97 protein-coding genes, 1 pseudogene and 1 riboswitch (1 of these 99 only partly in view) are annotated in these 104,786 nt (G+C 50.1%); of the genes and pseudogenes, 14 read left to right on the forward strand and 84 right to left on the reverse strand.

Going from position 1 to position 104,786, the window contains the following annotated elements; genetic code table 11:
- The 13 genes from EYB31_RS25110 to EYB31_RS25170 form a co-directional block, all read right to left on the reverse strand.
- Positions 1-564, reverse strand: partial view of a sulfatase-like hydrolase/transferase gene (locus EYB31_RS25110; protein WP_165452607.1) — the beginning only. 978 nt of this gene lie to the left of the window's left edge; only the first 564 of its 1,542 coding nucleotides appear in the window; its start codon is at positions 562-564; the stop codon falls past the left edge of the window.
- Positions 565-597: 33 nt separating this feature from the next.
- Positions 598-2,736, reverse strand: a complete 2,139-nt coding sequence (locus EYB31_RS25115; RefSeq protein WP_131016180.1) for an ADP-ribosylglycohydrolase family protein — start codon at positions 2,734-2,736, stop codon at positions 598-600.
- Positions 2,737-2,773: 37 nt separating this feature from the next.
- Positions 2,774-3,172, reverse strand: coding sequence for a D-ribose pyranase (gene rbsD / locus EYB31_RS25120; RefSeq protein ID WP_131016181.1), 399 nt, complete (start codon positions 3,170-3,172; stop codon positions 2,774-2,776).
- Between the two features lie 47 nt (positions 3,173-3,219).
- Positions 3,220-4,089 (reverse strand): carbohydrate ABC transporter permease, encoded by an 870-nt coding sequence (locus EYB31_RS25125; RefSeq protein WP_131016182.1) that lies wholly within the window; start codon positions 4,087-4,089, stop codon positions 3,220-3,222.
- A 1-nt stretch (position 4,090) separates the two neighbouring features.
- The gene (locus EYB31_RS25130; protein WP_240762830.1) at positions 4,091-5,053 is read right to left on the reverse strand and encodes an ABC transporter permease; all 963 of its coding nucleotides are present in this window, start codon (positions 5,051-5,053) and stop codon (positions 4,091-4,093) included.
- Positions 5,054-5,188: 135 nt separating this feature from the next.
- Positions 5,189-6,760, reverse strand: a complete 1,572-nt coding sequence (locus EYB31_RS25135; RefSeq protein WP_131016183.1) for a type 2 periplasmic-binding domain-containing protein — start codon at positions 6,758-6,760, stop codon at positions 5,189-5,191.
- A gap of 135 nt (positions 6,761-6,895) precedes the next feature.
- On the reverse strand, positions 6,896-8,704 hold the full coding sequence (locus tag EYB31_RS25140) for a sensor histidine kinase (protein ID WP_131016184.1): 1,809 nt from the start codon (positions 8,702-8,704) through the stop codon (positions 6,896-6,898).
- On the reverse strand, positions 8,701-9,711 hold the full coding sequence (locus EYB31_RS25145; RefSeq protein WP_131016185.1) for a response regulator transcription factor: 1,011 nt from the start codon (positions 9,709-9,711) through the stop codon (positions 8,701-8,703). The genes EYB31_RS25140 and EYB31_RS25145 overlap by 4 nt, the downstream gene beginning before the upstream one ends.
- A 222-nt stretch (positions 9,712-9,933) precedes the next feature.
- On the reverse strand, positions 9,934-11,415 hold the full coding sequence (locus tag EYB31_RS25150) for a sulfatase (protein WP_131016186.1): 1,482 nt from the start codon (positions 11,413-11,415) through the stop codon (positions 9,934-9,936).
- Positions 11,416-11,732: 317 nt separating this feature from the next.
- Positions 11,733-12,062, reverse strand: a complete 330-nt coding sequence (locus tag EYB31_RS25155) for a DHCW motif cupin fold protein (protein WP_131016187.1) — start codon at positions 12,060-12,062, stop codon at positions 11,733-11,735.
- Between the two features lie 109 nt (positions 12,063-12,171).
- The gene (locus EYB31_RS25160; RefSeq protein WP_240762832.1) at positions 12,172-12,885 is read right to left on the reverse strand and encodes a class I SAM-dependent methyltransferase; all 714 of its coding nucleotides are present in this window, start codon (positions 12,883-12,885) and stop codon (positions 12,172-12,174) included.
- An 11-nt stretch (positions 12,886-12,896) separates the two neighbouring features.
- A complete protein-coding gene (locus EYB31_RS25165) occupies positions 12,897-13,400 on the reverse strand; it encodes a GNAT family N-acetyltransferase (protein ID WP_131016189.1) in 504 nt (167 codons plus the stop codon).
- Positions 13,401-13,453: 53 nt separating this feature from the next.
- Positions 13,454-13,535: riboswitch (ZMP/ZTP riboswitch) on the reverse strand.
- A gap of 57 nt (positions 13,536-13,592) precedes the next feature.
- Positions 13,593-15,002 (reverse strand): DHA2 family efflux MFS transporter permease subunit, encoded by a 1,410-nt coding sequence (locus EYB31_RS25170; RefSeq protein WP_131016277.1) that lies wholly within the window; start codon positions 15,000-15,002, stop codon positions 13,593-13,595.
- Positions 15,003-15,194: 192 nt separating this feature from the next.
- On the opposite strand from EYB31_RS25170, the gene EYB31_RS25175 reads away from it, so the two are divergent.
- The 3 genes from EYB31_RS25175 (at position 15,195) to EYB31_RS25185 (ending at position 17,785) form a co-directional block, all read left to right on the forward strand.
- Positions 15,195-15,851, forward strand: coding sequence for a TetR/AcrR family transcriptional regulator (locus tag EYB31_RS25175; protein WP_165452608.1), 657 nt, complete (start codon positions 15,195-15,197; stop codon positions 15,849-15,851).
- Between the two features lie 180 nt (positions 15,852-16,031).
- Positions 16,032-16,601, forward strand: coding sequence for a helix-turn-helix domain-containing protein (locus EYB31_RS25180; RefSeq protein ID WP_240762833.1), 570 nt, complete (start codon positions 16,032-16,034; stop codon positions 16,599-16,601).
- A gap of 128 nt (positions 16,602-16,729) precedes the next feature.
- Positions 16,730-17,785 carry a hypothetical protein gene (locus tag EYB31_RS25185; RefSeq protein ID WP_131016191.1) on the forward strand — a complete coding sequence of 352 codons (1,056 nt, stop codon included), beginning with the start codon at positions 16,730-16,732 and terminating at the stop codon, positions 17,783-17,785.
- 26 nt (positions 17,786-17,811) lie between these two features.
- On the opposite strand, the gene EYB31_RS25190 is transcribed toward EYB31_RS25185, so the two are convergent.
- The 4 genes from EYB31_RS25190 to EYB31_RS25205 all read right to left on the reverse strand — a co-directional run bounded on the left by EYB31_RS25190 (position 17,812) and on the right by EYB31_RS25205 (position 19,348).
- Positions 17,812-18,264, reverse strand: a complete 453-nt coding sequence (locus EYB31_RS25190; RefSeq protein ID WP_131016192.1) for a hypothetical protein — start codon at positions 18,262-18,264, stop codon at positions 17,812-17,814.
- Between the two features lie 44 nt (positions 18,265-18,308).
- Positions 18,309-18,758, reverse strand: coding sequence for an Hsp20/alpha crystallin family protein (locus tag EYB31_RS25195; RefSeq protein ID WP_131016193.1), 450 nt, complete (start codon positions 18,756-18,758; stop codon positions 18,309-18,311).
- Positions 18,759-18,778: 20 nt separating this feature from the next.
- Positions 18,779-19,021: a spore germination protein gene (locus EYB31_RS25200; protein ID WP_131016194.1), complete on the reverse strand. Its 243-nt coding sequence runs from the start codon at positions 19,019-19,021 to the stop codon at positions 18,779-18,781.
- 75 nt (positions 19,022-19,096) lie between these two features.
- Positions 19,097-19,348: a spore germination protein gene (locus EYB31_RS25205; RefSeq protein WP_131016195.1), complete on the reverse strand. Its 252-nt coding sequence runs from the start codon at positions 19,346-19,348 to the stop codon at positions 19,097-19,099.
- Positions 19,349-19,494: 146 nt separating this feature from the next.
- Between EYB31_RS25205 and EYB31_RS25210 the strand changes: the two genes are divergently transcribed.
- Genes EYB31_RS25210 through EYB31_RS25220 form a run of 3 tightly spaced genes read left to right on the forward strand, consistent with a single transcriptional unit; the run spans position 19,495 to position 22,998 of the window.
- Positions 19,495-20,820: a spore germination protein gene (locus tag EYB31_RS25210; protein WP_131016196.1), complete on the forward strand. Its 1,326-nt coding sequence runs from the start codon at positions 19,495-19,497 to the stop codon at positions 20,818-20,820.
- Positions 20,813-21,892, forward strand: coding sequence for a GerAB/ArcD/ProY family transporter (locus tag EYB31_RS25215; RefSeq protein ID WP_131016197.1), 1,080 nt, complete (start codon positions 20,813-20,815; stop codon positions 21,890-21,892). Before EYB31_RS25210 ends, EYB31_RS25215 begins: the two co-directional genes overlap by 8 nt.
- Positions 21,893-21,930: 38 nt before the next feature.
- Positions 21,931-22,998 (forward strand): Ger(x)C family spore germination protein, encoded by a 1,068-nt coding sequence (locus tag EYB31_RS25220; RefSeq protein WP_240762836.1) that lies wholly within the window; start codon positions 21,931-21,933, stop codon positions 22,996-22,998.
- Positions 22,999-23,049: 51 nt separating this feature from the next.
- Here the strand turns inward: EYB31_RS25220 and EYB31_RS25225 are convergent, their stop codons facing one another.
- Complete coding sequence (locus tag EYB31_RS25225) at positions 23,050-24,531, reverse strand: MDR family MFS transporter (RefSeq protein WP_240762838.1); 1,482 nt, start codon at positions 24,529-24,531, stop codon at positions 23,050-23,052.
- A 216-nt stretch (positions 24,532-24,747) separates the two neighbouring features.
- Here EYB31_RS25225 and EYB31_RS25230 point away from each other — a divergent pair, with 216 nt between their 5' ends.
- Positions 24,748-25,233, forward strand: a complete 486-nt coding sequence (locus EYB31_RS25230; protein ID WP_131016199.1) for a C40 family peptidase — start codon at positions 24,748-24,750, stop codon at positions 25,231-25,233.
- Positions 25,234-25,461: 228 nt separating this feature from the next.
- Here the strand turns inward: EYB31_RS25230 and ku are convergent, their stop codons facing one another.
- The 9 genes from ku to EYB31_RS25275 all read right to left on the reverse strand — a co-directional run bounded on the left by ku (position 25,462) and on the right by EYB31_RS25275 (position 37,403).
- Positions 25,462-26,301: a non-homologous end joining protein Ku gene (gene ku, locus EYB31_RS25235; protein WP_165452609.1), complete on the reverse strand. Its 840-nt coding sequence runs from the start codon at positions 26,299-26,301 to the stop codon at positions 25,462-25,464.
- A gap of 95 nt (positions 26,302-26,396) precedes the next feature.
- Positions 26,397-27,944 carry an NAD(P)H-hydrate dehydratase gene (locus EYB31_RS25240; protein ID WP_131016201.1) on the reverse strand — a complete coding sequence of 516 codons (1,548 nt, stop codon included), beginning with the start codon at positions 27,942-27,944 and terminating at the stop codon, positions 26,397-26,399.
- Positions 27,945-28,183: 239 nt separating this feature from the next.
- Positions 28,184-29,977, reverse strand: coding sequence for an AAA family ATPase (locus EYB31_RS25245; RefSeq protein ID WP_131016202.1), 1,794 nt, complete (start codon positions 29,975-29,977; stop codon positions 28,184-28,186).
- A gap of 177 nt (positions 29,978-30,154) precedes the next feature.
- Entirely contained in the window at positions 30,155-30,880 is a 726-nt protein-coding gene (locus EYB31_RS25250; RefSeq protein ID WP_206105500.1) for a lipase family protein, read from the reverse strand.
- A 182-nt stretch (positions 30,881-31,062) separates the two neighbouring features.
- Positions 31,063-31,749 (reverse strand): response regulator transcription factor, encoded by a 687-nt coding sequence (locus tag EYB31_RS25255; protein WP_131016204.1) that lies wholly within the window; start codon positions 31,747-31,749, stop codon positions 31,063-31,065.
- On the reverse strand, positions 31,746-32,861 hold the full coding sequence (locus tag EYB31_RS25260; protein ID WP_131016205.1) for a sensor histidine kinase: 1,116 nt from the start codon (positions 32,859-32,861) through the stop codon (positions 31,746-31,748). The genes EYB31_RS25255 and EYB31_RS25260 overlap by 4 nt, the downstream gene beginning before the upstream one ends.
- Positions 32,862-33,104: 243 nt before the next feature.
- A complete protein-coding gene (locus EYB31_RS25265; protein WP_131016206.1) occupies positions 33,105-33,710 on the reverse strand; it encodes a sterol desaturase family protein in 606 nt (201 codons plus the stop codon).
- Between the two features lie 188 nt (positions 33,711-33,898).
- Positions 33,899-34,618 (reverse strand): YebC/PmpR family DNA-binding transcriptional regulator, encoded by a 720-nt coding sequence (locus EYB31_RS25270; RefSeq protein WP_131016207.1) that lies wholly within the window; start codon positions 34,616-34,618, stop codon positions 33,899-33,901.
- Positions 34,619-34,763: 145 nt separating this feature from the next.
- A complete protein-coding gene (locus EYB31_RS25275; protein WP_165452610.1) occupies positions 34,764-37,403 on the reverse strand; it encodes a septation ring formation regulator EzrA in 2,640 nt (879 codons plus the stop codon).
- A gap of 391 nt (positions 37,404-37,794) precedes the next feature.
- Between EYB31_RS25275 and EYB31_RS25280 the strand changes: the two genes are divergently transcribed.
- Positions 37,795-38,553 (forward strand): DeoR/GlpR family DNA-binding transcription regulator, encoded by a 759-nt coding sequence (locus EYB31_RS25280; protein WP_131016209.1) that lies wholly within the window; start codon positions 37,795-37,797, stop codon positions 38,551-38,553.
- A 198-nt stretch (positions 38,554-38,751) separates the two neighbouring features.
- On the opposite strand, the gene EYB31_RS25285 is transcribed toward EYB31_RS25280, so the two are convergent.
- The 14 genes from EYB31_RS25285 to EYB31_RS25350 form a co-directional block, all read right to left on the reverse strand.
- Complete coding sequence (locus EYB31_RS25285; RefSeq protein WP_131016210.1) at positions 38,752-39,459, reverse strand: glycerophosphodiester phosphodiesterase; 708 nt, start codon at positions 39,457-39,459, stop codon at positions 38,752-38,754.
- Complete coding sequence (locus EYB31_RS25290; RefSeq protein WP_131016211.1) at positions 39,449-40,285, reverse strand: Cof-type HAD-IIB family hydrolase; 837 nt, start codon at positions 40,283-40,285, stop codon at positions 39,449-39,451. Before EYB31_RS25290 ends, EYB31_RS25285 begins: the two co-directional genes overlap by 11 nt.
- Positions 40,286-40,330: 45 nt before the next feature.
- Positions 40,331-41,281: a class II fructose-bisphosphatase gene (gene glpX / locus EYB31_RS25295; protein WP_131016212.1), complete on the reverse strand. Its 951-nt coding sequence runs from the start codon at positions 41,279-41,281 to the stop codon at positions 40,331-40,333.
- A gap of 15 nt (positions 41,282-41,296) precedes the next feature.
- Positions 41,297-41,785 (reverse strand): ribose 5-phosphate isomerase B, encoded by a 489-nt coding sequence (rpiB, locus tag EYB31_RS25300; protein ID WP_131016213.1) that lies wholly within the window; start codon positions 41,783-41,785, stop codon positions 41,297-41,299.
- An 18-nt stretch (positions 41,786-41,803) separates the two neighbouring features.
- The gene (locus EYB31_RS25305; RefSeq protein ID WP_131016214.1) at positions 41,804-42,883 is read right to left on the reverse strand and encodes an MDR/zinc-dependent alcohol dehydrogenase-like family protein; all 1,080 of its coding nucleotides are present in this window, start codon (positions 42,881-42,883) and stop codon (positions 41,804-41,806) included.
- A 230-nt stretch (positions 42,884-43,113) separates the two neighbouring features.
- The gene (dhaL, locus tag EYB31_RS25310; protein WP_131016215.1) at positions 43,114-43,752 is read right to left on the reverse strand and encodes a dihydroxyacetone kinase subunit DhaL; all 639 of its coding nucleotides are present in this window, start codon (positions 43,750-43,752) and stop codon (positions 43,114-43,116) included.
- Positions 43,753-43,785: 33 nt separating this feature from the next.
- Positions 43,786-44,787 carry a dihydroxyacetone kinase subunit DhaK gene (locus tag EYB31_RS25315; protein WP_131016216.1) on the reverse strand — a complete coding sequence of 334 codons (1,002 nt, stop codon included), beginning with the start codon at positions 44,785-44,787 and terminating at the stop codon, positions 43,786-43,788.
- A gap of 267 nt (positions 44,788-45,054) precedes the next feature.
- Positions 45,055-45,507, reverse strand: a complete 453-nt coding sequence (locus EYB31_RS25320; RefSeq protein WP_131016217.1) for a GNAT family N-acetyltransferase — start codon at positions 45,505-45,507, stop codon at positions 45,055-45,057.
- A gap of 37 nt (positions 45,508-45,544) precedes the next feature.
- Positions 45,545-46,300, reverse strand: coding sequence for a DUF429 domain-containing protein (locus EYB31_RS25325; RefSeq protein WP_165452611.1), 756 nt, complete (start codon positions 46,298-46,300; stop codon positions 45,545-45,547).
- A gap of 26 nt (positions 46,301-46,326) precedes the next feature.
- Positions 46,327-46,929 (reverse strand): histidine phosphatase family protein, encoded by a 603-nt coding sequence (locus tag EYB31_RS25330; protein WP_131016219.1) that lies wholly within the window; start codon positions 46,927-46,929, stop codon positions 46,327-46,329.
- An 82-nt stretch (positions 46,930-47,011) separates the two neighbouring features.
- Positions 47,012-48,157: a Ger(x)C family spore germination protein gene (locus EYB31_RS25335; RefSeq protein ID WP_131016220.1), complete on the reverse strand. Its 1,146-nt coding sequence runs from the start codon at positions 48,155-48,157 to the stop codon at positions 47,012-47,014.
- Between the two features lie 17 nt (positions 48,158-48,174).
- Positions 48,175-49,617, reverse strand: a complete 1,443-nt coding sequence (locus tag EYB31_RS25340) for a spore germination protein (RefSeq protein WP_131016221.1) — start codon at positions 49,615-49,617, stop codon at positions 48,175-48,177.
- Complete coding sequence (locus EYB31_RS25345) at positions 49,607-50,698, reverse strand: GerAB/ArcD/ProY family transporter (RefSeq protein ID WP_131016222.1); 1,092 nt, start codon at positions 50,696-50,698, stop codon at positions 49,607-49,609. Before EYB31_RS25345 ends, EYB31_RS25340 begins: the two co-directional genes overlap by 11 nt.
- Before the next feature lie 98 nt (positions 50,699-50,796).
- On the reverse strand, positions 50,797-51,570 hold the full coding sequence (locus EYB31_RS25350) for a helix-turn-helix domain-containing protein (RefSeq protein WP_131016223.1): 774 nt from the start codon (positions 51,568-51,570) through the stop codon (positions 50,797-50,799).
- A 121-nt stretch (positions 51,571-51,691) separates the two neighbouring features.
- On the opposite strand from EYB31_RS25350, the gene EYB31_RS25355 reads away from it, so the two are divergent.
- Positions 51,692-52,519, forward strand: a complete 828-nt coding sequence (locus EYB31_RS25355) for a phytanoyl-CoA dioxygenase family protein (protein WP_240762840.1) — start codon at positions 51,692-51,694, stop codon at positions 52,517-52,519.
- Positions 52,520-52,594: 75 nt separating this feature from the next.
- Here EYB31_RS25355 and EYB31_RS25360 read toward each other — a convergent pair whose 3' ends face one another.
- The 16 genes from EYB31_RS25360 to EYB31_RS25435 all read right to left on the reverse strand — a co-directional run bounded on the left by EYB31_RS25360 (position 52,595) and on the right by EYB31_RS25435 (position 71,045).
- Positions 52,595-53,668, reverse strand: a complete 1,074-nt coding sequence (locus EYB31_RS25360) for an alcohol dehydrogenase catalytic domain-containing protein (RefSeq protein WP_131016224.1) — start codon at positions 53,666-53,668, stop codon at positions 52,595-52,597.
- A gap of 25 nt (positions 53,669-53,693) precedes the next feature.
- Entirely contained in the window at positions 53,694-54,893 is a 1,200-nt protein-coding gene (locus EYB31_RS25365) for a carbohydrate kinase family protein (protein ID WP_131016225.1), read from the reverse strand.
- An 83-nt stretch (positions 54,894-54,976) separates the two neighbouring features.
- Positions 54,977-55,753 carry an SDR family NAD(P)-dependent oxidoreductase gene (locus EYB31_RS25370; RefSeq protein ID WP_131016226.1) on the reverse strand — a complete coding sequence of 259 codons (777 nt, stop codon included), beginning with the start codon at positions 55,751-55,753 and terminating at the stop codon, positions 54,977-54,979.
- A gap of 76 nt (positions 55,754-55,829) precedes the next feature.
- Positions 55,830-56,975 carry a Gfo/Idh/MocA family protein gene (locus EYB31_RS25375; RefSeq protein ID WP_131016227.1) on the reverse strand — a complete coding sequence of 382 codons (1,146 nt, stop codon included), beginning with the start codon at positions 56,973-56,975 and terminating at the stop codon, positions 55,830-55,832.
- 7 nt (positions 56,976-56,982) lie between these two features.
- On the reverse strand, positions 56,983-57,825 hold the full coding sequence (locus EYB31_RS25380) for a class I fructose-bisphosphate aldolase (RefSeq protein WP_131016228.1): 843 nt from the start codon (positions 57,823-57,825) through the stop codon (positions 56,983-56,985).
- 26 nt (positions 57,826-57,851) lie between these two features.
- Positions 57,852-59,459, reverse strand: a complete 1,608-nt coding sequence (locus EYB31_RS25385; protein WP_131016229.1) for a response regulator transcription factor — start codon at positions 59,457-59,459, stop codon at positions 57,852-57,854.
- 15 nt (positions 59,460-59,474) lie between these two features.
- Positions 59,475-61,184 carry a sensor histidine kinase gene (locus EYB31_RS25390; protein WP_131016230.1) on the reverse strand — a complete coding sequence of 570 codons (1,710 nt, stop codon included), beginning with the start codon at positions 61,182-61,184 and terminating at the stop codon, positions 59,475-59,477.
- A gap of 83 nt (positions 61,185-61,267) precedes the next feature.
- The gene (locus EYB31_RS25395; RefSeq protein WP_165452612.1) at positions 61,268-62,635 is read right to left on the reverse strand and encodes an ABC transporter substrate-binding protein; all 1,368 of its coding nucleotides are present in this window, start codon (positions 62,633-62,635) and stop codon (positions 61,268-61,270) included.
- A 181-nt stretch (positions 62,636-62,816) separates the two neighbouring features.
- Positions 62,817-63,626: a histidinol-phosphatase gene (locus EYB31_RS25400; protein WP_131016232.1), complete on the reverse strand. Its 810-nt coding sequence runs from the start codon at positions 63,624-63,626 to the stop codon at positions 62,817-62,819.
- A gap of 59 nt (positions 63,627-63,685) precedes the next feature.
- Positions 63,686-64,474, reverse strand: a complete 789-nt coding sequence (locus EYB31_RS25405; RefSeq protein ID WP_131016281.1) for a carbohydrate ABC transporter permease — start codon at positions 64,472-64,474, stop codon at positions 63,686-63,688.
- Between the two features lie 57 nt (positions 64,475-64,531).
- Positions 64,532-65,431, reverse strand: coding sequence for a carbohydrate ABC transporter permease (locus EYB31_RS25410; RefSeq protein WP_131016233.1), 900 nt, complete (start codon positions 65,429-65,431; stop codon positions 64,532-64,534).
- An 11-nt stretch (positions 65,432-65,442) separates the two neighbouring features.
- Positions 65,443-65,955 (reverse strand): MDR/zinc-dependent alcohol dehydrogenase-like family protein, encoded by a 513-nt coding sequence (locus tag EYB31_RS25415; protein ID WP_131016234.1) that lies wholly within the window; start codon positions 65,953-65,955, stop codon positions 65,443-65,445.
- A gap of 624 nt (positions 65,956-66,579) precedes the next feature.
- Complete coding sequence (locus EYB31_RS25420; RefSeq protein WP_131016235.1) at positions 66,580-68,016, reverse strand: sulfatase family protein; 1,437 nt, start codon at positions 68,014-68,016, stop codon at positions 66,580-66,582.
- Positions 68,017-68,043: 27 nt separating this feature from the next.
- Positions 68,044-68,913, reverse strand: a complete 870-nt coding sequence (locus EYB31_RS25425) for a carbohydrate ABC transporter permease (RefSeq protein WP_131016236.1) — start codon at positions 68,911-68,913, stop codon at positions 68,044-68,046.
- 1 nt (position 68,914) lies between these two features.
- The gene (locus EYB31_RS25430) at positions 68,915-69,904 is read right to left on the reverse strand and encodes an ABC transporter permease (RefSeq protein ID WP_131016237.1); all 990 of its coding nucleotides are present in this window, start codon (positions 69,902-69,904) and stop codon (positions 68,915-68,917) included.
- Between the two features lie 163 nt (positions 69,905-70,067).
- Positions 70,068-71,045 (reverse strand): oxidoreductase, encoded by a 978-nt coding sequence (locus EYB31_RS25435; protein WP_131016238.1) that lies wholly within the window; start codon positions 71,043-71,045, stop codon positions 70,068-70,070.
- A 168-nt stretch (positions 71,046-71,213) separates the two neighbouring features.
- Here EYB31_RS25435 and EYB31_RS40980 point away from each other — a divergent pair.
- Positions 71,214-71,276: pseudogene (locus EYB31_RS40980) on the forward strand (AsnC family transcriptional regulator); the annotation flags it as partial.
- 15 nt (positions 71,277-71,291) lie between these two features.
- Here the strand turns inward: EYB31_RS40980 and EYB31_RS25445 are convergent.
- From EYB31_RS25445 to EYB31_RS25505, 13 genes are all read right to left on the reverse strand, one after another.
- Positions 71,292-72,017, reverse strand: coding sequence for a sulfatase-like hydrolase/transferase (locus tag EYB31_RS25445; RefSeq protein WP_240762842.1), 726 nt, complete (start codon positions 72,015-72,017; stop codon positions 71,292-71,294).
- A 104-nt stretch (positions 72,018-72,121) separates the two neighbouring features.
- Complete coding sequence (locus EYB31_RS25450) at positions 72,122-73,672, reverse strand: sulfatase family protein (protein WP_131016282.1); 1,551 nt, start codon at positions 73,670-73,672, stop codon at positions 72,122-72,124.
- Positions 73,673-73,829: 157 nt separating this feature from the next.
- Positions 73,830-75,356: an extracellular solute-binding protein gene (locus tag EYB31_RS25455; protein ID WP_131016240.1), complete on the reverse strand. Its 1,527-nt coding sequence runs from the start codon at positions 75,354-75,356 to the stop codon at positions 73,830-73,832.
- A 91-nt stretch (positions 75,357-75,447) separates the two neighbouring features.
- Positions 75,448-77,250, reverse strand: a complete 1,803-nt coding sequence (locus EYB31_RS25460; protein ID WP_131016241.1) for a cache domain-containing sensor histidine kinase — start codon at positions 77,248-77,250, stop codon at positions 75,448-75,450.
- Positions 77,247-78,263 carry a response regulator gene (locus EYB31_RS25465; RefSeq protein ID WP_131016242.1) on the reverse strand — a complete coding sequence of 339 codons (1,017 nt, stop codon included), beginning with the start codon at positions 78,261-78,263 and terminating at the stop codon, positions 77,247-77,249. Before EYB31_RS25465 ends, EYB31_RS25460 begins: the two co-directional genes overlap by 4 nt.
- A gap of 156 nt (positions 78,264-78,419) precedes the next feature.
- Positions 78,420-79,748: a sulfatase family protein gene (locus EYB31_RS25470; protein ID WP_131016243.1), complete on the reverse strand. Its 1,329-nt coding sequence runs from the start codon at positions 79,746-79,748 to the stop codon at positions 78,420-78,422.
- Between the two features lie 104 nt (positions 79,749-79,852).
- Positions 79,853-80,212 carry a hypothetical protein gene (locus EYB31_RS25475; RefSeq protein WP_131016244.1) on the reverse strand — a complete coding sequence of 120 codons (360 nt, stop codon included), beginning with the start codon at positions 80,210-80,212 and terminating at the stop codon, positions 79,853-79,855.
- A gap of 12 nt (positions 80,213-80,224) precedes the next feature.
- Positions 80,225-81,142, reverse strand: a complete 918-nt coding sequence (locus tag EYB31_RS25480; RefSeq protein WP_131016245.1) for a DUF6772 family protein — start codon at positions 81,140-81,142, stop codon at positions 80,225-80,227.
- 139 nt (positions 81,143-81,281) lie between these two features.
- A complete protein-coding gene (locus EYB31_RS25485; protein WP_131016246.1) occupies positions 81,282-83,552 on the reverse strand; it encodes an FAD-dependent oxidoreductase in 2,271 nt (756 codons plus the stop codon).
- 106 nt (positions 83,553-83,658) lie between these two features.
- Positions 83,659-85,641 (reverse strand): alpha-amylase family protein, encoded by a 1,983-nt coding sequence (locus EYB31_RS25490; protein ID WP_131016247.1) that lies wholly within the window; start codon positions 85,639-85,641, stop codon positions 83,659-83,661.
- 23 nt (positions 85,642-85,664) lie between these two features.
- On the reverse strand, positions 85,665-87,188 hold the full coding sequence (locus EYB31_RS25495) for an extracellular solute-binding protein (RefSeq protein ID WP_240762844.1): 1,524 nt from the start codon (positions 87,186-87,188) through the stop codon (positions 85,665-85,667).
- Positions 87,189-87,248: 60 nt separating this feature from the next.
- Positions 87,249-88,130, reverse strand: coding sequence for a carbohydrate ABC transporter permease (locus EYB31_RS25500; protein WP_131016248.1), 882 nt, complete (start codon positions 88,128-88,130; stop codon positions 87,249-87,251).
- Entirely contained in the window at positions 88,124-88,984 is an 861-nt protein-coding gene (locus EYB31_RS25505) for an ABC transporter permease (protein WP_131016284.1), read from the reverse strand. The genes EYB31_RS25500 and EYB31_RS25505 overlap by 7 nt, the downstream gene beginning before the upstream one ends.
- 310 nt (positions 88,985-89,294) lie before the next feature.
- On the opposite strand from EYB31_RS25505, the gene EYB31_RS25510 reads away from it, so the two are divergent.
- Positions 89,295-91,082, forward strand: coding sequence for a sensor histidine kinase (locus EYB31_RS25510; protein ID WP_131016249.1), 1,788 nt, complete (start codon positions 89,295-89,297; stop codon positions 91,080-91,082).
- Positions 91,083-91,096: 14 nt separating this feature from the next.
- Positions 91,097-92,731, forward strand: a complete 1,635-nt coding sequence (locus tag EYB31_RS25515; RefSeq protein WP_165452613.1) for a response regulator transcription factor — start codon at positions 91,097-91,099, stop codon at positions 92,729-92,731.
- Between the two features lie 42 nt (positions 92,732-92,773).
- Here the strand turns inward: EYB31_RS25515 and EYB31_RS25520 are convergent, their stop codons facing one another.
- Positions 92,774-93,787, reverse strand: a complete 1,014-nt coding sequence (locus tag EYB31_RS25520) for a zinc-binding alcohol dehydrogenase family protein (RefSeq protein WP_131016251.1) — start codon at positions 93,785-93,787, stop codon at positions 92,774-92,776.
- Between the two features lie 138 nt (positions 93,788-93,925).
- Between EYB31_RS25520 and EYB31_RS25525 the strand changes: the two genes are divergently transcribed.
- A complete protein-coding gene (locus EYB31_RS25525) occupies positions 93,926-94,816 on the forward strand; it encodes an AraC family transcriptional regulator (RefSeq protein ID WP_240762846.1) in 891 nt (296 codons plus the stop codon).
- Between the two features lie 70 nt (positions 94,817-94,886).
- On the opposite strand, the gene EYB31_RS25530 is transcribed toward EYB31_RS25525, so the two are convergent.
- The 6 genes from EYB31_RS25530 to EYB31_RS25555 all read right to left on the reverse strand — a co-directional run bounded on the left by EYB31_RS25530 (position 94,887) and on the right by EYB31_RS25555 (position 99,592).
- Entirely contained in the window at positions 94,887-95,807 is a 921-nt protein-coding gene (locus tag EYB31_RS25530; protein ID WP_131016252.1) for an NAD(P)/FAD-dependent oxidoreductase, read from the reverse strand.
- Between the two features lie 41 nt (positions 95,808-95,848).
- A complete protein-coding gene (locus EYB31_RS25535) occupies positions 95,849-96,736 on the reverse strand; it encodes a class I SAM-dependent methyltransferase (protein WP_131016253.1) in 888 nt (295 codons plus the stop codon).
- Between the two features lie 167 nt (positions 96,737-96,903).
- The gene (locus EYB31_RS25540; protein WP_131016254.1) at positions 96,904-97,305 is read right to left on the reverse strand and encodes an Rrf2 family transcriptional regulator; all 402 of its coding nucleotides are present in this window, start codon (positions 97,303-97,305) and stop codon (positions 96,904-96,906) included.
- 332 nt (positions 97,306-97,637) lie between these two features.
- A complete protein-coding gene (locus EYB31_RS25545) occupies positions 97,638-98,432 on the reverse strand; it encodes a CBS domain-containing protein (RefSeq protein ID WP_131016255.1) in 795 nt (264 codons plus the stop codon).
- Complete coding sequence (locus tag EYB31_RS25550; RefSeq protein WP_240762848.1) at positions 98,429-98,770, reverse strand: hypothetical protein; 342 nt, start codon at positions 98,768-98,770, stop codon at positions 98,429-98,431. The genes EYB31_RS25545 and EYB31_RS25550 overlap by 4 nt, the downstream gene beginning before the upstream one ends.
- Before the next feature lie 27 nt (positions 98,771-98,797).
- Positions 98,798-99,592, reverse strand: a complete 795-nt coding sequence (locus EYB31_RS25555; RefSeq protein WP_131016257.1) for an EAL domain-containing protein — start codon at positions 99,590-99,592, stop codon at positions 98,798-98,800.
- Between the two features lie 344 nt (positions 99,593-99,936).
- Between EYB31_RS25555 and EYB31_RS25560 the strand changes: the two genes are divergently transcribed.
- Positions 99,937-100,311: a cupin domain-containing protein gene (locus EYB31_RS25560; protein ID WP_131016258.1), complete on the forward strand. Its 375-nt coding sequence runs from the start codon at positions 99,937-99,939 to the stop codon at positions 100,309-100,311.
- Between the two features lie 98 nt (positions 100,312-100,409).
- Here EYB31_RS25560 and EYB31_RS25565 read toward each other — a convergent pair whose 3' ends face one another.
- From EYB31_RS25565 to EYB31_RS25595, 7 genes are all read right to left on the reverse strand, one after another.
- Positions 100,410-100,949 (reverse strand): DL-endopeptidase inhibitor IseA family protein, encoded by a 540-nt coding sequence (locus EYB31_RS25565; RefSeq protein ID WP_131016259.1) that lies wholly within the window; start codon positions 100,947-100,949, stop codon positions 100,410-100,412.
- 150 nt (positions 100,950-101,099) lie between these two features.
- Positions 101,100-102,017, reverse strand: a complete 918-nt coding sequence (locus EYB31_RS25570; protein WP_131016260.1) for an SRPBCC family protein — start codon at positions 102,015-102,017, stop codon at positions 101,100-101,102.
- A gap of 586 nt (positions 102,018-102,603) precedes the next feature.
- Entirely contained in the window at positions 102,604-102,822 is a 219-nt protein-coding gene (locus tag EYB31_RS25575) for a hypothetical protein (RefSeq protein WP_131016261.1), read from the reverse strand.
- Positions 102,823-102,955: 133 nt separating this feature from the next.
- The gene (locus EYB31_RS25580; RefSeq protein WP_240762850.1) at positions 102,956-103,300 is read right to left on the reverse strand and encodes a DUF3024 domain-containing protein; all 345 of its coding nucleotides are present in this window, start codon (positions 103,298-103,300) and stop codon (positions 102,956-102,958) included.
- Positions 103,301-103,536: 236 nt separating this feature from the next.
- Complete coding sequence (locus EYB31_RS25585; RefSeq protein WP_131016262.1) at positions 103,537-103,917, reverse strand: retropepsin-like aspartic protease; 381 nt, start codon at positions 103,915-103,917, stop codon at positions 103,537-103,539.
- Positions 103,918-104,160 carry a hypothetical protein gene (locus EYB31_RS25590; RefSeq protein ID WP_131016263.1) on the reverse strand — a complete coding sequence of 81 codons (243 nt, stop codon included), beginning with the start codon at positions 104,158-104,160 and terminating at the stop codon, positions 103,918-103,920.
- Between the two features lie 245 nt (positions 104,161-104,405).
- Positions 104,406-104,786 (reverse strand): transposase (locus tag EYB31_RS25595; protein ID WP_170318268.1); only part of this gene is annotated, 381 nt, incomplete at its 5' end.

The raw sequence follows: 104,786 nt of genomic DNA on the forward strand, positions 1-104,786 counted from the left end.
CTTGAGGTAATCAATCGCCCAGTCGGTCACGACGCGGTCGTGATCGTAAAAACCGAGATCTTTGTTATATCCGGTATCGCCGTCGGTCACCACATCTTCGCGAATCCCGGCATTGACGATGTGCATCCGTTTATCGACCCGCACATGACCTTCCAACCGCGAATACAGCGGTGTTGTACGAGGGTACGGTTGAAACGCCGCACGTTTTTTTATAATTTTATATTCGCTAAAACCGCCATCCTGATAATCGCCGCAGAAGTCCATCTTTCCGAACATAGCCGACGGGATGCCTGACTGGTCCAGCTTGCGCGACCAAGTCATCTCCTCGCGGTCGAGCGGACAGCCGAGAAACCAGCTGTCGATTTGATGCGGGTATTTGCCGGTGATGAAGCTCATTCGGCTGGGCGTACATACGGGACAATTACTGTAAGCGTTGCTGAAAAAAGTGCCGTCTGCAGCCAATTGGTCGAGGTTCGGCGTCTGGATATAGGGATGTCCGCGATATCCGGTAATAAGGGGATGATGCTGATCGCTGCAGATCACGACAATATTGGGTTTGCTCATCGTTGACTCCTCCTTCTGGCACATCTGTTGAATTTATAGACCAGCCACCGTAAAACCCCGGTAGTGTGTATGGCTTCCTTCCGCATTCGAGAAACCGATCATGCCGGTCAAATAAGGGTTTTCGTTATCGGTATAATCGATCAGCGACGTGCCGTTGACAACCACCTGAAACCGGCTCCCTTCCGCTTTCACCGAAATGACCTCCGGTTGGTCCAGCCGCCAAGTATAAGCGGTTTCACTTAACTTCCGGTAGCCGTTGTCGTTTTTATAAAGCGCCAGCTTGCCACCCGGAGCAAACCCGACGGCATACGAGCGAATGCCGCCTTGCACCCGGAAGTTGATCCGGTGATGTTCGCCCAGCTTAGGGACCACCGCCGCTTCGAATTCATAATCCGCCCAATCCAAGGCGCCGGTATAACTTTCCGCCGGTTCTCCGGAGTAGCTGCCGCTAAGCTCCCCGTCCTCCAGCGTCCAGATGCCGCGCAAATAAGTAAGCTGGCTTACTTCGATATGCAGCCCGTTCCATTTTTCAAGACGTTCCTTGGCGAAATCGACGGTATAATTTGGCTTGCCGCCAAATGCCACATCGTCAACATAACAAAGCAGGCTTGGCCCCTTCGGTCCCTTGCCGTCCATGGGAACCAGCTCAATACCGGCATGCTCCAGACAGCTGCCGTTTAAATGCGGAATTTGATATTGAAGCTGCGTCCACTCCCCGGCGGTCAACTGCACGTCAGCTCCATAATGGAAGCTGCCGTTATTGCCGTCTTTGACGTAGAGGCGCGCTTTGACGCGTTGACCTGCCAGCCCCGGGAGCAGCACCTTCGCTTCCATCGTTTGTCCGGGATACAAAATCGGCGAGAAGCTGGGATCGTAACGGCTGTCGTTAAAATCATCCGGACGGTAATACGTTTGATGGTACACGCGGTATGCGCAGCCTCCCTGCACGTTGCTGAAATGTACCTTCAGCGATCTGCTGCCGGAAGCCGCATGCTGATCCGAATTTTCGAGCCAAGCCGAAACCGGCAGCGTGTCATTGTGTTCCAGCCGGAAAGCGTGTGTCGAACCGGGATATTCAAAATGAAAGTTCGTCCGTGTATCCGCGAAAATGCCCGCCCAGCGTTCCGGAACTTGTTCGCCCGCCAGCTTGTAGCCAAGTCTGGCGATATACGTCGCACCCCATGGAATATCCATAATATTCAGAGAGCCGATCACGCTGGAGCAGCAAAGGAAATCGTTGATTGGTTTGCGCCACTTGTCGTCGATCGCTTCAATTCCGCCACGCACGCCCATAATCGTCGCAACGTTCGCTACGTTGCAATCGGTATCCCATCCGCACATATTGCATATATTGATTGTTTTGGAAAAATCGCCTTCGCCGTACAGCAAGGACAAAATCATGACCGCCGAATTCGGTATGATATGGCAATGTCCCGGATATTTATCGTAGCCGTAATTCGCTTTGACATAATGGAAAGCATCCCGCCAGTTATGCGGGTTGGCTTTATAGAAATCGATCACCGCACGTGTGACCGACGTATACTCGCAATCGGCAGGTATGACGGCCAGCCCGCTTTCGATAATCCGCTCGATATCCTGCTCGACAAAAGCTTCGGCAATACATGCAGCGATAAACATCCCGCCGTATTTGCCGTTGCCGTCATGCGAGACGGAAGCGATTTTTTCGGCAAAATGGGCCGCTAATTCCGGATTGCCCGGCGCAATAAGCCCCCACACGTCAATGAAAATTTGACCGCCGATTTGCTCGGCGACAGCAATGCCGTTTTGTTCGATAGAGCCGGAACGCGGCGCCATGATGCCATTTTTCAAATTGAGATATGCCGTATGTTCGGTCGATTTGCCGTAGCCGCCCCACCAGTAAAACCCGTGGCCGTCCGGAGCGTAGTTCAGCCAGGTCAGCCCCATCTGTTCCGCCGTAATGCCCGTACCGCATACGTAGTCTTCCAGCGCGCGCAAGAAAAAGATCGGTCCGTTTGTATCGTCGTCTGCGGCAAAATTTTTGAAATCGTGAAGATAGTCGGTGATTTCGCCAAACGTGCGTTCAATCCGCTCATAAGTCCAGTTCTCAATGTTGCCGCCGTGACGGACTCCGATCACCTTAGCTAACCAACCTGCGTATACTTTCTCCACATAATCATGCTGTATGGTCATACATATTACCACCTTATCTTTGTGTTAAATTTGAGTTTCAAAAAGTAACTCCCGATTGCAAAATCACATTGGCATAAGGAGTGCATTCCCCGGTGCGGATGACCGCAACCGCATATTCGGCTATCCGCGTTTTGAACGTTTCATGCGGCAGATGGCCGATTTGGACTCCCTGCAGCAGCTCCGTTAATTGCCCATACACCGGGCTTCCGCCCGAAACCAGCTCGCTGGCAACCCATGCCTTCTCGACATGAAGCTCGGACAATACGGCTTGCAGCGTTTCGATAAAACCGGGAACACCTGCGGTTAAGGCGATGTCGATTTTAGGCACATGGGACGGCACCGGCAGTCCGCAATCTCCGATCGCGATCATATCAAGATGCCCCATCTTGGCGATAACATAAGAAATTTCCGAGTTCAGCAGCGCTGTTTTTTTCATCCGTATCCCCTTCCTTATGGAATGCAGCAGACTTGATTAGGAATTGATTATCCCTTCACCGAGCCCATCAGCATGCCTTTGTTAAAATATTTTTGCAAAAAAGGATACACGACGAGGAGCGGCAGCGCCGTCAGCACGATAGCCGCCATTTTGACAGCCGGGCTGTATTGGAATTCGGTCGTCATATTTTCCAGACTGTTGTTGGCTTCGTTCATCATTTGACGCAAAAACACCTGCAGCGGCCACTTTGTCGCATCGTTCAAATACATCACGGCGTTAAAATAGGAGTTCCAGTTTTGCACCGCGTAAAATAACGTAAACGTCGCAATCGCCGGCAGCGAAAGCGGCAGGATGATTTGCCAGAACAACCTCAGTTCGCCGCAGCCGTCGATACGCGACGATTCCTCCAATTCAACGGGAATGTTCTGAAAAAAACTGCGCAGCACGATCAAATGAAACGGCGCGATCGCTCCGGTCAGAAACAGCGCCCAAAAGCTGTTAATGAGATGCATGCTTTTCACGACCAAATACGTCGGAATAATCCCTCCGCTGAACAGCATCGTAAACAGCACCATAAAACTGAGCACTCTTCTTCCGTTCAGCCAGGTTTTGGATAAACCGTACGCCATCAGCGAAGTCAGCACCATGTTGACGAACGTTCCAAGCACTGTGATATACACCGCATTGCCGAATGAAGTGACGAATTGGTCGCTATTCATCAAATAGCCATAGGCATTGATCGTCCAGTGATGAGGGATTAGGAAAAATCCGCGTGTCAGTATCTCCTCCCTTGGCGCAAACGAAGTCATCACCACATATAAAAAGGGAAACACCACAATGATCAAGCTGAGCAGCAGCACGCCGTTTGTCACAATCTGGAACAGCGGATCTCTGCCACGTGCATCGTAGGACTTCATCTCAATACACCCCCTCTTGGCCAAACGCTTTGGCCAGACGGTTAGCCGCCACAATCAGAATTAACCCGATGACCGATTTGAAAATGCCTACCGTTGTCGCATAGCTGAAATTTCCCTGCAGCACCCCATTGCGGTAAACATACGTATCAAACACGTCGGCGACATTCATATTAACCGGATTTTGCAGCAGCAAAATATGTTCGAAGCCCAGCTCCATCACCTGGCCAAGCCGCAATATAAACAAAATAATGATCGTTGATTTTAACGCCGGCAGCGTAATATGCCATACCTGGGACCAACGGTTCGCTCCGTCCACAACAGCCGCTTCATATAATGTAGGGTCGACGGCGGCTAGAGCCGCGAGGAAAATAATCGCATTCCAACCCGTTTCTTTCCAAATATTTTGACCCACATAGAGGAAACGGAAGTAATCCGGGCTTGTCATCAGCTCGATCCGCTCATACCCCATGCTGTCCAGCAGGTTGTTGATGCCGCCGTCCTGCGTAGCGAACAATACGACCGTAATGCTGACAACGATCACCCATGAAAGAAAATGAGGCATATAAATGATCGTCTGCACCGTTTTGCGGAACCAGGCCTTATGAACTTCATTCAGCAGTACCGCAAATACAATCGGAGCCGGAAAAAACAAAAACAGATTCAACGCGCTGAGGATCAGCGTATTTTGCAGCAGCATCCAGAAATCCGGATCGGTAAACAAGCGCTGAAAATGCTCCGTCCCGACCCAAGCGCTTCCCATAAATCCTTCAAACGGATCGTATTCCTGAAAAGCAATAATCAGCCCGCCCATAGGAATATATTTAAAAATGATAAAAAATAGAAGACCCGGCAAAATCATCAGATACATCGGAATGCCGCGTTTCCACGTCGATTGTCTTTTCCATTGATTGGCACCCGGAAGAGATGATGGCATGGATGCCGTTTCCTGAATGTCTCTTCTCATAGCTTCCTCCTGGGGGTCGGTACAATACGGGCAGCGCCCCGTTTTGTTCGTATTTGTATGGAGAGGCCCTTACGCAAGGGCCTCAACGCTTACCTGTTCATTTCCGGGAAGAGCTCGGCCTCCCCTGTTCCGCCGTTACTTCTGCGTTTGTTGATACGCCTCGTTGTACTCTTGGGTAATTTTATCGCCGCCGTCTTTTTTCCATTGCTCGACGGCTTGATCGAGCGAATCGACCGGCTGCTCGCCCATAATGACTTTGATTAAAGCGGTCATAAATTTCTGATCGATGGTCGTACCGTTTTTCGTATCGGTTGGCGATTCGAGTCCTGCCGCCACATTGGTCCATTTAAACGGCTCGCTGTTTTTGAACCATTTGTTCACATTATCAACCATCGTTTTATCGTCCCACAGCCGAATTTGCGTGTTCAGATCAAACCGGCGCAAGTACCATGCGGAGATGAGGATCGGGCGGTCTTTATCGAAAGCGTCGAGTTTCGTATATTTATCGCCTTCTTTTTTATAATGGACCCCTTCGATTCCGTTTTTGGTTAAGGTGTTGCCTTCATCGGACACCAGATAATCAAACAGCTTCATCAAGCGGTCTTGTTTCTTGGCATCGATTTTGGCATTGATGACGATCCTTTGCGTAATCGCATTGGTCGCCGTTCCTTGCAAGCCGGTCGGCCCCTTAGGCGGCAGCAGCTGTACCGTTTCCCCTTTGGGATCGATTTTTTTCAAATTCGGCTCAATCGTTTGATAAAATACGTTAGGCACGACATCGTCGATGCCGACTTTGCCCGCTTCATATTTGTCCTGAGGATCCTTCACCTTGTTAATGGCAAAATCTTTGTCGAGCACACCTTCCGCATAAGCTTTAGCCATAAAAGCGGCAAAATCTTTTAATTCTTTATTTTGCGAGTGCCAGCTGATCACTTTCCCGTCCTTCAAACCCCACGTATTTACCAGTCCGTAAGCGGCCTTGATTTGGTCGATATGTTTGAAATCGGTTTTATTGGCCAGAAGCGAAGCGGAGAAGCCGTACGTATCGTTTTTGCCGTTGCCGTCCGGATCTTGCTTGGCAAACGCTTTCGTGACATTGTAAAAATCGTCGAGCGTCTGCGGCATCTGCAGCCCCAGCTTATCAAGCCAGTCCTTGCGGATACCAAACGAGGTTTGCGTTTCGATCTGGTAGTAAGGAAAGCTGTAATATTTTCCTTTCGGGCTCATGAATTGCAGCTGCTCTTCACCGCCAAGCTGCTTGGCGAGATTCGGGTATTTGGCCAGCAGTGGCTTGATATCAAGGAAGATGCCCTTGTCCCGCCACTTCAGAAAATCGTCCTTCATAAGCAGGAAGGAATCCGGAAATTCGCCCGAAGCCGCCATGACGTTTAATTTTTCTTTATAATTATCCTGCGAAATCCATTGGAACTTCAGATCGATATTAAATTTCTTGTTGAGATAATCGATCATCGGATTATTGGCCGGCCATCCGCCGCCTTCATAGCTGATCGCCATAATGTTCAGCTCGAGCTTATCCTTCAGTTCGTCCTGTGCGCTTGAGGCGCTGGGCGCGCCCGTCTTGTCCGGCGCGGAGGCCGGGGCGGGATTATTGTCCTTGCCTGTGGCGGCGGGTTTTCCGCTCGAACATCCTGCAGCCATACTTGCGGCCAGAAGGCCGACAATTGAAATAGACAGCCATTTTTTCACTAACGATTCCCCCTTTAGTCTTCTTGCTTATGCTTCATGTCTTTATTATAGGGCGAACAAAAGCGATTTTCCTTGCCTGAAATTACAATTGTTAAACCGATTTTACGAAAAATGTCGAGTGCGAAGAGTCCGATTTTACGTTATCAAAGGCGTAAGCAGCGGCATCCGCAGCGAAACGACGGTGCCTCTTCCGGCAAATGAATGAATCCGAACCCCATATCCCGGTCCATATTTTAAAACAAGTCTAGTATGCACGTTAGTAATCCCCAGCGATTCACCGTCTTCGATCCCGGGTACATCGTGAGTGGAGATGATTCTGATCCTCTCTTCGATTTCGTGAAGTTTCTCTTCTTCGATCCCGGGTCCGTTATCGGCGATTTCGATGACCAGATCGTTTTTTTCGTCGTAAGCGCTGACGATGATCACCCCTTTGCCTTCCAGCGGTTCAATCGCATATTTGACGGCATTTTCCAGAATCGGCTGTAAAATTAACTTAACGACAGGACAAGCGTGAAATTTCTCGTTAACGTACAGATGGCTTTGAAAATCGCTTGGAAAGCGGACATGGATAATTTCCAAATATTTTTGCAGATGGATGATTTCCTCACGCAGCGTCGTCTCCATACCGCTGAAGCGCGCCGTGTATCTGTACACATCGGCCAAGTTTCCGGCCATCTTTTCGATCATCGGCATCTCTTCCAGATAAGCCATACTTTGAATGATTCCCAGCGAATTATAGAGCAGATGCGGGTTGATTTGATTTTGCAGCGCTTTGATCAGCGCTTCTTTCTGCGCCAGCTGGGACTGAACTTCTCTCATTTGCAGCGTCGTATTCGTTTGAAACAGCTCCTCCAGCCGGGTGACCATGATGTTAAAGCTGTGGTTCAGCTGCTGGAACTCGTCAAGCCCGGGAACGGAAACCGACCGTACGCTTAAATTGCCCCCAGCCACCTGACGCATCAAATTTTTCAAAATAAGAATCGGATGAACAAATTTCGCCGATAAAAACGGCACCATAAGCGCGATAAAAATGGCGATCAGCCCAAGGATAATCAGCATGGAATCGGTCGCTGAAGTGAGTTCCCCGGCCATCTCGTCAAAGGGGACCATCGAGACGATTTTCCAATGCGTGCTCTCCGAAGTGACGGCAGCAACCAAATAATCGGCGCCTTGAAACGGCTGGATTGTCGCTTCCTGATCTTTTGGCAGCTTCAAATCTTTTAAGCCGGTTTGCGAAATCGGCAGGCCGTTCCATTCGTGATTTGCGTGAAATACGATCGTGTCGTTGTCGGAAAGAATAAAAAAATCGCCGCTTTGTCCCAGCTTGGAACGCATAAACGCCTGATAAATCTCAGTCAGCGAAATGTCGATGACCAGATTGCCTACAAGTTCCAGCGACTCTACCCCAAAAATAGGCAGCACGATCGACAAGACGCCCTCCCCCATACTTCCCGGATAATCCGCGATATGTGTGGGAATAATGTAACGTTTCTGCTGCAGCGGCATCCTGTTCCACGATTCCGACGCATAGTTGTTGACGCCAACAAACGATTCCCTGATGGAAACCACGTTATGCGTACGGGAAACGAGAAACATATTTTGGATTTCCGGAAAATTAAGCGCCACATACCTTCGCAGCTCTCTTTCCACATCGTCGATATTTTCGCTGGTGTAATTTTGATCGGTCAACCAGTTCTGAATCGTGTTGCTTTCAATCAACGTGCTGGACGAGCGCTGAAATTGCTTAAAATAATAGTCCAAGAAGTAGTTCAAGCGATTGGTGGCTTCATAGGAGATGTTAAAAAAATCTTTTTTTACGGCTTGGCTGTAATAATAATGCGAGCTGAGCGCCAATAAGAGCACGGAGGCGATACTGAGACTCAAGAAGGCGAGAACCATTTTGGCGCGAATCGACAGCTTGTGAAAGGTGCGCATCGACTTCATATGCCGCGCCTCTTTCTGAATTCCAACGGCGTCGTCCCGACAAGTTGTTTAAATACACGGTTGAAATAAGGCAGCGAAGTGAATCCGACTTGATCGGCCACCTCGTAAATTTTGACTTCAGGCGCAAGCAGTAATTCTTTCGCTTTCTCAATGCGCAGCTGATTGACATAGTTCAAATACGTCAGACCCGTCGATTTCTTAAACAACGAGCTGAAATGCGATACGCTTAAATGCGCCATCTCCGCCGCTTCGGGAAGCGAATAATTGTGCGTGTAATGCTTGTCGATATGGTCCCTGACCCGCCGAATCGCCAATTTGACGTTCTGATTGCCGTATTGCGGGACCATATCCATCCATCTGTCAATCAGCTGATGAAAATGGTGGCGGATGGCCTCTTCCCCTTCTGCCGCTAACGGCATCCCGCCAAACTGCGGATCGATTCCCCGCAAAAATTCATTCAAACGGCTGGAGAGCGAGCTGAGCAAATTTGTTCTTATGCCCGGCGGCGTTTTCAAGGCAAACGTATCGTTGACCAGCGAATCGATTTGCTCCAGCAGCTCCGCTTGGGACAAATCCGGTAGCGCGTCGGCAAACTGCTGAATGCGGCCGATGGTGTCGCGTGTATCCGTCATGCCGGCCAAGCGGCGGGCGGATCGTCTCAGCGATTCGTGCAATTCGTCAACATTAAGCGGTTTTAACAAATATTCAAAAATGCCGAAACGCATGGCTTGCTTGGCATACTGGAAATTATCGTATCCGCTGACTATGATCGTGGACATCGGAAGCTCGTGCTCGTATATTTGCTCAGCTAACCACAGCCCGTTTTGACGGGGCATCATAATATCGGTAATCAGAATCGCCGGCCAATGCTCCTGAATAAAATTCCATGCCTCTTCGCCGTTGCCAACCTCTCCAACGACATGAAACTCGGGGCTGAGCTTCTCCACCATTTCCCCGATTGCGCTGCGAATCCACAGCTCATCTTCCGCTATCAATACTTGAAACATACCTAAGCGCCTCGCTTCCGTGTGCTGATCCTCTAAGAAAATCGTAATGGATTGGCGAAAGACTTGCAATGTCAATCATAAGAAAAACTTCTATCGAGGCCTTTTAAAGGCGGGCAACACCGGTTAATATCGACTTTTTCTTGCGATATCGTTAAAAAAATCGTCCAGCGAGCTTGCGCTGAACGATTCGGGAATAAAACGGCGTTATAGACGGTCTGTTAATTACTTGAGCCCCACTCTTTCATATTGCTCGGACGGGGCATCGCTCTCGCGCATCAGCCGTAACATCTGTTCGGTCATATACGCTTCGATACGTTCGTCTTGGATCGGCTGCTGCTGGTCCGGATCCTGCAACGTATCAAACAACAGCGTACCGAACTTGTGCAGCTCGTTGTGCGGATTGGCTCCGATTTTCATCGTTTGCAGCTCCTTGGTAAAGCTGAACGGCTGCGCCAAAGATAGATCTTTGAGCTCATTCACGCTGAACAAGCACCGCATATGCGAAGGCATCAGCGTATAATTGTAAATCGGACCGTTCTGCGCCGAGACCGGCGCTTTCATGTACACATAACGGCCGTCCGTACAGTTAATATGCCCGCCATGAATGCCAAATAAAGCTGCCTGCCGCACCGGCTGGTCTGCAGCGATCGTCTCTTTTAACGGCTTGCCTTGCATGTCTTCGGGAATGTTCACTTGAAAGAAATCAAGCAAAGTCGGCGCCATGTCGATCATCTGCACAAGGCTGCTGCGCCGTTCGCCGGTTTTGCCGCACCGCGGATCCCATATAAAAAGCGGCGGCCGGGCGATTTCGTTGTAGAACGGCTGGATGTTTTTCGCCCACCAGTCATGTTCGCCCAGCAAAAACCCGTGGTCGGAATTCACGATCAGCAGCGTATCCTTCCACATGTCAAGCTCATCCATCAGATCCAGCACTTTGCCTAAATAATGATCGCACATGCTGACCAACGCCGCATACTCGTACCGGCAGTGCTCCACTTGTTCCGGTGTTTCCTCGATACGCCGGTACGGAGGCCAGTCGAAGTGTTTGCCTTCGTAAGCATGCGGGTAAAGATCCCGGAATGACTGATGCGCAAAAAACGGTTCATGCGGATCAAATGTTTCCAGCTGCAAAAACCAATTATCGTCGCTGCCGTTCTGACGGATAAAGTCCATCCCTTTTTCAAATACCTGGGCCTGAGGAAAGTCAGCAAGCTCCTTTACGTATTTGCGGTTGATCCAATCTTGAATGACCATTCTTCCCGCGCTGTGACCACCTAGCCCCGTTGTATGCCCGCCCATATAGTCGGGTGTTTCCGGATCTTTAATCTCCCCTTTCCAAGGGTCGCCTTCTTGTCCGCGAATAAATTCGTATGTACTGTAACGGTTGTGATAGGTCGCTCCGCCGTCTTCCCAATAATGCTGATGGTCGGTCACCAAGTGGGTGTACACGCCGTTTTGCTTTAAAATTTCCGGCATGGAATCGTCAAACGGCTCCAACGGCCCCCAACTGCGGTGCAAAAAGTTGTACCTGCCCGTTTGCAATTCTCTTCTGGCCGGCATACAAGGCATGCTGCCGACAAAACAGGTGTCGAAAACAACGCTTTTTTCCGCAAGACGCTGAAAATTAGGCGCCTTAATCCATCCCCCATAAGGAGGAAGCATATGGCGGTTCAAGGAATCAAACATAATCATAATAGCTTTCATGTAATATGACGCAGGGACTTGCCCGCCCAGGGTATTGGAATGCGTTTTCAACCGGTGAAAAAGATGACGGCTTCGCACTCCGCGCTGCCCTGCGCCCCTCCTTTCCGCAGCTTACTGCGTATGATTGTTTTTTTGGATGTGCTTTCATTTTGCCGCAAAAGCGACTTAGTAGAAGATTATAATCCTTTCTTTTTCCTTTGACTAGACCCTACCTGAGGCAAGGAAAATTCAATCTGCATACATATTTATCAATTTATTGAAATAATAGAAAAAGCCGCGGGGTGCGCGGCTTGCAAAACTTCACGTTCATACGTGTCCTAATCCACAATAAACAATTTAGCGCCCGTCACCGTCGAAGAACGATGAGGTTCCGCCTGATCGGCTACGTGGTAGCTCATCCCGGGCTTCAGCATAAACGTGCGGCCGTCGCTCAACTCCGTCAACAGCTCGCCTGCGAGCACCAAAAGCACATGACCTTTGCTGCACCAATGGTCCGCCAAATACCCGGGCGTATATTCAACCATGCGGACACGCACATTGCCTGCTTGCAGCGTTCTCCAATAGGCGGTTCCCGTCTCCCCTTGATGTTCGGTTGGTTCAACCGTGCTCCAATCCATCGTGCCAAACGGCACATTCATGATGTTCATTTCCGTTTCCTCCCCGTTGTGCTCCATTTTGTCCAATCTTATGCTTGGCTCCTGCTCTTTAAATATTAATGGCATTAATCAAATGGCGCAAGCCTGTACAATCAACAGATCAGCATGTAATCCGCTGGGCTACGAAAGTGATGCAGTTGCTTTTTAATAATACAGGTTTCCCTTGTCTCTCGATATGAAACGTAAGCGGCTGCACCTTTCTGGGCCGGATGCTCCAATCCGCAAAAACGTTTGATAAAAGCATTTCGGCTTCATCCAGCGTTAATATCAGCTCAATCTGCGGTGCCAGCTCTTCGCCGCTATCGAGATCAATTTCTTGAATATCGGTATTCATAACGATGCAGTTGATTCCTCCGGGCTTGGTCCCTTGATGCATTTTATCAAGCACCTGCTTTAATTTTGGCATCGATTCAAGGTGCTCCAAAGCTGATACAGCAACAATAAAATCATATTTCCCTTCCGTTATCACATAATCGCCAATATCCGACGGATAGGTATTGATGCAGCCGGCAACTCCAAATTGCTCGCTGTAGCTTCTCAATTTATTCAGCGCCGATTCCAAAACATCGACACAATCGACAGTTACGTCCTGATCGCGTAATTTTTGTGCGATTGGAATGCTATTTCGGCCAACACCGCAGCCAAGATCCAGTACATACAGCGGCCGAACCGGATCCAAACAGGATAGTTCATCCATGACGGTTTTCACCGGTTTGTGCAGCCATGAGCCGGTCTCAAACAGTCCGTGCCGCTCATAGCAGGCTTCATGATAAGCTTTTTCTTCACTTCGGATCTTGGCAATTCTTTCGTCCACGCGCTTATCCCTCACTTCATTATTTCTCGTTCGTACAAATTCGCGCTCCATCCACGGCCGTTAAACCGTCCCCGATAAATCATGCCTAAGCTTATGTAATAGGCGTTTAACTCCGGATTGTCCGCCATGCAATCCAATCGGATCCAATGCTTGCCTTGTTTTCGAATATAATCTTCCGCCCAGACCAGCATCTTCTTGCCCAGCCCTTGTCCTTTAGTTTCTCTTGAAACGGCAAGCCGGTGGATGTATCCGGCATCCTGATGAAATTGTTCACCCCATATTTCTTCGTATTGCCATTGGATTGAAAAACAGCCTGCGAGCCTGTCCCCTGCATGTGCCACAAATACATCTTGCTCACTCACAAATTGCTCGATATACGTTAAAGTAAATGCCTCCTCTTTCCACTGCCTGATTCCTTTCGACAGACGAATCCATCGGGCGGCCTCGATGTACAGCTGCTGAAGATCTTCCAAATCTTCACGTGTTGCCCTTCTAATCGCCAGTTGATCGCTCATTTGTCATCATCCCCCTTGGAAAATAAAAAAAGTATTTGATCGTAGTTGACCAAATACTTTGCCCAGGCGAACGGCTCTTATGCTATATGCGCTCCCCCGCAGTAATCTGCGTTTTCGCCAGTCGCGCATACCTTGATGTATTGCCTAATTATAACTCAAGCCGCGATCAAGTCAATCCTGTTCCCTCCAAAATTAATGCATGGACCGGGCCGCTTCGGCTCCTTTGGCCACCTTGACGCGCCGGATGAAAAGCGCAATCGCAAAGCCAATTACCGCAACCAGCATCGCAAATACAAAGGCATTTTGCGATCCGTTCGAAAAGGCGATTGCAGCCTCGTGAGGATTGGTCGGCGCCGCGGAACGGCTCATATAAGAGTCCACCCCTTTGGACAAAACACTGACAGACACTGCGGTGCCAATCGCTCCGGCAATTTGCTGCAATGTATTCATAATCGCGGTGCCATCCGGATACAGCTGTTTGGGCAGCTGATTCAGTCCATTTGTTTGCGACGGCATCATAACAAAAGAAATGCCCAGCATCAGACAGCAGTGCAATACGATGATGAGTCCGACCGAAGACGCTACCGTAACGCCGGAGAAAAACCATAATACAACCGCAATAAGCGCCAACCCTGGAATAACCAGCCATCTTGGACCGAATTTATCAAACAACACACCTACAATCGGCGATAAAATCCCGTTCAGCACACCGCCCGGCAGCAGCACAAGACCGGCAGTCATGGCGGACATGGCCATGGCATTTTGCAGGAATAACGGCAGTACCAGCATGGACGAAAGGATAACCATAAAACAAAGAAATACCATGACGAGTCCCACCGTAAACATCGGATATTGAAATACCCGCAGGTTCAGCATCGGCTGTTTCATCACGTTTTGCCGCAGGCAAAATAAAACAAGCGAGACGGCGCCTACTGCGATCGAAACGATGACCAGCATACTGGACCAGCCTCCGCTTTCGCCCGCATGGCTGAAGCCAAACACAATTCCGCCAAACCCGGCTGTGGAAAGCGCGATCGACAACAGATCGATGCCGGGTTTCGTAATGGCGCTGACATTTTGCATATATCGGATGCCGCAAAACAAAGAGAGGATTAGAAGCGGCAGCGAAAACCAGAAAATATAGTGCCATGACAGGAATTCAATCATCAATCCGGCCAGCATCGGACCCGCCGCAGGGGCAAACATAATCACGAGGCCAACGATCCCCATCGCCGCGCCGCGCTTATGAGGCGGAAAAATGATCAAGATGGTATTAAACATCAGCGGCAGCAGCAGTCCGGTACCGATAGCTTGCAGCACACGCGAAACCATCAGCAGTTCAAAGCTGAACGACAAAGCGCCAAGCAATGTGCCGGCAATTGCAAAAGCTAATGCGCTTATAAACAGCTGCCGTGTGGTAAACCACTGCAAGAGCAGCCCCGATACGGGCACCAGGATGCCAAGTGTCAGCAAATAACCTGTGGTTAGCCATTGGGCGGTTGCCGCGCTTAATTCAAATGTCTTCATGAGATCGCTTAAGGCGATATTTAACGCCGTTTCACTAAATAAACCTATAAATCCGGCGGTACACAGAGCAACCATAATCGGCAAAACACGGAATACCGGCGTTTCTGGTACAATAGGCGTTGATGCATGCGAGTCCAAGTTTCATTCCCCCAAGTAAGATAAGATGGTCTTGCATTAATTCTACACTTGTTTAATAATTAATTCAACAGTTGTAGAATATATAAATATGGACGGTTGATGAATAACACCTGGAAAGGATCGATTGTCATGGAAGATCATAAACGGCGTCCGGGCCGGCCGATGAAACAGGAGGCTTTTGGCAAAGAGTTTTTGCTCGCCAACGCACTGAACGAATTTGCCAGGAACGGTTACGATGGCACCAGTCTGCGGACGATCGCCCATCTGTCCGACGTGGATGTTTCGCTGATTACACATCATTTCGGCTCCAAGCTGGATTTGTGGAAAGCGGTGGTTGACGATTTGGCCGGCAAGATTATGAGCCGTTCGCCTTTCATCGACTATAAACGGCCGGCAACACGTCAGGAGTTAGAAGCTTTTGCCCGTTATGTTGTTGACGATTTTGTCGATTTCAACATGTCCATGCCTTATCACGGCATGTTCATCAGCAATGAATCGATGTTTGCCAATGAGCGGTCGGCCTACTTGATGGAGAAACTAGTAACTCCTTCCTGCAAGTTGTTTCTCCCTTTTATCGAAGACTGCATCCGCGAAGGGCTGGTTCAGCAGCAAGAACCCGTGATCTTCTTTTTGCTGCTGATCAATTCGGTTTCCTTGTTTGCCGCGGCTCCTCATCATGCCGGAGAGTTGTTGGAACGTGTAAAACCGGTGGATACGCTAGTATCGGAATTAAAGCGAAGTGTGCTGGCGGTTTTTTTCAAAATAACGGAACCCGCGCAAAAGTAGCCCGGCAGCAATTCTCGTTATCCTTCTGCCGCGACACCCGCTTTGAAACGGACGGAGCATACGTTAGGAGATGCATTCAAATTAGTTGAACAAGCAGCCTCAGATCTCTGCATTTTTCGTTGCATTATTCAATTAGGTTGAAGTATATTAACCTTATCTTATTGTATAAGGGGAATATCCATGATGGAATTAGGCCGGAGAATACGGTTGATCCGCAATGAGCAGAAACGGACACAAGATGAAATCGCGATTGCCTGCGGTTTTACGAAAAGCCTGCTTTCCAAAATCGAAAGCGGCAAAACGATGCCCGCCGTCGCAACGCTGATGAAAATCGCCAATGCGTTGGGTGTCAAAGTGGCCGATCTGCTCGAAGCGGATTCCAATAACAGCACGATACTGATTAAGGCGGACCAATACAAGGATGTCAGCAAGTGGATTAAAACAAACAAGGGCTACTCCTTTTTTGCGTTTGCTTCCGAACGGAGAGACAAGATCATGCAGCCGTATATGTTTACCGCGGAGAAAGGCGAAGTGAAGAAACGGCAATTCTCCCATGCGGGCGAGGAATTTATTTATGTGATATCCGGCAAAATGAAATACAAGGTCGGAGGAACGGAATACGAACTATCGCCCGGAGACGGCGTCTATTTCAATTCCTTGGAGGAGCATTCCGTCACCCCGATCACCAATCAAGTAAAATACATAGCTATTTTTACCGAAAATCAGAACAACTCGGATGCACAACAATAACACACCTTAAAGTGCACTTTAGGGCAAATATATTTGCGTCGCTTAATATACATTTATTTACAGCGGAGCTATAATGGATAGACGTATCGATTGGGCGTATAAATGATATATCGGGGAGGCTGGGACACGTGAAGGTTAAAGACGCGCGAGAAGCCGCGAAGATGTGGGTCATGGAACACGCAAGTCACAAGGAAGGGTTTAAAGGGGCCTATTTCAGCGGATCATCAGTCCATATGCCGGAAGATGCGGAGCTACCGGCAGCTTCGGACATCGACGTGATGGTCATCACTTCCGAAACGGAGCCTCCGCTTAAACTGGGGAAATTTACATACCAGGGAGTGCTGCTTGAAATTACGTTTCTATCATGGAGCCAATTTGCGAACGCAGAGGATATTTTATCATCTTATCATCTGGCGGGAAGTTTCCGTACGGATACGGTGATCGCCGATCCGACCGGGCGTCTGCGCCAGTTGCAGCGGCAGATTTCCCCGCGTTTTGCCGATCGTTATTGGGTGCGCCGCCGCTGCGCCGATGCCATGCACAAGATCCAACGTGGTCTGCAATCCCTAGATGCTTCCGCTCCGCTATCCGATCAAGTGTTGTCTTGGTTGTTTCCCACCGGAATCACTACCCATGTAGTGCTGGCGGCTGCGCTTCGCAATCCGACGATTCGCCTGCGGTATTTGGCTGCCCGCGAAGTTCTGAACGATTACAGTTATGACGCTTTTTACGAGGAGCTGTTGGAGCTGCTTGGCTGCAAGCGCTTAACACCGCAGCGTCTGGAACAACATCTTGCCGCTCTCGACGCGACTTTTGACGCCGCAGCCGCTGTGTCGGCAACACCTTTTTTATTCAGCAGCGATATTACACAAGCGGCTAAGCCGATAGCTATCGACGGCAGCCGCGAGCTCATTGAAAACGGCAACCATTTTGAAGCCGTTTTCTGGATCGTTGCGACCTATGCGCGGTGCCATAAAATATTGGTAGCCGATGAACCGTCGCTGCACGAGCGGCATAAACCTGCTTTCGAAGCGGTTCTGGCCGATCTCGGCATAATATCTTCGCTTGACTTCCGCCGCCGTGCCGATGAAGTTTTGGCTTTCCTTCCCAAGCTGGAGTCGATGGCAGAGACCTTAATGAAAGCAAATCCCGATATTACAGATGTGACAGATAAACGAATATAACAGCGCAATGACCGGAGCAATAACTTTTAGCCTCTGTTGCTCCTGGCCCGCATGGATACTTTCGGTGACGGAGCGGCGTTTCCTCCGCCCTGAGCCGCCGGGTCAAAACCCGGCGGTTCGCTATCGGCGCTGCCGGATGCCGGATGCTGCCGGCGCGGTTCCGGAGCGGCAGAATACGTAGTGCCGATGTTCAGCCTGCCATTTAATTCCTTAATGCCGAGCTGCCCGAAGTTGTTGTTCAGATCGACCTGCTCGACGACCAGATGTTCGACGTTTAACGTCTCAATCCAAATCGTAGGCTGAGCTTCTTTTTCCTCCAGTTTTTTCTGCAGCGCGGCAACCCGCTGCTCCATCATAAGCAGCCGGCTGGCATCGGCGGGAACAGCGTTGGTTTCGCTCTGAGGCTTGTCCGAATGGGGCCGTACCGAGGTGCCGCTTCGCTCAGAGATCACAGGATGCTTCAGAAGAACTTGTATCATCGCTCTCAGGTTCATCGAACTCCCCACATTCCGCAATCATGTAATTATTCAATGACAATCCACTCATCCAACCGCTGCATCCGCTCATACCGAATCATCAGCAATCCCAAATCCATTCGCGCCCGGACACGGGACTGATCTCCAAGCTGCGGCAGCGCAATGGTCCGCTCGAACGGCCCGTAGAACCGTTCCGTATGCAGCGGTGTCACATTGTCCAGCGGAATCTTGACGATGCCGCGGACCGTCAGGCTGCCGCCGGCAAGCGTGAGTTCGACATCCTGCCTGCGCATGCCGGGAAGCTCGATAAGTACCCATATTTCTATGCCACGTTCGAAAATATCCGCCAGGGGATAAAGCTTATCCGATTTTTTTCGGGAATCTAAGGCATCCGGACCGGATGCCTCTTCCCCATTGCCGAATATGTCCTTCCAGAAATCTCCGCTGTCGAACTTATGCGCCAAATCCATCCACTGTTTCAGCTTATCCGTATCCATAAACCGAGCCTGCCTTCTTTTTAAAAAGTATTGATGAAAGGCGCAGACGGGTTGGCGGTTTGTCCCTGATCGCTGATATCAGGATCGACCATACCGTTTAACATCAAAGCCGAAGCCGGAGAAAAATCGCCTACGGCAGCATTGCCGCCGACAAATTTGGTATTGGCCGTATGGCTGTTCTGTATGTTGGTTCCAAACCCGATGTTGGCATTTCTAGTAAGCCCGTTTGTTTTAACATTAAATACATTAATAATATATGGCATTAAATATCCTCCTTCTGATCCGGATTACTCGCAACTTCCGTATGTGCTATTGTCCGTCATGCAGGTGCAGAAGCGTTATTTGTCGGATGGAGGGGACAACTCTCCTTGATCGTTAACATCGGGATCGATATAGGTGTTCTTCATCTGAGCGGTAGCTCCCGCCCTGTCGCCGAAGGATGCATTGGTCCCCGTTGACTTGGAATTCACCCGATGGCTATGATGCAGCGTTTCACCGATGCTGAAGGCGCCATTATTCGAAATACTGTTGATTTTGATATAAAAAATGTTGATGACCGGCTGCGTCAATGTAAGCCGCTCCTTCCGCATCTTATTTTTAATAAGATATGCGGCAGAGGCGCCAAATTTGCCCACTCCCCGGAAAAATGCAAGAAATCTTATATTGACGTTGATTGAATATAAGCAAACCGGAAGGAAATAATGGTATCTAACTGTCAGGTGGAGGGATGCCCGTTATGAAATTGTCAGAGCAGCTACAGCAGCTTTTCCGGAATGATGCCGATTTCATCATCCAGCCAACATGGCTTGCAGGTATTCCGATCCAACTTGCAGGTTATAAATCGCTTATCGATATTCCGCAAACGCTTATGCTGCTGCATTCGCAAGCGGGAAAAATCTCTCTTTCCAATGAGATGTTTCCTTCGTTATTAAACGGTCTCGGATATCAGCTGACCGGGTGCGACGAAGCGGTTACGGAATTGCTGAAAGGGCGTTTGATCGTCATCTATGAACCTGCGGGCATCATCGTAAGCGCCATTCCGGTCAGTAAAACGTTAACCCGGGCCATCGAAGCGCCGACCACGGAAAATGTGCTGCGCGGCTCAATCAGCGCTTTTCAAGAGGATATCGATAAAAACATCGGGATGCTGCGGCGTCATGTTTTTTCAGAGCAGCTTCAAGTGAAATCGTATTCGATCGGGAAAAGCCAGCCGAATCGTCTGGAAGTTGTCTACCTCGAGAACCGCATCAACTCTAATTTGTTAAATAAGATTGTGCAGCGAATCGAAACCCAACTGGATATGGATATCCAAAACTTACAGCAGTTGGATAAGATGTTAGGTTTTTCGAAATGGACCTTGGTCACCAAGCTGAACACAACCGAGCTGCCGCAATATGCCGCCAGTGCGCTGCAAAACGGCAAAGCCGTGCTCTTGTTTGAACGTTTTCCATTTGGCATCATCCTGCCAAGCCTGTTGTGGGATATGTTCTCTGCTCATGACGACTTGAATTTCCCATACATTTATATGGTGCTGACGCGTTTCCTGCGGATTATTGGCGCTTTGGTGACGATCATGTTTCCAGGACTTTATGTCGCGCTTGTTTCCGTGAACCCGGATGTGCTGCGCATCGAGTTGGCTTTGTCCATCGCCCGCAGCCGCATTGATGTCCCCTACCCTGCTTTTGTAGAAACGCTGCTGCTCCTGCTGGTGCTTGAACTGACCTTGGAAGCCAGTTTAAGATTGCCCAAGAGCATCGGCCCGACCATCACGATGGTCGGCGGCATTATATTGGGACAAGCTGTCGTGGCCGCCAAACTGGTCAGCAATTTGCTGATTATTATTTTAGCGGGAACAACGATCGCCACCTCGACGGTGGTCGGATTCCAAAATTCGCTGGTGCTTCGTTTATTTAAATATTTGATTTTAATGTTATCCGCCATTTACGGCGTACTTGGGCTTGCCTCCGGAATTGTCGTTATGGTTGCCTATATGGCAAGCGTCACCAGCTTCGGAGTCCCCTATTTGTATATGACAAAAGCAAAGGACAAGCCTAATGGATAAAAGCACGCAAGTCGCTGTAATGTATATCGTTACGCATATGGGGCTTATTTTTTTTCTGTACCCCACCGATATTATAGCCAGTTTCGACCACGGACATTGGCTGGCTATTCTCGTCGGATACCTGCTGCATGTCCTGGTAATCTGGATGTATATGAAAGGAATTCACAGCTTCGACCAATTGAATATTGTTGAAATTTGTAAACGAAGCGGCAATATATTGGCCGTACTCCTTCTTGTACCTGCTACTTTGTATCTGCTGGCCGTCGTCATTATCACAGTCAGAGCGTATTCCGAAATCGTCACCATCATATTTTTGGCAAATACACCCTTGTGGGCGATTATGGTTCTGCTTCTGGCGATTTCGGCTTACATCGCCATGCTCGGTCCGGAAACGATGTTCCGGTCCGGTGTCCTGTTATGCGCCTTGTTAGTTGTTCCGATCGTATTTGTGATCTGTTCATCGTTTCAAAACACCGATGTTCGTTATTTGCTGCCGCTCTGGGATCGCTATATCGCGTCTTTTTCATTTTTGCGTCACCGGTCGTATTACCAAAGCTTGTTTGCTTTTGCCAGCGGGTTTCTGTTTTTGGGATTTACTCCGGGAATCTTAACGTACCGGCCGAAAACGATTCTCCTGTCGAGTTTTATTCTGCTTCCTTTGTTTTTAATGTCTGTCTACATCCCGATTTTTACATTTGGACAATCTACCGCTGAGCGTTTCCAGTTTCCGTTCATTATGGCCATCGATACGATTGAGATGAACTGGCTGATGTTTGACCGTATTACGATGTTTTTTCTGCTCAGCTTGATCATTTTTATTATGCTGCTTATCGCTCTTACGTTATGGCAAATCGTTTGTGTCATTCAAACAAGCGTTTACAAGATCAAAACCGTTTGGGCGGTACCCTTGCTGTCGGTCATTGTATACGTCATATGTTTGCAAATTCCCGATTGGAGTACGGTTGAACGTTTTTTGTGGTGGAATACGATTTTACGGCTTTATGTGCTCACAGTGATCCCAATCGGCATTTTATGGCTTGGGACACGACACAAAAAGCAGCTTTCCCGCTAACTGCCAAGAGAGGAACAACAGACCCTATGCGAAAGCCGATGATTTTCGTTTTGAAGCTGCTGTTATTTATTGCGGGCCTATTGGTATTGGGCGGATGCTGGGACAATAAAGACATCAATCACCGTTCCCTGCCGATCATTATGGGGGTGTCCATGCAAGATGACAAGTTCACCGTTTACCTGGACATTCCGCAGGTCACCCAGTCGGGGCAAACCATCGACATTGTCTCCTATACGGGAGCAACACTAAATGAAATTGTCGATAAGATCAGTATGAATATGGAAAGCGAAGTCGATCTGCTGCATCTGAAGGTGATTGTCGTGGACAAGGCTTATGCGGAGCATGGGCTTAAAGACAGCATATCCAGCTTCATGCGCTCCAGGGAAATTTCGGCCAAAACGATCGTTGTCATTTGCGATGAGGACTTGGGCTACTTTTTCAAACGGCTGAATGTATTATCCAACAGGGAGCATACATTTCTATATGATTTTTTTCGTAAAAATGCCGGTTGGAATCCGCAAATCGCCGATACCCGCACTTGGCAAATTTTCCGCAGCATCGATTCATATACCCGTGACGTGGCCCTGCCGATCGTCAAGTCCGGGAAAACAACCGCTATTGAAAGCATGGGTTCAGCCATTGTCAAAAACGGTAAAATGGTTGGCCGGCTGAGCCCGGAGGAAACGCTGATCTTTAATGCCTTCAACGGGGCAAGCAGTCAAGGAAAAATCGAAGTCATGGACCATGCTACTGTCAAAATTGTCGACAACACACTGTCCCATCAAACTTCGTTTGCGAATGGAAAAGCTTCCTTGACAAGTACGATTAACCTGAAAGTTACGATATTGGATACGAAAGGAGTCGTATCCACCGACTTGATAGGACAAGAGTTGGAAGAGCTGTTGACCACCCGGTGCAATAACATGATTAAACGGCTGCAAAAATACGAAGCCGACATCCTTGGTATCGGTCAGTTATTCCGCAATAAACTGACACGCGAACAGCTTACCCGCTGGCGAACGGATTATTATCCCTCTATGAACATCGATGTCAAAGTTCAGTCCATCATTCAAAATATGGGCAACCTCAAATCATCAGCAAGTTAAAAAAAACAGGCATTTTGGCTCTTTCGCCAAAACGCCTGTTTGTAGTTGTTGTTAATGCGCCGACATGCGGCCTTCCATACGTTTGCCCGCCATAGCCGCCTTCAAGAAAAACGACACCAGCCATGCGCAGATGACAAGCCCAAATGCAAGCAGAAAAGCGCTTTTCATTCCCGCCATCATGGACAAAATCTGCAAGGTGGCTTCGTCCTTGGAACCCGCTGCGCTGTCCAGGTATTTCTTGGAGCCGTTGGTCATGATGGTCACAAGCAGCGCGGTGCCAACCGCACCCGCCACCTGCTGCAGTGTGCCGATAATGGCCGTGCCGTGCGGATACAGATGCGGCGGAAGCTCGTTCAGCGCATTCGTCATGACCGGCATCATCAGCATCGAAATGCCAAGCATAAGCAGTGTATTTAAAACCATAATTGCAGCGTACGAAGTCGACAGCGAAATAAACGCAAATTGCCACAGCGTATTGGCGATCAACGCCAGCCCGATGACGGCCAGCCATTTGGCTCCGAATTTGTCGAACAATCTTCCCGTAATCGGCGACATAATTCCCATCACGATGCCGCCCGGCAGCATGACCAATCCGGCCTCTAGCGGACTGTAGCCCAGCGCGTTCTGCAGAAAAATGGGCAGCAGCATCATCGCCGAGAACATTGCCATCATGACAATCATCATAATGACCGTCGACAGCCGGAAAATCGAATATTGGAACGTCTTCAGCTCAAGCAGCGGTTCCGGGATGACCAGCTGGCGCCATGTGAACAACACTAGGGACACAGCTCCCACGATGAGCGGACCTAACACCTCGGCGCTAGCCCAACCCGCGCTGCCCTCGCTTGCTCCGCTGAAGCCGTATACGATGCCCCCGAATCCGATGGTGGAAAGCACCAGCGACAGCAGATCGATTTTCGGACGGGACGTTTCCGTTACATTTTTCAATTTCGCAGAAGCAAATGCGATGACAAACAACGCAATCGGCAGCACGCTGTAAAACAGCACCCGCCAGCTGTAATGCTCTACAATCAGACCGGACAACGTCGGACCGATTGCAGGGGCAAACGTGATAACGATACCGATTGTCCCCATAGCCGAACCCCGTTTTTCAATCGGAACGATGGAGAATACAACGTTGGTCAGCAGCGGAAACAATAAACCGGTCCCGGCTGCCTGCAGCACTCTGCCGGCTAATAAGGTAGCGAACCCCGGTGCGACCGCGGCAATGAAGGTACCCACAGTAAACAATCCCATCGCTGATAAGAACAAACCTCTGGTTGTGTATCGTTGAATCAAAAAAGCAGTGACGGGAATCAGCACGCCGATCACCAGCAAATACCCGGTAGAAAGCCATTGGGCCGTGCTCGGCAAAATCCCGATGTCATTCATAATCTTCGTTAATGCGACATTCAGCAGCGTTTCATTCAAGATGGCGACGAATACGCCAAGTATCATGACGATCACGACCAGAAAATTCTCCTTGCTGCCGAAAGTCCCGCCGTCATGACTTGTTTCAGTATGATTTCCCACTCTCTTGCTCCTCTCCTTGTCTCTCTCAGACTTTGTCTATTTTAGCATGAAGCCCATCTGCTAATTTCTTATCGATTGCTTTTTAGCAGAATTTCATATTACCTTGAATAGGTGCCGCGGGCAAGAAATATTTACCGGTCCGTTTCTCATCATTCATCATTTATAATGAAAGCAGCAAGTGTCCTATTCCAACAACATACGAAGGGAAATCTGCTTATGAACAAAATGATCACCGCAACGGTTTTGGCCCTCGCCTTGATGAGCGCAAGCGGCCAAGCCGCAATGGCAGCAAACGCAACAAGCTCAACCAAAGCCTCGACGACGTCGAAAGCCGACAAAATCATTAAATCCGCTGAATCCTATATCGGCAAAGTCAAATATAAATACGGCGTTCGCGATCCGCAGCATCTCATATTCGACTGTTCCGCATTCACCCAGTTCATTTTCGCCAAAAACGGCGTCACGATCCCCTGGGGTTCCACCGCTCAATCCAAGGCCGGAAAAGCGGTGAGCAGCAAAGCCAATTTGCAAAAAGGCGATCTGGTGTTGTTCAGCGTAAGCAAACCGGGGCACATCGACCATGTCGGCATCTATATCGGCAGCGGCAAAATGATACATAATCACCCGGATAAAGGCGTAGAGATCACCGATATCAATTCCGGTTACTGGAAGGACCGTTTTATTACCGGACGCAGAGTGTAAGCCAAAACGATTCCAGCAAAATACAAACATTTGTTCTCTTTATTTTTTAGATTACCAGATTATACGGTTTGAAGCAACAAAAGTACCCATTGTCATTTCTTAATTTTATATGAAGAAGGGGCTGTGCCGATAAGGTCTTTGCGACCTGCCGGTACGGCCCCTTTTTTAGAAAGTGAATAAAGATGCGCCTTGCCGTCCGGAGAAAACCCCCGCATAAGATCAGCCCCGTTACGCCGTTTCTTCCACCCGGGCAACCTTTTTCTTCCGTTTTTTCGCGGTCGCCGCTTCCGCCTGCGCCGCCGCATTCAACTGCTCCAAACTCGCCTGCAGTGCGCTCATTAAATCCATCACACCATTTTCGCTAATAGTCGGTTGAACGCGGATTTCTTCGCCTTGAATTTTTCTTTGTATCGCATCAATCAGCTGCAGCCGGAAATCGTCCTTGTATTGAGATGCGTCAAACGGACCGCTCAACTGCCCGATCAGCATTTGGGCAAGCTTCAGTTCCTTATTGTCGACCGTCCGCCCATCCGGCATGTTCGGCACATGCGCTACCGGCCGCACCTCATCGGGGTAATACAACGTCTCAAGCACGATGCACTCCCCGGCCGTCCTGAGCAAGGCCAGGTGAATTTTGGAACGCAAAGCAACTTTGCAAACGGCTGTTTTGTTCGTCGATTTTAACGCTTGAAGCAGCAGACTGTAACCTTTCTCCCCCATATCCCCGGGAGAGAGATAATATGTTTTTTGGTAGTATACCGGATCAACTTCGTCCATATCGACAAAATGCAAGATGCGAATCGTTTTATCGCTTTCAGGCAGCAGCTGCTCCAGTTCCTCTTTCGTAAACAGCACATACTTGCCTTTATCGTATTCGTACCCTTTGACGATTTCTTCCCAGGCAACCTCACGTTTGCAGTTAGGACAGCTGCGGACATTCGATATGCTAGAACCGCATTCGTGGTGGATCTGTTTCATGGCAATATCTTTTTCTTCGACAGCGGTATACATTTTAACCGGAACATGAACAAGTCCGAATGTAATCGCGCCTTTCCAGATCGTATGCAATGATAGCACCCCCAACATAGAATACTATCATCTTTGCCCAAAATCATAGTTTTAAACTTGCTATAGTTGAAGTATAAGCAAATATCGCCTTACCCTTAAAGTTGATCTACGATATCGCTGGCAATTAGCGATGCCGGCGAGTGTCGGTTGGCCGCCGCGCGGTCCCCTGCCGCTCCATGCAGCCATACACCCAGCGCTGCCGCCTGCACGGCGTTTCGCCCCTGCGCCAGCAGGCTGCCGATCAGCCCGGCCAATACGTCTCCGGCTCCCGCGGTAGCCATGCCCGCGTTGCCGTTGCCATTGACATACACATCGCCCGACGGCGTGGCCACTACGGTACGCGCCCCTTTCAGCACAAGCGTTACGCCATGACGCTCGGCGTAAGCTCGCGCATGGCCGATCCGGTCCCGCTGCACCTCGGCGGTGGACATGCCAAGAAGGCGCGACATCTCGCCGGGATGCGGCGTCAGCACCACACCGCCGGACCTGCGCGGCCATGCGGCAAAATCCGCTGCATCGGCGATCATGTTGAGCGCATCCGCATCAAGCAACAGCGGCACGCGTTCGTCGGCCAGCGCCCACACCTCGCGCAGCCAAGCGGCATCGCCACGCCAGCGGCCAAAACCCGGACCGAGCACCAGCGCGCTTTTGCCTGCGGCCAGCCGGGCTATTTCGCCGGGCGTCACTCCGCCCCAGCTGCCGGTGCTTTGATCGGGCAAACCCACGATAATCGCCTCGGGAAAATGTCCGATCAGCCGCTCATGAATACGTTCGGGCACGGCCCATGTAACGAGGCCGCTGCCTCCGCGCAGCGCGGCTTGCGCGCAGAGCAGCCCTGCGCCGCTCATCGCTTGGCTCCCGGCCGCGATCAGCACGTGGCCGTATGTGCCTTTGTGCGTGTCGGCGCTTCGGTCCGCCAAAGCATCCGCGTCTAACTTCACGCGCAGCGATAACTTGTCCAGCGTATACGTTGTTACGCCGATCTGCCCGGCGAGCGAAGCCGGAATGCCGATCGGCCTGACGGTTACGCGTCCGGCCGCTGCGGCTCCCGGATATTGCGTCAGACCGCGTTTCACAAAAGCAAGCGCCACCGTCGACGCGGCTTGTATGCACGGATCATACGTGGCTCCCGTGTCGGCGTCCACACCGCTGGGAATATCCGCGGCCACAATCGGCAGGCCGCTTTCATTCGCCTCACGGATCAGCTCGGCGTACGCCCCTCTGGGCCCGCCCTTGCTTCCTGTGCCCAGCAGGGCGTCGATAATGCCGCCGTAACGGCTCCACTCAATCGTCCCCTTGCCGCCGTAAGCTGCTGCCGAGAGCCCTAGCCGCTGCGCGATATCCCGCTGCACAGCCGCCTCGCCGCGCAGCTTGGCGGGATCGTCGGCGTAGATCACATCCGCGTCGTAACCCGCTTCCGCCAAATGTCTGGCGGCGACAACGCCGTCGGCCCCGTTGTTGCCTTTTCCGGCCAGCACGATCCACCGTTTGCTCAGGCTTCCCGCGGCTTGCGCCGCGAGTGCCATTGCTTCTTCGGCAACGGCCCGGCCGGCGTTTTCCATCAATACGAGCGCAGGTATGCCGATACGTTCAATCGCCGCAGTATCGATTTCGCGCATTTCTTGCGAATTCACGATATACAATCCAATCCCTCCAACATGGTAGATTTTCAACGTGCGTGAAGCTCGCTTGTCTTACATTTTCCGAGGCGCGCGAATCCCAAACGCCTGCCCCGGCGCCGCTTAGCGACGGCCGAACCCCACGTGTCGTATGGCAACGCTCAACGCCAAACGGCCTTACAGGCCGCTTCGAATCCTTTCAGGCTAAAAACCGCCGGACAACCAAAGATATCCTAGTTGTCCGGCGGTATTACGGTAATCGGTTATTCAAACGGGTCGTAACCGCCGCCTTCTCTATCGGGTGCGGCTTCCGCTTCGGCTTCGTCCATCTCGCCGGCTTTTCCGGTCTTTTCATTGGCTTCCGCCTTCTGAGCAGCGGCATTGCCGTCCTTAGCGGCAAACACATGGGAGACAACCACAGACGGTTCCGGCCGGGAATGCCCGTACAGCCGCACATAGATCTGCTCGATCTCTTCGCCGGACAGATCGCCCCGCAGCAGCAGCTCCTCTGCGATCGCATGAACGAATTCGGCATGTTCCTTGACCAGCTGCTTTACCTGCAGCATCTGCTCCTTCAGCAGTTCATTGATTTTCGGGCGGAGCGACCGAAGCGCATCGGCCTGCGAACCGGTGGCAAGCCAGCTGAACAACTCATCGCCCATGCCAACCATGCCAAGATAAGCGCCTGCGAGCTGGGTCGCCTGCCTGAGGTCGGACGTTACGCCGTTCAGTTTTTTGTGCAGAAACTCTTCTTCCGCCGCTCTTGCGGCGAGACATACCTGGATTTCGCCGAGCATTTCGCTGTCGCTTTGGTTGTACCGCTCCTGCGTAGGTTTGGTTGCCGCAAGCCCCAGCGCGCCGCCGCGGCGGATGATCGTCACCTTCCACACCCGTTCATGCGGCTTCAGCAAATATTGCGCTACCGCATGCCCCGCTTCATGATAAGCGACATTGCGTTTCTCGTCTTCGCTCATGGAACGGAGCGGCTGCTTCAGTCCCCATTCGTACGTCTCCATCGCGTTGCGGAAATCTTCGTAGCCGGCCAGCTGCGCTCCCCGCTGATGCGCGATAACGACGGACTCGTTGACGATATGTTTGATTTGCGCCGGACTGTAACCGATCGTATCCAAGGACGCCTTCTCCGGCGTCAAAGTTTCATCCTGCTTCACCTTTTTCAAATAGTAGCGGAAGATGTCGACCCGTCCGTCATAATCGGGGACATCGACCCACAGCTGCCGGTCGAACCGTCCGGGACGCAGCAATGCCGGATCCAGCACATCCGGCAGGTTGGTCGCCGCCACGGTCAGCACGGCCGGCCGTTCGGCTTTTTTGCGGCGCAGGCCAAGCGAGCGCAGCAGCTTGGCAATTCGCGAGTTGTCGAGGTTCGGCGGATCCATCTGCAGCAGCAGCTCATTAAGCAGTCCGCTGCCGCCGCCCATGCCGAACATCCCCGCTCCGCCGCCGCCGGACTGGCGCCGCATGCCAATCGCGTCGATCTCGTCGATAAAAATAATGCAGGCGCCGTATACTTTGGCCAGCTTCCTTGCCTTCTTGTAAAGACTCATCACCTTCAGATTGCCGACGCCAAAAAACATGTTCTGAAAGCTGGGCGCAGAGGCGTATGCGAAAGGCACCTGAGCTTCGTTGGCAATGACTTGCGCGAGGTAAGATTTCCCCGTTCCCGGGGGGCCGCATAACAGAAAGCCGCGAATCGCCTCGCCGCCCATTTCTTTAAACTCTTTGACGCCTTTCAGCAGGGTGACGATCCGCTTGGCGTTTTCCACAATTTCCGGATTGCCCCGGTAATCGTCCCAGGTCGCCCCGGTTTCGCCCGGCAAAATCCAATACGTTCGTCCGCGGGCCAGAAACCAAAACAAGGCCACAAACTGGACGATCATAAACATGACTGCAAAAAGGAGCTGAAGCACAACTTGGCCGATTCCAAGCGCAACCATCCATGCGCTTGGCCCCCCCGCCCACAGCAGTACGCCGATGATGACGAGCACTGCGAGCCAGATGAGGAATTTACGCCATTTAATCCACCTATATCTCCTCATGGCTTCACTCCTAAAGTGACATTTTGAAATATTTTATTATGCGAAATTTTAATCGTCAATCGTTATTTTTAAGTTGACTTTGAACGATGCTTCCGTCCTTTCCTTATAGCGTAATAAGTATGTAAATAAATATTCCATTCCGGCGCCAAACATTCTCGATTTACATGCAAACGTATCTCAATCCGGTCCTGCATCGAAGCAATTTCGCAACCTCGGTTCCAGCCATGCGAGCACGGCGCCTAACGTCACATCGAGATTGGAGACACCCTCTTCATCGATATATGGAGCGTAAGCGCGGAAATAGTCCGGATGCCCGCCGATCAGCGGCAGGGCGGCTACCGCGGCGGGAGCATGCGCATCTTTTCTCCAAAAAGGCACCGTTCCCTCCCCTCTCACCCATCCGCCCCATCGTCCCAGCATGGCGATCGGATCCTTGCGCCCGCCGTATTTCTCGTAACCGGAAAGAAACAGCGTGTTTGGTTTCAGCTCGGGACGAACCGGACATCGGGGTGAGCCGATCTGCACCACATGCGGCGCCGGGTAACCCGCTTTGACGAATTGCGAAGCGGCCTGCACGGCAGTCACTCCGCCCCCGCTATGACCGACAAGCACAACGGTACGCCCCTCTTCGGCGGCGTGAAGCAACCGTTGCTTGACCGCACGCATGCCTGCCGCGTTCCAGAGGCGCTCGTGTATATCTAGCAGATCGCGGGCGATTTCCAGCAGCTGGGGATATATCCGCCGGTGCCAATCCCCATAAGGATAAAGCGAATCTGCCTCCACCGCATAACCCCGAGCTCTCAAGCGAAGCGCCAGCTCGTCTCTGCATGAATCCATAAAACCCGGAGCCGTCGCGACTCCGGCTAAAGTGAACAATGCGATAGTCGCATGTGCCGGCTTCAAATGCCACTCCTCCAAGTATCCAACTTCTGCAAAAACCATATGTTCATCATACTTTCCGGCAGCGGATAAAATCAATAAGCCTGCAGCCGATTTTCACCGGCTCCAGCAATCGTGCTTAACCGGGAACGCCACGCAAAAAAAAGCGGCTTCGCCTTTGCCCCGCAAAGTGAAGTCGCTTCATCTCAAATGCGAAACCGGTAACCGGCTCCCCAGACCGTTTCGATGTATTGCGGATTTTCCGTATCGGCTTCGATTTTCTCCCTAAGCTTGCGGATATGGACGGTCACTGTCTGCGTATCGCCAACCGCGTCGAAGCCCCATAATTTTTCAAACAGCTGGTCTTTGCTGAACACACGATTCGGGTTCACCGCCAAATAATGCAGCAGGTCGAATTCTTTCGTAGTCAGCAGTACCTCCTGATCGTTTAGAAATACCCGGCGCGAGTCGTAATCGATCATCAGCCCCCGGATGACGATCAGTTCTCTTTCGTCTTTGCTGCCGATCAACCGTTCATACCGCGCCAGGTGCGCTTTCACTCTGGCCACGAGCTCAAGCGGCTTAAACGGCTTTGTAATATAATCGTCGGCGCCAAGACCAAGCCCGCGAATGATGTCGATATCTTCTTTTTTGGCGGTCACCATCAGGATCGGGATGTCCCGTTTCTCGCGGATTTGCCGGCAAATTTCGAAGCCCCCGAGACCGGGCAGCATCAAATCAAGGATAATCTGACTGTAATTGCCATGCAGCCCCTTGTTCAACCCTTCTCCGCCGTCTGCGGCAATGTCCACCTGAAATCCGCTAATTTCGAGATAATCCCGCTCCAATTCAGCGATCGCCGTTTCGTCTTCAACAATAAGAATGCGATTCATGATTTCACCGTCTCTATCCACGTTTTAATAGGCAAACCTATCGTAATGCGGGTTCCTTCCCCTTTGCTGCTTTGCGCACGAATCGTGCCGCCATGACCTTCGACGATTTGCTTGGCGATGGCAAGGCCCAAACCGCTGCCGCCCGTCATGGTGTTGCGCGACCGCTCCGCCCGGTAAAAACGCTCGAAAATATGGGGAAGCGCCTCGGCGTCGATGCCTTGGCCGTTGTCGGTTACTTCGATGATGAGCATCGGGTCCGCTTCATAAGCTCGCAGACCGATCCGCTTATCGGATTTATCCATATATTTAACACAGTTTTCCATAATATTGGAAAATACCCGTTTCAGCTTATCCCGATCAATGGAAACTTGTGTTGCTCTCTGAATCTGCATGTCCGCTTGGAAATGAAATCCTCTTTTCTCCAGATCAAAATGCAATTCTTCGACCCAATCCTGCAAAAAAGCTTGGATCGGAACGATTTCGAAATGAAACGGCAGCCGCTTCAAATCGAGTTTGGAGTATAAAAACAACTCGTCGATCAGGCGGTCCATCTCCTCGGCTTTGGAGGAAACGGTTCGAATGTAGCGGTGAATTTTTTCCGGCGTATCGGCTATGCCGTCTTCGATCCCGTCGACGTAACCTTTAATGGCCGTTAACGGCGTTTTTAAATCATGCGAGATGTTGGAGATAAGCTCCTTGCGGTTTTCTTCGTATTGCAGCTGGGTTTGGATCGATTCCTGCAGTTGGTGGCGCATTTCTTCGAAAGCAAGTCCAAGCTGGCCTATCTCGTCTTTGCCCGCAACGTTGACGTGAAAATCGAGATCACCCGTCTTGATCCGGTTGGCCGCCTTCTTCAACAGCAGCAGCGGCCTGATGATGCTTTTTGAGACGACATAAGTTAGCACCGTATGGGTCAATACAAGAATAACAAGGATAGAAATGAACAAAGCGGGAAAAAACTTTCTTGCAAGTTTGACCATCGGATTTACTTTGTTCAGCACAAACACCGTACCCGGACGGTTATCCGCATTCATATAATCCAACTGCACCACATCGTACAGATTGCTGCCGATATGCACGGCTTCTTGCTGATCTTTGTATCCGGGGCGCACGAAGGCGGGCAGTCCGTTCAGCTCCTCCGCGGTAAAAGCTCCCGGCTTGTACGTCAGCCGGTTGTCTTTGCGGACAACAAGTCCCGAGCCGCTTCCGGCAAATCAAAAATAAACACCCGGTGAAGCATTTATTAAAACTTTCTTAACTCCGCTTCCGCCAGTCAAGCGAATCGGACGGATTCATCTGTAATCGGAGCGTATTCCAGAAAAAAAGCCCCCTTGAGTTAACAAGGGGGCGCCATTTTAATTCCTATCGCTTGTTGCTTCGGAGGCATTCTTCTTCCCGCCTGCCGATCCGTCGGATCCGTCCGTGTGCAGCACCATATCCAATAAAGGGTTCGAAACGCCGTACCATGTTTTCTCATCCATGTAATGATGGAGCAGATGCCGCTTCTTCATCCATTTGCCCCAAGGCGTGAGCGGCACGATAGGCCGGTGCGAAATATAATGTTTCCATTGGTAATACATTTGAAATAACGATGCGCCAAACACCGCGGACAATGACAAATGCCAGTTATAACCTGTCAACAGCAGCGCCGCCAATAAAATGATAACGTAAGAGCCCATGTCCACACTGACGGGGCCAAACAAAAATTTCACATTAGTCGGATCCTGATGATGAGCCACATGCCCTTTGTATGCAATGGGCACGATACGCGGGTATTCGTGCAAAATATAACGGTGCACCGTGTATTCCACAATGATAATAAAAACAGCCCCGGCAAGGATGGCCGCAGCCGTCCAAACATTGCCGAAGGTAACCGCAGTCCCATAACCGCTGAGGAAAATTACGGCCAGCAAAAACAGGATTAACCGCTGACCTAGAAATTCTTTTGCGTAACGCAGCATAAGCCGTTCCCCTCACATTAGAAAGTGGAAATGCTCTATCCGTTCACCGTTACATCATATGAATGTAAATTGCAAATAGAAGCTGTCATACGAATTGCCTGGACAAACGAGCTCTTTTTTACGCAAAAAACCCCGCATTCCATAAGTGTTTCTGAAATGCGGGATCATTGCTGCGAATGAATATGAAATTATTCTTCGAATTCAACGTTATGGTAAACTTGTTGCACATCTTCCAGATCTTCCAACACGTCAATTAATTTCTCGAACTGTGCTTGTACATCTTCCGGAAGGGTAATGTAATTTTGCGGAAGCATGGTCAATTCGGCCACGGAAAACTCCGTAACGCCGGCTTTTTTGAACGCCTCCTGGACGGCATGGAACTGCTCGGGATCGGCGTATACGATGACCGCCTCATCTTCTTCCACGATATCGCGCACATCAACGTCGGCTTCCATGAGAATTTCCAGCGCTTCATCCGCTGTTTTACCGGTCAAGCCAATAACCGCCGTCGCGTCAAACATATAAGCGACGGAACCGCTGACGCCCATGCTGCCGCCGTTTTTCGTAAACGCGGCGCGCACTTCCGGCGCCGTACGGTTGACATTGTTGGTCAACGCATCAACAATGACCATGGAACCGTTGGGTCCGAATCCTTCGTACCGCAGCTCGTCATAGTTCTCGTCGGAGCCGCCTTTCGCTTTTTCAATCGCGCGGTCGATAATCGCTTTGGGTACATTGTACGTTTTGGCGCGCTCCAATACGACCTTGAGCCCGCGGTTGGACTCGGGATCAGGTTCCCCTCTTCTTGCCGCCACATAAATTTCGCGGCCAAATCTCGCATAAATCCGGCTTGTATTGGCGTCTTTCGACGCTTTCTTCTCTTTAATATTGTTCCATTTACGGCCCATATGTACTCTCTCTCTTTCAACATTGAATCTATAACGGTCTTGATATGTCCTCGTCTATTATACCGTTTAATGTTCGCGCGAACAAGATATGCGTCGTATGATGTCAGCTTTTGTTGCTGTTTCTGTCATGATCTCCGCTATCTTTTCATTTATTGTCGTTGGAACCGCTTGAGCCGGAATCGTTGCCCCAGCTTGAGGTCGCCGAATCGGAGGACGAATTGGAGGACGAATCGTTTCCCCAACTGGAAGTCGCGCTGTCTTCGGAGCGTCTGCGGTCGCGTTCCGCGGCGGCTTCGGCTTCGGCACGCCGTTCCGCCTCACGCCGCTGCGCCTCCTCCTCTTCGCGAACAATCCGGTTATGCTCCGTCTCCATCTCGCTGAGCATCGTATTCGCCTGATTCATCTGGACTATGGCTTCGGCATAAAAACCCATCCCAAGCAGCCTCGACGCCTCATGCATTGCGTTGTCATACCCGTGGGAATAAGATGTAAGCCTGCTATGATTACGGTAACGCGACCGGCTGCTCGCATACATCGATGTCAGCTCGCGCAAACGGGCCTCCGCTTCTTTTTTCTGGCGAATCGAATCGTGGACGTGGTTGTCGAACGATTGCACGTCAGCTTTGATTTGCTGAAGCTGGTAGTGTACATCGTCCAAGTCGACCGGCCGGTTTACAAAAAGCGCGTCCGTATTGGCAATCCGGCGCTGCACATTTTGCCTGAGCGGCGAGAGTGCGTCGTTATTCGCCATGCCGCTTGTTTCCAGCAGCGAAAGCGACTGATGAAATTGGCTTTTGCTTTCCGCAAATGCCGACTGATATTCTTTCTCTTTCTGTGCAAGCGATTCAAACCGGGCCAACGCTTCTTGCCTCGTCTCTTCAAGCTTGCCGATCCCGGCGAGCAAGGAAGCAAGTTCGGCAGCAGCTTTCGAGTACATCTGAACGTTGTCCCCGTTCCACGTCCGCAGCTGCGGAATACGGGATTTTTCGGCGGCAGCCTCCCGTTTTAGATCGGCAAAAAGCGGCGGCAGATCGTTCCAATGCTTACCCGCAAAAGCATGCGTTAATCTGTCGATCTCCGAGTTAAACCGCGCATCGGAATGCAGCAATTCGGCAAGCCTGCGCTCCGCTTCGTCCATGTCGCCGTTGTTTTTATCGCGCTGTTCGGCGATTGCCGTTAGCGACTTGCGGGCTTCGTTCAGATGATCAAGCGTTTCATTCACAATACGCGCCGCCTCAGTCGCATAACCCGATTGCAGCTGCTGGAAAGCATGCTCGTAGTGCTGTTTCGCAGCCGGAAACACGTCGAACGGATTGTATTCGGCGAGCAGCAATCGTTCTTTCCGTTTGATTGCGTCCATCTCGCTTTGTACATGGTCGATCTCCCGCGGCAGCGCGGGAACCTTTTCCAAGCAAAGCGGCAGCGCCTGAATATCTCCATCCACCCCGGCAAGCAGTTGGGCGGCTTCCTGAATTTCGTCTTTTGCTTGCATGACATCAAAATCGTCGTTGTTCTCCGCATCCGCCGCCTTGGCTTTGGCCTGCTCAACTCTCATCGTCATTGACTCCAGCGGATAACCCGATTGTGTACGCCATTGTGCAATCGACGCTTGCAATTGGACCATCTGCGTGTTTACGTGAGACGAGATTTCCTTAACCATTTTGCCCGCCGTAACGATTTCGTCAAACGCCGCGCCGATCCGCCCGCATTCGCTTTCGTAAGAATCGATCGAAGCTGAGGCATCGTTCAAGTCGTTTTGGGCGGAAGCGAAAATAAGGTATGGCGGCGCAAAACCTCTCAGCCGCTGATTGGTTTCGTTAATCGAGGTTTTTAACGTATCGGCTTCGTCTTTAACCCCGGACAACATCGTTTTTGTTTTGGCTTCGACAAACCCCTGCTCCAAATCGCTTGTAATCAGGCTGTGATCCAGAACGGCGCTGATTTTCTCCCAAACCTCGCGGTTTCGTGAGAGCAGTTCCGCGGCTTGCGCTTTCAAGGCTGTCCGTTTCCTTATTGCATAGATCGCATAAATAACAATCAGGGCAATGACGATAAGCAAAATAATGAAACCAAACTTGGAGCTGCCTTTTGCTTTCTCCGCTGCAATCGGCGTACTTTTCGCCGGTCCTTCCGATCCGCCCGCCGCTGGCGCGGGTTTGGCCGTTGGCTGAGCCGGATTTGCGCTGGACGATTTGTCGACGGCAGGAGGCGCAGACTGTGCGTTAGCCGGAGGCGCGGCTGGAGCAGGCGAAGCGGCAGGAGCAGGAGCTTTTAACAACCCGCTCAGCGCATCGGATATGGCAAGCACCCCGTCGGCCAACTTCCCTTTATTGGCGAACGGGACAAATTCCTTGTCGATTAGCTGCTTCAGCTTTTTGTCGTCTTTTTTGCCGCTGTCGGGAAGCGCGTTGACCGCATTCTTCAACTCGGCATTGTCATAATACACGGTAACCAAATTCGGCTTGGTGGTGATGACCACAACGGCGCTGTCCGACTTCAATCCCCACTTCGTATAAGCGTCCTTGGCCAGAGCATCGGAATTGGTTTCCGACAAGTTGGTGCCGGTAAGAACACTGACTTTGAGTTTTTTTGCAGGCAGCTCTTTTTCCAGCTTTGCCGCATCTTCTTTCGAGAACACACCGACCGGATCGGTTACATACCCCTTGCGAGCCGGCGTATCGGCGGCCAAACATACCGTTCCTATTAATAGAGACAATACCAAAATAAGAACGACCGACAAAATCCGCTTATTGCTTCCATCTGTTTTGTATGTATGTCCTCGCATGAACATGGATTTCCCCCTCTTCAAGTTTAGGCCGATGAGCGGCACTACTGCGTTCTTTCATTTTCAAATCGATGCGTATAAAGTCTATTGCCAACCCTGAATCATTGTAACATTCATCCAGGCGCTTTGCTGTCGATTTGTGTCGTTTTTTCATTCTATCCGCCGCCGTTCAGCCGTATCGAATTTCATTCGCCTACTCTGCAGTCCCGAATTGTTCCGGATACATGCGTTCTCATAATCATTCGAAACCAATATCTTTCTTTTGATTTTTTTTGACGATTACTTTTACTTATGTTTTCGTTTTCGGATGTTTTTTGTTTATAATTGTTGAATGATATTTTTCATTTTGATATAATTTAGTAAAAGAAAATTGTTGCCTAGGAGATGTCGCATGTTAGCACCCGAGCGCCGGAATCAAATCATGCAAATATTGTATGAACATAAGCAATTATTAGTGAAGGACGTTTCCATCGAGCTGGGCGTTTCCGAGGGCACTTTGCGGAACGATCTGAAAGTGCTGGAAGATGACGGATTGCTTGAACGCACGCACGGAGGCGCCGTTCTTCCCAAACCGCCGACAACGGAAAATACGTTCCAGTCACGCAGCCTGACCAACCAAGCGGAGAAGCAACTGATCGGAAAAGCAGCCGCGCAATTTGTTCAAAATGGTCAGTGCATCATTCTTGATGCCAGCTCTACCTCGCTGGAGCTTGCCAAAAATTTGATCCATTACGACTATTTGACCGTCATTACGAACGGACTCGCCACTGCCCAGGAACTAACCCGCAATCCCCGAATCAGCGTTATTGTCATCGGCGGGGTGCTCAGACCCGGCTCCAGTTCCTTGGAAGGCCTGCTTGGCAAAGGACTGCTGTCGCAGCTGCATGCGGACATCTTCTTCACCTCGGCTCACGGCTTTACGACAACCGCCGGCCTCGCCGATTTCAGCATCTACGAAGCCGAACTTAAGAAAATTATGGTGTCCAATGTCGACAAAGTGATTGCCCTGCTTGATCATACGAAGCTTAACCGCCGATCGATCGCCAGTTACGCGGATATAAGCCAAGTCGATACGATCGTAACCGATCCCGGCGCCGATGCGGAGTTTTTGCAAACGCTTGACGGTATCGAAGTGGTCATCGCCGGTTAACGTTAAGCCGATTATTCCGGCTGCGCCAAAGGTCTTTGCCTCATGCCGGCTCAAGGTTAATGAAAACCTTAGCCGGTTCACTTTTCCCGCACATAACGGGACATAGCGTACAAAAGCAAAATAACAGACCTCCATCCCCACAAAAAACGTGGTCGCGAAGGTCTGTTATTTTTGTTTGAACTCCAGCTTTTCAATCGATTAACCCTTCGAAGTGGAAACGCGAATCCACCTTTCCAGCTCGTTTGTGCAAATGAGCAGTTCCGGATAACGTGTGAATTTGGCCATATCATCCGCGTTGTCGATCGTATAAGGAATAAGTATCACTTCGTTTTCGTTGCAAAGCTCAATAAACTTGTCGTTAATATACGGATAGTGGACGGAAACATATTTGCAGTTCAGCTTTTTCATATATGGAAATAAGGCGGGCGAGGCACTGTGATTAATCAATCCGATGTCGATTTGGTCATTCAGTTCCCTGACCTTCTCAAGCGCAAAATGATCAAACGACGTGATCAGGCTCTTCTCGCGCATCCCCATAGATGCAAGCATGTCGAGCACGATTTGTTCCAAGCCGGGATACATGTCTCCCATCTTCTTTAATTCAATATCGACGATCACCTTGCCCTTCAGCAGGCATAACGCTTCCTCCAGCGTCGGAATCTGCTCCGATCCGGCAACGCGCAGCCACTTCAGCTCGGATAACGTGTAATCCCGCAAATTGCCGGTGCCGTCGGTCATACGTTCCAACGTCCAATCATGAAAAACGACAGGCACGCCGTCCTTAGTGAGCTGCACGTCCAGCTCCAAATGCGTGTAACCAAGATCCAACGCCGCTTGAAACGAACTAAGTGTGTTTTCAGGAAATTTTTTCGGGTATCCCCTATGGGCAACTCCTTTAATAATCACTCTGATCTCCTCCGCTTTCAATAGGCACATCTGAAAAAACAAACCGTTCCATCGCTTCCACTACGCCGTCTCCGTAACTGCCGGCACATACATATTGCGCCGCTTCCTTTAAATCGGAGTGGCTGTTCGCCACAGCTACGCCGATGCCGGCATGTTCGATCATATCCATATCGTTGAGCTGGTTGCCTATGCTCATTACTTCTTCCCGGGAAACGCCCATATGCCGCATCAGCTTTTTCAACGCTTCTCCCTTGCTTTGGTTCGGCGGGATAACTTCGAAAAAATCGTCCTCCGATTGCACCGTCGTATAGTCGATGCGAAAGCTGCCGGCGAGCCGCTGCCATATGCCGCGAATTCGCTGCATATCGCCAATAACAAGCACTTTTTGCACATGGAAATTTCCCCAGTCCACCGTTTGCGGATCCAGCAGTTCACATCTCATCGATTCTTTCCGCTCGAACAACTGTACTTCCGGGGTACTGCGGAGCACGCTGATGCCTTTGTCTTGAAAGAGCATAACCGTCAACTGCTCATGATCGGCTTCCAAAATAAACGGCGCGAGCTCCTCTAAAGGTAAAACTGCGCTCTCCCATACTTTGCTGCGGTCGGCAAGGACCGAACCGTTGCATAAAATAAACGGAATATCCAGCTCCAATTCATCCGCAATATGCTTAACACTGGGTCCGAATCGCCCCGTGGCGATGGTGAATAAGCCGCCTGCCGCCCGGAAGCGGCGGATTGCCGATTTCACACGCTCCGTCAATGTATGGTGTTCCGAAAGCAATGTACCGTCCAAATCGCTGACTATCATCCGAATCCGACTCACGTTATCCCTCTTTTGCCCATCGTTGTAAGCATCGTTTTAAACGTTTTATCCCGCTTTCCGGTTCGCGTGAACGGAACGGACAAAATGAATCCCATGAGGCTGACCGCACGTCACCAAGGAATGGGTGATCAGGCTGCCATCCGCCTGCAGATGGATCCCGTTCAGCAGCAGTCCGGACGTAATTCCCGTTGCCGCAAAAATACACTCGTCTGAGCGGACCATATCGCCCAGCGCAAGCCGCTGGCCGGGATCGCCGAGCCCCATCGCCTGGCAGCGATCGTATTCGGCGTCTCCGGACGGGAGCAGCCTGGCTTGCATCTCGCCGCCTAGACATTTAATCGCAACCGCCGAGATCACGCCTTCCGGCGCGCCGCCAATACCGTAGAACAGATCGACGCCGCTGCCCTCAATGGAGGAAGCGATCGAGCAGGTGACGTCTCCGTCGTCGAACAGCCGGATTCTCGCCCCCGCCTCGCGGATCGCCTGAATCGCTTCACGATGGCGGTCGCGGTATTGCACCATCACCGTCATCTCGCCCAGCGTTTTGCCCAGCGCAGCTGCGGTGCTGCGGACATTATCGATGAGCGGCGCTTCCAGATCGATCGCTCCGGCCGCTCCCCGCCCTACCGCCAGCTTCTCCATATACATGTCGGGCGCATGAAGCAAGCAGCCTCTGGGAGCAATCGCGATCACCGCGCTGGAGTTGTTCATACCGCCTGCCACCAGATTAGTGCCTTCCAGCGGATCGACGGCGATATCGAGCTGCGGACCTTGACCGCTGCCAAGCCGTTCCCCGATATACAGCATCGGCGCTTCATCCAGCTCTCCTTCGCCGATGACCACGACGCCATCCATCTGTATTTGCCCCAACACTTCTCTCATCGCCGTAGTGGCCGCATCGTCCGCTTCCATTTTTCGGCCCCGGCCCACCCAAGGATTCGACGCAATGGCCGCGGCTTGGGTTACTTTAAGAAACTCAAGCACCAAATGGTTCATCCATTTCCCGCCCTCTCACGAACATGAGTTGATTTCAGGTTGGTTGTCGTTTGGTTTGTAGAAACGCTCTTCTCCTGCCGTTATTTTGTTGACTTTGCGTTCGGAGTTGCCTCCGTCGAATTCCGCATCCAGCCATGCCTGCACGACATGTTTGGCAAGCTCCGGGCCGATGACCCGCGCGCCCATCGTCAGCACCTGCGCGTTGTTGCTTTTGCGAGAGCGCTCCGCGGAATACGTATCGTGGCACAATGCGGCGCGTATGCCCGGCACTTTATCCGCCGTGATCGCCATGCCGATGCCGGTACCGCATATGAGTACCCCCCGCTCGAAATTCCCGCGGGATATTTCCTCGGCAACGGAGAACCCGACATCGGGGTAGTCGATCTGCTGTTCTTTATTGCCCGGCCCGAAATCGACCACATCGATGCCTTGCGCGCTCATATAAGTTTTAATGATTTCTTTTAATTCATAACCGGCCTCATCGGCTCCTATTGCAATTTTCATGCTGTATGCCCTCCAAGCTTACGGAATAAGAACTACCTTCAAAGAGTTAATTCCTTTTTTCACCAAATCGAAGCCTTCTTCAAACCGCTCCAGCGGCAGTTGGTGCGTAACAACACCTTCGGTTGGGAACGTGCCGTCGCCAATACCTTCGATCACAAGCGGATAACAATAGGGGCCAAGGTGGGAGCCAAGTACGTCCAGCTCTTTTCTATCGCTGATGATGCTCCAATCGACGGTAACCGGATCTTTAAATACGCTGAACTCGACAAAACGCCCCAGCTTGCGGATCATCGACAACCCCTGCTCCACCGATTTCGGATGGCCTGTCGCTTCGATATAAATATCGCAGCCGTAACCGTCGGTCATTTTCTTCACTTCCGCGACCACGTCCACCTCTTTCGGATTCAGCACAATGTCCGCGCCGAATTGTTTGGCCAGCTGCAACCTGTCTTCGAACAAGTCAAGCACGACAAGTTTGCCGGGGCCCGACTTTTTCGCTGCGCCTACCATGCCGAGCCCCAAAGTGCCGGCGCCGGACAACACCACCACATCGCCCAGCTGGATTTGCGCCCGCTGGACCGCATGCAGCGAGCAAGCATACGGCTCGATCAATATCGCCTGTTCCAAAGGCATATCCGCCGGCACCTTGTAATTGATCGCTTCTTTCGTAAATTTCATATATTCCGCCATAGCGCCGTTGACATTGTTCTGGAATCCGTACAGATCGTGTTTCTCGCACATCCAGTATTGACCGCGCTTACAGAAACGGCATTCCCAGCACGGCACAATCTGTTCGGAGATCACGCGGTCGCCGATGGCATAATCTTTCACGCCTTCTCCGATCTCCACCACGTGGCCGATGAATTCATGCCCCGGAATCATTGGCGCTTTAATGTAAGCGGGCTGCGTATCGTCCCCCCAGAAGCTGGGCGCGCCGCCATACGCTTTAATGTCGCCGGCGCATATTCCACAGGCTTCCACTTTAATGACCATCTCGCCGGGACCCGCCTTCGGCACATCCACCGTTTCCAGGCGGTAATCGCCGGGGCCGTACGCTACAACGGCTCTCATTTTCTCCGGAATGTTAACGGTTTGCATAAAAAACCTCCCGAAATAAATATGATTATCAAAATAAGACAATAAACAAAAGAAAAATACAATCCTCTTATTAGTATATTTACATCATATTACCGATTTGTCAATTTAATTTTGCGTTTATTTGTCGTTTATTTTTATTTATCGACGTTTTGTTGTTAGGCCGTTTTTTAGATAACACAAAAGCCCCCCAGCCCCATCGGTGCGGAGAACTTTGTGAAAAGCGCAACGAATTATTGAAACGTTTTTAAACGCTCCGTAAACGCGGACAAGATAAGGCACGCCGATTTGGCGCCGGGATCGATATGTCCCGAAGAACGCTCGCCAAGGCGGCTTGAGCGGCCCAGCTGGGAAATAAGATCGGCCGTCGATTTCATGCCTTCTTCGCCGGCAGCAACGGCAGCGTCCAGGCTGGCGATTAAATCCAACCCTTCTTTTCTTGCTTCCTTCAGCTTTTCCATGGCCGGCAGCCAGGCATCCATCATCGTTTTATCTCCGACTTTGGCTTTACCGCGATCCTGTATTCCCTGCACCGCGGCCAGCCAGAATTGCACAATATCTTCGTCTGCGAGTTCGTTTTTGCCTTGCAGCGCTACCGAGCCGCGGATAAAAGCCGTTGCATACAACGGTCCTACGGACGATCCGACCGCATTCAGAAACGCCATGCCGATTTCCTTGCACATCGCGCCGCAGTCTTCCTGAGTATACCCCGCCATTTTTTCCACAATCGCCTGCCAGCCGATCGACATCGTCACCCCGTGGTCGCCGTCGCCTACGGCACGGTCCAGCTCCGACAGCTCATCCTTTTGCTCTTCGATCCGCTGGGCGATATGTTGAAATAATTGTTTCCATTCGTGTATGGTCAGCTTCATCTTGTTTTATCCTCCATTTAGAATCGCATATGGTTACATTTGCACATACATTGGCGTATCCGCCGGATAATCGACCAGTTCCGCAAGCTCGTCATCCAATTTCATGACCGATACGGAGCAGCCGCCCATCTCCAGCGACGTGACAAACTCCCCGACAAATGAACGATGGATCGTAACGCCAAGCTCGCCGAGCTGGCGGGCCACACGCCGAAACACGACAAACAAATCCATATAAGGCGTCGAACCAAGCCCGTTAATCATCACCGCGACACGATCCCCGCCAGCAAGAGGCATATCCCGCACAATTTTGCCGAGCAGCTCGTCTGCCACTTCATCCGCAGTTTTCAACCGGCCGCGTTCCACTCCCGGTTCGCCGTGAATGCCAAGGCCAATCTCCATCTCGTCTTCGCCCAGCACAAAACTTGGCTTGAGCGTCTGCGGCACCGCGCACGGCGAAAGTGCAACCCCCATCGTGCGGATGTGGTCGTTCGCTTTGCGGGCCACCCGCACCACTTCATCGAGCGGCAGCCCTTTATCCGCTGCAGCTCCGGCCGACTTGAACACGAGAAAAGTTCCCGCTATGCCCCGTCTGCGATGAGCTTGCTCCTTGGAAGCGGAAGCCACATCGTCGGTGACCAGCACCGTCTCGACATGAATGCCCTCCATATCGGCGAGCTCGGCGGCCATATCGAAATTCATGCAGTCGCCCGCATAATTCCCGTACATATAGATGACGCCGGCTCCGCCGTTCACGGAACGCGTCACTTCCAGTATCGGATCGGGAGGCGGAGAAGCAAACACGTTGCCGACAGGCACGCCGTCGACGAATCCTTTGCCGATGAGCCCCATAAATGCCGGCTCATGGCCGGAGCCTCCGCCGATGACGACACCTACCTTGCCTTGCCTGACCGGCTTGGAGCTGATTACGGAACGCTTATTTTTATCGTGAATTTTTACATAACCGGGATAAGCGCTTACATAACCTTCAATCATTTCATCAACAACGTCATTCGCCGCATTCATCAGCTTTTTCAAATGCTTTCACTCTCCTTAGTATATACGCTTACATTTCATTAGAATTTTTGCATTTGTTTGCGTTTTTATTATTCATTTTCACATCGAAATGTTGATTTGTCAATGATTATTGTTGTTTAATGATGTATTGTTGATATTTTTTGTAGTTATCCATCTAAAACACATCGAAATTTGCAATTTCATCCCACAAATCTTTCTTTCAGCACCTAAAAACAAACAAGCCCGTGAGATTTGTCTCCGGGCCGCTTTTGTTTCTTGCGTTATCCATTATACATCCAGCCGCAAACGCACCATATCCGTGCACTGCAGCCCGTTCTCAAAGATCGGCTCCTTGTAATGTCTTGTAAAATAGCCTATATCGATGCCAACCATCCTGAAGCCGCACTTCTGGTATAAATAAAGCTGCCCAATGCTGGAATTGCCTGTCCCGACTTCCATAGCGCAATATCCAAGCTCCTTAGCCGTTCGCACGGAATGCCCGATTAATTCCTTCCCGATTCCTTTGCCTTGCCAGTTTTCATTCACCGCGACATTGATCAATTCCACGGTTTTCGGCCTGGTAGGCAGCAATGCGTACACGCCTACCGTTTCACCTTGCAGTTCTTTGACATAACATGCGCTTCTTTGGATATAGCTTTGAACTGCTTGCTCCTCCGGATCGGCCAACAGTAATAAGTCCATGGGATACGGTTCGTGTGACTGCAATTTTCTTATTGTCATATTGTCTCTCCACTCGAATGTCAAATTGTTTGTTCTTCTATATTGTAGGTTTCATCCAAATCCAGCCTTCCTTGAAGACGGAAGTTAAATCCGGAAACGGTCTTATTGCGCGTTGATCCAGGAAATCTTTCCCGCACAAGCAGCATAAACAAGCATCAAAGAAATGTTCTTCCTCTATCATTTTTTTATAAAATCCGGTGAAACGGATTCCTTTTTTCCTCATTTCCCGGATGATTTCCATTCTACGCCGTTTGTTTTCCGGCTTAGTCCCCTTATAGCTGATCGTTTTCTTGTCTCTGCTTATGTTCGGCGAAATCAGCTCCGATAACAGCCACGCCGCCGGATACACTTCGATAAATCCCAGTTGAACCCGTTCAGCCGGGTCCCATCTTATTTGTATATGCGGATACGATGTTCTGATAGATTCAATGATCTGCAGCGTTTTATAGGCCGTTCTGGCGATTTTATCCGAAGCAATCTCCAGCGGGATTTTCCTTAATAAATAGGCGCAAAATATGTCGGTGTCTCTTTTAAAAAAGGCATCCGGCGTATTTCCCAAATAATCTCCGGCCATATGGCGGTATAGGACCGGCGCAAAATCGTCCGGCCAGCCCAACGGAGCGTCAAAACAAAGAAGGATTTGCTGCCCGCCAAACCGTTCGATATAATGTAAGATCGTTTCCTCAATGCTTGCTTCCTTGCGGCAGCCGACAAATGCCTTACGACTATAATCGTAGATGCTGAATCCGATATTTTTCGTTTCCGTCGCACAATCAACGCCAAATATAATCAAAAGGGTCTCTCCTTGATTGGAAGTTATTATACCAAATGATCTATTAATGCAAATGTCTCCAATGCAAACCTATTATTATCGTAAACTAGTGTTGTAATCGAGCATTCGGGTACCAATTGACTCTGCACAGCTAAAAAGCTCGGATGCCAATGATTTAATTGCATTTCTGAAAATGTGTGAACCAAAAAGTCCGTTATTAAACCTCCATGCGTAACGACAACGATGTTGCTTTCAGGAGGATGGGCTTCTGCCGATTGTATTAAACATGACGATAATCGTTCGCCGGCTTGTTTCGCGGAATCGCCGACTGGCGGTATATACATAGGATCGAGTGTGCATCGCTCCCACATGGCGACAAATTGTTCAAATGTTTGCTCGGGCAAATCACCCCAGTTAGCCCGTTCCCGCAAACGACTGTCCTCTGAAACAGCCGCTTTGGTGGTCGATGAAATATATAAAGCGGTTTCTTTGGCTCTGCGGAGGGGACTGGTTATTATGCTTGTTATCGGCAAGCCACGTAAATGATGAGCTGTAGCTTGTGCTTGCAATATACCCTGGGGGGTGATGGGCACATCTCCGATCGCCTTCTCCTTAATGGCATGCCGTACAAGTAAAAAAGTAACACTCATAATAAACTCCCACCTCCCATCGATCCTTCGGTCATGTAACAAATTATTTCATAGAAACGAAAAGAAAACCAATATAAATTTACTAATCTCTTTTTATTTTGGAAATCCCCCCGCTAAATATTTGAGCATTCACTTCAATTTCCTCCAACGAGCCGGGTTCGAGATCAAGCTCGCCGTTTTGCTCCAAATTATGCCATTGCCGGGGATTGGATCGAAATAGCGCCTCCGACAAATTAAACACATCGATTCCTTTGGCCAGACCTTCAAGATATGCTTCCTTTATCTCTTTTTTGATTTCTTCGACAGCCAGCTGTTCCAGTTTTTTTTGAGTGAGATTTTGCGTTAATTGCGGTATATTGCCTTGTGTCGAAACTTTGATCCGGAATACGGCTTTGCCTTCTTTAATCGTTGGGATAATCGAGGATTTCACATCTTCCATGACAATCACGGCCGCAGGAGCGTTATCCGCTTTTACAGGCAAGCTGGTTCTTTTGGTATTCGTATTAATCCATCTTAATCCGCGTATTTTGTCCTTCGGCATAAAACCTTTGTAGCTGCTGTTATGCAAAAAACCGACGCCGTTGACCTCCAGTTTGGGTGAAACTTTTTTATTCTCCGTCCAATTGCTTGTGACTTTTAAGAACGGCAGCTTCATGGTTTGGCTTTTCTCGTTCCATGTACGTATAAAGTCAAACAAATAAATCGGCTCGATATCCGAGCTCTGCGAATATACTTCATTTGGGGCATTAAGACGGGAATAGATCACCGAGATGTTTTGTACGGGTGTGGCGTAAAAGATGGATTCAATCGGATCCTTTGTCGCAAAAACCCAATTTGTGTAACGAAATTCATAATATCTGTCCCATACGTCCAATACTTGGCTTATTACCTTTTCATTAAGAGCCGCTTCGCTAAACAACAACGTTTTTACATGACTCCAGGCGATCTGCTGCTGGGCGGTAGCGTACAGGTTAAAACCAGCCTGATCGAATGTCTCTCCTTCCGCCTTAGCAATGGAAATGACCTCCCTTTCGGCTTGAGCGCCCGCTTCTTTTTTGGCAATATTAATAAAGCTGACCAATTGCGCATACAGGATCACTTTTCCATCCTTATAATCCACGCCAACCGAGTTAATATAAATCATATGCTCAATTTCCCGAAGTCCCCAACATCCGGTCAGCAGCGTGGAAAGCATCAAAACCGCCAATAAAGAGCGGAACACTTTCATTCTTGCCGATACCCCCTTTATTGCTTCTGCTTTTTCAAAAACGCGGGTACGCTGATAATTTTGCCCCAAGGCGTACGCACTGCGATTTTCCACAATTCCGCAAAAGATGGCGGAGCCAGCGGTTCCATGTAATATATGCCAAAGGATCGCTGATTTACCAAATAAACGACCAGCCCCATTAGGCAAATCAGAAAGCCAAACACGCCTAAAGCTCCGCTTATCAGTAAAATAACAATGCGAAGAATACTGACAACGCCAACCATGTTCTGATTAACGAGGGTGAAGGTGGATAATACCGAAAGGGCAACCACGACGAGAATACCGGCCGCTGTGATCCCGGCGCTAATAGCGGCTTGTCCGATAATCAACCCGCCTACAACCGAAAGCGTCTGTCCAAAAGTCGAAGGAAGCCGCATCCCCGCTTCCCGGAAAAGCTCAAACAGCAGCAGCATAACAAACGCTTCCAGCGGCACCGGCAATGGCACCCCCTGTCGTGAAATCACCAGTGTGGCCAATAAAGAAAAGGGCAGCTGATCTTGATGGAAGCTCACTAACGCAATCCAGAAACCAGGGAGGAGCAGCGAAAATAACAATCCCAAAATTCTCATCAGACGCGTAAACATCACAAACAGGTTAAAGCTATGCGAGTCTTCGGACGAATTAAGCACGAACGTTAAATTGACCGGAGCTATGGATGCCGTAGGAGATCCGTTTGTGAGCAGTACAAATCGCCCATGCAGCAAGGAATTAACCGCGTAATCCGGTCTGCCGCTGTATACGAACATTGGAAATAATGAAAATCCCGCTAAAACTTCTTCCAACTGAGTGGCGCTGGTTAATTCTTGCAAGTTAAGGTTCTCCAGCTTTGTTTGAATTTCATTCAACGTTTCCTGATTAATCATGTTTTGCATATAAAGCAAGCTGACTTGCGTTTCTGTCTGCTGGCCAAACGTATAATGATGTACCGCGAGTTCGTTTGTTTTCAAACGCTTGCGAATTAAAGCTATGTTGAGGCTGGACTCTTCCGTGAAGCCATCCCGCGGCCCCTTCACAGATACTTCCGTGTTGGATTCCTCCGTTTCCCTGCTGGGAGGAGCCGACAAGTTGACGCTGTATGTCCGTTGTATAGGTTCAAATAACAGCAATAACTCGCCTTGAAATACACGTCTGACAAGTTCCTGCCCGTTGTGCGCGCTTGTAAGCTGGTTTAATCTGATCTTGATCTGATTCTCCAGGGCTTCGCCATTTGGAACAGCGTTATTTCTATATACCTCAAGAAGCGTAGGAATAATAAAGCTCTCCAATTGCTTGACATCACACAACCCGTCGCTGTATATGAGCAAAACGGAAGCCGATGGCCCGTCGTCCGGATTCGGAAGCTCCAGCTTGTCAAACTTGACATCATCACACAAGCGGAACAATTCCCGGAGCATGGATTCTTCTTTTGACTTATCCGTCATGGCTCGGCTCCTTTCTTTTTTTCACGTGAATTAAAATGATCAGCAGCAGGCTGTAAGTTCCGATCACGAAGATTACACCCGGCAGAACATAATCGCGGAGCATGTCCAGAAAGTGGTTGTCGCCAAAGGGATAGACAGAAAAGGCAACGGAAATCAAAAACGCAAAAACGAGCATTCCGAGTTTCCAGCGGTAATTTTGGATCCGCAATATATCCGCAATGAGAAACATCGTCAAGGAAATGCGAACAAATGCGCCGGAGAACCATTGATAAATGCTCAAAAAGTCCAGATGTTCAATATACCGGCCTATTGTGATAAGCCTCCATTCTTCGTATGCCGGATACCTTAATTTGGACATCTGTTCCGGGCCGAATTCCGCGATCCCTCCCATCACCGGTCCTGCCGTAAGCCCCAACAAAATGAAGGTCAATACAAGCAAGCTTAATAAAGAGTACTTGGTGCGGATATGCGGCTGCAGAAACAAGATTATAATGATCTCCATAAAACCGGCTCCTGCGTAAATCATTCCATGCCAAACGGGATGCATGCCCGATTCCAAAAAAGGTCTTAGCAAAGCATACCGCTTATTGGGAAAATTGGCGGTCATCACAAAAAATCCGTAAAGAACAACAAAAGGCAGCAGTATGGCTGCCGTATTGGCTATCGAGCGGATTCCGTAATAAGCGTTAAACAGGCATAACATGCCAAAAATAAATGAAAGTACTATGATCGGCACTTTGGGTAAAAAAGTTAAATGAATCCAAGTTGACGTATCCCGCAACGTAACGGCGCACGTAACCAGCATATAAAAGCTGGCGATCAAAGCAAGCACGTTCCCCACTACCGGCGAATAAGCTTCCTTGAGCCATTGGAACGGATGTATTCCTCTGATTTTTCGTAAAGCGGTATATAGCAATATCACCCATATGCTCGCTGCGCCGCCGGTGAATAAAACCGAAATCCAGGCATCTCTTTTGGCGACATCCATGAGGATCGGTATGACGATAACATGATTCATTAATCCAATGGCAAGCATTAGAATCATAATGGTCTGGAAAAATGTGATCGTGTTCGTTTTCATGATTCAACTCATTTCTTTCCCCATGTGGCACTTTATGTACAAACACCCAATATTAACTTGTTTCTTTTTCGGTTTTTTATTCCAAAAATTGAAAAATATTAAGTTCCATCCCTTCTCCTGCTCTTGATATAGTCCCGCGGACTTGCCCCAAACCGTCTGCGGAACTGGGAGGCAAAATGATTGTAGTCCTCGTATCCGACATCATATGCGACTTCGGCGGCCGTTCGGCCGGAGTGTTCCAGCAGCAGCGCCGCTTGGCGCAGCCGCATTTCCGTCAGCGCCTGCAGCACCGATTGACCGGTCTGCTCCTTGAACAAATGCGACATGCGAGAAGCCGATAAGCCCAGCGCGGACGCCAATTCTTCGATCCGGACAGACTCTTTCATCCGCAGTGTCAGCAGATGCATAATTTGCTCGACTCTAGGGTCAAGCGTTTTTTTGCGCTGCTCGGCAAGGAACAGCAGCAGCTCGCCGATCTGCAGCTCGCACAGTTCGCTCCATAACACGCTTCGCTCGCGAGTATGATGAATGATGTTCTTGAAGGTCCGGAACACCCGCTTCCGCCGGTGTCCGGTTTCGATCGGGCAAACAAGCAAGGCGTTATCTGCAAAATACGACGATTGCGGCACATAATCGTAATGTGCCCAAACGAACCTCCACGTCTTTCCGCGCTGCGTACGGTAGCGATGCGGGGACCCCGAGCGCAGCAAGGTCATGTCTCCTGCTTTGCAGGCGATGTCGCCTGTCTGCGGCGTAGAAAATACGCCTTCGCCGCTAATCGTATAACAAACCAACCACTGCCACCCGGCCATCCCTTCGGGCCGGTCGATATCGTATTCATCTGTCTCCATAAATTCATCGGCTATGATCATCGTTTCGCCTCCCGCCCCATTATAGCAGAATCACATGAGTTTTCAGCAAGAAAGATCGTTCATTATTCAGTGGTCCCTGTTTATAATGTAGCTATATTAAACGTTTTTCTTGGAGCCCACGATGAAAAGGTTGGAGGAGAACAAAATGAATTTGGCCCTATTGACGGCTGAGCAAAAGGAGCAATTCGATACCGACGGTTATTTGATTGTGCGCAAGGTGTTTTCGGAAGATGAACTGGGGGAAATTAAAACAACTTTCGAACAGATCAGCCAGACGACCGTTCCCGGTTATTTCGAACCGGTACTGGATGAAAGCGCCGATCCGCTCAAGCGTTATCCGCGAATCGTGCATCCGCACAGATTTAATGCCGTAGCGATGAAATACATGCTGCATCCGAAGGTGATGCGTATCATGGAGGATTTGTACCAAGAGGAAGCGCTGGCGGCGCAAAGCATGTTTTACTACAAGCCGCCGGGCTCGCGAGGCCAAGCGCTGCACCAGGACAACTTTTATTTGAAAGTGGAGCCGGGCAACTGTATTGCAGCCTGGACGGCCATTGATCCGGCCGAAGAAGAAAACGGCGGCATGCTGATTGTCCCGAGAACGCATCAGTTTGATCTCGTCTGCCCCGATACGGCGGACGAAAAAGAATCGTTTACGACTCACTTGGTGAAACCGCCCAAAGACCGCAAGCCGGTTCCCGCCGTGATGGATGCAGGCGACGTGCTTTTGTTCAACGGGAACATGATTCACGGCTCGTACCGCAACAAAACAAAGGACCGCTTTCGCCGATCGTTTATTTGCCATTATGCCAATGCGTCGGCCACGATGATCGCGAATTTTTACCGTCCTTTATACCGGGCCGACGGCCGTCCCGTGGATCTCGCGCTCAATCCCCACGGCGGGCCTTGCGGCATCGAATTTACCGCCCCTTACGGAGCGCATTGACCTTCTTGGAAAAAAGACAGGGGAACCACTCTCACGGTTCCCCCTTATCGAACTGTACACGTTATTGGGGCCGGATTAAGGAATCAATATGACCTTGATGGAGCCGTCCCCTCTCTCCATCACTTCGAAAGCTTCCTTCCATTGCTCGAGCGGGAAACGGTGAGTCACCACCCCGTCTGTCGGCATGCTGCCGTTAGCGATGGCGTCGATTACTGGCGTATAGCAGTATGGACCAAGATGGGCCCCATAGATGTCCAGTTCCTTCGAATCGCCGATGATGCTCCAATCCACCGTAACCGGGTCTTTAAACACGCTGAACTCGACGAAGCGCCCGAGCTTGCGGATCATCTCAAGGCCCTGTTTGACGCTGGCGGGATGTCCGGTCGCTTCGATATAGACGTCGCAGCCATACCCATCCGTCAAGTCCAGCACCGCTTGAACCGGGTCTGCGGTGCCCGGATTTATCGCAACGTCGGCGCCAAACCGTTTGGCCAGTTCAAGCCGATCTTCCTTCAGATCAAGCACAACCAGCGTTTTGGGCTTAAGCATATGAATCGCGCCAACCATGCCAAGCCCCAGCGTGCCTGCACCCGCGACCACAACAGTATCATCCGGGCCGATGCTGCCGCGGTCGACGGCGTGTTTGGAGCAGGCATACGGCTCGATCAATACCGCCTGCTCCAAGGAAAGTTCCCGCGGCACCCGGTAGACAAGAGCATCTTTGGAGAATTTCATGTATTGCGCCATAGCTCCGTTAACGTTCGGCCGAAAACCGTAAATATCGTGTTTTTGGCACATCCAATATTTCCCCGTGTTGCAATACCGACAATTCCAGCAAGGGACGATTTGCTCGGAGATGACTCTGTCCCCTACCCGAAATTCGCCGCTATAATCCGGTCCCAGCTCCACCACTTCGCCGATAAACTCATGGCCCGCGACAACCGGCGTTTGAATATACGGCGGATTGCCGTCACCACCCCAAATTTTCGGCGCGCCGTGATATGTTTTGATGTCGCTGGCGCAGATGCCGCAGGCCTCTACGCGGATGAGCAATTCGCCCGTCCCGACTGCAGGGATCGGCGCTTCCTCCAGCCGGTAGTCCCCCGGACCGTGAACAACAACTGCTTTCATTACGGCTCCTGAATTCATCAATGTCTTCTCCTTCTTTTTGGATTTATGACAATGCTTCGTTGAGCCGATCATTCGGCCCTACCCATAACCGATGTTCCGCATCCCACCTCCAATCGGTCAAATCTTGATAGATCGGCAGAAGCTCCCAGCCGCTATGGATCTTGGCCTGTGTTTCTTCCCAAGAGAGAATGCCGCTGATTCCGTCCTTTTGCGAGACGTTGCAGGCGCCTGCCCCTACTGCGCTTTTCACCGCTCCCTCTAAAGACAATCCCTTCCATAAGCCGCACAAAAATCCGGCGATCGTACAATCACCGGCGCCAGTTGTGCCTGCCACCGCTGTTTTGAAGCAAGGCGACCATAACTCGCGTCCTTGCCAACTCGCCCGGTGTTTCTCGGGGATTAGCGCCGACAGACATGAAGAGAGCCGCTCTGAAGTGCGCATATATAGGCCTTCCTCGCCAAGCTTGACCATCACAACCTCCGGTCCCATGCTTACCAGCGCGTCGCCGAGTTCCCGCAGCAGCGGGGGATTCATGCGACTCCTGAAATCCCCGGTTATTGCGGCAGCGGTTTCACGATACTTCTTATGATCCAGCATAAGCAAAATTTCTTCAATACTTGGCGCAAAAATAGTGACATACGGCAAGGCGTTCTTCAGTATATAAGACCAATCCGCCTTGGCCGCTTCCGATTCCGGGCCAAACATACTCATGTCCAAACTTGTCACAACGCCGTTTCCTTTGACCTTCTTCATCAACGCGACAAGCTCGTCCCCGTTATTTTGGTGCATCCTGCGCAGCAAAGGCGGATAACCCAAATGAAATACGACTGCTCCGTTTAATTGATCGATGTCAACGTCATCTGCACAAAATGTATCGTTCACCCCGGAATCATGCAGCAATATACGATCTTCGCCAGGTATGCTTATGGCAAGCGAATATGAAGTTCTTCCACCAGAGTCGACGATAATTCCGTCCGTAAGCCGGGAATTGACCCGCCGAATGCTCTCCGTGCATACGGTGCCCAGAAGATCGCCGCCGATCTTGCCGATCAATCTGGTCGGTACGCCCAGACGGTCCAGCGCAAGCCCCGTGTTTAACACGGCGCCTCCTGTAGAAAATTCGAGCGGGCCCACCTGATGAAGACGACCGGGAATCAGCAGTTGTTGAAACGATTGCCCGCTTGGAAATTCCGGGATGACATCGATACATATATGGCCTGCCACAGCAATTCCGCCATTCATCTTCCTCACCTCCCTATAAGCTCAGCCGCAAGGTACGACGCAGCAGCGCACGGCAGCGGCCGGCTCTGCTGGTTCACCGCCCTTTACCACACGGAGTAACCCCCGTCAACGACAAATACGGATCCGGTTACAAATGAAGATGCTTCTGAGGCTAAATAAACCGCCAGTCCTCCCAGTTCATCGGGATTTCCCGGCCTTTTCATCGGCGTCAATTCCATCCATTGGCGCACCATCTCGCTATTGCCTTCAAAATAAGGCTTCGTTAACTCCGTTTTCATATAACCGGGCGCAATGGTGTTCACCCGAATATGATGCGGGGCCCACTCGGAAGCCAGGCTTTTTGTCAGCATGATGACTCCCGCTTTGGACGTGTTATAAGCGCATTGGGCTTGCGGCATGTTGACGATAATTCCGGACATCGAGGAAGTATTGATAATAGTCCCCTTTTTTTGCCGGATCATAACCTGGCCTACAGCCTTCGAGACAAGAAACACGCTGTTTAAGTTGACGTTCATCATGTTTAACCAGCTGCTGTAAGGCATTTCCTCCACGGGTATATGGAGCGCGATGCCGGCATTATTAAACAACGAGTCGATTTGGCCAAACGTATTTATCACCGTTTCGACCATCCGGTTCACCTGATCTTCATCGGTCACATCCACATGAACCGGCAAAGTGGTAACGCCCATCGCTTCAATTTCCGCCGCTGTCTTGCGGGCCGCTTCTAAGTTCATATCCGCAATGACAATATGAGAACCCGCTTCGGCCAATGCGGTGGCCATCGCTTTCCCGAGCCCCATAGCCGCTCCGGTGACAATCGTGACTTTTCCCAGCAAACTGAACTTTTCCAATAAACTCACGTATACCCCTCCATAGTAAAGTTGCCTAACACGATATATGTAAACGTTTTCATAAAGTGACCAAGCGCTGCCAACATTAAGAACGTGTACTTATTCTGTTTTGAACATCGTCCAAAACCGCTGTAAACAACTCGTGTGAATATGCCGCTTCGTCCGGCGTAGCGCAGTAGAATGGCTGTATCATATCGGCACCGTTGACGAGCTCGTCGCAAAATGCCGACCACATTTGCAAAATGGAATCGGAAAATCCAAATTCAAAGATATTTCCGGTAATCGCCGTATAAGCGGAATGGTACTCGATATCTTCCGTCCCCCACACTTGACGCCCCCCTGCCGTGTAGCGCATGATCTTCAGCTGCTTCGGGTTTTGGGTGGAATATTCAATCGAACCTAACATGCCGTTTATGCGAATAAACCAAGTGTTGGCATGACCGGGTGCGATTCTTTTCATCGAAAGCACCATAGGAAATGTATGCTGCCCCGAGTCCACTTCGCATAGCAATGTGGCGTTATCCCATGTCTCGCAAGGAACTGCTTGGCCGGTATGATCGGGGCGTTCTTCGACGAGATTGGAGAGCGAAGCGCTGAGCAATCTGGGCTTCCATCCCAAACGCAAGGGCAAATGCAGCGTGTGCAGCCCCAAATCTCCCATACAGCCGTATGCCCCGTTGGTGCTGACTTTCCGTTTCCAATTGATCGGCTTGAGCGGATTAAGGTCGCTGCTATGCCAGAACCCCGCTTCAACATCAATCACCTTTCCGACCAACCCTTCTTTCACAAAATCGTAAACTTTGAGCGCCCCCGGGTAAAAAGGCAGTTCCGAGGAACAGCGCACCAGAACGTGCGGATGCTCCACAATCGCCTGCTGAATCGCTTGATTCGCTTGTTTATCGATGCCAAACGGTTTCTCGCCGAGCAGATGTTTCTCCGCGCGGATAATATCCAAATAATACTGCTCATGCAAATGATGCGGGATTGCACAATATACAGCCTCCACACGCTTGTTGTCAAGCAGCTCCCGGTAATTGTCGGTGACTTGCTCAATCGAAGCCAGATGGTCCGTAAACCATGTCGTCGCATCCAGATTGACGTCGCACACCGCCGTAATGACCGGAATGTAATTCACATCCAGCAAATGACACCAGCGCGACACGGCGCTGGCAAATTCGCGCCCCATTAAACCGCAGCCTATGATCCCGAAATGAACAACCCGTTTTGTCATAGGAACCTCATTCCTTTACCCGATGCAAAATGTTTAAAGCGGTTTGGCAGTCGGCGCCCTCGTGAACAATCGCCATAAATGCCTCCGTCATTTCCTTCGGTTTCGGGTGCTGCACCACATTTCGGCCGTACACGATACCCGACGCGCCTTGCTTCATCAACCGACAAGTCCGCTCAAATATCGCTTCCTCGGAAGCCATCCCTCCGCCTCGAGGCAACACGGGAATGCCGGAAGCCGCTTCAATAATACGGTAATATTCGTCAATATCGTCGCACGGATCGGCCTTGATAATATCCGCGCCGAGTTCCACTGCCTGCCGCACCAAAGGCACAATTTTCTTCAGATCGCCGTCCACCATATACCCGCCGGCAATCTCATTGGCTTGCATCACAAGCGGTTCGACCATCAGCGGCATTCCGTAACGTTCACATTCCGCTTTCAGCTTCATAATGTTGGCTACGCATTGTGCGTGAAGCTTCGGCTGGTTCGGCAGCAGCAGCAGATTGACGACAACCGCCGACGCATCCAATTTGACCGCTTGTTCAACGATATGATCGCTGATTTTGCTGAACACGTATTTCGGCAGCTCCTTATTGTACACGTTGGCGACGTCGGCCCGGATCACCAGCGACGGCTTATGTTTGCCCGGGATATTTTGCAAAAACCGCGCCTGGCCGCAGCTTAATTGAACCGCATCAGGATTCGCCTCACAGATGATCTGCACCGCTTTCTCGATCGATTCAATACCCGACAAAAAAGAATACTCGTTAAAAAAACCGTGATCGATCGCAACATCAAAACATTTTCCATCCACATGAAACAAACGGTTCATTCTTGCTGTGACTGACATTTGAACATCTCCTTTTTCTTCGGCGATTATCGGTAACCTCTGAAGCTGTTTGGGGTCATTCCGGTCCATTTTTTAAAAATTTTATAAAAATAATTTTTCTCGTAACCGATTCGTTCGGAAATGACATCCACAGATAAAGAAGTATGCTCAAGAAGTTCCTTGGCATGTTCGACCTTCACCTTGGTGACATATTTTGAAAAATTCAGCCCTGTTTCTCTTTTAAACAAGCGGCTCACATAACTGGAATTTAATTTTAACAGATCGGACACTTCTTCCAATGTCACCAGTTCGTTAATGTGACTGACCAAATAACGCTGGACCATCACGATTTCATTGCGCTTTGTCTTATGGGACGTGATGCTCGTGCAATCGTCAATTAAGCTGTCTATGATTGCAGTAACATGCTCCTCTATCTCCGATAAAGAGTAATAATGATTCATATCCATGCGAAAATCGTCTTTTTCCAAGTTTCTGGTCAAAGGATACAAACTCCTTATTTTCATGCGCAGCCCGATGGCAACCTTGCTGATCCATTCTTTAACCGCACCGCTCGGGAACTTTTTGTCCCGGATAAAACGCATCCTTTGTTTGGTCAACTGTTGGATTAAGGCCAAATCGCCTTTTGAAGCGGCCTCCTGCAAAGCTTCCATTGTATTGTAATAATAGCTGAACAAATCCTCCTTGGTTTGTTGAGGCATGGACAACTCTGCGACGGATTCCGGCTCCATGTAAAAATATTGTTCATTCGAACGAAACAACATCTGGATATGATCCGCCAGCCGACTGGTAAACGTACTTTCATTTCCAATAATAAAAGATAACTTAATGGACAAATACCGCTTCAATTCCCGCTGGATACGGGCAAGTTCGTTGCGGACATAACTCCACAACTCCGACTTCGAAGATCCGCTGTACGGGAAAATGATCAGATTCCTCATGCAGTCATAACCAAAATAAATACCGGATTCATTGGCTCTTAATATTTCCGAGATCGCGTTTTCAAGCGTGAAATTAAGCAAGTCCTCCGACATATGAAATCTCTTCTTGATCTCTTCCCCATAATTCAAGTAACACAAAACGGGGACATACGTCGTATACGTTGCCGTTAATCCGCATTTTTCGGCTTCACGAATCCACTCCTCATAATTAAAAATGGGGTCGTGCACGGTGGTGCGGATCCATCTGTTTTTTAATATGGACAAAGGCGTTTTGCCCAGGAAATGCTCCTTATCCGTTTTTTGCCGAGAGGCGGCGTTCGCATCCAGTATATGCACAAGTTTTTTCAAATGTTGGATCAAAACTTCCGGCACCAAAGCATCCTTTAACATATATTCGGTGACGTTCAGTCTGATTGCCTGCTGCGCATATTCAAACTTGTCATGGCATGAAATCAGGATCGAAAGCAACCCCGGATTAAAACTTCGAATAGCGTCAATTAATTCCAACCCGTTCATCTTGGGCATGCCGATGTCTGTAATGATGATATCCGGCACATCATTTTTGGCAACTTCCAATGCGATCAATCCGTTGTCGAATGTGCCGGTTAATTGTATTCCTAAATCGGACCATGGGATGCTCTTGGTTAAATAGGCCAGCACGGGGCGATCGTCGTCAACCAAAATCAGCTTATACATGAAACGGAACCCCTCCTAACGTCGCGGAATCCTAAGTCCAATGGTTGTGCCGATTCCGACACGACTATTTATGTCCAAGTGAAACTCCATCCCATAGGTTAGTCTCATTCGATCGTACACATTTTTCATGCCAATCCCCGTATTGGAGACGATCTTCCGCTCTTGCGTGATATTGTGCAGAAGTTCGCTTACTTTCTCCTCCGTCATACCTTGGCCTGTATCGCTTATGGCAATCGCTACATATCCGTCTTGCATCCTGCACTTGATTTCAATATTCCCGTTGCACTGCTCAAAACCATGGACGATGGCATTTTCCACAATAGGCTGCAAAAAGAATCGCGGCACCTCGCATTCCAGACATTCCTCTGCAACATCAAAGATTAATTCGGCTTTTTCGAAATTTCTGAAATTAATTAATTTCACATAATGCTTGACCGTATCCAACTCTTCCTGCAGCCGGATAAACTCGTTGTTCCGGTTAATCGTCATTCTTAAGAAAAAGGATAAGGACATTAGCAAATTTGCCGTTTCCCCATCTTCCTTTAACATGCAGCCCATACGAATCGAATTGAGCGTATTAAATAAAAAATGAGGTTTTAATTGTGCCTGCAGCAGCTCCAGTTCCGCCAGCCGCTTCTGATCTTGTTCCTTTTTGATATGCTGGATCATTTCCTGAAAACGATCCAGCATAAGATCAAACGACCTGCCTAAAATCCCGACCTCATCATGGCCCGTAACCCTTGAGCGTATGCTGATATTTCCGGCATCAATCTTGGCAGCCACCCGCGCCAATTTGACAAGCGGATTGGTAAATCTGCTCATTGCGTAAATAATGATAAGAATAAACAGCGAGAACAATAAAAATTGAATCATGCTCATATTTCGGTAGAGCGCTTTGATATACCGGGTAAGATTATCGTACGGAACCAAACTGACAACTTTCCATCCGCCAAAGGACAAATTTTTGCTGGTCGCAAAGATTTCATTTTCGTTATATTCCAGTTGGCTTCCTCTGAATCTGTAGTCTGAACCCGTCAAAATCACATTTTGGGCATCCACAATGACAAATTGCTGGCCATTGGAGTAATTAGTGAATATATTGTTGACCTGCTTCTCCGGCAAACTGATCATCAGATAAGCATATGGATGGCTGTAAGATCCTTTGATCGTTCTGGCAATGGTCAGCGATATCTCATCGTTGCGGATCGGAAGAGCCCCTACCCATAACGTCTCCAATGCTGACAACTCGTTCAGCCTCGGAAACCACTCCTGCTTCAAATAAAACGCCGGATCAAGCTGATCGTAGGAATAATTGGTGTAATACTTCCCGTTTGGCAGAAAAAGTGTAATGTACAAGCTATCTGCTTGGACCAGGTCCTCCAAATATTTCGTCATTTTCTTCTCGTTAAACCAGGACTGCAAATCGTCATTTTCTTGATCTTTCGACCGCGTTGTTTGACTCTCCTCCAAAAGAATGGAGTTAATCTCTTTATTAAATTGAATTTTGTTGGACACAGCGATCATGTTATTGATCAGATTCGATAAATATTGATAAACGATGCTGCCGGACATTTCGGAATTTTTGATCGCCTGCTCCTTAAGCAGGTTTTGTGTTTGATAGCTGAGCAGACTTTGTACGGTAATAGCCGGAATAAGCAAACATAATATAGCTGAAACGATAATCTTTGTCCGCAGCGAGGTGCCTCTGGATAGTTTGCTTCTCATGATCAACACCCCTATAAGCCAAGATCCGTTTCCTTATTCCTGAGCCCGCCCCGATTGCGGTTCGGGTTGGGATTAAGCCGCGTCTACTTGTTAAGTTCCTTTATTTTCTGCGCTTTCTCTTCGACTTTTTTAATTGTTTTATCCAGATCCTGCTTTCCTAACAGATACAACTCCATCTCTTCGGTATAAGCCTGGACAATTTCGTTATAATAAGTCGGCGGCGCTTGCAGCTTGACCATTTTGGATACGCTCATCACGTTCTTAAACGACTCCGCGTCGATCATGTTTGGCTTAGGCGTAAGGCTGACGATTTTATCGATGTTTTTACCCACATCCTGCTTCTTCCATGCGTTAATAAATCTGCCTTGCACGCCAAACCCTTCCGTAGAGTAATATCTGATAAATTTATATGCCTCTTCTTTATGCTTGGAGCTGGCTGCTACGGCAAGATATTGCGTTTCCGACACGGGAGCGTAGTTTTCATCGCCTTTGTTCATCTTCGGGTACGGCGCAAAAGCGGTCGGGAATTTGGCCTCATACATATCGTATCCTCCGACCCGGCCGATCATATATCCGCCAAGAATTTGCATGCTTGCTTTTGCGTTGAAATACGGCCATGCGTAATGAAGTTTTCGCGAGATAACATCCGAATACGGCATCGCGGATTTATCTCTCATTTGAGCATTGTATACGATTTCCAGAGACTTTCTGACACCGGGACTCGATACATTCAACTTGCCGTCTTCCGAGATCATCAAGCTGTTGGCTGGCTGATTTCGCAGAGCGATGTTAAACGAAGGCTCCCAGTTGTGAAAATAGGTGCCGTATTGGTCATCGCCTGCGACCTTAGTCAATTTTTTGGAGTATTCCAAAAATTCATCAAATGTCCATTCCTTAGGTACAGGCAAACCTGCCTTAGCCAAGTGATCTTTGTTCAAGATTACCACATCGGGCATCCATGTACCAGGCAAAGCGTAATGAACGCCTTTGATGCTCGTATCGTTCGAATATTCGTCGTCGTATTTGACACCCTCTGCTTTTAAATAGGAGTCCAGAGGTTCCGCCATACCCATGCCAACCCGCTGAGCATATGAAGTCGGATTGTTAAACATGATTACATCCAGCGTTTCGCCGGAAGCGGCCAATAAGTCCAGCTTTTTCAACGTTTCATAGGCGTCTTTTCCTTCCAGACGGATCGGCTCCACTTTAATGCCCGGATTTAATTTTTCAAACTCGCTGATCATCGGCTCAAGTCTTTCGTTTTTGGCGTCCCACCACGTATGAAATTTAATCGTCACCGGCTTACCGGCTGCTTTCGGATCGGCTGCCGCGTTTGAATTGGCGCCGCCTTTCGAGTTAGCGCTTTCATTTTGATTGCTGCAGGCCGACAATGCCAAAACGCAAACCAAAGCCGAACACAACACGGGTTTACCGATTTGACTTGCTTTCATTTCTAATGCACCCCTCATCGTTTAGTTGTTTCTATTAGAGAATATCACAGCTTGTTTCATGAAATAATCGACAGATCTTACTTGTTATTATCTTATTTTTACATAGCATATCGGATAAATTACGCCTGTACTTTAGCTGTCCGGGATCCGTTCCGACACGCTGACTCACGCCGATTCCGGATTACAACCGGACCCTCACGGGTTGCCTCCTTCTAAAAAAATACCACTGTTTAAAGCCGATTTCTTTCAGTTTTGTCCTGACGTTCTCCCACTCGTCCCCCACCCGCGACGGTACGTGCGAATCCGATCCGAAACTGACCTTGACTCCGTAAAAGCAAGCTCTCTCCAGCATCTCGTCCGACGGATACCAGCCGCCGCAGTCTTTGCCTTTGCCCGAAGTGTTAATTTCGATGACTCCACTGCAATCGGCTATAACCTTTAAGGTCTGATCTACGACGGGAGTGTGGTATTCGGACAATTGCGGAAAATACCCTCTTAACGCGTCGATATGCCCAAGTATATCAAACATGCGGCTTTTTGCGGACTGCTGGATTAAGGTAAAATACTCCTCCTTCTCCCGAATAATATCTTCTTCTTTTTGGAGGTTATCCCAACGCGATCTTTCGAATATGCCAACTCCTTTCACCATATGGACGGACCCGATAATATAATCAAAAGGATATTTCTGATATACCGCCCGGTAAAGCTCTTTGTGCTCCGGAAAAAAATCCGACTCCACTCCCAGAAGCACTTCGATTTTTCCGGCATACTCCTCCCGAAGCGCCAACACATCCTGAATATAAGACGGAAATTCGCTTTTGGCCATAGCAATGCCAGGTTTAAATTGATCTTCCTCGCTTGCAAAATATGGAGAGTGGTCGGATATTCCGATAACCCCAAGCCCGCCTTTGATTGCAGCCTCGATGTAATCGCGGATTGAACCTTCGGCGTGACCGCATCTAAAGTGATGTGTGTGCAAATCAAATTTCATAACATAACCTCCCGTTAACTCTGATTGATCTTCCTTGGAGCGATTTCTGCAAATGCCTCTTACCCTTTGATCCCGCCCGATGCGATGCCTTCAATGACTTGGCGTTGGCCGATTATAAAAATAATTAACAACGGAATAATGGCGGAAACGGAGCCGGCCATAATTAAGGAATAATAAGTTCCCATTGAATCGGAAAATTTGGCCAGACCGATCTGTAAAGTCAATTTGTCTCCCGATCTAAGAAAAATAAGTGGATTTTGGTAATCATTCCATGTCCAAATAAAACGAAGAATGGCATAAGTAGCAATCGCCGGTTTCATTAACGGCAGCAATATACGGGTAAAAATCGTAAAGTGGCCGGCGCCGTCCATTCTCGCAGCTTCCATAAACTCGTTGGAAATTCCCATAAAAAATTGCCGCAGCAAAAATGTCCCCAAAACGCTAAAGGAAGATAATAAAATCAGTCCGGTGTGCGTATCAAACAACCCGATCCATCTGTACATCAAAAATTGCGGAACCAACGTCGCTTGATGCGGGATCATATACGTAGCGAGAACTAAAAGAAACAACGCATCTCTTCCTTTAAAAGGGATCTTTGCAAAACCATAAGCAGCCATGCTGGAGATCAGCGCAGACAATGCGGTGGTGGTTAAGGAAACTTTAATGGAGTTCCAGTAGTAGGTAGCAAAAGGATATCGCCCAAACCAGACTTCGGAATAATTTTCGACAATACGCCATGTTGACGGAATCCATTCGACGGGATAGTTAAACACTTCGGACTCAGGTTTAAATGAAGCGGATAACATCCAAACGAACGGAACAATCATAACGCTTCCAAATATCATCATCACGATGGTGGCAAGCGTTTTGACAATCGCTTCTTTTCTGCGCAAGACATGTCCCCCCTAGTAGTTAACCCATTTCTTCTGCATCTTCCATTGCCCGACCGTAATTGCAAACAACAGAACAAATAAAAGCCATGCCATCGACGATGCGTAACCCATATTTAAATTAACAAACGCGGTTTTATATAACTCGTAAACGATGATCGACGTAGACGAACTGGGTCCGCCCTGAGTCAGCACATTGATCATATCAAACGCTTTGAACGAAGAAATGATGCCTGTAATTAAAAGAAAAAACGAGGACGGGGAAGTGAGCGGCAGCGTGACATGCACAAATCGGCCCCAGGCGTTAGCGCCGTCAAGTTCGGCCGCCTCGTAATAATCTTTGGAAATCGCCTGCAATCCGGCCATAAAAATGATCAGGTTAAAGCCGATATTGATCCACACCACAATCATCATGACAGACGGCAGCGCGAAATGAATATCCGCCAGCCACAACGGCGGGTCGCTGATCCCGATCGAACGAAGGACGTGATTGACAGGCCCAAGCGAAGGCTGAAACAACAACATCCAGATCATTGAAACCGCAACAACGCTGGAAATGTACGGGAAGAAATAAATCACTTTAAAAAATGATTTAAAATAAACGTATTTGTTGATCATGATCGCCAAAAGCAACGAAATGGCCATACAGACAGGAACTTGCAGCAGAAAGATCAAGTTGTTCATCACCGACTTCTTGAACGTCGGATCACCGGCCAATCGGAAGTAATTGTCAAGTCCGACAAATTTGATCGCTCCCGGTGAAAACCCTTTCAGGAAATTCCACTCCGTAAAGCTTAACAGCAAAGAAATCACGATGGGTATAACCGTCATAAACGTGACGCCAATGATCATTGGCCCGATAAATATATAACCTGCCAGATTGTTTTTCCAATTGCTTGCGTTAATTTCCATCATTGTTAACCCCTTTACATCCAGTTGAACGCGAGTACTGTTTTTTTCCATCCGCGATGTTCGGCCGTTTCTCTCATGGCGGCTGTAAATTGCCGAACACGGCAACTTTTGCCTCCCCGAGATTGTCGACCAAACGGCTTACTGCTTAGCAAGATACCGAACATAACTCCGCAAGCGCGGCAATATCGTCGGGGGACATCTTCCGGCACCGCGACAACGCATTGTTCCGGCAGCACAATACGGTGTTGTGCAAGTCCATCTTTACCGCTGCTAAGAAATGATCCCCGCTCAATAATTGTCCCCCCGGTCCCCGTTTTGTAAATGTGCGGACCGGCTCTCCACGATGGTGCCGTCGCTCTCATGCATAAGAGCCATAGCAGCTTGCGGGCAAGCACCTCCGCTCTGCGCTGACCGGTAAAATACCGCAAATCCGCATGATAAATACTCCCGATATAAGGTTCGACCACAATGTCCCCATTCCCAAGCTCATGAACCAACGATACTTCTTTGACTTCCCCTGGCAGCAAACGCAATGCTCCTGACTGGATCTACGTGCTGGAAGCAAACTGCATGGACACCTTACCTCATCTCCTTTTTCGGCCTGCGGCTTGACGGAAATAATGACAAAGGATATATTTTATCCCTGAATCTCATTATAGATAACGGCGATCCTGCGAATAATGGCTATTGCTTACTACTTATAGTCTATTTTTGACATTATGCGCAGCACAAAAATCCGTCATAGACGGAGAATCCCCTTAGCATAGAGAAGATAGGTTTGGTCATAGAAGATGAGACGAATCCCGCCATAGGCGGAGGAAGTAGATTTATGGCGGGGGATAAGCATTTATGCTCATTCAATCTTTATGCGCGATGTTATCTGTGGTAATATAAAAGTGCAGTTTAACACAAAGGATGCGGTATTATGGTTTTATTATTTCTTTTTCTTTCCGCCCTTTCTGTATATCTTTGCTACCGGTGCTACGAAACGGTACAAGTAGCATTATTTTTACTTGGCTTCTACTCGTGTATCTTTTGGCTCATCTTTGCCGCTAAATGGATAACCGGATAACTTTAAGCATGAGCACGCAAAAGGCACCGTCGACATGGGACGGTGCCTTTTCATATACACGATGATACGCGATGTGAACTTATTTCACAACCGGCAGCTGTCGTGCCGCCTCAGGCACCGGCCACCGCTCAGGCTCGGGAACGTCGACGGCTCTGCCCCATTTGGCAAGCAGATCATGATGTTCTCTTTTTTCTTGGTATTTCTCGACGATCGCCGGGATATCCCAAGACTGATTTAAATATGCTTGGAAGCGATCGGCAATATCCGCTCTGGACAAAATCAGATTGCTGGTTTCGTGCGGATCTTTCCCGATATGAAACAATTGGCTGTGCGCCTCATGAATGGCATAGGCCATATATTTCCAAGCCCCTTGGCGCAGCATACGGCCGGGAATCGGCTGCCCATCCAGTGTATAAATAAATTCACTGATGACCATTCTTTCTTCGTCTTCCGCTTGCTCTCCGGTCAGCATCCCCTTTAAGCTCTTGCCGTCCGGCCTCGGCGGCGTTTCCGATTGAGCGAAATCACATAAGGTCGGGCCTATATCCAAGATGCTGACAGCTTGCTCGACGGTTTTGCCGGCAGCGACGGTATCCCCTGCAAACAGCAGCGGAATTTTCGCCGACCCTTCGTAAAAGGTGCTTTTCCCGATAAGACCGTGTTCTCCCGCTTGCTCGCCATGGTCCGACATGTACGCAAACACGCCCTGCCGGCCGCTGCGCTGCAGATAAGCGTTCCAAGCCTCACGCACTTCGCCGACCTGCCGGTCGACGTTTTCGATCATGCCGTAATAGGCGGCTCGCAGTTGGATCAGGATATCCTCCGTTAATCCGTCATTCCTCATCCCCGACAAAATCGGATGATGATCCGGATACCGATAAGTTTCCGGAATATCGACGATTGCCTTATAATACGAATAAAGCTCCGGCGGGGCCACAAACGTATGGTGCGGGCCATAGGTGCCCACAACGATGCATTGCGGCTTTTCATGGTCGTTATTTAAATATTCCAATGCCGCTTGGATGACCGCTTTATCGTATTCCAGCACAGGCGAAGTTCCGCCGCCGATGATTTTCAAAGCCTGATTGGCCATCGTCCCGACATAAGGCCCCAAATCACTGCGTGCAGCGCCGTATCTTCCCCAAAATAACGGGGTCAGTTCCCCCATAATACGTTTGGTAAACCCGTGCCGCTGATCCTCCCCCAGAAAATGCATACGGCCGCACAGCACCGTCTCATATCCTGCGGCCGCAATGCCATGCAGAAAGGTCGTTTGGTCGCAGCCGACCGCACCTTCGTTGGTGTATACTCCCGTTTTTTCCGGCAGCTGACCGGTCAGCATGGCCACTCTGGAAGCAACGCAGATCGGCGCAGCCGTATAGGCCGCGTTCATCACCGTCCCTTCCTCCGCCAATCGATCCAAATGGGGCGTGCGGACAAGCGGATGTCCCGCAAATCCGGTGTAATTCGCGTGATGCTGGTCGCTTAGAAACAAAAAAATATCGGGTCTGCACATATGCCGCTTCCTCCTATCGTTTGAATATCAGCCTTTAACCGAACCTAACATCATACCTTTGTTGAAATATTTCTGCAAAAACGGATAAACGACAAGCAGCGGAAGCGCGGTGATGATAACAGCCGCCATCTTTACGGCCGGCGTATAACGGAAACCTCCCGAATCCGTCTCCATCGCCGTGGAATTTTCCATCAGCATTTGACGCAAATAAACCTGCAGCGGCCAATCGGCCGAATCGTTCAAGAACAAGATCGCAAAGAAATACGTGTTCCAATTAAAAACGGCATAAAATAAAGTGAAGGTGGCAATCGACGGCATCGACAACGGAAGGACGATGCGCCATAACAATCTCCATTCGGAGCATCCATCGATGCGCGCCGCTTCTTCCAGCTCGGACGGAATCGACTGAAAAAAACTTCTCATCACGATCAGGTTAAAAGGAGCGATTGCCGTGTTGAGGTACAAAGCCCAATAGCTGTTGATGAGTCCCAGCTCTTTGACTACAAGATAGGTTGGAATCATCCCCCCGGCAAAAATCATCGTAAACAAGACCAGGAAATTCAGCACCCGCCGTCCCTTAAGCCAGCTTTTGGACAAGCCGTAAGCCATCAGGCTGGTGAGCGTAATGTTAATCGCTGTACCGACAACCGTAATCGTCACGGCATTGCCGAAAGCTTGGGTAAAATTCCGGTTACTTAATAAATATCCGTAAGCCTCCGCCGTCCATTCCTTAGGGATTAAAAAAAATCCGCGGCTGACAAATTCGTGCTCGGTTGCAAAGGAACTTGCAACAACGTAGATGAATGGAGCGAGAATACACAGCAAAGCGATCAGCAGCACGCCGTATAGGATCGATATAAACAGCGGATCTTTCCCTCGCGAATCAAACGTGTTCATGTCAGTAAACCCCCTCTTCTCCGGTTTTTTTGGACCATCGATTCGCAATCATGATCAGTACCAACCCGATCACCGATTTAAACAGCCCCACCGCCGTCGTATAGCTGAATTCTCCTTGCAGCACGCCGGTGCGGTACACATACGTATCGAACACGTCGGAGACGGACAAATTCAAGGAGTTTTGCAGCAAATAAATATGCTCGAACCCGATATCCATCACATGACCGAGCCGCAGTATAAATAAAATAATGATCGTTGATCTCAGCGCCGGCAGCGTAACGTGCCACATTTGCTTCCAGCGGTTTGCCCCGTCGACGACGGCCGCCTCATATAACGTAGGGTCCACGGAAGCCAGCGCCGCAAGGAAAATCACCGCGTTCCAGCCCGCTTCTTTCCATACATTTTGAAGCACATACAAGATGCGGAAATAGTCCGGATCGGTCATGATCTCAAGCCGGGCCAATCCCGAACTGGCCAGCGCCTTATTGACCGCCCCCTCCTGCGTCGCGAACAAAACGATCGTAATGCCGACGACAACGACCCACGACAGGAAATGCGGCATGTAAATCGCGGTTTGGACGAATTTTTTGAACCACTGCATCCGCACTTCATTTAAGACAACGGCAATCAGAATCGGCGCCGGAAAAAATAAAAATAAATTCAATGCGCTTAAAATTAACGTGTTGCCGAGCAAGCTCCAAAAATCCGCTTCCCCAAACAACCTCTCAAAGTGAGCGAAGCCCACCCACTCGCTGCCGGTAATTCCGGCAAACGGATTATAATCCTGAAATGCAATAACGATGCCGCCCATCGGCAAATAACGGAAGATGAGAAAAAACAGCAATCCCGGTATAACCATCACATATAACGGAAACCCTCGCTTCCATTCTTTCCATGCGCTTTTTTGCAACGCCCCCGTTGGTGCCGCCGCAACTTGAACTACGGACTCCTGCTGCACGTTTAACCCCTCCTGCAAATCCTTATTTGACATGGTTTTATCTTAAGGGCATCACTCCCCATTGTCGTTACACAATCGTCTGATTTCCTATACTGGGTTTGTACGGTTATTCAACTGCAAAAAAGGTGAACTATTCTCCGACAAACGGAAAAAGGACGAGCAAGCTCGTCCGACTCATTGTATGGCGACTATGTTCTTATTGGGCAAGCAAGTATTCAGCAAAGTCCGGATCCTCCAGCAGGGGAGTGCCGATAGCTATACAGTCGGCAAGTCGATCATCAAGGATGCGCTCTGCAAGACTGCGGCTATGGATTTTGCCCACGGCAATGACCGGAATTTGAAAATGCGGCTTGATCGCCGCCGCGTGCGGCAGCTGGTAAGCCGGGTAAACGTCATTGGGACGCAGCGGAAGAAGTCCGCCGCTGGAGACATGAATCGCGTCCAGCTGCGGCTCAAGCGGCTTCAGCATTCGCGCCCACTCCTCCGGAGTAAGTCCTCCCGCGCAATAGTCCGTTGCGGAAATTCGCACGATCACCGGATAGTTCCGTCCTACCTCTCCCCGAACCGCATGAAGAACCTCCTTCAACAATCTCGCCCTGTTCTCGGTGCTTCCGCCATAGGCATCTTCCCGTGCGTTGGATAAGGGCGAAGCGAACTGATGAAGAAGAAAGCCGTGGGCCGCGTGAAGCTCGATTCCGTCAAATCCTGCCTCCAAGCTGCGCTTTGCCGCCGTTCGATAGTCCCCGATAACTCTGTCGATGCCTTCCGATGTAAGCGCAGCGGGTGTTCCGTAATGATCGTCGAACGCAATCGCGCTTGGCGCAATCAACGAGCGGGTTACCTGGGGCGAAGATTTTCTGCCTCCGTGCGACAGTTGTACGAAAATCGGCGTCCCCTGCTCGTGAACGGCATTTGTCATTTTCTTTAGCGGCTCCACGTGGCGATCCGTGAAAATGCCGATATCGTTCTCCCACAGTCTCCCGTTGGGCGATACGGCAGTGGATTCAGCGATCACAAGCCCCACATGGCGCGCCCTCCGGCCGTAAAATTCAATGTGATGGCTGACGGCAAAAGCTTCGGAAGTTCCCTTGTACTGCTGCATCGGCGCCATAACCAACCGGTTCCTGAGGGTGACTCCGCCCAACGTTATCGGGGCATGCAGACTTATTGTCATCTTGTATTCTCCTTTGTGTTGGAATACGATCATTTTATAATGGAAAATTGCATATTGACATATTATTATTAAGTATATACACCAATTCAACCTTATTAATTAAACTAATATTAATAATCAACCTAATTATTTAAGGAGGAAATAATAATGGATCAAGTCGATGTAAAAATGCTCGAATTATTGCATGAGAATGCGCGGATACCCGTCGCCGAAATGAGCAGACAAATCAATATGTCTCAGCCGGCCTTAACGGAAAGACTTCGCAAGCTGGAAGACCAGGGCACGATCTCCGGCTATCGCGTACAACTTTCTCCGCCTAAGCTTGGCATGCATTCCTCCGCTTTTGTACTGTTCCGGACGAACCGCTGTCCCGATTTCATTGCTTTTTGCGAGAAATCTCCAGTGGTCATCGATCTGCTCCGGATCCGTGACGGCTGGAAGTACCGTGTCCGGACTGTAATGGTTTCGAATCATGTCTCCCCACATGCTGCTTTCGTGCGTCAATAGATGATTAAATACGGCGAAGAATGGCTGTCCCGGCTCGCGGTGGCGCCAATGTGCCTGTTTCCCGTCTTCGTCCCATGCGGTTAGTGGTGACGGAAACTGGTAGTCCGTCTTGAAATTGTTCGTGCAAAAATATCCGTCCGCCCGCAAATATTCGGTAAACGTCTTCACATAAGCGGGCGGCACCGCATAATAAGGCGTCGGCAGCTCCGGCGTATGTTTATTGACGTGTTCAGTGCGCATATGTTGTGCCCCGATCGACGTCGGGTACATGCCGGTAATAATCGCGGAGCGGCTGGGAGAGCACACGCCCGCCGTAGAAAATGCATTCGGGTATATCGTGCCTTCCGCCGCCAGATTGTCGATGTGAGGGGTCCGCGCCAGCGGATCCCCATAACAGCCGAATCTCGGGCTCGTATCCTCCAGCGAGATCCATAATATATTTGGTCTTACCACATTGCTTTTCATCCCGATCCATCCCTCCTTGAATCCTGGTACATTCCTTTTGGAGCCTCTTCCATCTCCTCCATATACCCGTGTGCCTGTATCCCGATCCATCCCTCCTTGAAACGTCACTTCCCGGCCATTTTCGCTCCGATCTTGGCTTGCATGCGCCCGAGCACTGGAGCTTTCGGCTCCGCCGGAAACTCCTCCGGATGCCTGCGCACCAGCTCGGGTACAAGATGCCCTCTGCCCGTCTCTTCAAGCCGCTTGGTATATTCCTGCAGGTAACCCCGGGCATGGAACGGACCGCCTTCCCGAATAACGGTCCATAACGGATCGACGGCATCGCTGTTGAGGCGCATCATGTTGTCGTGCCACTGATTTAAATAATAAACCGCTTCGTGGCAAATTGCTATATGTTGTGCCGCCACATTAAACTGCTCTTTTGGATCCTCGGCCAAATTGTACAGCATCTCCTCGTCAAACAAATGGAAGCCGTCATGGTAAGTACGTATATACATCCAGTCGCGGAAGCGGACGGACCGCTGCGCAACGTGTGCGCATTGAGAAACGACCACATAATCGCGCCCGCAATCGGTTCCTTCTTTAAGCGCCGGGGCGTAGCTCCGCCCGTGCCAATCGGGAATCGGCGGACAATCCAGCATCTCCGCAAGCGTCGGCAGCAAATCAAGGTGGTAATGCAAACCGCCGTCGACGCTTCCCTGCTGCATGCCCGGCCAGCGGATAATCATCGGAATCCGGCAGGTGCCTTGGTCGGCGGTAGCATGTTCTCCGTAGATGCCGAGCTGGCCCATATTTTCCCCGTGATCCGCAGATATGATGACGATTAGATCGTCCATAACGCCTTGCTCTTCCAGCGCCGCAAACAAACGGCCTAGATGCTCATCCATATAACGGATGCCGCAGTCATATCCGTCGATCATCGTTCTCATCGCATCCATATCCGGTATATCGCCCGGATGACGCGGGAAATTCGGGTTTGTCTCATTGTTGTATTTTTTATTCCGGTGGTCGATATTCAGCTCATGCACGCTATGAGAGCCAACCATCGTCTTATGTCTTTCCAGCACCTCTTCAGTCAGCCAGTCGGGGAGCGGTTCATGCTCGAACGGATTGCCGAATTCCATCGGCGCGCGGTAAGGCGTATGCGGATCCCAATAATTAATGTACAGGAACCAGTTGTCCCGGCTGGCGTTGCGCGCTACCCAATCGAGCGCCGCCGGCGTTACGTGTTCGGCGGATTCGTTGCCGTATCTGCCCGTATTCATGATTTCGTTAAAGCCCGCGTAGAAATGAAAGGTTGAATGTCTCTGGGCAAAAGGACTGATTAACACCGTATGCAGATCAGCCCCAAGATTCAGGAACGACGGAAGCGCTCCTCCCCGGGTCAGCTTGCCCATCAGCTCGCGTTCGGTGCCTTCCAGCTTCATATCTCCGGCTGTCCCGCCGTGACCTACAAGACCGTTGACGATGCCGAATTTGCCGCTCATCAGCGCTGTCCGGGACGGGGCGCACGGGGCGTCGGACGTATAATAATTGGTAAACCGCACGCCTTCCGCCGCCATGCGGTCGATATTCGGCGAAGTGTTCCGGTGATAACCGTAACATCCCAAATGATCCGGGCTGGTTGAATCCAAATCCAGAAACAATATTCTCATCGGTTGTCTCAGCTCCATAACATAAATTTTTTCAGCATACAGCATGATCATAAAGGCTGAACAAGCCGAAGTCGTTATCCGATCGTCTGATTTGCGATACAAAAATCCCCGAGTCCGCGTGCGTACCGCCTGCAGATTCGGGGATTTCACGAAACCGTTATTCCGTGTAAGATTTATTGATTTCTTCGGCAATTTTGCTGCCGCCGTTCGCCAGCCAGTCCTGGGACGCTTTTTCAATCGCGGATACTGGTTCGCGGCCCATAATGATTTTGGACACCGTCTCCATAAATTTAATGTTCAGATTGGCTCCCGCGCGGTTTAACGTATCGGATTCGAGCCCTGCTCCTTTATTCGGCCATTTGTGCTTTTCATTATTGGCAAACATGTCGCGGATCATCTTATGTTGGGCAGGGTCTTCCCACTTGTACATTTGGATGCTCGGGTCAAACGGGCGGAATATCCAGTTGTTAAGCAGATTTTGGCGATCCTTGTCCGCCGCCTCCAGCTTCTCATATTTATCTGCGGATATCTTTTTGTAATGAACGCCTTCAATTCCGTGCTTGATGAAATCCGAGCCCTCCGGGGACAGGAAATAATCTAGGATCATCAAGATACGGCGCTGCTTCTTCGGATCGATTTTGGCGTTAATGACATTTTTGTCGAGCATGTCCAAGTTTTGCGTCCCGGTCAAGCCTGTAGGCCCTTTGGGCGGATCGATAGCGGTGATTACGGCCTCCGGCGCCAGCTTTTTGGTAGCGTTCAAATGATTGTTCCAATCGTTAGGATTGAGGTAAGCAAAGCCGACTTTGTTGCCCTCGAACTTCTCCACCGTCGACCTGACTTTGTTCACGCCGAAGTCTTTATCAAGTACGCCCTCGTTATAAGCTTTGTTCATGAAGGTCAGAAACTGCTTCCATTCCTCCACTTGCGTCTGGTAAGGAATCAATTTGCCGTTTTCTTCCTTCCATTGGTTGGCTAAGCCAAAGCCGGCCATGAGGAATTCAATGTCGCGAATCGTATTGGTCGTCGTTTCGATATAAAACGAAAACCCGGTCGTATCCTGCTTCCCGTTGCCGTCGGGATCCTTGGCAGCAAACGCCTTCGCAACTTCATAAAACTCGTCGATCGTTTTAGGCTGCGGCAATCCCAGCTTTTTCAGCCAATCTTCCCGTACGGATAACGTATCTCTGGATTGTGTCAAATAATAAGGAAAACCCAGCACCTTGCCTTTCGGGTTCAAAGGATTAAGCGCGTCCTTCGGAATTTTTGCCAAATTCGGATATTCATTTAACATCGGTGCCGCATCCAAAAATAAACCTTGCTTCTTCCATTTGTTAAATTCGGGACTTAGGACCAGAAACATGTCGGGAAAATCATTGGACGCCGCCAGCACGTTCAGCTTCTCTTTATAATTGGCGGCAGGCACCCATTGGATTTTCAAATCTACGTTGAACTTTTTGTTCAGTTCCTTAATCATCGGGTGATCGTCCGGCCAGCCGCCGCCTTGATACGAACGCGCCATCCAGGTTATGGACAATTTTTCGTTCAAATCGGCGTTTGCTGCGGTCTTTTCGCCGGCCTTTGGGGCGGATGCATTGCCTGCTGCGGCATCCGGCTTGGAGCAGCCGATAACGCTGCCTGCCGAAAGCAATAGAGCACACGCAACCAATAGATTCTTTTTCATAATGTTCCCCTTTCACTTGCAGTATTGTGATGGTTCTTACTTATCATAGGGGAATCAAGGTTCGATTGGCTTTACACGATTGTATGATTTGTTAACTTGGCACGCTCATAGGGATGCGGATCGACACGACGGTACCGCGGCCGGGAAAAGAAGAAAGGGTGATTCCGTATCCTTCTCCGTATTTTAGTAACAAGCGGGTGTGCACGTTCGCCAAACCCAGCGATTCCGCTTGCGGCTGTTCATGCCCTCTCCCGTTTTCAGCAAGCTCGTTTAACCTTGTTGTCACTTCCGCCAGCTTGGACTCGGACATGCCTTCCCCGTTATCGGCGATTTCGATAATCAGATCATTCTCGTCATCGTAGGCGCTGACGATGATTGCGGCATTGCCGCCACGCGGCTCAACTGCGTATTTCACCGCATTTTCGACAAGCGGCTGAACGGTAAGTTTGACAAGCCTGCACTCGTAGAACTTGGGGTTTACGGTAAGGCGGCTCTGAAATTTCTTCGGAAAACGAATGTGGGTAATCTCCAAATATTTTTCGAGAATATCCAATTCTTCCTTCAGCTTCACTTCGTTGTCGGATATTTTCGCGGTATAACGGTACACATCGGCCAAATTGCCGGCCATGCTGACGATCATTTCATCGTTATGGATGTAACCGATGCTTTTGATCACATCCAGCGAGTTATACAATAAATGGGGGTTGATCTGGTTTTGCAGCGCTTGGATGTACGCTTCTTTCTGGCGCAGGCGGGCGTGAATTTCCTGAACCTTCAAATCGGAGATCGTATTCAGCTGGTCGTTCAGTTGTTCGACCATTTTATTAAAGCTGTAATTCAGCTTCTGAAATTCATTGCGGCCCTGATGAAACTCCGCTCGGGTCTCGTAATTGCCCTGGAATACTTTGTCCATGTTGATCTTTAGATGAAGCACGGGATTAACAAACAAGTCGGAGACACGCGGAACGAGCAAAATCACGATGATCCCCAGCAGAAGCGATGCAAGCATCGTTGCATTCCTGGCCGTATAGAGGCCGCTGGCCATCTCGTCAAACGGAACGATGGCGACCACCTTCCAACCCGATACTTTGGAGCTGCTTGTGGACACCAGCACCTTTTTGCCGCCAACCGACTGCGTATTAACGCCCCCCTCTTCCGGCATGTTAATGCCTCCAAGCGGCGTGTCCGAGAGTTTACGCCCCAGCCAGCTTTTGTCGGAGAAATAAACCACGGTATTGTCCTGTGACAGCAGCATAAACTGCCCGGTCTCCCCTAGCTTGGAGCGCTCCAAAGTAGCCTCAATCTCTTTAAGCGACAAATCGATCACGACGGAACCGATCGGTTCAAGCGTCGTGTGGCTGTACACCGGCGTAATCATGGAAACAACGGACATGCCGGTCTGCTGCGGATAAGTGATCGTATGTGTCGGCAGCAATATTTTTTGCTCGGAAAAAGGCACCTTGTACCACGGCTCGGAAGCAAAAGCCGAATCCGCCGAATAATATATCCGGGTGGCCAGCACCCGATTGTCCAATGACTTGAGAAACAGGCCGGCCACTTCATTGTAGTTAAATGCGACATTTCTCCGCAGCATCGCTTCAATATCATCCGTATCAAAAGCCGTCAGCTTGCGGCTGCCGTCAAACCAAGTCTGAATCAGCTCTTCGTTCATCAACGTTTTTGTCGATTTCGACAGCTGCTCGAAGTAAAACTCAATATGATGGTTGAGCCGCTTGGTCGCTTCGTCGGTAACCGTATGGAAATCCTTCTTGACCGCGTTGCTGTAATTGATATGGGAGACAAGGCCCATGATGACAATTGAAATCAAGCTGATCCCCAGAAACAACACGACCATACTCCATTTGGTAGGAAATCGCATCCACAGCCGTCTCATATGCCCATACCTTTTCGGAACTCGTTTGGCGATAAGCCCGTTATGTTTTTGAACACTCTCGTGAAATAAGGCACCGATGAAAAACCGACCATATCGGCCACCTGGTATATTTTGAGATCGGGCTCCAGCAGCAGCTGCTTTGCTTTATCGATGCGGATGCGGTTCATGTAATTCACGAACGAATCGCCTGTATGCTGCTTAAACAAAGCGCTGAAATGCGAGACGCTGAGCCCCACCGTCTCAGAAATGTGCGACAAACTGATTTCCTGCATGTAGCGCTTTTCCGCATAATCGCACGCCTGCTTGATAATAAGCCGGAAGGACCGCTTATGATCTTGGCTTTGGCTCATTTTGCACCATAATTCCGTCAACCGCTGAATATGCTTTTTGAACGTCTCTTCTTTTTCCTGCTCAATTGTGATCTTCTCGTAATCCGGATAAAATGTTTCCAGCAATTCGTTCAGCTTTCCCGCCAAAATGCGAAGCAGTCCCATTCTGAAACTGGGGTGGCATTGGCGGTTTTTGACGATCGATTGGGTCAGCTGTGCTTGCTCCGTATTCAATTGCTGCGGATCCATACTTTGAATCTGATCGATAAAAGCTTGAATCTGCATCAGCTGTTGATGTATGGGTTGAAGCAGCTCCAGCCTGTGAATCGATCTTTGCAGAGCCTCTTGCAGCATTTCGGGACGGACCGGCTTGAGCAAATATTCCGAAACCCCGTACCGGATGCCCTGCTGCGCATAAGAGAAGTTATCGTATCCGCTGATGATGACGCTTACAATCGGAAGCTTCGTCTCATCGATCTGTTTGATTAACGACAGCCCGTCCATCTGGGGCATCATGATATCGGTAATCAGCACGGACGGATGCAGTTCCTGAATTAAATTCCAAGCTTCGGTTCCGTTTTCGGCTTCCCCGACGACTTTAAAGCCGCCGCCGATCCGGTCGATCATTTCAACAAGCCCGCTGCGTATCCAATGCTCGTCTTCGGCCACTAATACGTGGTACACCTTGAAGCACCTCCTTGTTGTCTCTACTACTTCTGGGTCGGGCCCGAATATCCTGCAACCGGATCGCCGGCCGTAGTACGCTACATTATCCGATCTTCTGAAAACTTGTCCAAAAATGAAAAAGAAGACGAGAACCTCTCGCCTTCTTAACTGCAATCATTTGCTATTTTGGCCCCATCTGCTTTCCGGATCCTGGATAGCCTGGCGTGTGAATGCGCCCGTTGCCTCCCACCAATCTTCCACCATGTGCCGCAGTCGGATTCGAGACTGTTCGGCCTCCTGCTTGCCGGCCACATTGACGATTTCATCCGGATCGTTGCGCAGATCGTACATCTCTTCCATTTGATCGTCCAAATAATAAACGTATTTCCATTCCGCGGTTTGCACGCCGATCATCGGATGATGGCCCCAATAAGCTTTATAGTGTTCGAAAAATACGTGTTCCCCATCCGGAGGAGCATCGCGACCCAGCACCGGGAGCAGAGAGCCGCCCTCGCATTCCTCGGGCACCGGAATACCTGCCGCATCCAGCAGCGTGCCTGTCACCGCGGAAGTCGAGAGCAGGTCGGGAATCACTTTTCGTTTAGGCTCTTGCCCGGGCACATACAAAATCAGCGGCACGTTGTAAAGCTCCTTGTACGGCAGCACCCCCTTCAGACGCAAGCGGTGGGCCCCCTGCATATCGCCGTGATCACTGGTGAATAAGATAACCGTATCCTCCAGCATTCCCTTCGCTTCCAGCTTATCCATCAAGCGCCCCAAGTACGAATCCATCAGCGCCAGCATGCTGCGATATTTCTGCGCATCTTCGCGAACGATGTCCTCGCTTAGACTTGATTCCCCGGTCGCCGAACGCTCCTGCTGAAACGGCGGTTTGCCGGACAAATCGTCTTCATAAAAGCTGCCCGGGACCGGCATGTCTTCAAGCGGAAACCGCTCCGCGTAACGGCCGATCCGCTCGAACGGTACGCCGCGCTGCGGCGTATTGGGATGGGGCATATACCAGCATAGCTTCATAAAAAAATGTTTGCCGCCATCATAGTCGTCCAAATAATTCAATGCCTGCGTTGTAGTCAGCGCATCTTGATGGCTGTGGTACCGCGGATCGGGGTTGGCCCCGGCGAGATCAAGCCCGTCCAAGCGATAATCGGTCACCTGAAAATCATGATCTGCCGGTGACAAGCCCAAATGCCATTTGCCGAAATATACGGTTTCAAAGCCGGCACGGTTAAACTCTTTGGCGATCCCCCAATCTTGCGGATCAAGCACATGGCCGATTTGGTAAACCCCAACCTGATGCGGAAATTTGCCCGTCATCCAGCTGGCGCGCGATGGCGAGCATTGGGCGGATGTGCTGATCGCCCCGGTAAACCTGACGGACCGGTCAGCCAGCTTGTCGAGCCGAGGGGTATAATAGCTGGGGTCGGCACAGCCCATGGCGCCGGCTTGCTGCTGATCCGTAGAAATCATAATGACGTTTCTCAACCGAATGCCTCCTTTGTTCTTTTCGATACTTTTACTTTAAGCGATCGAACCGAACAATGCGTTGCACAATCGGATGATTTCTTACACTTATAGGCTGTTGCCCCTCATTCCTTGAGCGCCAAATAAATGATCAGCTTAACCGATGGCGGAGCTTCGGCATCGCCGCTGCCGATGAATGCGCCTTTCAGCGCAAGCCAATGCCCGAAATTGTCCGGTGTCGGCAGTGTAACCATTCCCGGCCCCGGCCCGTTTATCGTAAGCCCGGCGCACTCCGCATCGCACCAAAATAGACCGTCCGGCGACAGCTGCGGCCTGACATGGAGCGACGTTCCCGGCGTCATATCCAGGATGCGGATAAACCAGCGCGCTTCTTTGGCCCAGCCGGTTTCGTAAGGTTCGGTAATGAAGTTTTCGGTCAACGTGACGTTTCTTTCGACAACTGCGGTAAACGACCGGTTCAGCATGGTGTCTCCCTCCTACCAATCGACTGACACAACAATCGAATCGAGATATAAAAAATTTCTCACCTGTTTATGAGTTCGCACATCTACACAAAAATTCATCAGCTGCTTGACGCCGACATAAGCGTGCTCATATTGGGGCACTTCAATACCACGCAAGTCCATTGTCAAGTCGTTGACCTGCAGCTCGACATTGCAGCGTAGCTCCGTATCGAACACCCAGCGCAAATAATGCCAATTTACCTTGGTCGGCACCTCGTTGTAGCACAGCTGCTGAGCGCCTCCCGGCACCTCCGCCCAATCGTCCGGGTGGATCACATGATAATCGACCGGAGGCGGCACCATCTTGGCCCGCTCCATCTTAGCCGTCGGCTGCACCGACGTTTTGTACATCCATTTCTGCACCAGCTCGCCCTTACCGTTTGTGTTCACATAACGCAGTGCGCAGTGATATCTTCGGCCGTCTGCTCCTTCGCTTACATCGTTGGAAATGGTGAACTCGCCGAAATCCAGCTCCGACGGATCGAAGTTCCCGTCCCACACCGCCCCATCTTCACGCTCGCGAAACATTTGCTCGGCCTTGTACGTGAAATACGTTTCAAACTGGATACGTCCCTTCTGTGGCAGTGTCAGCCGCTTAATCGCCTGGCTCATGTGCAGCGGCTTCGGGCGGGTCGCCAGCTTCAGACTGTACGTCCCCTCCATGGAGCCGTGTGTGCCGATATCGAAAAAATTGCAGCTGCTGAGCTGGGGCGGGCGGCAGTCCGCTATGATCGACCGCACCTGATCCAAATTGCCGTCATGATTGCCGATCAGCTCACACCAGCCGTTCATGCCTTCGTCAAAATCGTCGTAGAACAAAATACGCCGCAGCGGGTTAAACTTGCTTAGCTTGCGGTCCGCTTGCAGCATCGCTTTGCGGATATCGCTCATTGTGTTTCCTCCCCGGTAAAACGGAATTGTTGTGGCGCAAGTACCTTAAGTTAACAATAAGGAAAACCCGCAGCTCCGACATCAAGTTGCCATGCCAACAAGAAAACCCGCAGGAGCTTTGTTCCCGCGGGTTCGCCGATTAACGCACGCGGACCGAATACACCTGCGCGCGATTCAGGCCGTGCGTGCCGAGCACTTCGAGGCGCAGCTGGCCGATCGCCGCCGGGCCGTCTTCGAGCCGGTGCAGCCGGTTGCGGCGGTAGTTGTTCCGTTCCTCGGCCAGCACACGCCACGGCTCATCAGCCGAAGCGCGGCCCAGCAGGCGGTAATGCCGCACCAGCGCCGGTATCGTATGACGCGGATCGGATTCTTGGGCCGTGCCCGCATAAGCGATTGGGTTCAAGTTGATGTCCAGCGAGCTGTCGAAAAGCAGCTGCACTTCCTGAACCGGCCGCGCCTGCTCCCAAGCAAGCTCCAGCCACTCCGGAACGGCGAAATCCGTCGGCTGCGAGCTCCACAGGCAGGGCAACCCGACGGGGCGGTCCCAACCGCCAACGGCATTAGCTGCCTCGTACGCGGGCTGAGCGGGAGATACCGCAAAACATAATGTCTGATAAGGCGATCCTAAACTCCGGTTAAACATCCAGTTGCGGTTGGCGTGAATTTCATGCGGCGGCAGCCCGTACATATCTTTCACCCCGACAGGCGCGGATCCCGCATAATGGGCGCAAACGGCGGGATTGCGCTTCAGCACTAGAAAGTGCCAGCCTGCTTGCCCTGCAGCCGCTGCCACCGGAATTTCTGCAAGCAGCCGCTCTCCTGCGTCTAGTGCCAAGCGGCCGGAGGTCAGCAGCGAATCTTCCGCCGGCACATTGCCGTCCCCTTTTGCTCTGCCGTACACCTCATACGCCAGCTCGGTTGCTTCGCTGGCGTCAAGCAGCAGCGTCAGCGTCTCCAGCCGCTCTGTGACAACCGGGAACATCTGCAGCAGGTCGTTGTCCAGCCGCTTCACGCCGGCGGAATCCATCCATTCGCCGAGCACCAGCTCGGACGACGCCGTCACCTGCGCTTGCCCGGCAACGTTGGCCGCAGCCGCATACGGCACCCCGGCAATGTAATGGTCGCGTTCCAGCAGCTGTTGCTGGAGCCCGGCCAGCTTGCCGGCCGGAAGCAGCTGCTTGGGCAGACAGCCATCGCGGCTGCACATCGCCGCAGCGGCGCCAACCGCTTCGCCCAGCTGGCCGCAGGTCAGCATGACACGGGTCGTGGACAAGGCCACATGGCTTGCGCTGATGTTGCGGCCGGCGAAAAACAAGTTTTCCACCTTGACCGAATACAAACAGCGCAGCGGCACGTTATAAGGGGCGTCGTGGAACACATGATACGTTGTTGGTTTCTCGCCGAAAATTCCGGTCGAAGGATGATCGTCATAACCCCAGCCGCCGTAGGCGACAGCATCGGGAAACACGATGCCCGAATCGAGGTCGACCTGGGTGAGCAGATGCTCCCCGATCAAGCGCCGGCTCTCGCGTTTGCCTGGCACGGTACCTACCCAATCAAGCACAAAGGTGCTTAAATAATCTTTCATGGACGAGCGGTTTTTTAAATAATCCCACATGGCGTAAACGACCTGCAGCAGCTCGTCTTTGATCCGGTTCGTATCGTGCACGGGATCGTACAGCGCTCCCCATTCGATCCACCAGTAACCTCCGTGATCGCGCCGGAACGATTGAATCGGCCGATACGGGCCGAAGTCTTCTTCGTTAAACGTGAAGCTGACCCACTGCGGTTTGACGAAAGGCACAGCCACACCCGCATCTTTCGCCCGAAATTGCATACTGCTGCCCATGCCTGTCGCCACCGCTTCCTCCGGAGCCAAGCTTTCGCCGAATTCCGCCCGGCTTTCGGCGCCGGTGCGGAACGGCGCTCCCGCCAGACAGCCGACGGTGGCATCTCCCGTACAGTCGCTGAACAGCGGGGCATGAAACGTATGCCACGTCTCCGCGCCAATCGTGTATCCTTTGACCGATTCGATCCGCGTGCCTTCCGCGTTCATCTGTACCTCAACGATCGATGTGTTCAGATAAACGTCAAGATCGGGTTCTTTTTTAACCAAATCGGTTAAGGTCAGGTCCCAGTATTCCGGCGTGCGTGTCGGATTGCGGTATAGATTCTCCAGCAGCAGCTCCTCCATCAGCCCGGTTTCGCGGCCATAAGCGTAGTTGCCGTCAATGGAATGGGCGCCGACCATCGGCACCTGAATTTCCTTGCTGCCGACTCCGCCCAATACAGGCCGATCCTGCACCAGCGCCGTTTTCAAACCAAGCCGGGCCGCCGTTACGGCTGCCGCTACGCCGGAAATGCCGCCGCCGGCCACCACAAAATCATACTGATGCTCCAAATATCTCATCTCGTCCTCCCTTTCTTATACGCAATGATTCACTCATGCAGCGTTCACTTCTTCAGCGGCCTCACTCCCAGCGCTATTTGCGGCGGTGCGCGATAGCTGTCGACCGCTAATCGAGTGCGACTACCATCGCGTGGCCGTCCAGCACCGTAACTCGCGTGCTCACATATCCGTCCTTGTACTCATATTCCAGCTCCGTTTCGTTTGGCGCCATATACACCCGGGACGGCGCTTGCGGGGTCCGGATGAACAGCGGCATGTTCACAAGCGGAAATGCATCTTCGACGATGTCGAGCTGCTCGGCTCTCCGCTCCGGGGAAAAGCTGAGCAGATGAACGACGGTAGCGCTCGCTGTGCGTACGACGGTCGTTTCCAGCTGGGAGGGACCGTCAGCCCGCACCAACGGCCGCTCCAGCAGCAGGTTGATGCAGTTGCCGAGCAGCTGGCGGTAGTTTGGCGCCGCATGTTTGCCGTAGGCCTCGAAGATCGGCACCGCAAACGTAATGACATGCCCGTTTTTCACGGCAGCGGCATACTCGCTGATGCGCTCCTCCGGCGTATAATCGTGGCCTGAGAAGCGGTCGAACTCCCTTTCGAAATACGGCTCTCCGATGGCGGCAAGCGTCTCCGCGCCAGGCTCCGGCATCATGCGAAAGCCCGGTTCATACATGACGTAGCCGTAGTCGGCCAAGTTTTGAGAAACCGGCGGCAAGGCGTGCAGGAACGTATGGCTGTACGGGCTCGGCCCGAGCACACGCACGCCTTGTTCCTTCAACACTGCTTCGTCGTCCTCGCCAAGCGCCGCAGGCCCGCTCAAGATCAAAGCTCCGCCTTGCTTCACGTAAGCTTCCAAGCGGCTTTTCAAAGCCTCGTCGATGCGAGTTGTCTCCGGCACAATCACCAGCTCATAGCCGTCCAGCCCGGCATCCGGCGGCACTACGTCAAACTGCTGGCGCAGCTGCTGCAGCGCCCGGGTAGCGCCTAGTCCCGCCGGCCCCGGACGGTCGCCGAGCTGCGGATGGACGAGCAGCGCAATTTGGCTCAGCAGCTTCCCGCCTTCCACATAAGGCTCGCACGCCTGAATATGCCGGTAGACGCGCCCGATGAGCGAATAGACGGCTTCGCTTGGCAGTCCTCTCGGATGCAGCAAATCCCCGACGCCGTTGGTCATGCCTTGGCTTAAAATTTGGCAGCACTCGTATTTCAGCGCCATTTCCGGTTTCAGCGACGTATTGTCCCCCCAGCTTTTGAAGAAACGGCCGGTATGGCTTAACGTCGGCAGCTGCAGCGGGCGCACGAACCTTGCCACATAAGGGAAATAAGCGTAACCCCAGCCGCCGGTCGGCAGCGCTTCGATTTCGACATGCCGCAAAAACTTCTTCTCTTCGGCCAGATTTGTTTTCGGACGGCTGTTGAACCAGATGCCCGCCGGCCGGTGCTTCCGCTGCGCTTCCTCGACCATGCCTCGGTAACGCGCCATGTATTCATGGGCAACCTCGCGGGCATACCGGGCGCGGTGCTCCTCCTTGCGCGGATCCAGCCCTTTGCGTGCCATCCCCTTTACCGCCCACACCGAACAGCTGGGCTGATCCCAGCACATGTCCATAAACACACCGTCCACCGGAGCAAAGCGATCCAGCACCTCTTGCAAAATATCTGCGAGAAAGTCCTGATATGGGCTGGACATGTCGAGAATTTGCCAGCCCGCCTTGAAGCGGCCCGCCCCCCGCTTGACCTGCTTCAGCTCGGCATCCAGCGCGATCCAGTCCGGGTGCTCGTTGGCGGCAAATTCGTTGCATTGTACGCTGAGATAAATCGGCGCGCGAATGCCGACCTTACGCAGCGCTTCCACCTGCTGTTCAAGCAGGTTCAGATTTCGCGGGAGTCCCGGATGGCGGGCCGGATGATCGGTATCGTAATACAAATGCCCATGGTGGCACATGGCAAATACGGTTACGCTGTCCACATGCGCCTCAAGAAACGTGCGCGCAAACTTATCGGGGTCGAATTCCGTCCCTACGTCGGGAATGTCCGGTCCTGTATGAAAATCGAGATGAATCGTCCGTTTCGGAAAATCGAGTAATTCGCTCACCAGCTGACTCCCCTTTGTACGGTTTATTTGAGCAGCCCCAGCCCGGTAATTGTTTTCTGCGCTTCGTCCATATAAGACTTGTATTTGAAATTATCCATCAGCGCCTTCACGAAAGCATCGTACTCTTCCAATGGCCGCTTGCCATAGATAAACTTCACCAGCTCTTCCTGCGTATACCGGCTGGCATCGGCATGATTATAACCGGTCGGAAAATCGACAAAACCGTTTAACGCTTGAATACGAGGCTGGTTTTTGGCGAATTCGATCGCCTTCTCGGAGCTTGGGAAACGTACGCGCAAATATTCGAATTCGTCCGGACGACCGGTAAATTGATAGTCCCATACGTAGCCGATATCGTTCAGCTTGTCGGTTTTGACGACCTTGCCGTTATCCAGATTGTAATGAACGCCTTTCACGCCGTATTGCACCAGCATGCTGCCGTCCTTGGAGGACACATAGTTGATTAAATCAAACACTTTCTTTAGCTTTTCCGGATTTTTTTCCACTCCCTTAGGAATGGCAAACATTTGATTGGTCGTGCCGATTTGCCAGGAGCCGTCAAACTGCCCGCCCGGCCCTTTCAAGGCCGGAACCTGCACCCACTGCGCTTTCGGATTGGCCGCTTTGATCTTTTCGATATGCTCGTCTTTAGCGAAGTCGGACCAGTTGATTTGCACAATGCCCGCTTGCCCTTGGTACGCCTTCTGCTGAATGACCGGCGCTCCAGAATTGGAGAACAATTCGCGATCCACACCGCCCGAGTCCACCAGCTTTTTGATGAAAGCAAGCGCATCTTTCATATTCGGATCCGTGAATGAATTCAGCAGCTTGTTATCCCGAATGTAAAAATCATGCGGCAATCCGACGCCGTAAGCCCCCAGCACCGGAGCAAACGTATTGAAGCCGACGCCGGTAAGCCCGTACGTATCCTTTTTCCCGTTTCCGTCCGGGTCCTTCTCGGTAAACGCCTTCATGACGTTGAGCAGTTCTTCCGGCGTCCCGGGCATCTTCAGCCCCAGCTGATCCAGCCAATCTTTGCGAATCCAATACGTGCTGTAGACGAATTGATTGGGGTTCGGAATGCCGTAATTTTTGCCGTAAGCGAGACCAAGCCGCATCGTTTCCGGGCCCAGCCAATCTTTGGTCTGCTTGAGTTCCTTTTCATAATATGGCGTCAAATCGAGCAGCAGGTTTTTCGAAGCAAAGCTGTTCAGCAAATCTTTGCTCACCCAGATCAAGTCCGGCACATTGCCGGAAGCCATCCGTACGTTGATCTGATTCGTATAATCGGCGGATGTCGTATACACGCTGAGATTTAAGTCAATGCCCAGCGCTTTGTCGAGCTCTTTTTTGATCGGATCGGCGTCCGGCGCCGGCAAAGCCGCGCCATTGCGGATTGCTTCAATTTTAACCGGCGAAGCAGGCGTCTTGGCGGTCGAGCTACTGCCCCCAGGTGCGGGACTCCCACCGCCGCATGCGGCAAGCAGTGCGGAAGCCCCAAGCATAACAGCCATAACAGAAGCCGTGTTGCGTTTCGTATTCATCATTACAGATCCCCTTTCCTCATCTTGAATCCCCTGATCATTACCTGCTGCAGCGCCACAAAGTCAACCTTTCACCGAACCAAGCAGCATCCCTTTGACGAAATGCCGCTGCAAAAACGGATACACCATAATGATCGGGACGCTGGCTACGACAACCGCCGCCATCTGCAGCGTTACGGTCGGCACGACATCCGTAGCCTCGCGCAGCGGTTCCTGGGTCATCAGCAAAATGTTGCGGACGACAAGCTGCAGCGGATACAACTTCTGATCGGTAATGTACATGACAGCCTGAAAAAACTGGTTCCAATGTCCAACCGCATAAAACAAACCTACGGTAACCATAACCGGCGCGGACAGCGGCAGCGCAATCTGCCAGACAATCCGGAACTCCTGCGCCCCGTCCATACGTGCAGATTCAAACAGTTCTTCCGGCAAATGTTCAAAAAAACTTTTGACGATCAGCACATTAAAGCTCCATACGGCCGTAGGGATGATTAAAGCCCAGATGGAGTCAAGCAGGCCGGTCATTTTAACAGCCAAGTAAGTCGGGATCAAGCCGCCGCTGAAAATGAGCGTAAACACAACATAGAGCAGAAAAAATCGGCGTCCCGGCAAATATTTGCGGCTGAGCGGATAAGCGAGCAGCGCGGTGAGCACAAGGTTGATCAGCGTGCCAACCGCCGTAACCGTCACGGTCACGCCAAACGCTCGCGGAATGGCCGGTTCGCTCAGCATCGACCGATAAGCCTCCAGCGTAAACGATTTGGGCAGCAAAATGAACCCGCCGTTTTTGATCACCTCGATGTAAGGGGTTAGCGATACCGATAGAACAAACAGCAGCGGGAATACCGCAGCGACCGCAACCAAGGCCAACAAAACGTAAGCCAGACCTCCGATGGCCAGATCTTCTTTGCTTTTACGCTGCGCGCCCCGGATGTTTACCATATGCCTTCCCCCCATTTACGCGCCAGGCGGTTCGCTCCGAGCACAAGCACAAAGCCGATCAGCGATTTGAACAAACCTACCGCCGCCCCCAAGCTGAAGTTTAATTGCTGGAGCCCGGTGCGATACACCCAAGTGTCGATAATGTCCGCCACCGGATAAACTTGAATGTTGTATAAAATGTAAATTTGATCGAAACCCGCATCCATAATATGTCCGAGCTTTAAGATCAGCAGCAGCACAATCACACTGCGAATCCCCGGGAGCGTAATATGCCAGATCATGCGTAACCTCCCGGCCCCGTCGACCCGTGCCGCTTCATAAAGCGTAGGATCGATCCCGGCCATCGCCGCCAAATAAATGATCGCCCCCCAGCCCAAGTTCTGCCATATCTCGGAACCTACAAGCACGGAGCGAAACCAGTCGGGCGAGGTAAGGAACGGAATCGTCGCCCCGCCGGCCTCTTGAATCCAGCGGTTGAACAAACCGGAATTTTCCGACAGCAGCGCCAGCAAAATCCCGTATATGATGACCCATGAAAGAAAATGCGGCATATAGCTCAGCGTCTGCACCAGCCGTTTAAACCAGCCGGTCTTGCATTCATTTAATGCCAGCGCCAGTATAATCGGCGGCAGCATGCCGAAAACCAGCTTATACAAACTGATGATAAACGTATTCCCTAACAGCTGCGTGAAATACGGCGATTCGTAAAAAAACTGGAAGTGTCCGTACCACGGCTCCATCCATGGGCTGCCGAGAATGCCGTCCGTGACGCTGAAGTTTTTGAAGGCGATCAGCAGTCCGTACATCGGCAAATAGCGGTATATCAAATAATAAATTAAAGCCGGCAGCATCATCAAATAAAGCGCTTTATATTTCCACAACGTGCGGCTGATTCCTGTCCGATGAACCCGGTACCGAACGGCGGAGACAGGTTTTGACGGTATGATTTTGTCCAATAGTCAGCTCCTCCCCTGCGGGGATCATGAAGCGGCGCCTCCGGAAAGCGTCCTTCTATCGTCATTATAAACGCCCCGCGAACCAAGCGGCATTCAAAATCGTACGAAAACGTGCTCTCTTCGACTTTTCTGCGCCAAACGGATTCCTCCTTGCCCCATCTTGTTTTATAATGACAGCAAAGCATGTGGCAAAAGGAGGAGCGGTGCGATGAAACGCGGCATCGAATTTATGAGCAAGTTAAGCATTTCCTGGAAAGTATTTCTCCTCGCCTTTCTGCTGGTTGAAAGCGTTATCCTGATTCTCGGATACACGTATTACGCCCGGTCCTCCGAGCTGCTCGTCACCTCCCAGAAGAAATACGCCGAACAGATGGTCAAGAAATCGGACGAATACCTTCAGACGAACCTGAAATATATTCAAGGATTTTTTCTGTCGATTGCCAACGATGCCCGCATTCACAGCGAAAATTCCGATACGTTAAAAAATTGGCTTGGCGCAAATCTGATTTATTACATTCCTAATGCGCAGCATCTGCATCTGCTTGAGCTGGAAACCGACCGCAGCGGCCGTGTGCTGTCGAGCACATCGCCTTACGCCTGGTTTTTGCTCGAAAACGACGAGTTTCTCGCTCAGATGGCTTCCGTGCAGGAAACGGACCATTTGTACTGGCTGGGGCCCTATTATTCTCCCGTATCGGAGCTCACCGTAACCGCAGCGCTGCGTATTGCTCCTGCGGAGCAAGGAAGCCCTTCCCGCTTACTGCTGCTCGACCTGAACTTAAGCAAGCTGTACTCGGCACTTTTTGCCGACAAATCTTCCGAGCTGCAAGGCAGCATGCTGCTGCTTAATTTAACAAACGAACCGGTGTACGGATCGCCGCCGCTGGTCGAATACGACGTATTTGCGCGAAAATACAAGTTCAGCAGCATCCCGCAACAATTGTTCGAATCCGGCTGGACCCAGAAATCGTGGGAGGGTCACTGGCTGATCCGCAGCCGGAATAACCCGCTCAGCTGGCAGGTGCTGATGATCGTGAACCAGCAGCAGCTGCTGATGCCGCTGCAAAACTTGAACTGGTTCGTATGGCTGCTTGGTCTGCTCTCGTTTCTTTTTGCGCTTGGCATTTCTTATACGATCAGCGTGTTCATCAGCAAGCCGATCGTCGCGATCTCCACGTTGATGAACCGGATGGACCTTACCCGGCTGGATGAACGGATTCGGCTTAAGCGCAGGGACGAACTGGGCATGCTTGCCCTTCATTTCAATCGGATGGCGCAGCGCATCAGCGATCTGATCGCCGAACTGAAAGCTACGGAGGAGCAGAAGAAACTGTCGGATTTCATTGCCATGCAATCGCAGATCCGTCCGCACTTTCTTTTTAATACGCTGAACACGATTGGCTTGGAAGCCCAATACGGCAATAACGGCAAGGTGCGCCGGCTTATCGCCTCGTTAACGGAGCAGCTTCAGTATATTTTGCATTCGACGCCCCGTCCCGTCACTTTCCGGGAAGAGCTGCAGGCGACGGAAAGATACATCGAGCTGATGATGGCCCGCTACGAAGGCGCTTTCGAGTTGGATATGGATATCGATCCGGGGACGCTCGGCAGCCTTGTGCCGAAATTCAGCCTGCAGCCGCTGATTGAAAATGCCATCTTCCATGGACTCGTGCCTGCCGAACTGCCGGGGACCTTGTTTATCAACACATCGCGCTCAGGCTCGGAATGGGAAATCCTCATCGAAGACGACGGCGTGGGCATGGCAAATGAAACATTGGACTCGCTGCTGGAACGGCTGGATATGGACGGGTCCGCTCCTGCCGCCACCTCAGGCTCCTCACGGATGAGCGGGATCGGTCTGCGCAACGTGCATGAACGGTTCAAGCTCATGTTCGGAGCCAAATACAAGCTGACGATAGAAAGTGAAAAGAGCGAAGGAACGCGAATCCGCATTCGGCTGCCTTTGGAGTGGGATGAAGCGGGAGCGAAACTATGAAGGAGGATCTACTCATGAGAACGATTTTGCTGGTCGATGACGAACCGAAAGTCCGCAGGCACCTGCGTACCGGCCTGCCTTGGCAGCAATGGGGCTACCGCATCACAGGTGAAGCTTCGAACGGAAAAGAAGCGCTGCAGCAATGCGGGCTGTCCGCCCCCGATATCGTCATGATTGACGTCACCATGCCTGTTATGGATGGGCTGGAGCTCTTGGGCGAACTGTCGCGGAAGTACCCGAATACCCGCAGTATCATCCTCACCGCCCATCAGGATTTCCATTACGCCAAGCAGGCCATGCAGCTCGGCGCGGTTGGTTATTTGTTAAAAACGCCGCTGGATGCGGAGGAAGTACGGTCCGTGCTGGAGCGTGCAGGCAAAGACGTCGACAAAGAGCGGTCGGCCCAGCAAAGCCAGCTCGCCCGCCAGCAACTGTTGAAAAGCTACCATTATCCGGTCAGACAAAAGTATTTCGAGCAGCTGCTGACTGGCTTGTACGCAACAGAAGATGAAATCATCCGGCAGGCGGACGTAATAGGTATCCATCTCCCGTTCGGCTCCTACACCTTGCTGCTGTGCCAAATGGATGAATTGATTGCCGAGGGTGCCCGGTATCCGGACAAAGATAGACCTTTGGTCGAGTTCAGCACGCTGGAGCTGGTGCGGGAAGCGCTTGACGAATCGGCAATCGGGCGCTATGAGCTGTTCCCAATCGCTTACGGTCAATTCATCATCCTATGTGACGCAGGCCGGACACCCGCTGCGGAAATTCGCAGCGGAATTATCCAGCTCGCCAGAGTGATGGCGGAACCGCTGCGCAAATTTATGAACATTCAACTAACCGTACTGGCCGGCGATTCCTATATGCATATCAAGCAAACCCGCTCCGTCTTCGCTGCTGTACGCAGCAAGCTGCCGGCCTTGTTTTACGTGTCGCGCCAATGCCCTGCTTTCACAAGCGAACTGCCGGCTTTGGGCACAATGCCCAAGGAGGAATGGAATCGCCTCGCAGCGTTATGGAAGGAACAAGCGACGGAAGGCGGGCCGCATCATGTAACAGCTTGGCTGCAGACTGCCGAAAAAACACTGCGCCTTCATCAACCTCATCCGGAACAGGTGCTTGCATGGCTGAACACCCTTGTGTCAAACGCGGCGGCGGCATGGCAAGGAACAAACAGCTTCGCGCGCACGCCTGATGCCAGCGATAACGAAACATCTCCTATTCCGGCGGGTTGCCTGCAGTTGGAGAAAACACTGCTGGCGGTTGCCCGCTGGTCCGACGTTTGGACCAAACGTCTGGCTTCTTCGGTAGAGGTACGCCCGGAGATCGCCGCTTGCCTCAAGTTTATCCGCGAGCATCTGCATGAAGATCTGTCCGTCGACGCCGTGGCCCAGCAGGCGCAGCTGAGCCCATCTTATTTAAGCCATCTGTTTAAAAAAGAAGTCGGCGCCACCGTAAACGATTATATTCTCGAGAAACGAATCGAGCAGGCCAAAGTGTATCTGACCAGCGGACAATACCTGAACTATGAGCTGATCGAAAAAATCGGCTTCCGCAGCTACTCATATTTTTGCAATGTGTTTAAGAAAAGCACCGGCATGACGCCCAACGAGTACAAACGGACACACAAGCCGTCCATTTCTTTGTAGCTTGCGGTTTTGAGATCCTTAAGACTTCGACTTCGATTTCGGCTACAGCTCAACCATAGCCTTGATTACCTTCGACTCCGGCTTTAACCAGCTTTCAAATTGGCCGATCATATCATCCAGAGAGGAACGGTGCGTAATGTAGGCATCCGCATCGATCCTGCCGCTGCGTACCGCTTCAAGCACCGTATCAAAATCTTCTTTGGTAGCGTTGCGGCTTGCCATCAGCGTAAGTTCGCGCCTGTGAAATTCGGGGTCGTTAAACACGATATCCGACTTGACCAGCCCGACAAACACGAGCGTACCGCCATGGGCGGCAAAGCCAAACGAATCGGTCATTGATTTTGCGCTGCCGGTCGCGTCAAACACGACGGTCGGCAAATCACCGCCGATGATTGCTGCCAGCTGCTCCAACGGCCGGTCAAGCGTATTCACCGTGTGCGCGCCCCCGGTCCAAGATCGGCTGAACGCAAGCCGCTCTTCATTGATGTCCATCACGATGACTTCCGCTCCGGCATATTGGGCAAACGACATCACGCCCAGCCCGATCGGCCCGCCTCCGATCACAAGCGCCTTATCCCCGGAACGCAGACCCGATCGCCGCACCGCATGGGCACCAATCGCCAGCGGTTCGATGATGGCCGTCTGATCGAGCGTTAGCCCTTCGGTTTTCACCAGATGAGTGACCGGAACGGCCAGCTTCTCCTTCATGCCCCCGTCGATATGGACGCCAAGCACCTTCATGTCCGTACAACAGTTGGTTTTTCCCCGGCGGCAAGCAATGCAGCTTCCACAGTGAAGGTATGGCATTACGCTGACCTGGTCCCCCGCCTTCAACCCCGATGCATCGGGATCGATTTGTTCTACGATGCCGGCGAGTTCGTGACCTAATATACGCGGATACGAAAAAAACGGCTGATTTCCTTTGTAAGCATGAAGATCCGTTCCGCAAATGCCGATTCGGCGGATACGGATGATCGCGTGTCCCGGCACGGGTACAGGCTCGGGCAGCTCTTTGAGCGCCAGCTTTTCCACTTGTTCGCAAACGATACCTTTCATGTCGATTCCTCCTTCATTCGGCGGAAGCCGTACCGTTATTGTAGCAGCCATTTTTTCGGTATATAATATTGAATATTTGCAAAATCATACTGGATTTTGATTATTTATCGAGAAGAAGCGATAAGAAGGTGCAGCTTGGTGCCCGTACGCAAAACTTTTTTCGAAGATCCCTTATTTCCTTTCGAATATGTCTATAAAGACACAAAAAGCCCGCAAAGCGAGCTGCCCGACCACCTTCATGACCGGCTGGAAATCGTTTATGTCTATTCGGGAACGGGAACTTTTTTTATCAACCGTTCCTTTTACGATATGAAAGCCGGCGATCTGTTCATCATTCCGGGCAACACGATCCACCGGGCGATTCCCGATCCGCAGCTTCCGGTCACGTCAACTGCTCTGTTCTTCGCCCCGATCCTGGCCGCACATGAGCCGTTGGGCGATACCTACTCCAGCCTGAGTATATTTGAGCAGGTCCGTAAACGTAAGTTTTACAAGCTGGAGACAAAACAGCCGTTTCAGTTGCAGCTTGAGGCGGTGCTGGGCGAAATTGACGAAGAACATCGGACCGGGCTTCCCGGATCACGCCACGCCATTATGCTGCTGCTGCAGCGTCTGCTCCTCCTTGCGAACCGTATGGCGCCGGCGGACGTACCTGGCGTTGTTCCAGACGTGCATCCCGGGCCGCCCTGGATAAAAGACAGCCTCCGCTATATCGACCGCCACCATGCCGATCACGATCTGGGCTTATCCGTATTGGCACGGCATGCATCCGTTACCCCGGCGCATTTTTCCCGCGTGTTCAAGCAGTTGACCGGCATGACGGTGACCGATTATATTCATGCCAAACGAATCGTCCGGGCCAAGGAGCTTCTGCTGGCTACCGATGACAGCATGGACCAAATCGCCTTTCGCTGCGGTTTCGAAAGTTTGCCTCATTTTCACCATGTGTTTAAAAGCTTGTCGGGTATTACCCCGGGGGTGTACCGCCGCGGCGGGCTTCAAACAGGACTTGCGGCACCGGATGAATAATCCGCAACCGTGCAAACCAAACGGCTGAACGTACTTCCCCACAACAAACCTATGCATCCGCTCTCTTTATTTACCTTTTGTTACGCCGCCAAGCTTCCATATTCAGCTCATTGTTCATGGCCATCGCCGCAAAAGCGCCCATCGAAGCTGCGGCAATCACCTGATAACGCTGGGTTGCCGCATCCCCGGCGCTATACACGCCTGCAACATTTGTTTTCCCAAATTCGTCGACGATGACGGTTCCCGCTTCCGTCACTTGGCATCCGATCGCCTGAGGCAAATCCGATCCCGTAACCAGCTGTGGTTTAAAAAAGATCCCCGTACACGGGAGTTGAGTCCCGTCTTCGAGAACGACCTGCCGCACCTTCCCTTCGTTCGAATCGATAGAACGAATCGGCGAATCAAATACAGGCACTTGGTGCCGGCGAAGCTCCTCGCGTTCAGCATCCGTCAGTTCATCCGGACCGTTGGTGCAAATAACAAATTGTTTGGTCCATCCGGATATTAAAGGGGCAAAGTGCATAAGCTCGGACCCCTTATTGATAATAACAAGCGGTTGATCCCGTAATTCCCAGCCATCGCAATACGGGCAGACAAAGGCGCTGCTCCCGTATACGTCAGCCAGTCCTGGAATGTCCAGCGGGCGATCCTTCATTCCGACGGCGAAGAGAATTTTTTTACTGGCAAAAGTTTGGCCTTGCACAGTCGTAATTTGAAAATAACCATCCTCCCCCGCAACGGACACGGCCATATCCGCAATAAACGAGACGGACGGATATGCCTCAATCTGTTCCTTCGCAATACGCCGAAACTCGGCCGGTTTTATTTTGTCGCGGGTAAGAAATCCATGGGATTCGTGAGTTACGGCATTGCGTGGACGGCCTTCATCAATCAGCGCCACATGTTTTCTGGCTCGCCCCAATACAAGAGCGGCGCTCAAACCTGCCGGGCCGCCGCCGATAATTGCAACGTCGAGAATTGATTTTTCCATGTGTTGTCATACCTCCGCCATCTGTTATTTGTTATTCCAGCTTACCTGCTGTACATCATCTGGTCGCGCAAACGAACAAGTACCTTGCCAAAACGGCCTCCCTGCTGCACTTCCACTTGGTCTGAAGCGTAATGGTCGTCCAAGTATTTTGCGACAATGCCGCGACTCCGATCATCCACCGGTAAACCAAACATTTTCAGCCAGTCGATCGCCTCTTGGAACGCCGTTTCTTTGGATACTATCGTAGATTTCATCTCCCGAGTGACCAGCGACTGATAAGCATACCCTTTAAGCAGCAGCAGATGGAGTAAATAAGCCATCTCCAAATGTTCGGTTTTCCGGGGCTGATCGGTAACCAAAGGCCAAATTTCATTAACCAGACTATGCTCTCTGGAGCCCACGGATAAACTCATATAACAAAACTCGCGGGCGCAGCCCAGCACCTTCTCCACACTTTCCCAATCGACAATAACCGGGCACATGGACACAAAAACGAAATCAAAAGCTTTATTCCATCCTTTTGCCTCGATATCAATGTTTTCGAACGGTTCAGCCACAATATCAACGGTTCCGTTTGTGATGCCCTTTATATTTTCTTTCAACAGTTCGACCAAAGGAAGACTCGATTCAACCGAGGTAACATGAGCGCCTCTTTCCGCAAACGGCACCGAAAATCCGCCCGATGCCGCTCCAATATCCAAAACGGTCTTTCCTTGGAACGTCACACCTTGGTCTTCAAGCCAATGGATAATTCGTTTCGCTCTTCGTCTTCCCTCTTCGTTAAAAGCCTGCTCGTTAAATGCCTTAGCCTTTTGGTCAAAAGTGTGCGCCGGATTGATCCCCGCTTTTTTCATCTTGTTGATTGCTGTGTGCGCATCGTTTTTCCAAGCTGTTTCCCATACGGCTTCGTTAAAAAGTTCATTTGTCATGCAATATATCTCCTTTTGCGAATCAGATTTTGAAAACAAATTTTCCCGCTAGCAGTGTCTGCATCCCACCTCCTTGAGTTAGTCAACCGCTGAGATAATTACCCTCATCCATTCGAAGATTTCAAAGACTCTTTATATCTATAATAAATCCAAAAAATACCCGGTTTTCACAGGGTAATCTTGAATTGCTTCGCCAGCTCCGACATTTTTTGCTTCTTCAAATACGTTTCCATTTCCTCTTCCGCGGATACCATCACCTTCTGGATCAAGCATTCTTCCCCATGGTTGAAATCACAATCAAATAAGGAAGCGGTGCCTTCGATCGCATGAATGATATCAAGAAACGATATGTCTTCCCAATTCCGCTTTAGTCTATAACCGCCATTCGCGCCCGAAGCGGATTCGATCATCCCCGCTTTGACCAGTTTGGTCAATATTTTGGATAAATACGTCGGCGAAACCTGCTGCCGGTCCGCCAACTGCTGAACACCCATATGTTTATCCGGGGGTGCCGCGACAAGAAAGAGCATGGTGTGCAAGGCATAATTAGTCGCTTTCGAAAACTTCATTGCTCAGTCCCCACCTCAATTAAAGACTTTATTTATCTACGATAACCTTTATCCTAATAGATGTCAAGATTATCGTTCCTATCGGTGTCATTTTTCACCCTTCCGGTGGGCATATTCGTCCAATAAACCTGGGGAAGATTGTTTCCGACCGGGATTGTCGCACACTTTCAAAACATCAAAAAAGCGGCTTTAGGTGCGCCGCGGCGCATTTTTAACTGGCACTGTTTTACATAGCGGACATTCCTATATATGTAAGATCAACTCATCATTCATTGAAAAAGCTTGATATCTCAAGCATGTAATCCAGGCTGCCAATCGTGTTGGCATCTCATCTATGAAGTCAGCCGTTTTTGCTTTACGTTGGTCGAATTCAAGCTTGCGGTACTGATGCAATCCCGGTAAGAGTAGGCTTGCCCGCTATCGTCATAACCGTAGATCACACCGACGGCTGCCGAAAACGTAAATGACTGGAAAGTCACCGGCGTCGACAACCGTTCGATGATGGGTTGGATGTCCTCGTGACTTCTGCGCGTAATCATGACAAACTCGTCGCCTCCGTAACGGCATACATAGTCCTGCTCCTCTGAAACTTCCCTAAGCAGGTTGGCGTAATGAATCAGCAAATCATCGCCGATAGCATGACCGTACTTCTTGTTTACAATGCCAAAATCGTTCAAATCGATGAAAAGCAGGTGGAAGGGGTTTCCCTCTCCCACCAAATATTCATGAATATATTCTATGTATTTGGAACGGTATAGATGGGTTAAAGGATCGATATAATTGCTGATCGTGCTTTTTAGCGTTTCACGGGTAACGATGCCTTCCACCGTCCTGCCGTCCTGGACGATGAGCCGTTCCACATTGTTCTGTTCCATCGTATGCAGCGCGCTGCCAATGAACATCGATTTGGGTATGGAGATCGGGTTATGCGTCATGGCATCGGCTACGATTCGATTCGGGTGAGCTGAACGGATGTCCTTCGAAGTAATGATCCCTATGACTTCCCCTTCATCTACGACGACGAGAGAGCCGATTCTCAGCTCATTCATAAGATCTGCGGCATGCCTCACGCTTTTACCGGAAGTGATGCTGCATACTTTGTCCGACATAACCTGTTCAACTTTCATTGAAGCTCCACCTCTCGTTGTATTGAGACTGTAATCTTCAACTCCGCTCTTAATACCATGGATTCGTTAATAAGCCGGTCCGCTTCCTCTAAAATAATTTCAAGCAGCAAATGCTTATCCAGCATCTCGAGCAGCGATTTACGTATTAATACCCCTTCCACCTTCGGATGATCTATCTTAAGAATGGAGAATTGCTCGGGAGACAACGCTTCGGCCATTCTCCTGACCGCTTCGGGTCCGATCGGCGCCCGCTTGCCTATAATTAGCAAATCCTGCATCGGCGGCATTTCAAATTCCGTCATTTTCATGGATAAACTCGCTCTGCGAGAGTAATTCATTTGATTAGTAGCCATCATAAACTTCCTTTACAAAATAGGATTAACAAACACAAGTTCTTCCAAAGGCTGGGGTTTCGCAAATAAATAGCCTTGCCCGTAAATAACGCCCATTTGCTCCAGCAACTGAAACTGCCGCTCATTTTCGATGCCTTCAACGATTAATTTAGAGGAGCCGCTGCTGCAAAATTCCGCCAACACCCGAATAATCCGCTGCTTGTTCGGCGAAACCTCGATACCGTGTGTAAAATATTTGGACAACTTGATATAGTCAGGCTCGAAATCAACCAGCTGCTTCAAAGAAATCGCACCTTCGCCCACATCGTCAAACGCGATAAGGATCGCTTTTTTTTGCAATACGCTCAGAATACCGCTGTCCAGCAGCTCCTTCCATCGGGAAAATTCCTCTATGGCCTCATTGATCTCAAATACAATGTCCAAGTTGGTGTTCGATCTTTGACGGACAATTTTCTCCAGAAATGCATGAAATTCATCATGCAGCAAAGTCGATGGATATATATTAACGAACAACTGATTTTTAGGTTTTCCTGACATCACTTCGCTAAACTGACTGACAGCCTTTACAAGAGATTGCGTATCCAAATCAAATAAACGGTCCTCTCGCCGGGCATTCTCAAACAGCTGCTCCGGATTGCCTTTGCTGCTTCTGATCAGCGCCTCAAAACCTAGTATTTCCCGGTTTTCCATATAGACAATAGGCTGGTATACATGTGTGAAAGAACAATTTGATTCTACAAAAGACATTGTCAATATTCCTTTCTTCCTAATCATAAGGCGCGTGATATTGCTATAATTTTCTAGCATCAAACTAATTTTAAATGAAATCGCTAATCAAATCCAGCAAACCCTTGCATATATCGACATTTTATTACATATCTTAGGATTTCGGGGATTTCCTCGTTATTTTCTCTCTCGAATCAAGGGTCCATCGGTCCTATAAACGTCTCACCCTGAACATGTTGACTGTACGACAAAAAAGCCATACGGACTGACCGTTATGGTTTAGGAAATATCGAATCGTCCTACTAATATACAAGAAATCTCCGACTTTATATTGATGAGTCCGGTCTTTCTTACAGAAATAAACCTGGCTTTCCCTGCGGTCAACCGGACTGCTTAGAATTATGCTATGATATAAGAATCAGAACTTGTGCGGATTCTTCAAAAAAGGGGATGTTTTTGGTTACCATCATTACCACAGCAACTGCCATGAAGTGCTCGGGATCATGTATGGTTCCGCAACCCTTCACATTGGCGGCGACTCGGGCCAAGAAGTGAAAGTTCATGCCGGCGACGTAATCGTTCTTCCGGCAGGAACCGGACATAAACGGCTGAATGCGAGTGCGGATTTTCAAGTCGTTGGCGCATATCCGGGCGGGATGAGCTATGATTTAAAAACCGGGAGACCCGACGAACGCCCCCATGCGCTGTGCGATATCCAAAAAGTCCCATTTCCCGATTTAGACCCGGTGTACGGCACTCATGGCCCTTTAGTTGATGAATGGAAGATGGATGGCGGTTGATAGAGTCAATCGTTCTGTTTCATCTTGGTGCTTGCCGCGGTGTGCGCCAATTCATTTCACTAGGTCGACGTTTCATGGGTGTTATGTAAAAGCAACAGCTACCTAAGTGATCTTGCAGGACTGTTTATTCTCCACCCCTTGTTAGTTACATATTTGTATTCAATTTGAATTTCGTTTGCAGGAGAATCATCACCAAATACCGGCACATTAAATTTGTATACAACCGTCTCTTCATCGCCGCTCTTGATCGTTCCATTAGCCCTTGACCAGTCATTTATCGAACCCCAACCGACTTTTTGATATGACAGTCTGTTATTCATAACAATGACCACGGATTCGATCAACTTCTTCGCTATATCATGGGTAAATGTCTCTTCAAGGTATGGGTACATTTTTTCATAAGTATCTAGATCTGAACAAAAATAGTAATATCCCTCCGCATTAGCCGGCGTATTTCTCTCTACCTGATCACATGCACTACCGCCATCAATAAACGTGCTTAAACGCTCTAATCCTTCCGATCTTAAGTTTAATGCAAGTTCTTGGCTTAATTGATGTACCGGCTGATTTGCATCTGTGCCGGTTACTATATTGTGCAATAGTAATATGAGGACTAGGAATATATTCACAAAATTCATCCTTTCAGAGAATTGGTTAGATTCATTTAACCAAATTTAAGGCTGCTAGGGATGGGCTCGACAGACTTAACCTTCAGGGTCGTCTGCCTGCTCCCGCTTCCCCCGAAATATCTCTGACAGACAACCCCCCCTGCAGGTGCCGATTTTCTTTTAGGTATTTTCAGACAATTCTTTAATGTGATTCATAACTCTGATATGCACATTGCTAATGATGCTTTGAGTCCATAAATCAAAATAAAATGATGGTTTGATTTTAAGATCATACCAACTATTTCCAATTAAAGTTGTGGTGCCGTCCCCATTATCTTGAAGCAAAAACTGTCCTCTAATCAGGTTCAAATGTCCCAATATCTCAGGGTCATCAGGTTGCTTCGTAATATCAAAAGTCAACTTCAAATTAGGTTCGTACTCAACGATTTTCTCATCAAAAACGATGCCGTTACTAAAAATGCACTTGCGTTCGGCTCCTAAATAACTTCCTTCAGCAGTTGACTGCAATGGGCTTGGAAGACCTAGTTGGAACAACCAAAACTTTGGCTCGTCTTCAATCGGAGGAAAAGAAACTACATGCTGCCATACGGTCTGAGGACTCGCATTAATCACGATGCGATCTGCTACAAGGTCATTAGAAGGAGCTGCGGTAATCATATTTACAAGAAACATACTGGATAATGCCGCTAATATACTAATATTGAGAGTATGTTTGTTGCTGTTAAACATAAATTTCCCACACAGAATACCAGCCATAATAAACAAATAAATCAAAGGAGACACGATTACAATACAGATAACTCCTTCGCCCATAAAAAAGAAACTAACCGCTACAACGACGATTAAATTCAAAAAGCCGTATCCAAATGAAGGACCCGCTGAAATTTTATGCCGCCTCCAAAAGTAAGAATTAATAATACCCACAATCATGGGGAGAAGTACAAATTCGGAAAGTACCAGGAATCCTTCAATACCTTTAATAACGTTTATGATGTAATATGTTACGCCCACACAAACCAATGCAAAAATATTTGAAATTAGAATACCTTTGATTATATCCTTCGCTCTCTCGCTCATCCTACGTCTCCTTCTCGTCATTGTTCTCGGATTTATTCATCCCAAAAACCCTACGGCAGCTTCGAATGTTTACCGCAGCTATTAGATTCGAGTGATGTCCCGCGGCGCGGAAACCGTTTCCTTGTGTTACTTCGACAGATAAATTTCCGCTTAGATACTTCGGTATAAATACCTTGTCAGCGGATGTTACCTCTAGGCTTGCTTTGAATTGAAATCCCAACACGGATTATGCCCTCATGATGAAATTCAATTATTCTATTCATATCCCAATTTACAATCCATGTATTTGAACCAACTTGGTTTTTTCAATTTTAGTTTTCCATGTTTTCACATCATAAAAGACCGGCTTAGCAAATTCATATACGTCCCTTGTGTTCACAAACCTGAGAACCACCTTAAGGAGACCCATAAAGATCAAAGCAAAGCGGCGAATCGGAATCGACCGCGACACGGTTAGGTTCGGAGGGTTGTTTGCCTGATACTACTCCCCCCGAATCAACTTCGGGCAGAGTAAGGGCCGTATGACCCGCAGCGTAAATACGGTGTAATATGACGTCTATGGGGTCTCTGGTCATCATTGATTACTCTAAAAAATGTTCAATGTTGGCTTCTTTAAATATATTATTTGATCTGCTATTTCCTTTATATGTTTTTCATTACTTACTGGTATTATTACCGTTCCGCCGTGCTCCCTGATGCTTTCAATATATTTTTGATTTTCTTTGGATAATACGTGAACTATAAATTGTGGTTCTAACCAAGGGTAACAAAATAACTCTTTTTGATATGCCACACCAATCGCCATAGATGCTCGCCAAACTTCTCCACTCTGTCATATAACGCCTCTTGTATTCAAAAATCCTCATTGGCTTAAGGGTAGAGTCCGAAAGGACTTAGCTGGCAGCAGCGGGAGTATGATGATATGAGAACTTATTTGACTAGCCCCAAAAAATCCCTGTATTATCCTTATCCACGATGTTTAATTGTTTTTCAAAATTTTCATTTGGCTCTATCTCTTCTACATAATGCCATTTTTCTTTACTGTCTCTCCAATAGACTTTCCATTTCCCTTGATCCAACCTAAATTGTGCAATCGCCAACTGAACCCACTCATCACTTCGAAATGCAGGTCTTTCTTCTACTAACGTAATATTATTTCCCCTTATTTTATAGGTCATTTTTATTTGGTTTTGTACATGTTTTGGAACTTTATTCTGTGTATAATTATCCATAATTTTTATGATTCTTACTTTTGTAAAATCATCCATCATCGTTTCCCCCATGTTCAGCAAGTTAAAAGAGCTTTTGTAGTATTTAAGGTATTGCAATAATCTCTCATTACGTTCTTGTATTCAAGAATCCGTCGGCCGCGGCGAAGTTAGGTTCGCAGGATTGTCCGCCTGCCTCCGCTCACCGAATTATCTTCTGCGGACCATGGCTCCGCCAGGAGCCGCAGCGTGAATACGGTGTTAGATGAAATTCTATCTCTTCCTAGAAAAGCCTAAAAAATCTGCAAACATTATTGCAGACGTTCCAACTCTAAGTTAAATAAATCAATGATAAATTTACCTTCCAGCAGGATATCCAGACCCAATAATCCATTGATGTTATGAAATTTAAATGATGTAAAATCTAACTCCACGTTTTCTATTAAATAATCTCCAAGTGTAATGGACTCTACAGTTTTAATAAAGGCGTGTTCTTCTCCACCAATTCCAAAACTCGTAATAAAATGATCCTCTTTAGTTGCCTTTATATTAATATCATCTACTGCTTCTTGCGAAATTAAAGTATGACTAGCTCCCGTATCTATCACAATATTTTCAATCTGCTTACTTCTTCCATTAAATTCAATTGTTATCTCTGTAAACAGGAGACCATCTCGATAGGCTAACTTCATCTATAAGAATTTCCTTAACCCAATGTTTCTTCTAATAATTACCTCAACTTTTTCCTTCGATGTATGATATACAAGCGTTCTGTTTCTACAATTCAATAGTTCGCGAGTAGCATTCTCATCACTTACAGGACCAATTAAAGCCATTTCATCAATTATCTCCTTGTCTTCTTCTTCAAAGGAATGCAAAATTTCAAATTTCACAAATTGATCTGGATAAATGTTTTGAACTTCTTGCCATTTCACATGTAATCCCTCCCAAAATGCTTTAAATTTATTGTATCATTTATTTTTTATAAATCCCTAGATAGAGTTTTACCTAACGTCCTCTGTATTCACGAACCCGAGAACCTTAAGGCAGCTTGCTGCCGGCCGCGACACGGTTAGGTTCGCAGGAATGTCCGCCTGATTTCACTTCCTCGATTTGGGTCTGTCAAGATCTTTGTGTAAACTCATTTAAAAAGATTTCTCCCCGAGGGGAGAAAAAATTTTCAACGTAAAAATTGGCCGATGCGGTCGGGAAAGAAAACTGAAAGCTGAAGCAAAATTTGCCCCCAATTTTGCACCCGGCCCGTCCATTTACGAACGACGTCCATGGTCGCCAGATAAAGCATTTTTAGCAAAGCCTCGTCTGTTGGGAAGATACTTTTCCCTTTTGTGACCTTACGAAGCTGGCGGTGATAGCTCTCAATCATATTCGTGGTGTAGATAAGTTTCCGAAGCTCCGGCGGGTACTTGAAGAAGGTGGCCAGCTCATCCCAGTTCGATCGCCAGGAACGGACGATCAAAGGATACTTACTACCCCAAGCCTCTTCAAATTGGTCCAGTTCTAGCAAAGCCGCTTCTTCCGTTGCCGCTTTGTAAATGGGTTT

This window comes from Paenibacillus thalictri (genome assembly GCF_004307995.1).
Lineage (GTDB): Bacteria > Bacillota > Bacilli > Paenibacillales > NBRC-103111 > Paenibacillus_AF > Paenibacillus_AF thalictri.

Coding starts and splice junctions, on each gene's coding strand:
- EYB31_RS25265 (WP_131016206.1), bottom strand. CDS start 33,710: ATGCTGCGTTACGCAAAAGAATTTCTAGGTCAGCGGTTAATCCTGTTT.
- rbsD (WP_131016181.1), bottom strand. CDS start 3,172: ATGAAAAAAACAGCGCTGCTGAACTCGGAAATTTCTTATGTTATCGCC.
- EYB31_RS25200 (WP_131016194.1), bottom strand. CDS start 19,021: ATGCCATATATTATTAATGTATTTAATGTTAAAACAAACGGGCTTACT.
- EYB31_RS25475 (WP_131016244.1), bottom strand. CDS start 80,212: ATGCTGAACCGGTCGTTTACCGCAGTTGTCGAAAGAAACGTCACGTTG.
- EYB31_RS25230 (WP_131016199.1), top strand. CDS start 24,748: ATGAACAAAATGATCACCGCAACGGTTTTGGCCCTCGCCTTGATGAGC.
- EYB31_RS25555 (WP_131016257.1), bottom strand. CDS start 99,592: ATGCTAGAAAATTATAGCAATATCACGCGCCTTATGATTAGGAAGAAA.
- EYB31_RS25280 (WP_131016209.1), top strand. CDS start 37,795: ATGTTAGCACCCGAGCGCCGGAATCAAATCATGCAAATATTGTATGAA.
- EYB31_RS25550 (WP_240762848.1), bottom strand. CDS start 98,770: ATGAATTACTCTCGCAGAGCGAGTTTATCCATGAAAATGACGGAATTT.
- EYB31_RS25425 (WP_131016236.1), bottom strand. CDS start 68,913: ATGAACACGTTTGATTCGCGAGGGAAAGATCCGCTGTTTATATCGATC.
- EYB31_RS25130 (WP_240762830.1), bottom strand. CDS start 5,053: ATGAGAAGAGACATTCAGGAAACGGCATCCATGCCATCATCTCTTCCG.
- glpX (WP_131016212.1), bottom strand. CDS start 41,281: ATGAACCATTTGGTGCTTGAGTTTCTTAAAGTAACCCAAGCCGCGGCC.
- EYB31_RS25530 (WP_131016252.1), bottom strand. CDS start 95,807: ATGGAAAAATCAATTCTCGACGTTGCAATTATCGGCGGCGGCCCGGCA.
- EYB31_RS25140 (WP_131016184.1), bottom strand. CDS start 8,704: ATGAAGTCGATGCGCACCTTTCACAAGCTGTCGATTCGCGCCAAAATG.
- EYB31_RS25205 (WP_131016195.1), bottom strand. CDS start 19,348: ATGCGGAAGGAGCGGCTTACATTGACGCAGCCGGTCATCAACATTTTT.
- EYB31_RS25360 (WP_131016224.1), bottom strand. CDS start 53,668: ATGAATTCAGGAGCCGTAATGAAAGCAGTTGTTGTTCACGGTCCGGGG.
- EYB31_RS25305 (WP_131016214.1), bottom strand. CDS start 42,883: ATGCAAACCGTTAACATTCCGGAGAAAATGAGAGCCGTTGTAGCGTAC.
- EYB31_RS25165 (WP_131016189.1), bottom strand. CDS start 13,400: ATGAGCGATCAACTGGCGATTAGAAGGGCAACACGTGAAGATTTGGAA.
- EYB31_RS25175 (WP_165452608.1), top strand. CDS start 15,195: ATGGAAGATCATAAACGGCGTCCGGGCCGGCCGATGAAACAGGAGGCT.
- EYB31_RS25445 (WP_240762842.1), bottom strand. CDS start 72,017: ATGAAAAGCAATGTGGTAAGACCAAATATATTATGGATCTCGCTGGAG.
- EYB31_RS25365 (WP_131016225.1), bottom strand. CDS start 54,893: ATGAATGGCGGAATTGCTGTGGCAGGCCATATATGTATCGATGTCATC.
- EYB31_RS25420 (WP_131016235.1), bottom strand. CDS start 68,016: ATGTGCAGACCCGATATTTTTTTGTTTCTAAGCGACCAGCATCACGCG.
- EYB31_RS25580 (WP_240762850.1), bottom strand. CDS start 103,300: ATGGGGGAAACGATGATGGATGATTTTACAAAAGTAAGAATCATAAAA.
- EYB31_RS25220 (WP_240762836.1), top strand. CDS start 21,931: ATGATTTTCGTTTTGAAGCTGCTGTTATTTATTGCGGGCCTATTGGTA.
- EYB31_RS25375 (WP_131016227.1), bottom strand. CDS start 56,975: ATGACAAAACGGGTTGTTCATTTCGGGATCATAGGCTGCGGTTTAATG.
- EYB31_RS25565 (WP_131016259.1), bottom strand. CDS start 100,949: ATGAATTTTGTGAATATATTCCTAGTCCTCATATTACTATTGCACAAT.
- EYB31_RS25435 (WP_131016238.1), bottom strand. CDS start 71,045: ATGACAATAAGTCTGCATGCCCCGATAACGTTGGGCGGAGTCACCCTC.
- EYB31_RS25495 (WP_240762844.1), bottom strand. CDS start 87,188: ATGATGAATACGAAACGCAACACGGCTTCTGTTATGGCTGTTATGCTT.
- EYB31_RS25400 (WP_131016232.1), bottom strand. CDS start 63,626: ATGAAATTTGATTTGCACACACATCACTTTAGATGCGGTCACGCCGAA.
- EYB31_RS25480 (WP_131016245.1), bottom strand. CDS start 81,142: ATGAGCGATATCCGCAAAGCGATGCTGCAAGCGGACCGCAAGCTAAGC.
- EYB31_RS25255 (WP_131016204.1), bottom strand. CDS start 31,749: ATGAATCGCATTCTTATTGTTGAAGACGAAACGGCGATCGCTGAATTG.
- EYB31_RS25380 (WP_131016228.1), bottom strand. CDS start 57,825: ATGTCAGTCACAGCAAGAATGAACCGTTTGTTTCATGTGGATGGAAAA.
- rpiB (WP_131016213.1), bottom strand. CDS start 41,785: ATGAAAATTGCAATAGGAGCCGATGAGGCCGGTTATGAATTAAAAGAA.
- EYB31_RS25505 (WP_131016284.1), bottom strand. CDS start 88,984: ATGATGCTGCCGGCTTTAATTTATTATTTGATATACCGCTATTTGCCG.
- EYB31_RS25320 (WP_131016217.1), bottom strand. CDS start 45,507: ATGACAATAAGAAAATTGCAGTCACACGAACCGTATCCCATGGACTTA.
- EYB31_RS25190 (WP_131016192.1), bottom strand. CDS start 18,264: ATGATACAAGTTCTTCTGAAGCATCCTGTGATCTCTGAGCGAAGCGGC.
- EYB31_RS25535 (WP_131016253.1), bottom strand. CDS start 96,736: ATGACAAATGAACTTTTTAACGAAGCCGTATGGGAAACAGCTTGGAAA.
- EYB31_RS25570 (WP_131016260.1), bottom strand. CDS start 102,017: ATGAGCGAGAGAGCGAAGGATATAATCAAAGGTATTCTAATTTCAAAT.
- EYB31_RS25345 (WP_131016222.1), bottom strand. CDS start 50,698: ATGAAAACGAACACGATCACATTTTTCCAGACCATTATGATTCTAATG.
- EYB31_RS25485 (WP_131016246.1), bottom strand. CDS start 83,552: ATGAGATATTTGGAGCATCAGTATGATTTTGTGGTGGCCGGCGGCGGC.
- EYB31_RS25215 (WP_131016197.1), top strand. CDS start 20,813: ATGGATAAAAGCACGCAAGTCGCTGTAATGTATATCGTTACGCATATG.
- EYB31_RS25330 (WP_131016219.1), bottom strand. CDS start 46,929: ATGAGTGTTACTTTTTTACTTGTACGGCATGCCATTAAGGAGAAGGCG.
- dhaL (WP_131016215.1), bottom strand. CDS start 43,752: ATGAAGCTGACCATACACGAATGGAAACAATTATTTCAACATATCGCC.
- EYB31_RS25170 (WP_131016277.1), bottom strand. CDS start 15,002: ATGGTTGCTCTGTGTACCGCCGGATTTATAGGTTTATTTAGTGAAACG.
- EYB31_RS25520 (WP_131016251.1), bottom strand. CDS start 93,787: ATGAAAGGTATCGTTTGCGAACAAGTGGAAAAGCTGGCGCTCAAAGAG.
- EYB31_RS25450 (WP_131016282.1), bottom strand. CDS start 73,672: ATGAGAATATTGTTTCTGGATTTGGATTCAACCAGCCCGGATCATTTG.
- EYB31_RS25390 (WP_131016230.1), bottom strand. CDS start 61,184: ATGAGAAGCAAACTATCCAGAGGCACCTCGCTGCGGACAAAGATTATC.
- EYB31_RS25395 (WP_165452612.1), bottom strand. CDS start 62,635: ATGAAAGCAAGTCAAATCGGTAAACCCGTGTTGTGTTCGGCTTTGGTT.
- EYB31_RS25515 (WP_165452613.1), top strand. CDS start 91,097: ATGAGAACGATTTTGCTGGTCGATGACGAACCGAAAGTCCGCAGGCAC.
- EYB31_RS25430 (WP_131016237.1), bottom strand. CDS start 69,904: ATGTCAAATAAGGATTTGCAGGAGGGGTTAAACGTGCAGCAGGAGTCC.
- EYB31_RS25540 (WP_131016254.1), bottom strand. CDS start 97,305: ATGAAGTTTTCGAAAGCGACTAATTATGCCTTGCACACCATGCTCTTT.
- EYB31_RS25145 (WP_131016185.1), bottom strand. CDS start 9,711: ATGTTTCAAGTATTGATAGCGGAAGATGAGCTGTGGATTCGCAGCGCA.
- EYB31_RS25180 (WP_240762833.1), top strand. CDS start 16,032: ATGATGGAATTAGGCCGGAGAATACGGTTGATCCGCAATGAGCAGAAA.
- EYB31_RS25270 (WP_131016207.1), bottom strand. CDS start 34,618: ATGGGCCGTAAATGGAACAATATTAAAGAGAAGAAAGCGTCGAAAGAC.
- EYB31_RS25575 (WP_131016261.1), bottom strand. CDS start 102,822: ATGGCGATTGGTGTGGCATATCAAAAAGAGTTATTTTGTTACCCTTGG.
- EYB31_RS25455 (WP_131016240.1), bottom strand. CDS start 75,356: ATGAAAAAGAATCTATTGGTTGCGTGTGCTCTATTGCTTTCGGCAGGC.
- EYB31_RS25335 (WP_131016220.1), bottom strand. CDS start 48,157: ATGAAAGTGTTCCGCTCTTTATTGGCGGTTTTGATGCTTTCCACGCTG.
- EYB31_RS25585 (WP_131016262.1), bottom strand. CDS start 103,917: ATGAAGTTAGCCTATCGAGATGGTCTCCTGTTTACAGAGATAACAATT.
- EYB31_RS25385 (WP_131016229.1), bottom strand. CDS start 59,459: ATGTATAAGCTGATTTTGGTTGACGACGATCGCCCCGTGCTGGCCTAT.
- EYB31_RS25410 (WP_131016233.1), bottom strand. CDS start 65,431: ATGATGGAAATTAACGCAAGCAATTGGAAAAACAATCTGGCAGGTTAT.
- EYB31_RS25355 (WP_240762840.1), top strand. CDS start 51,692: ATGAAAAGGTTGGAGGAGAACAAAATGAATTTGGCCCTATTGACGGCT.
- EYB31_RS25155 (WP_131016187.1), bottom strand. CDS start 12,062: ATGAACATCATGAATGTGCCGTTTGGCACGATGGATTGGAGCACGGTT.
- EYB31_RS25340 (WP_131016221.1), bottom strand. CDS start 49,617: ATGACGGATAAGTCAAAAGAAGAATCCATGCTCCGGGAATTGTTCCGC.
- EYB31_RS25350 (WP_131016223.1), bottom strand. CDS start 51,570: ATGATCATAGCCGATGAATTTATGGAGACAGATGAATACGATATCGAC.
- EYB31_RS25405 (WP_131016281.1), bottom strand. CDS start 64,474: ATGATGATATTTGGAAGCGTTATGATTGTTCCGTTCGTTTGGATGTTA.
- EYB31_RS25150 (WP_131016186.1), bottom strand. CDS start 11,415: ATGAAAGCTATTATGATTATGTTTGATTCCTTGAACCGCCATATGCTT.
- EYB31_RS25115 (WP_131016180.1), bottom strand. CDS start 2,736: ATGACCATACAGCATGATTATGTGGAGAAAGTATACGCAGGTTGGTTA.
- EYB31_RS25275 (WP_165452610.1), bottom strand. CDS start 37,403: ATGCGAGGACATACATACAAAACAGATGGAAGCAATAAGCGGATTTTG.
- EYB31_RS25245 (WP_131016202.1), bottom strand. CDS start 29,977: ATGAGGAGATATAGGTGGATTAAATGGCGTAAATTCCTCATCTGGCTC.
- EYB31_RS25195 (WP_131016193.1), bottom strand. CDS start 18,758: ATGGATACGGATAAGCTGAAACAGTGGATGGATTTGGCGCATAAGTTC.
- EYB31_RS25125 (WP_131016182.1), bottom strand. CDS start 4,089: ATGAAGTCCTACGATGCACGTGGCAGAGATCCGCTGTTCCAGATTGTG.
- EYB31_RS25210 (WP_131016196.1), top strand. CDS start 19,495: ATGAAATTGTCAGAGCAGCTACAGCAGCTTTTCCGGAATGATGCCGAT.
- EYB31_RS25500 (WP_131016248.1), bottom strand. CDS start 88,130: ATGGTAAACATCCGGGGCGCGCAGCGTAAAAGCAAAGAAGATCTGGCC.
- EYB31_RS25460 (WP_131016241.1), bottom strand. CDS start 77,250: ATGAGACGGCTGTGGATGCGATTTCCTACCAAATGGAGTATGGTCGTG.
- EYB31_RS25510 (WP_131016249.1), top strand. CDS start 89,295: ATGAAACGCGGCATCGAATTTATGAGCAAGTTAAGCATTTCCTGGAAA.
- EYB31_RS25545 (WP_131016255.1), bottom strand. CDS start 98,432: ATGAAAGTTGAACAGGTTATGTCGGACAAAGTATGCAGCATCACTTCC.